Origin of the sequence: Jeotgalibacillus campisalis (genome assembly GCF_000829515.1) — a bacterium.
GTDB lineage: Bacteria > Bacillota > Bacilli > Bacillales > Jeotgalibacillaceae > Jeotgalibacillus > Jeotgalibacillus campisalis.
Genome location: NZ_JXRR01000013.1, coordinates 1 through 115,343, shown reverse-complemented (window position 1 = coordinate 115,343; position 115,343 = coordinate 1). Strand labels below are relative to the sequence as shown.

Below are 115,343 nucleotides of genomic sequence, written 5' to 3'. Positions count from 1 at the left end.
TGCTTAAACGTTTAATTCCTTTCTCTATTCCTAAATAGGCACTTAGGGAAAACAAAGCGACCCAAATAAGCGTTACCGTAATCGTCAGTCCAAACGTTACTTCTATACCAAATAGTGCAGAAAGATTGTAAGTTATAATCGGCGCACCGAGGCCTAGCGTCACCGCTGCACCCATTAATATGCTGACAAGAAATAGAACATCGAGTGCTTTTCCTGCCCATCCATCCGTAAGTTTGTCACCTAAAAGAACACGGCACGCTTCTGAAATACGCATTAATGGCCGTTTTTTCACATGAAGAATATAACCCATGGCTGGCGCGATCATAACAAATATCGCAAAAACCTGGAATCCCCATAAAAACATGCTGTAGGCATTTCCCCATAAAATGGCTTCGGCTGATCCTGGATCAACACCTGCCGGCGGATCATTGGCGACGGATGTCCACTGGAGCATACCCGTTCGCATAATGGTCGAACCTACTCCCATTGCGATTAAAATTGACGCATATTCAAACAAAGTAAAACGCGGCTTTTCTGCCGGATCTCCGAGTACCACCTGTCCATATTTTGAAAAAGATAAATACAAACCTGCTCCAACTAAAATCACACCATACCAGAGGTAACCCCAGCTGAAAACGTCAACAATGTAATTAAAAATTACATTCAGAACTTCCAAAGATGCTGATTCATAAAGAGCAAATGGAATACTGATCGCAACAATAATTAGTAATGAGGGCACAAAAATTTTATAATCAATCCATCTTCTCTTACTCATCTTATCCTCCCTTTCGTTTTTATAGGTGCTTTTTCCTATACCCTGTGAGAAGAGGGAAAAACGAAAAATCGTTTTGTTTTTTAAGCAGCAAATAGAAAAGATGTACCGCTCTATACTATCTGGAAATTTATTCTATTGCTATCCACTGCTGTACATGAAGTAATTTAGTTCAAGCTAAGCCTTCAAGATACATGTAAAAAAGAGACCTGTGCACTTGCAAGGTCTCTTCTCTGTATGATGTATTGTTGACTTCACTTATTCACTGTTTTGTGCAGATGTTTTATCCAATTGCTCAATTGCTTTTATTATGTGCTCTTCTAGGGCAGGAGTTAAAGTCTCAGCATAAGTGGCTGTGAGATGGTGATAATCCCGATACACTAAAACATTTCCTATAACTGGGGAGCAGACTTCCTCATCACAAAAATAATCCGATAGATCGGCAAATATTGCGTTATCCGGGATATTCTCTGTATTGTCCCATGGAGGGGTAGCTGATAGTGCTTCCGCTCTTTTTACTGAACAATCTTCCGGTGTTTCTTCCACACACGAAGGAGGGTCCTCAGTCATTCTTGGGTTGTCACGAATCGCAAAGACCTTTGACACACCTTCAAATTTCTTCCACTTATCTATATACCCCTGTGGAACCGTGGATTGCTTATTAACGTTTGCAGTTGTAATGAGCATATCCGGGGGATCTTCAAGTAGCGGTTCCATTACTTTGTCATTCCACTCCATACAGGATTCAGATAAAAACCCTCCAAAATCATCCTGAGAAAACCGGCATGCATCTTTATTGTATACATCCAATTGAAGATTAAGGTTCTCAGCAATTTCTTCTAAAGGAGGAAACCAGTGGCCAGAATGAGAGCCGCCAACAAGAGCAAGAACATATTCAGGGTCTTCTGTTTCACCATATGAACATTTTGACACTGCGTTATCTTTTCGAGTGGTATAACACCCTTCGTCATCATAGAAAGTTGGAAGATCTCCTTTTGCGTTCACTGCTGCCGGGAGAGGCTCCAGATCAGGGGCAGCTGGAACATTATTTGAAATCATTCTTGCCCCGGGATAATCTTCTGCCGGAAGTTCTTCTTCAGCTTGAAAATAATTAACATACATCGACCATGAGATGCCTGTTATAATAACCGGCAGCATAAAAGCAGCCAAAATCGCTGATAATTTACCTTTTGATTCTTTAATATTAATTTTTCTAACAGGCGACTCTAAAAGTCTTATGGATAGTATGGACAGCAAAAATGTGCTTAGTATAATTAAAACACCGGCTAAATTCGTTACCGTTTCTCTTCCAAAATAAGCATAATAGAAAACCAGCATCGGCCAGTGCCATAAGTAAAAACCATATGAAATACTACCGAAATACAAAAACGGCTTTGAACCGAGCAGTTTTTCTACACCAAATCTACTCCCAGTCTCTGCAGCAATAATGACGAGAATGACTCCACCAGTAGGTAATAGAGCAGCATACCCTGGAAAGACCGTAGATACAGGTAAAAGAATTCCTGTTAAGGCGATGATCGCAAGACCAAGCCACCCAAGAAAAAAGCTAATCGAAGGCTTAAATTTTAAATATGGAATCAACAGGGCCAGCATTCCGCCTAAGCTAAATTCCCACGCTCTTGCAAAAGTATCAAAGTAAGCCCAGGGCTGATTTTCCGCGGTAATATAAATCGAATAGGAGATAGAAGCTGTAAAAAGAATAGCAAGAACCGCTAACAGCGTTTTTCTCACCGGGGTTTTTAATACCTTTCTGGCAATAAAATAAACCGCTATAATGACCAGCGGCCAAGTAATATAAAATTGTCCCTGGATAGATAGAGCCCAAAAATGCTGAAATGGACTCGCTGCGTTATTTTGTGCTAGATAATCAACTGCACTAGTAGCTAGCTGCCAGTTCTGATAATAAAAAGCAGATGAAAAAATTTCAGGAATCGTTTGAATCCACCGAGCCTGCGGTAAAATGACTATAGAAACAACAGTCGTTACTAAAAGAACAGTGAAAGCGATCGGAAACAATCTCCGGCCAAGACCCAGCAGGTATTCACCTATATTAATTTTCCCTTCTCTCATCATTCTAGAAAGAAGAGACGTAGTAATTAAATAACCTGAAACAATAAAAAATACATCTACTCCACCTGAAACAGAGCCTAACCAAATATGATAAACTGCAACAAGTAATGCCGCAACTGCTCTAACCCCTTCCAATTCAGGCCGAAACTTTTTTTCGGGAGATCGTAAATCAGTCAACGTTGACAACTCCATTTCAAAAATACTCTTATTATAATTCCATTTCCTAGTTTAACGCAGCTGTCTAAAAGAATACAATAGAAAGAACGCAGTTGAGTCCATAGCCTTACCCCGTTCATTTTATACTAACTGATCCTACGATACACCTTACATGCTGCTTGTTCATCAGAATAAAGAAATTTGTATTTAATTACCACAAAAAGACAAAAACCCTTCGTAATGTTTCCACACACGAAGGGTTTCTAATTTTTTGCTTAAAGCTTTATTGAGCTGTCTTTTTCCAATACCTCGATATTCACCTCAACCGTCCCCGGATACTTGATTCCTGGTCCTGTATTAAGAGCTGCTACCGTTTCCTGAGATCCACCCCAACTTTTTTTTCTTTTAATAGTTGAAAATCGAACACTCCCTTCAGGAATCAGCTGTGAAAATTCAGACCTGAAGTGACCGCCTCAACATAGCCAGTTCGAATAACAAAATCTCCAAAATGCTCTTTTTCCAGTCGATCTTTTGCGTAATGAGAGAAAATGGGCTTTAGGGTAGCCAAAATTTCTTCTTCACCAATATTTTCTTTATACATTTTATTAAGTCTGTCACCTGCAAAACCCGCACCTAAATACATATTGTACTTGCCTGGTGCTTTTCCAATAAATGCAATCTCTCCAAGAGCAGGACGTGAACAGCTATTGGGACAGCCGGACATGCGTATCACGATTTCTTCTTCACGCAGCCCGTTCTCATCAAGAATATCTTCAATTTTATTGATCAGGACTGGCAGATAACGCTCCGCCTCAGCCATAGCCAATGCGCAAGTTGGCAGGGCGACACAGGCCATGGAATTTCTGCGCAGTGCAGAATTCTCTCTTCCATCTGTCAGCCCATATTGCTTCACTAGCTCATCAATCTTCTTTTTATCTCGATTGGAAACATTTGAGATAATTAGATTCTGACTTGGTGTTAATCGAAAGTCTCCTTTATGGATACGAGCGATTTCACGCAGACCCGTCATTAAAGGATAGTCTTCTGTATCTTTTACTCGTCCGTTCTCTATAAATAAAGTAAGGTGCCATTTCCCGTCATTTTCAAGCCAGCCATACCGGTCGCCATTATGATCAAAGTGAAATGGTCTTGCTTCTTCAAGATTCCATCCTAAGCGATCGTTTAATTCCTGCTTTAGCCAGGGAACGCCATGTCGATCAATGGTGTATTTAAAACGCGCATTCTTCCGCTCGGAACGATTCCCGTAATCACGCTGAATGGTAATGATTTTCTCCGCCACTTCCGCCACTTTTTCAGTCGGACAAAAACCGATTACGCGGGCAAGTTGGGGGTACGTCGCTGTATCGCCATGCGTCATTCCCATGCCGCCGCCTGCTGTGACGTTAAACCCTTGAAGCTTACCATCTTCTAATATTGCAATAAAGCCCAAGTCCTGTGAATAAATATCAACATCATTTGACGGCGGAATCGCAACACCAATTTTAAATTTACGCGGCAGATACAATGGCCCGTACATAGGCTCTATTTCATCCGTTTTACTGCTCTCAATTACTTTTTCTTCATCAAGCCAAATTTCATGATACGCTCTCGTTTTCGGCAGAAGATGTTCACTAATATGTTTTGAAACTTCATACACCTCTGCATGCACATCTGACTGATACGGATTAGCCGTACTCATTACGTTACGGTTAACATCACCGCACGCTGCGATGGTGTCCATGAGTGCCTTATCCATCTCCTGAATCGTCTTTTTCATATTCCATTTTAAAATCCCGTGTAATTGAAAGGTCTGTCTTGTCGTTAATTTCAGCGTGCCATTGCCATGGGTATTAGCCAAATGATCCATCGTCAGCCATTGATCAGGGGTGGCCACTCCTCCTGGTAAACGCACACGAATCATAAACTGATACGCCGGCTCTAATTTCTGCTTTTTCCGTTCATTGCGAATATCCCGATCATCCTGCATGTAACTGCCATGAAATTTTAACAGTTTGCCGTCATCATCCGGAATGGAGGCTGTCAGTCTTTCTTCAAAGCTTTCAGCAATGGTGCCTCTCAGGAACCGGCTTTTCTCTTTAATTACTTCCATTTCACTTGGCGGTCCGCTTTGATTCGATAATTCTTTTTTCGTCATCTTAAATCTCCCCTCGCCTGTTGACGTTATCCGGCCGTTTAATATACATCGCGTAAATACCGCTTCTGGCTTCGCAAATCGGCGATATACTCTGCTGCCTGTTCTTCATTCAGACCGCCTTCTTTTTGTATAATCGTTAAGATGGCTTCATGAACATCCTTGGCCATATATTTTTCATCTCCACACACATACACACGAGCCCCTGCTTCAAGCCATTCGTAAAACTCCCTGCTTTGCTCAAGAATACGGTCCTGAACATATATCTTTTCTGACGTGTCTCTTGAAAAGGCTACATCCATTCGAGTCAACAGCCCTTCTTTCAGCCACTTTTGCCACTCGATCTGATATAAAAAGTCGGTGACGAAATGCTGCTCCCCAAAAAATAGCCACGCATCCCCCTTAGCTTCTATTTCCTCTCTTTCTTCAAGAAAAGCACGGTATGGTGCAATTCCAGTCCCTGCCCCAATCATAATAATCGGTGACTCTGTGTTTTGCGGTAATCGGAAGTTTGTATTGCTCTGTACAAACACAGGCAGCGTATCGCCTGGAACTGAACGCTCCGCACACTGCACTGAGCAAACTCCTGTACGGCTTCTGCCAAAAGAATCATAGCGAAGTGCCCCGATCGTCAGATGCACTTCATCCGGATTGGCCTTTAAGCTGCTCGCAATTGAATACAGACGGGGCGGTATTTTCCGAAGAATTGCAGTAAACTCAGCTCCGGAAATCTCCCACGGACCGTAATCTTGTGTTAAATCAATTAAATCCCGACCATATACATATGTTTGCAGCGCCTCTTTCTCATTAGGCTCTAACAGTTTTTTCAACCCTTCATTTTCAGTTAGCGCTGCCGCTTTTTCAATTAAGTTTTTGGAAAGACTCGTAATCTCATAAGTATTGATAAGAGAGTCTCGCAGCGAGCTGGTTTCGCCCTGCTTATTAATCGTTACGGTTTCATTGGGGTTCCACTTTGCCGCTTCAATTAATTGATCAGCCAGTACAGCATCATTTTGAGGCACAATCCCTAAGCTGTCTCCGGGCTCATAAGTTAAATTTGACCCTTCAAGATTTAACTCAAGATGACGCGTTTCTTTATTTGAGCCGCGTCCATTCAGGTTAATGTTTTCAATGATTTCAGCCTCGAACGGATTTGAACGTGAATAGACTTCTGTGGTTTGTGGCGATCCTGCCGTCTGCTGCTTTCCTGAGGTCTCTGATGAAGATAATGCTTTTTCTTCATTAAGTTTATTTAGCACACCTTCAAACCATTCGGATGACGGTTCTTCAAAATCTAAATCGCAATCCACTCGTGGGAACAGTCTTTCTCCGCCAAGCTCCTCGAGCCGTTTATCAAAATCTTTTCCTGTCTGACAATAAAACTCATAGGAGCTGTCCCCTAATGCCAGTACAGAAAAACGGATACCTTCGAGCTTCGGCGCCCTCTTGCTATGTAAATAATCATAAAATTCTATCGCGTTATCTGGCGGGTCTCCGTCGCCATGCGTACTCGTAATAAGAAGCAGGTCTTCAATCTTCGTAAGATTCTTCGGTTTAAATTCATCCAAAGAAAAACGTGAAACCGTATAGTCCTCCTGCTTTAACTTTGCTTCTGCCTTATTCGCTACTGTCACACCATTCCCTGTGTGTGAACCGACCAAAATGGTTATTTCACGAGTTTTAATCGGGGCCGTGCTGAGTGTCGCCTCGTCACCACTTTGCAAAACGGCTTCTGTTGTGCCGCCCGCAGTTAATGCTGTTAAATATCCGCTCAGCCAAACTTTCTGTTCACTAGTAAGCGACGGAACTAATCGATTTAATAGTTCTACTTGTTCCTCGTCAAAAGGACTTGTCTTTACCTGCAGCTGCACATTATCCACCTCTTAACCTGTATTTTCATTTCTATGATCATACATCCTTCAGAAGATGTATGAAATGATAATGAAGTTTAGTACCTATTTTAAAAAACACAAAACATCTTAAACCAATAAAAATAGTCGGAAATAAGAAAAAAACAAAAAAGACCTCATCCGCAAGAAGAAGGTCTAAAAGTACGAACATTCTTCTTATCTGTCAGGCAGCATCCGCCTAAAGGAATTAGCACCATGTCTCACTTAGACTGGTTGCTGAGACATCTAAGGGCCTCTCCCTCCGTCTCTCTTGATAAGAACCTATGAAAATCATAAATAATTCGAAAATTTCAATTTCATACAGTATATTTTATTATCAGGGTGAATGTCAAATGATCATTTACAGGATACAACAACAGTTGACTATATGGAATCCCCTCTTTTCTCACTACGCATTTCTTCCTTATTCCTATAAAAATCGCATCACTCCGCCTGCTGGTATTGTATAAACATTCTAATTGATCAAGGCGGTTTTATTATAAATCGATCGGTTATTATGAGTGGCAAACCTTAACGTTAACACCTTAAAAATTTTAGTAAACAATACTTACCATAAGTACGTGAAAATTTTAAAGTTTGAGGTGTAAATTTGTGGTTGCTGAATACATTTCAGTAACAAAGTGTTCAAAGGATCGTGAACTCTTTATTACAAACTAATGATAAAATTTAATTAGAAGAAGGGGAGGGATGAAGCATGTCCTGCTTTGGTGAGAATTTAAAAAGAGTACGTACAGAACAAAACTTGTCCATCGAAGAATTAGCCCTGAAAGCCAGACTTGGCATCAAGACCCTTGAAAGCTATGAGGCCGATGAAGCAATGCCGACTACACAAACCATTTTGAAGCTTTCAACCGTACTAGATGTTCCAGCATCTGTGCTTGTTGAAAAAAGAGACCGTCCTTTATCCATGTAGTGCAGAAGAGAAGAGCAGATAGTTCTGCTCTTTTTTTTGCATAAAAAAAGCCGCTTTTCAGCAGCTTTTTCACCTCATTATAATCGCTTAGCCCCAATATATCTTTGTTTCCAATAAGAGTTATTGATGCTTGCGATGGATACACCTTTATTTGAAGCAGAGTGAATCATTTCACCGTTGCCTATATAGATGGAAACGTGTGTAACTTTACTTCCCCCGCCTGTAGCGTAAAACATTAAGTCTCCAGGTTTTAGTGAAGAAACTTTTGTTCCCTTTTTGTACATTTCAGCAGAAGTACGCGGAAGAGATTTCCCTGCTTTTGCAAATGCATAGTTTACGAGACCCGAGCAGTCAAATCCTTTTGAGCTCATTCCTCCCCATAAATACTTCACACCTAATTGACTCTTTGCAGCAGAGATGGCTTTTGTTTTATAGTTTAAGCTTGTTGAAGTCTTTTTAATCGATATGTATTGTGAACTTACATAACCTGTTTTGCCTTTAGCTGTGATTTTTGACCAGCCCTTAGATTGTGAATGAACTGAAACAGTATCACCTTTTACAAACTTACCGATGATGGCAGAAGAAGTAGAAGCGGCTTTTCTAAAGTTTAAACTTCCAGAATCTATGTTAACGTAGTAGGTCTTACTAGAAGCAGATGCTTGATCAAATGACGGTGCGACAGCGGCTACCAAAGCAAAAATTAATAAACATGCCATTATTCTTTTTAACAAGATAGTATACCCCCGATTGCTAGATTGTAAACCTAGTATAAACTTATTACGTTACAACCGAATATCAGGTGTATTTCACTTATATTACAAATTACTACAATTATCACCCATTTTTATTACAGGCTCTATCAAATACTCTTTTTCTTTCATGAAATTCTTCAAATTTCTTTACTAAACAAAGAAATAACTCGATTATAGAGCTATTTTGCCCCCTATTCTTTAAGAAAAGCACGATTACGCCTAAAAATGACAATATGTTAATAGGTTGAATCACTTCACTCTAGTAAATAAAACGACTTATCTTGACTCGTTTAAGCCATGCAGCTGATAACGCACTATGATTTAACTCAAATGAAACACTTTAACTTATTTAGAGCACCCGCTGCTAATCTTTCAGAGAACCTGTTCAACCAATGAGGCAAACAGAGAGGAAAGAAAGATCGCTTAGGCAGCCCAGGTGAGATTATGGCTGTATAAGAACGATCTTTTTATCCTCTACACTCTTTCATCCTCAAATATAGTAGTAAATCTTGAAGTGAACGAAACTCACTATCCTTTTTTACTAGACACTGCTCTACTCTCTATTTACTGCATTGCGTGGAAATTGAAAAATAATAGCCAACATTCCGCTGACAGTCAGTAAGATAGGATAAATGCAAAAAGGCACGATCGCAACGGGAGAAATGCCTGCTACCCCCGCTACAGCAAGAAGCTGGGCTCCGTATGGGATGATTCCCTGAACAGAGCTTGAAAAAATATCAAGAAGACTTGCTGACCGGCGATTATCGATCGCGTAAGTTTCAGAAATCTGCTTGGCTAAAGGACCGGCTGTGATAATTGAAATTGTATTATTTGCAGTAGCAAAATTTACAGCACCTACAAGACCGGCGATGCCTGCTTCTCCTCCCTTTTTCGTCTTAATCCGTTTTGTCACTGCTTGCAGCAAGGATTCAATTCCGCCATTTTGTTTAATTAATTCAACAAGCCCGCCTAATAAAATCGCAATCATGGCAAGTTCCTGCATGTTGGTGAATCCTGTCCCAATGAGAGTGATGTACTCAGCGAATCCGAAGTTGCCAAGGAAAAGTCCTACCATCCCGGCAAAAACGGTCCCGCCCATCAATACCAGCAGTACATTTGCTCCTGCAAGAGCAAAGATCAGCACACCTAAATAAGGTAAAACCTGAATGATTGTATAAGGTGCAGACGCATTTACGTTTGCACTTGCCCCAGAAGTCATAAATGCGAAAATGACTGCAGTGATGACCGCCGCTGGCAAGACAATGAAAAAGTTCGCTTTGAACTTGTCTTTCATTTCAGTTCCTTGCGTCCTGACCGCTGCAATGGTTGTGTCGGAAATAAACGACAGATTGTCTCCGAACATCGCTCCGCTAACTATTGCTCCCATTGCCAACGCGACGCCAATATCGGTCTGTTGAGCAATACCAAGACCGATTGGAGCAAGCGCGACAATCGTTCCAGTCGATGTTCCCATTGAAATTGATATAAAACATCCAATGACAAACAGCCCTACAATCAGTAAATTGGGCGGAAGAAAGGAAAGACCAAGGTTAACGGTAGACTCGACCGATCCTGCCCCATCTGCTACGGAAGCAAACGCCCCGGCAAGCAGAAATATAACTACCATGAGGATAATATTCGGATGACCGCCCCCTGCAGCCAGCTGCATAACTTTGGTTTGAAATTTTGTTTTTCGATTCATTCCTAATGCCACTAATATCGCTGCAAACAAAGCAACGAGAACTGGCATTTGGTAAAAATCACCTGTGAGTATTCCTGAGCCTAAAAAAAGAATGATAAAAATACCAAATGGAATAAGAGCGTATGGATTACTCTGTTTTTCTTCATTTTTCATAAACTGCCTCCTGCAAATAATTAGTTAACGGTAACTATAAGCTATGCCCCCTTCTTAGCGAAAGAGAAAAGATTTGCCAGTATGCAGAAGCATGATCAACTTTGTTTAAATCAATTTAGATTAATTGCGTTAGACAGTCCAAAAAAAGGGAAGAAGATAAGTGTATGTCAATTTCACACTAACTAAAGGAGTGGAAAACATGAACAGCAGTCAATTTGAAAAGATCAAAAACGGTAAAGGATTTATCGCAGCATTAGATCAAAGCGGAGGAAGCACACCAAAAGCACTTGCAGCTTATGGTGTACTAGAAGATGCTTACACAAATGATGATGAAATGTTTGATCAGGTGCACGAGATGCGCACCCGTATCATCACCTCTCCAGGATTTGATTCCAGCCACATTCTCGGAACTATTTTATTCGAGCAAACAATGGACAGAGAAATTGAAGGAAAATACACCGCAGATTATCTTGCAGATAAAGGAATCGTTCCTTTCTTAAAAGTAGATAAAGGACTCGCTGATCAAAAAGACGGCGTTCAATTAATGAAGCCGATCAACGATTTGGATGAAACGCTGCGCCGGGCCAATGAACGGAATATTTTTGGAACGAAAATGCGCTCTGTTATTCATGAAGCCAATCCGAGCGGCATTAAAGCAGTCGTAGAGCAGCAGTTCGAAGTGGCCAAACAGATAATGGCAGCTGACCTTGTTCCAATTATTGAACCTGAAGTGGATATTCACAGTGGGGAAAAAGAAAAGTGCGAGGATATTTTGCATGATGAATTGATTCAGCAGTTAAATGCTTTAAGCGAAAATGAATACGTCATGCTTAAACTAACAATTCCTACAAAAAACAATGCATATAAAGAGCTTATTGAGCATCCCCGTGTCCTTCGTGTCGTAGCGCTTTCCGGCGGATATTCACGTGATGAAGCCAATGAGAAGCTGAAACAAAATGACGGCCTGATCGGCAGCTTTTCACGAGCTCTAGCCGCTGATTTACGTGCCAATCATTCCGGAGAAGAATTTGATGAAGCATTGAAAAGTGCGGTTGAATCGATTTATGATGCTTCAGTTAATAAACACTAATAACTAATCTAATCATGAAGAGAAGAGCAGGTGCAAAGATGCACCTGCTCTCTTTTTATTTCGAATCTGCAAGATTGCAGACATCATTGGTACCCGTATGTATCTCCTTCACTAACATTTAGAATATGATGATTAACGGAAACTTCACTGTCACTTATCCAGTCTATTTCCACGTTGTCTGTTCTTCTTTCATAATAGATTCTTTTCTTAAACCAAAGGGGTCCATCAAGTTCCCCTCTTACCCCAAATGTCCCGGCTGCTCCGGCATCCCACCGATAAAAATCAATGGTATAACCGTTATCAGGAGAACGTACTGTTCTAATGTGATCATTTGCACTATGAAAAAACACGTATGTAAAAACGACCACAACGAATAAACCTGCAGCTGTTAGTAACGACAAAACCACTGTCAGCCAGCTTCTTGTTTTCGTTCGCCAGTTTCTTTTATCTTTAAAACCGTAAATACCCAAAATAAAGGCTGCCATACTCATTAAAAGTAATATATAGCTCGGCGGTGCTAGTAACCAAGTGTTGTTAATATGAGAATAAAGCGAGTAAGCTGCCAAACCAATGCAAATTAGAATTAAAACAAACGACCATACGTTAGATCTCTTCCTCAAAGAACTCCCCCCTATCAATCTCATCTTCTACCATCTTGCCCAGTATGTTAAAGAATAATGGATAGAAAAGTAACTATCTTTAGTTTATCATATATTCCCACATATGGAATTTAACTTCCTTAGCTACCTTAATATTAACAAGAACTGCATGAAATCAGAAGAAATAGCCATCTAACCATTCTGAATAGTTAAAAATCTTTGACTAAAAAAGAGTGACGTGCGATAAAAGAAAGAGTACGATTTTCATGTCAATTTGAAACGAGGGATCTTTAGTGACCACAAACCAGCCAAAAGAAATCAGTTCCGACGGATCATTTAAACGTCAAACAAACCGCTTCACAAACCCATTTGGAACAAATGATGGCGAGTTGCCCGTTGAAAGCGGTCGCTACCGCCTTCTTTGGTCACCAGCCTGTCCATGGGCGCACCGTGCTGTTATTGTACGGAAAGTCCTTGGATTAGATGGTGCGATCAGCTTAGGAACAGCAAGTCCTATGCGCCCGGCAATCGGCCGTGTGGACTGGGCATTTTCTTTAGATGAAAATAATCAAGATCCCGCACTGGAGATTCAATATGTCAGCGATGTTTACTTTAACGCGGATCCTGACTATGATGGGCGACCAACCGTTCCAGTTATGGTTGATACCAGGGATAAAAAAGCCGTCAACAATGATTATTTCCACTTAACAACGTATTTTGAAGTGGAATGGAAAGAATTTCACAAAGAGAATGCCCCAGATCTGTATCCAGAAGAGCTTCGCCAGGATATTGACGAGGTTAATGAGCACATTTTCCATACAATCAATAACGGGGTGTATAAATGTGGATTTGCCCATTCTCAGGAGTCTTATGAAAAAGCATATGATGAGCTTTTCGATGCCTTGGATCAAATGGAAGACCGGCTTTCTTCCCGCCGTTTTCTTCATGGCGATTTTATCACCGATTCGGATGTGAGATTTTTCACTACCCTCGTCCGCTTTGATGCTGCTTACTATAATGGGTTCAATACAAACCGAAATCTGATTCGGGAAATGACAAACCTATGGGGCTACGCACGCGATCTTTATCAGACTCCAGGATTTGGCGATACAACAGATTTTGATTCCATCAAGCGGCACTATCATTTATCTATAACCATCAATCCGGACAAAACCGAAACACCTATTTTACCAAAGGGACCGGACTTGTCAGTTTGGGAAGTGCCTCATAACCGTGCTCAATTAAGCAAACAGCAGGACAAGTTTCGCAGCTAAGGGGGGATTTGGCATGACCATTCACATACGAAAAGCGAGAAAAGAAGAAGTGCCGCTGATTAGAAAGCAGCGTGTAGATGCCTATCGTGAGCATACAATATCAATTTCAGCAGAACACTGGCAGGCACTAAAAAAAGCCATCACCTCTGAAGCAGACCAGCAGCCTGGAGTTGATCTGCTTGTAGCTGAATCAGAAGGAAAAATCGTTGGAAGCGTAGCTCTCTTCCCTGCCAAAACCGATGCTTATGAAGGCTTTACAGATGCGCTCGATTATCCAGAGCTGCGTGTGCTTGCCGTCTCCTCTGAGGCCAGAGGAAAAGGCGTCGGCTCAGCTCTCATTCAAGCATGCATCGATTTGGCAAAAGAAAGAGGAAGCAATGCCATCGGTCTTCACACAGGCTCATTTATGGGCAGTGCCATTGCTCTATATGAAAAGCATGGCTTTGAACGTCTGCCTGAACACGATTTTGAACCAGCAAATGATGGTGTCATTGTGAAAGCCTTCAAACGCAGTATTTAAGAACTGACAGAATCTATTTTTCCTGCTTAGAAAATATTCCGGGGGAAAAATCAAAACTAAAGACTGTGATCACGAACAAGAAAAGAATTCGTGGTCACAGTCTTATTTCTGATGTTTCATTTTACTTTTTTAAAGCTTAGGTTCATTGAAGCGCAAGGCGGGGACTCCAACGTGATGAAGCGGTCTTTTTTTCGGAAAAATAAAGTAGCTTCATATAAAATAACGCTTCAATTTCCCCATTACCTGCTGCAAGTCAGCAGACCCGTCATGAAACCCAACATGTCCATCTGGGCGAATAAATAATGTGCTTCCTTTTTTCATCCCGAGATTTTTATCCAGGTGCCGGTAGGAATCGTAAATAATCGGCAGTTCATCGCGATCAGTCAAAACCGTTCCGCCTCTGGCAACAAGGAATACCTTCATCATATTAGGAAAAACTTCATTCGCTTTTTCAGAAAATTCATATGCATAATCAACCAGTTCCTGTTGATAGGAGTCAATGTATATTAAACATACATAACCCACCCTCTGAATTAGCGGAAACAGTCGTTCATCCGTTGTACCGTTCATAAATAAAAGCTGATCAGGTACCCGTTCTCCTGCCTGGATGGCTCTTCTTGGCAAGGAAGTGTCTTTAAACGACCGATTAATCGGCGTTTTATCATAATCACTGTGAACATGTGACAAGGCTTTTGCAAAGATGGCCTGGACCCAATTTTGTGTTAAAGCCGCCTTGCCTGCCCAGTTGCGAAGCTTCCCTGGGATTCCTTGCAAACGAATGAGCTTCAGCTCCATCGTTGTATTTCTAATGACCTCTCTTGCTACAGGCGCTCTTTCTTCATGATATGTATCGAGGAAAGGGTTGCCTGCGTATCCCTTCAATACCGTATCGATTTTCCAACAAAGATTAGCAACATCTTCAAGACCGATGTTCATCCCCTGTCCACCGAGAGGATTGTTGATATGAGCAGCATCTCCTACAAAAAAGACACGCCCTTTTCGGTAATTAGGCACCTGTCTGTGTGCTGTACCGAAATAAGCCAGCCATTTAGGGTTTTCAACCTGATAGGATGTATCCAAAATGGTATCTAAAGTACTTTGCATCTCATGAAGTTCCATTTCTCTTTTTCTGGGACCATCCTGTCTTGTTCGGTCAAATCCGACTACCCGGTACGTTCCATCCTTGTAAGGGAAAAAAGCAGCGGCTCCGCGATCATTCAGGTGAAGATTTATATGAATTTCTTTCATCTCAGGGATTTCCACATCTCCAGTGAAAAAGGTAATTCCCTCATCTTCTCCCACAAACTCAACATCTAGGAGCTCTCGGACTTTACTATGGGCTCCGTCACATGCAAGGACGTATTGGGCCAAATACGTTTTCTTTACGCCATGATGTTGAGCGGTAACATACACTCCTTCAGCTTGTTCATCCACCTCAAGGACTTCATGTTCACGGGAGATCTCTCCTCCCCTATCATTCAAATGTTCCTCAAGAATTTCTTCAATTTCATGCTGAGGAATAATTAATAGATAAGGATACCTGCTTTCAATATGATACATCTCCACATAAGATGGGGCTTTCCCTGCTAAATGAAGCTTTGCGCCAGGACCCGGATAGCCCCTTTTCACAAAGGGCTTGTTTACACCCAGAAATTCAAACAATTCAAGCGATCTGGCCTGAATGCCGAGTGCTTTTGAAAGCACCGACCGCTCCGCTTTCTTTTCAAGGCAGACAAAGTCGACCCCTCTTTTCTGCATGACATTCGCAGCCATCAGCCCGGCCGGCCCTGCTCCGATAATTAAGACATCTGTTTTAATTACTGCCATATGACGAGCTCCTTTCGTTCATCATTGGTTTTTTTGATTTGCCAGCCTTTTATGGATCATTGTGAAGTTTCTTTTTATGTGACCCAACCATTAAAACCGTTCTGATTTATAAACCAATCTACCATACGATACCCTTAATCAGATACGACATGCGTCATTTGATGGATAAAAAAGAAGAAGCATCCATTCATTACGAATAGACGCTTCTGCTTTATATTTATTGAATTATTTTTTTACAGGAATCCAAATTTCTGAATAGTAATCTTCTGACATGGGATCGCCATTAGAATAAACTTCTAAATCCGGTGTACCGGCATGTTTATACTTACTGACTGGAAACCATTCTGTGTAGATGCGATTCCACATGTGTTGAATCGCATGCGGCATCGCTCCTTTTACTTCAAACACCGCCCAATTAGAAGCAGGCAGCTCCATTGTTTCAAAACGCCCATCATGGTTCCCTTCATATGTGGCTGCAACCCAATAATCCATCGTATCAGGCTTCACTTTGCTTTTATCCACACAAATACCTAAAACCCCTTCGATTGATCCATTATTCATAGCAGCGAGTTCCTCTGTCGTACCATCCTCATTGAGTCTGTCCCATATTTTTGGGATCTCTGCTAGGTTATTACCATCCACACAACTTACTTCCTGTTTTAACCCAACAATTTGAACAGGGCCTTTTTCTCTAATCTCAACATTCATTGGCGTTTCTCCTCTCACGATCACCTGGATCACCAGATGATTATAATATTTAAGCTTTCCTTTCCCGCTCTTTGCTTCTCTTGGTGAAAGTCCATGCTGCTTTCGAAAGGCTTTTGAAAACGATTCAGGAGTGTGGTAGCCAAATTTTAAAGCGGCATCAATAATCTTAACATCGTCCCTTACTAACTCATGCGCTGCGAGTGTAAGTCTTCTTTTACGTATATATTCTCCAACTGACATGTCTGTCAGCATTAAAAACATACGCTGAAAATGGAACGGTGAAACTGAAGCCTGGTTTGCCACTTCTTCCACTTGAATTTCTTCTAAGAGATGAGTTTCAATGTAATCAATTGATGCCTGTAATGACTGGATCCAGTTCATGTGCTTCACTCCTTATCATCATCATAAAAGATCATGGAAGTGAAAACATGTCTATTTTTGCTATTGGGAAACAGGTTTTGACCATTTTCTTTGCTATACATAAAGTGAGTTACTCTGCCTTAATTATCATGTATAAATAGACGATAAAAAAGAGAGTGGAGTTTACCTTAAAAAGTATATATATCTTATTCTTATGAGGTAAGATTATAGTGACTCTCCAGCCGGTGATTCTTTAAGGCTGTTTTCATGTTTCTTTTTATTTTCTTCTATTAATAATCTTGCCACTTGGTATACAGATTGACTGACCAGCAGAAGACCCGGCATAAAAAACAGCAGGAAAATTCCGTTTTTCGACTGAGAAAACTCAATCATATAGCCCACATAAGGGATGGTAAATCCTTCGTATTCAGCGACTATATTTTGGGGCAGCAGAAGAGCAGTATCCGGTCCGTCATTAGCATCTCCTTTTGTTCTGTACATGACCTGATCGTTTTGAGAAATCACCTCTATTATTCTATGAGTGACTAGCTGATGGCGATTGGCTTTATAGGTAACGATGTCATCTACATTGAATTTCTCCTGCTCTCCGTAAGCTTTAACCGCAATGATCGATCCCGTTTGAATGCCGGGCTCCATCGAACCAGATAACACAGTCTTAAGCTGATACCCCATTACTTGCGGCGGTTCACCGGTAATTTTAGATGAGGCGACGAAAAAAACCATGATTACCAATAACAAATAAAATAATCCTGTTACGCCGTTCGTCAAAAATAATACGATTTTCCCCTTCACTTTCATCACCTCTGCCTTTTAGATTCATCTTCTTTTTTTACTTTAGTACTATTTTCTTCATTTTCATCTTCATTATCTTTAGCTTCAAGCTCTTTATCTTCTTCAATTTCCTCATTTTCCAGTTCAGTTATTTCTATAGTAACGTTGTCCTCTTTGCCATTTGCTTCTATTAATTCTTCGTCTTCTATTATTTTTTCTTCAATTTCATTTCCTTCTTCTTCAACTTCATTCAACTCATCTTCCATATTCGCATCATCTGCATTTTGCTCTTCGTTTGATTCTTCATTTGACTGAGTTGTTTCTTCTTCCATTGTACGTTCCTCTTCATTTAAAACTTCGTCCTCATCTGTTGTTTCTTCCTCCATATCACTTTCTTCATCGTTTAAGTCTTCTACTGAATCTATGTCCTGTGTTTCTTCTGTTTCTTCTGATTCATCCGTTTCTTCCTCCACTATGTATTCCTCTTCCTCTGACTCTTCCACCCACTGTCCTGCCTGGAACGTCCCTGAAAAAGTATAGGAGGCAGTATAATAAGCCGTCGTCGTGGAAGTTATGTAAGTGACGATTAAAAACATCGTATAAAAAACGCCTATAGAGTAAACCGCTAATGTAAAGCGGTTTTGTTTTTTGAACTGCTTAAATCGTTTTATTGTAATCCCCCATTTCATCTGAATGTAGAATTGACTTTTCAGCGTACTTCAATAGCAGGCTATTACGGTCCGCTCAAAATTCAATAACATTCTGTTTAGGATAGAAAGGTGAGTTTCCCCACCCTCCCGGTCATTATAAAAGTTTATTCGATATGCTCTCCTTCACCTTGATTCGCAATAAATTCCCATGTTATCGCTAAAGAGTCGCCCTGGAATTGATTTTGATCTGAGCCGTTATCGATAAATTCAAACTGAACAAACATTGTGTCACTTGTTCCGGCGTCTAAACCACTCTCTTCTCCAAAGGCTTCATCTATAATCTTTTCCACAGCGTCCGGTGTTAAAGATTGCAGATCATAAAGCGTTGTTTGATAGATGATATCGTTATATTCAGCACGACCTGTTTTATCTGCATTTTCAAGAAAATTAACTTGAATATATTTTCCGAAGTCTTCTGTATTGTCGTTATTTGCATCCATTACTTCGTAAGAAGAATTTAACATTACTTGCGGGATATCGAGAGACCCATTATTTTCAAGATGAAATACGCGGTTCATCCAGTCGCCAGGTTTCATGCCATCTACATCGATAATGGTTTCCGGATTTACTGCAATGTCTAAAGTGCCGGCTGCAAACGTACCATTTGCTTCGGCTGCATCAGTGAAGTATGCGTATGTACCTCCAGCCATTAATGTTAATCCCAGTGCCGCCGGAGCCAGTCCCATTGCAATTTTCTTCTTCATTCCCATTTAAATTCCTCCTCTAATTTGTAGACTTTTTTGATCTTCAGAAAGAATGATGTTCTTAATAAAGAACTTAAAGTCAGTATAGAATACTTTTAAAAGAAATAATATACATATTTTATATATTTTGGTATTAAACCAATTTCGAGCTCTTTTCTTCCAGCATTATAAAAGATAATTTTAGGAAAAGAGTAAAGATGTATTCGCTACATCTTCACTCTTTCTTAGGTTATCTTCCAGGAATATCAGGTCTTCCCGGTAAAGGTCGTACAGGGCGATCCTTGTCTCCAGGAGACCAGCTATTAATAAACAGCTTACCTTCTGCGAGTTGACGAGCTTCATTTCCAAATTCATCGTTTACCATTACTTCTACTCCTACGCCATCGGCAATAACAGATGATGTTGCTGTCCAATACGCCTCATATTGACCTGGAGCTACTTCATTCACAGGAAGCTCAGTTACATTACTTGTGCCTGAAATATTCGTTAAAGGCATACGTAAGATAAAGCTGGCATCCAAGTCTTCTTCACTTTCAAACGAGATCTTAACAGATTCTCCAGCTTTAAGATAAACATCTTCTGCCGGCTGAAGATTTTGGATGTCAATTTCACCAAACTTCGCTTCAACTGTTAAATTCTCTGTTGTAACGTTGCCAGCTAAGTCCGTTGCTGTCAGTTCAAAGTGATTTTCACCGTTTTCCAACAGTAACCGCTTGGAGAATGCACCGTCAGTGACGGACACGTTCTGCCCGTTAATGGTGAATGTGTCAAGATGCTCCTCGTTAACCGTTCCTGCGATGGTGATCGTCTCTTTATTTGTTTTCATGCCGTCTTCAGGACTTGTCACTTCTATGACAGGGGCTGTCAGATCCACTGTAATCGTTACAGGTGCGGACTCGTCTGTCATTCCGGCTTCTGTCGAAACTCTTGCAGTTAGAACGTTTTCCCCTTCTGATAAGTCGACAGATACCTCATATTGTCCATCCTCAGAAGCCGTTGTTGTTGCAGCTTCTTCGCCATGATTGTAGACAATTACATCCGTATTCGGTGCTGCATTACCTGCTACATTGACGGTGGTTTCATTGGTGAATGAACCATTAGCAGGAGAAGTAATAGACGGGGCTGTTACTTCATAATCCACGAGTGCGCGAATCATGTAGTTTCCTTCCTCTTCTAGAACTTGTGACCATGCGCCATCAACATACTGCCAGCTTCGGCCAGCGTTCGGTCCATCTTCATCCGTACCAAGTCCTGGAGTGTCAGGATTTGCCTTGGATTGAATGTAAACCATATAGAAGTCTCCTTCTACTACAACACCCTCGCTGCTTAGATCTACCTGTGTCCAGGTACCATCGCGCTTTGCTTGGGCATCAATTGGACCTGCCAGTTTTTGTCCAGGTGCACCATCTGCTCCGGATGCATCATAGATCTCTACTTGAAATTCAGTGCCGCCCGGAACCGGCCACTCTGTATCCCAGAATCGGAACAAACCGCCAGTGACGAGTGCCGCGTCAGAACCTTCTTCCAGTGACATTTTTACAGCCCAGCCATTTCCTGCATCATAGAATGCTCTGGCATTTTCAGCTGTGCCATCGTCATAGCCAATTTCACCTGCATAGCCGATGAATGGACGCAGTTCAATATCTTGTTCTACATCCCCTTCTACTGTAACCTCGACTTCTTCCCCATAGAAGTTAGGAGCTACAACTTTTAATGTGTACGTTCCTTCGTAGCCTGTAATGGAATAGACTCCGTTCTCATCCGTTACCACAGGTGTAACAGCTGCATCTTCCATAAGGTATACGGTTGCTCCGCTAATTGGTGCACCCGTTGCCTGATTTACAACTGTCCCCGTTACCGTGCCTGTTGGAAGCTCTTCTAGTGAAAAGTAAACGTCTGTATTCTCATCTTCTAAAACAGCAACCTCTTGAGTTTGAGGCGCAAATCCATATGCTTCAGCGAGCAGTGTGTAGTCACCAACCGCATGGGTCATGCTGAACTCGCCCGTTGCAGGGTCTGTATTTACAGAACGATTTGTTTCTTCTACTGTCACTCTTGCACCGACAGGCAATCCGGATAGAACAGATTCTTCTGCTGCTGCATTTTTCTCTACAGCTGCTTGTGCATTTTTCCGTTCAGTAACTTTTTGTGCATCAAATTTCGGTGCACGTTCTTTTTTAACAGGTCCACTGTCTTTCACCGTTTTTGCTTTCGTCAGTGAAGAAAGGGCTTCATCCGTAATTTTAACGTCATCGATATACCAGCCTGGTCTGACAATTGTGAAGTCCGACTCCAGCTCAAATGCTACAACAATGGTTTTGCCGGCATAAGCAGATAAGTCGTATTGACCATCAACCCAATCACCGCTTAATCCGGTAAATGTTTCAAGTAGATCCCATGAAGTTCCGCCGTCATCTGAGATAAATACGTGACCGAAATCCCAGTTCGTTTCAATGTTGTACCAGTGTTTAAACTGAAGATACGCAGCCCCTTCCTCAGGTATAGCAAATGGCGGAGATTCAATTGCTTCAAATAGATCATTCGTGTAATCTCCTGCCAAGTTTGTTGCAATTACTTTTTCACCCGAGAAGGCTGCTTCAGGTCCGGATGCAGGAACACCCCATTGCCATGTTTGCATCGGGCCGGAAATCGTCCAGCCATCCAGATTATCTTCAAAATCCTGCTCGTATCCGACTGTCGGAGGAGCATTAACGGTTATTTCAGCTTCTTCGCTGACCGTTTCATTTGCCCCAAAGTCTACCGCTTTCCAGCGATACACAATGGTGCCTTCTGTCACATGACCGCCATCGATCGTTGCACGGTACGTTCCGTTAAGATAATCCCCGCCAACACGTGATGCAGATGCCGTTTCCCAAGTTCCATCTTCCACTTGGTGCTCGAGCATTACGTTTGTAACACTTATATCATCTGTTACAGTCGCTTCTAACGTGATTGGTAAACCTGCAAATACTTCCTCAGGGCCCGTGTAGTCAATGACAGGAGCAGTTGTATCTTCTCCATCTTTTGTTACCTGACCACTGATCGTTCCCAATCCGGAAATAACAGCCGATACTGCGTCAAATACATTAATAATCCCGTCTCCAAACCCGTTATTTGGTGCAGTCGGGTATTGTGCATTTGTTCTTGGCGTTGCTGTGTCCATAAGCAGATCTTCTACTTCATCAATGCTTAAGTTAGCATTAGCTTGCAGAACCAGTGCAGCTGCACCCGCAACATGAGGTGCTGCCATGGACGTTCCATTGTAACTTCCATAAGTTCCTCCCGGAAGTGACGAGCGAATCGCAACGCCCGGTGCTGAAACATCCGGTTTCTGCGTATCGTATGGAGAAGGTCCCTGTAAAGAAAAATCAGCTAAGTTTTGATTAATATCCGTTGCTCCAACTGCAAAGGATTCAGGATAATTCCCTGGTGCTGAAACCGATCCTGGTCCCCCGGGGTTGCCCACCCGCGTATTTCCGGCTGCAAAAACCGGAACAATCTCAGCGGCTCTCCAGGCTTGAACCATTGGACGATACCATTCATCAAGTCCAGGACCGCCGCCCCATGAATTATTTACGATATCCGGAGCCATGGCAGGATTCGGATTTCCATCTGCGTCAGTAGGAGCTAAAATCCATTCTCCCGCTGCCAATAAATGAACATCCTGACCGCCTGATGGACCAAAAGCATTGGCTGAGATCCATTTCGCTCCTGGTGCAACACCAACCTGGTTAACATCATTTGGTTCTGTACCCGTCATTGTTCCTGTGACATGAGTTCCGTGTCCATCAGGATCCACTGGTGTGTCGGACCCATTTACAGGATCAAACCAGTTGTATTCATGACTGATTTCTCCGTTATTGAATCCCCGGTATTGCTCTTTAAGAGCAGGGTGATCCCACTGAGCACCTGTATCGATTGATGCAACGACGATCCCCGCACCATCAACTCCCTGTTCCCATGCTGCAGGTGCGCCAATTTGATCGACACCCCATTCGATCGCTTCTGTTTGATTTTCAGGTGCTGCCGTTTCTGTATCAATCACTGCTCTTATTTCATTCGGATCGATACTTGCTACCTCAGGAAGCAACGCGATTTTTTCCATTACATCCTTTGTCGCTGTTACGGCAAGTCCATTCACAATGTAAAAAGACTTAATATCTTTTGCATATCCTTTGCTTTCCTGCTTTTGCAGAAGATCCATCACTCTTTCTTGTGATACTTTAGCGGTGGATCTTAATTCGTTGACGATTTTTGACCTCTTAGTTATTTGTGCTTTAGAAGAAGTCAAGTTTGATTGCACGGCCTTTTCATCAGCTTCTTTTGCAACACTGGCCGTATCCACTTGTTCGTTCATTCGCACCAGAAACGTCACCATTTCATCCTCTTTATACAGTTGATTTATCTTTTTATCCACTTTACTTTCTAGTATTTCCTTACTACTGCCTAAATAAGAGGTTGTTGTTCCATTCGACTGTGCCGATGCCTGTCCGTAAGCGAAAGACGGTGCAAGTAAAAGCATGCACATAATCATAGACGCCACTCTGGTAAACTTTCTTTTCATGTTCTTATTCATTCTCATCCTCCCAGAATTTTTAGTGTTTGAATGATAAGATCGTTCCCCCTCTCCTCAGAATCCCCATGATCCGTGTCAGGCGTTGGATGCAGGTAACATGCTGTCTGCATCCTTATTTACTCAGTTGTTATGTGATTAGTTCATACCAATCACTTATGTAGGAAATGGGTATATCTATACTCTACTAATGACAGAGAAAGGAAGTTGTCGAAAATGGAAAGAATTTTCAAACTATTAAAAAACAGGTCATACGGTTTACTATCAAACTAGATTCTGTAGTTTTTTGTAACCATATTTTACTTTATTTGTAACTAAATTTGTCTTTTCAAGTCGTTTTGAACAGGAAAACACTTTTTCCAAATCTTTAACTCGTTAAACTACTAGAGAATTTTAAACAAATTTTTTAAATAACCTGTCGATTTACAAAGTAATATAACGATTTACTTATAAATTAAAGTCGATAAAAGTCATAAAGCATGTCGCCCTTTCTACCTATGGAAGTAAATTGTTTAGATTTCCTAAGGTTTTTTGAGTAAATTAGCGAATTTAAATTGGCATCCCCCTTTTTTTGCGTCTGCAAAGTGGTAATCACTGCACCGCTAGATTCTTGTCGAATAGCGAAGTAGATTAAAACATCTCAAGCAGTATTCCCTCATAAAAACGCCCCTCTGCCAAAAAGCAGAAGGGCTTTCATACATTATTAATTAAGAACGTTGTTACTTTACCAGCTAGGCTCTTAAATTAACTCCAGATTCCAAATAGTCTTTTAAGTACGTTAACATATAAACCCAGCCTTCTTTATTGTCCAGCAATTGCGCCACAACGTTTTCTTCATTGTCGTCAAAACCCATTTTCCTTAATTTCTACAACCGTACTTCAGCTGGGTTGTTGCAGAAAATTAATTGTAACGATGTGACTGCCAGCCCACTAGAACACAATTTTTTTATTTTTTTTGTTAGATTATTCATTCGTTACCCCATTCTAATAAAGGCTTTTATTTAATATATCGATACTCCATTAATTGGTTTAAAAGAGTGACTTTTTGGAATAATTGTTCTCCCACATTAGTTTCCATAACTTTTTTTCTTTTTAATTCTTTATCCACCAGCCTTTTTACCGACAATACATCTGTGCCATTGATCAAGATGTCCTCTTTTGAATTAAAATGCTGGTGGGCAACAAGCTGCATGCCATAAGAATTGTACAATAATGTATAGCCTGCGATGCCGGTTTTTGATTGGTACGCCTTTGAAAAGCCTCCGTCGATCACGACCATCTTGCCATTTGCTTTGATAGGATTTTCCCCGTCAATTTCCTTTACAGGAGTATGGCCGTTAATGATATGCCCTTGATCTGGATTAAGGCCGAAATCCTCAAGAATCCTGCGGCAGGTTTCTTCCTGCTCACGTAAATGGTAATAGGGATTTTTTCTTTCTTTATGAGTCTCTTTATCTTGAATAAAATACCGTTCAAAGGTTGTCATTTCACGCTTGCCAAAAAGAGAGGAGTACTCTCCGGTCCACAAATACCAGACCATGTCCGTTTCAAGATCATCCGTTTCCTCAGGATGAGCAAACGATCGGCGCAGACATTGCTCAAAAAGATCAAGAAGCTCCCGGCCTGCATAGGTTTTATCCTCAATGATCATTTTTTCCATATTTCCTTTTTCATCTAAAGGAATACAGCCGTGAATCAATAAGTTGCCATTATAATTTAAATAAAGACTTCCTTTTTTCATGAGAAAATTCATATGTCTGGCGAGTTTCTCAGAATGCTGGACGGAAAATAATAGCTTGTCCATCACTTGCTTTTCTTCCTCCAAAAGCTCATCCGGCTGCTCTGGATTGATGGTTTTAAAACAGGTATTTTCAAGCGGATACGTTTTTCCACTAATCGAAATTTCGTTTTTCTCGTAATCGATCTTTTCAAGCAGGAGTCTGCCTGACATATTAAAATTCGGACGTCTTTTGATGATTGGGCTTTCAAGCTTAAACTGAATCATCGCAATTGCCTGGTGAATTTTTGTGATTTGCAATCGTTCGTGGTCAGATGTTTTTTTATCTGAGTGAGTCTTTGGCCTGAAGACCAAATTATCACCATAATATTTTTCTGCCAGATTCAGAAGCGGCCGGAGATTGATGCCGTATACATCCTCAATAATATCCAGGTTGTCATAACGGGCGCAAATCCTAATAATGTTCGCAAGACAAACCTTAGACCCTGAAAAAGCACCAAGCCAGAGCACATCATGGTTGCCCCATTGGATATCAACAGAATGATAGTTTATAAGTGCCTCCATAATCTTGTCCGGTTCAGGTCCCCGGTCATAGATATCCCCCACTACATGAAGATGGTCAACAACAAGCCGCTGTGTGCTGTAGGCTAGCCCGATAATTAATTTATCCGCTTGTCCAAGTGAAATAATCTGCTGTACAATTTTATTATAATACTGCTCTTTATTTGCGAATTCATCCGTTTTATACAGCAGTTCTTCTATAATATACGCAAACTGATCCGGAAGCGCCTTGCGCAGCTTCGACCGTGTATATTTAGAGGAAGCGTATGAAATAAGCTTGATCATCCGTTCAATCATTTCTTTATACCAACGATTCAGCTCTTGTTCATTATCAAAACTATTTTTAATAATCTGTAATTTCTCTTCAGGATAATACACAAGCGCCGCCATATCATTAATTTCATTTTCATAGATGACCCCGCTGAAAATATCCCTTATTTTTTCTTTCACTCTTCCAGAGCCATTCCGGAGCACATGCTGAAACGCCTGATACTCCCCATGTAAGTCGCTGACAAAATGCTCTGTACCCTTCGGCAGATTCAGAATCGCTTCAAAGTTAATGATTTCCGTCACGACTTTTTCTTCACTATCATATTTTTGCGCCAGTAAATCTAAGTACTTTTTGTCCACAGATATGATCCCCCTTTAGCTTCATCATGCAATATCAGGTTTCTTATGTAATTTTGTTTAATAATAAAAACTTTCCATCCCATCCTCTTCCATCTTACCACTCCCGTCACATTTCCTCATGAAAATTTTGAGTGGAATAATAGAAAGCGAGATAAGGTTCAGGTAGAAATAAGTGATTCTATTTTTTTGCTCTCTTGCTTCTCGAAGCAAAAAACACAAGAATGATGGGTAGAACAAGTGGAACAACGGTGTACATGACCAGCGTCCAAACGGTGCTTAAAACAAATACTAAATCGCTGAAGCCATCCGTACCGCAGACGGTTGTTCTCAGTCCCCTCGAATCGATATTGTACACGCACTCAACTAATCTAAAGCCGATCAGAACAAACCGCTATTGTTAGTAACATACTAGCACGAAATATCACATATAGATTTCAATAGTCATTATTAATTAACTATCTTTCCTTTGTAAAGCATAATTAAAAGCTGCTATTAATCTTAAAATATATTTTTTTAAATTAAGCTAAAAAGCGCCTAGGAAGGAATTACTAAAGAAGAATAAATTCAAAGAATTGGAAACTGTGCTATAATAAAGAATACAAAGACAATACCTTTCCCTTTTAGATCACTGACCTCTGTTCAATTCGTCTAAATGGGTAAGGTGTTTTTTTATGTACAATTAATTATAGGAGGAACACTAATTGAAGAATACAGCATTAATATATTGTGAAAACAATTTTGGTAAAATGGATGGAAAAACCGCTAATGGATTAATTCGTCAGTCAGGAAAATATGATATTACTGGCGTAATTGACAGCACGAAAGCAGGTTTGGACGCAGGCGAGGTACTTGACGAAGGCAAAAACGGGATTCCGGTATTCAACAGTCTAGAGCAAGCGATTGAACGTCTGGAGAAAATGCCAACAGATTTTATCTACGGGATTGCGCCTGCTGAAGCATTTCTTAAATCAGAAGAACGCGAGCTATTATTTCAAGCGATGAAGCTGGGCATGAATATTATTAATCCGCTGCATGAATTCTTAGCAGAAGATAAGGAATTTATGCAATACGCTGATCAGTACAGCGTGACAATTGTTGATGTGCGAAAACCACCTTTAAAAAAGGATCTTCATTTATTTTCCGGACAAATTTTATCAATTGAGACACCAGTCGTAGCTGTACTTGGAACGGATAGTGCAGTAGGCAAAAGAACAACTGCCGTTTTACTTCAGGCAGCTCTTGAAAAAGCCGGTTTCTCTGCAGCCTTTATCGCAACAGGCCAAACAGGACTACTCCAGGGTGCTGCCTATGGAGCTGCTGTTGATGCGCTGCCCTCTCAATATATAACGGGTGAAATTGAAAACCAAATAATGAAAGCGTATAACACAGAGCATCCTGACATCATTATTGTCGAAGGGCAAGGCGCTCTTAGTCATCCTGCTTATATCAGCTCATCTGGTATTTTAAAAGGGGCAAGACCAGGCGCTGTCATCGTTCAGCACCCGCCAATGCGCGTAAACCTAGGAGACTTTCCTTTTATGAAAATGCCAACAGTAAAAAGTGAAATTGAATTAATCGAAAATTTCTCCCATTCAAAAGTTGTTGCCATTACCATTAACCATGAAAATATGACGGACCCTCAAATAGATCAAACGGTTGATAGATATGAAAAGGAACTTGGGCTTCCGACAACGGACGTTCTTAAGCATGGCTGCGATAAGCTTGTTCAAAGCATCTTAACCGCCTTTCCGTCATTGTCACACAAGAAAACGCTCGTTAGGTGAATGCAGCCAATCAGCCATTTGTTGAGACACACTTCAATCATTCATTGCCGAAAATGGAAATTAACCTTTCAAAAATCTCTCATAACGCCAGGAAAATAAATGCGATGTATGGAGTAAAAGGCATTAATGTAATGGCTGTTACAAAAGGCGTCTGCGGCAGCTTAGAAATTGCCAATATGCTGACTGACAATGGGATTGGGCAATTAGGGGATTCAAAGATCGAAAATATAAAACAAATGAAAGACGCAGGTGTACAAGCTGAGTTTGTTTTATTGAGAACGCCCGCCCTAAGTCAAATTGAGGCAGTTGCAGAGTATGCAGATATCAGTATGCAGACTGAGCTCACAGTGATTGAGCGACTCTCTCAGTGTGCTATTGTAAGAAATACTGTAAAGAAAATCATTCTCATGATTGAACTTGGGGATTTGCGTGAAGGGGTTATGCCAGACCAGCTAGATCACTATATTCCTCAGATTACTCAGATGTCCGGGATCGAGTTAGTTGGAATTGGAGCTAATTTCGCCTGTTTCGGAGGAGTGAAGCCGGATACTGAAAAAATGAAAACACTCTCTACCCTGGCAATTGCAATCAGAAAGCAATATGCGCTGCCATTGCCGATTGTTTCAGGAGGCAATTCTGCCAATTACAATTGGTTTTCATCTAGTGAAGAAATGGGTGAAATTAATCATTTACGTATTGGAGAATCGATCCTTCTTGGACGTGAAACCCTTTCCCGTGAACCTATTCCTGGTTTGTACACAGATGCTTTTACATTTTACTCAGAAGTCATTGAATCAAAAATAAAACCTTCTGTCCCCTATGGACAAATCGCACAAAACGTATTGGGATTATACCCTTCCTTTGACGAAATGGGTGATATCCGGCGTTGTATTCTTGGCGTTGGATTCCAGGATGTCTTAGTTTCCGGACTGACTCCTTTATTGGATCTGAACATTATTGGATCCAGCAGCGACCACACTGTTCTCAATGCGAAAAATGTTGAGTTGCAGGTTGGAGATGCGGTAGCTTTTTCCGTGAACTACGGGGCGCTGCTGTCAATCATGACGTCTGCTGCTGTAGCTAAAGAATATATCTAAAAAAATACACTACTTACGGCCGTCTAAGTTGAGACCTGTTCAACAGACTGGCCATTTTTTTTGTTGTGCAGGGTTGAAAAAAGTCTCTATGGAATGGTGAAAGCTTTATTTTGCCAAATGAATTCAATATTTTCTTATTAAGTTTTAGTAAAGCGCTGGCAGGACCTCTGACAGTCTTTTAGTCCAGGTAAAATTTCACATTGAAAAACCAAATAAATCTTTAAAGAGTCTGCCTTTCTATCTAATGAAGTTTCTTTAAAAGAGAATTCCCTATCTTTTTGACCTTTTCATTCATCAAAGAGACCTCTCTATGATTTGGTCATTTACAAATTATTAACTTGTTATATGTTTTCATTATCCCCTATCATAGCAACTAGCAGCCCCGCCATTATTCAGCTGTCTGCATTACAGAAATGCCTCCGCTAACCGGAATTTTAAAGATGAACAAATTGCTTTACGCCCTCACCTAATTATTAATATTTCGTTTATCAACATGAACGAAATGTCAATATAAAAAATTACATATAGGAGGCATTTCTTTGTTTAAAAAACCACTATTATTTGTTTTTGCCTTACTTTTATCCCTTGCTGCTTTTCAATTTGATGCGCAGCCCGCTTCGGCCTTTCTGCCTGACACGCCATCCAAATCGGCCGCTCAATCACAACTAAATTCCTTAACGGTAAAATCGGAAAGCTCGATGGCCGGCTACTCACGGGATGAATTTCCACATTGGATCGGTCAGGGCAGCGGCTGTGACACCCGCCAAATCGTTCTTCAGCGTGATGCTGATTATTTCAGTGGAAACTGTCCTGTCACATCTGGCAAATGGTACAGCTATTTTGACGGTGTAGTCGTTTACTCGCCATCTGAACTTGATGTGGATCATGTCGTTCCCTTAGCCGAAGCGTGGCGTTCAGGCGCAAGCAGCTGGACAGAATCACAGCGCAGAGCATTTGCAAATGATTTAAGCGGCCCACATCTGATTGCCGTAACTGCCAGTGTTAACCGTTCTAAAGGTGACCAGGACCCTTCAACATGGCAGCCGCCGCGCTATAGTGCACATTGCGGATATGCTAAATGGTGGATTAATACAAAACATACGTGGAACCTGAGCCTGCAGGCTTCTGAGAAAACTTCTCTGCAAACGATGCTTAACACCTGCTCATACTAATCTTTAAGTCATTTTAAACAAGGAGGAGACTCACAAATGGAAAAAAAGTCTACCACTTTCACTGCAACACACGGAGTCATGACGACTGAAGTCGGCGTTATCAGCGGAGAGCTTGAGCTTCTTACTACCTGTGATGACAGCGGTATGCTCTCACTCAAAATTACATATGCAGGTGCCAAGGAATGGTACACTTTACCCGGCAAAGATTACCTTCTTAACGATCAGAGAGACCATGAAGTTGTCCACCGTATGCTCGCTTCTGTTCTTGAGCGGCCGTAATAACTGAGTGACGCAATTCTAACTTGATTATAGTTTAACGAGCCCTGCACAACGGAGATTTTATAAATAATGTGTTTTTCAATGAGTTATGGAACGATTTTTCCTTTTAATAGAGACATAAAAAGACATTGGAAGAATTGACTTCCAATGTCTTTTTTCACTTAATATCTCTGTTACTCCCAAAGCTCCAGTCGATCCTTAATCATTTCTGTGTAATCTGCCTCTGCCTGTTCAACGCCTGCACTTTCCAGGTCAGCCATGAAACTGTCCCATACATCGTCAAACTCAGACGGATCTGCCAGAATGGCTTCAGGTATACGTTTTTTCACAACATCCAGAGATTTTTGCATGATCAGTTCAAGATCGGTACCTGCCTCAACCTGCATGTTGTAGGCTGCTCCCCATGGTTTTACCGGGAATTCTTCTTTTTGAGGATATAGGTCTTTCCACATTTCTACATTGTAGTTGGATAGTACTTCTTTTTCTGTATCGGTATACGCGTTAATGATTTGATCCGGACTGGCAATCGAATAGGTCTGCCCTGTTGAATCCGTTACACCATCTCCATATAAGGGAGCAAAACCGCTTAATACCCCAATGCCGGTATTTTTCACATAGTTGGCATTGTTATTGCGCTCGTTCATCTCTTCATCAGAAATGACACGTTTTCCGTCTTCAATTGTATAATGTTCACCTTCGATTCCCCAGTTTTGAAGAATTTGACCTTCCTCAGATGCCAGGTAATCCAAAAATTTAATTGCTCTCACCGGGTCTTCACACTCTGTCGTGATTCCGATTCCCCAGCCTCCAAGATAACCGGTATCCTGGAAATTCGGATGTTTATATTCTTCTGTTAATGTGACCGGATACATGCCATGCATTCTCTCTGTTTTACCTGCTTCACGGAGTGCACGCTGTGCGTCTCCTACTTCCCAGTCTGTATCGATTAAGCCCAATACACGGCCAGAGGATATTTTCGCCAAATATTGATCATACTTCTGAACAAAGCTCTCCTGATCCAGCAGACCTTCAGCGTTCATATGGTTCAGCCATTTAAAGTATGCTTTTTCTTCAGGACGGCGGTAATGCATGGTCGCTTCATATGTCTCGGGATCAATATAAAATTCGCCGTCATCCGGAGCACCTGTCGCGTAAAAAGCCGGATTCGTGGTTGAAATCATAATTCTCCAGTCGTCGGCCAGCAACGACAACCCGATGGTCGGCTGTCCGTCAATGGTTGGGTTCTTTTCCTTGTACTCCCTGATTGCATTCTCAAAATCATCTACTGTTCGAATTTCCGGATAACCCAGCTGTTTTACTACATCATGCTGCAGCATAAAGCCATTGCCCGGGGCCCAGTAGGTATGATCCACTCGTGAAGTAGGCAAAATATAAATAGATTCGTCTTCTCCGCTCCATTTTAAGCGGTTGAAATAATCACCATATACTTTTTTCAGATTCGGAGCATGCTCTTCAATCAGATCTGTTAAATCAATGAGCGCACCCGCGTCTACTAGTTTGCCTGCATTCCCTTTTGGCAGAATCAAATCCGGATATTCACCGCTTGCGATCATGAGAGGAATCTTCTGTTCTCCGCCTCCAACGTCAAATTCCGGCTCTATCGTGACTTCTGTTGTCTCTTTTACCTTCTGACTGACCGGGCTTTCCATGTTGTCCCACTGGGAATGAGGATCCGCACTAAAGAGTGAAAACGTGACTGGGCCGGTTGTTTCTTCTTTTGTCGCTGCATTGTCACTTTGACAGCCCGCCACTGTAAGCATCGTTCCCATCATGATCACAGCACTTGCTTTTCTCCATTTTGTTTTCATCGATTTCTCCCCTTTATCTATTTAGCTTTTTACTGCTCCAAGCGTCATACCTTGCACAAAAAACCGCTGCAAAAATGGATAAACCAGCAAAATCGGTATAATAGTAACCATAGAGATTGCCATTTTAATCGATTCCGGTGACACAGAAGAGGCTGCCTCCTGCCCCTGAGCATCGCGAAATGCATTGGCATCTGTAGAACCCATTGTGGTATTTTGCAGTATTTTCATTAATTCAAACTGCAGGGTAGTTAAACTCGGATTGGAACTATTGTATAAGTAAGTGTCAAACCATGAATTCCACTGGCCTACTGCGATAAAAAGTGCGATTGTTGCGAGTACCGGTGTACATAACGGCAGGATGATCCGCCAGAAAATAGCAAAATCATTGGCGCCATCCATCTTGGCTGATTCCTGTAAAGCAAACGGCAGTCCATCCATAAACGAACGGACGATAATGATGTTGAAAGCATTTACCATTCCCGGAAGGACGTACACCCAGAATGTATCAATGAGCTGCAAATCACGCATTAGCATATAGCCGGGAATCAGACCGCCGGAAAAATAAAGTGTAAGAACAAGAACGGTTGAGAAAGCTTTTCTTCCCTGAAAATCTGCTCTGCTTAATGTAAACGCTACCATAGCAGAAGACACAACACCGAGCACCGTACCGATTACCGTCCGTAACGTAGAATTTATAAATCCGGTGATCAGGTTATCGTACTCAAAGATAGTTTGGTAGTTGGCAAGTGTAAACTCCCGCGGAAAAATGGTGATGCCGCCTCTGACCGTATCGGTGGATTCATTTAGTGAAATTGCCAGCACATTTAAAAATGGATAAAGCGTAACAAGTAAAACTACGGTTAAAAATGAATAGTTAATAAGATCAAACAGCCGATCATCCCATCCTTTTCGGCTTCCTTTCATCATACCATCCCTCCTTTACATGACACTTTGATTCGTGTAGCGCTTAAAAATGCCATTTGCTAGAAACAGCAGAACGATACTTACCAGTGAGTTGAAAATTCCGATCGCTGTTCCGTAAGAGAAACGGCCAAGACCGATTCCATAATTCAGCGCATACAGGTCGAGGACTTCAGCGTAATCGACGACAATCGGGTTGCCGAGTAAAAATTGCTTTTCAAATCCGATGGTGATTAAATGACCGATGGATAAAATTAACACAACGAGAATGGTTGGCCGGATTCCCGGCAGCGTTATATGCCAGATTTGACGCAGCCTGCTCGCACCGTCTACTTTCGCTGCCTCGTATTGCTGCGGATCAACCCCTGCCATTGCGGCCAAAAAGATAATCGAATTCCAGCCCATTTCCTTCCACAAATCAGACAGTGTCACAATCATCCAGAACCATTCACCTTTTGTCATAAACTGAACTGGTTCATTTACAAAGCCTGCCGCCATCAGCATTTCATTGACGATTCCGCCGTCAGTAGACAGCACCTTGGTAACAATGCCCGCCACAACGACCCATGAGACAAAATGGGGCAAATAGGAGACCGTCTGAACCGTCCGCTTAAACGTCTGAACCCGCACTTCATTTAGAAAAACCGCAAAGATAATGGGAACAACAAATCCAATAGCGAGTCCCATAATGCTCATCGCCAGCGTGTTGAGGAGAACTAAATAGAACCGTTCATCCTGAAAAAGGGCAGTGAAGTTAGCAAGACCCACCCACTCCTGCTCCATGAATGACCTTGCTGGTTTAAAATCCTGAAAGGCCATGGTCCAGCCCCAAAGCGGTACATAATTAAATACAAGCACCCACAGAACAAATGGAACAGACATCGCATATAAATACTTTTGCTGCTTCATCGTTTTAAAAAATCTGTGCTGTGTTTTGGCAGAACGGTTTATTTTTGTATGCGCTTTCTTTTCAACCGATTCCACTTTATCTCCCCCTGTTCTATACCTCCATCTTACAAGGAAAGATTCGGGTTCAATACCTGCTGATTTGCGTTAAAAATCATGTCAAAATTAAAGGATGTCCGTCCTCATTGTTTTAAAGCAATGGAGAACGGACATCTTTATTGGTTGAGCTTGTTTTTAAACGTCGTCGGAGAGACTCCTGCGTGTTTTTTGAACTTCCGGTGAAAGTAATCCACATTTGCATATCCGACTTTTTCTGCCACTTCATATACTTTAAAGCCTTTATTCAGCATTTCTTTCGCTTTTTCGGTGCGGACTTTATCTACATACGTGTTAAAGTATTCACCAGTATGGCTCTTAAACAGCTTTCCCAGATAGGCACTGTTATAGTTGAAGATCCCGGCTAGCGTTTCGAGTCTCAGATTTTCGTTATAGCGTGTGCGGATCAAGTCAACCATTTTATTCATGACGCTGTCTGGTGTACCGTCATCCATTATGTCAAGTACCGCTGTGAGAAAAGAGTTGCATGATTCCCCCATGGCTTCCATTGATGAAGCCTCATATAACTCGGTTGTTTTTAATCCCGTTTTGAGAAGCAATGATTGTTTTTTGGGATGGACGGCAGCGAGTTTATTCATCACCTGATTGCATAGAGAAGCTGCTTCCTTTTTTACTTCCTGCTCCGGCCATTTTCTTGCTGTCCATTCTTTAATTACCTCATCTAATATGGCGTACGCTGCTTCACTGCTTGAAGCTTCCAGGGCAAAGAAAAGACGATCGCGGTACACATCCGGATGCCATTCTTTTATTAACACATCTTCACGATCAAATGGCTGCTGAAGTACTGTTTTTTCAGGTATGTAAAAGGATGTACTCAACACCTGTTGAATATCCTTCCATTGCAGCAGACTATCTTGTATTTTATGAAGAACCGCAGAGGCTGCCACATGATAAGGCAATGATTCATCAAGCTGCTTCAGGAATGTAGCTGCATGAGAAGAAACGGGCAAAATAAAAATAAAGAGGTCTTTAATAGGAAAAAAAATGACTGATTCTGTCCTGTGAATCAGCTCATCTATTCTCTGCTGCCAATGCTGCAAATGGCGGCCGGGCTTTACAACTAAAAGACGCGACGGACCCTGCCAAATTCCTTTTTGTTCAAAAATAGACATAGCTTCAGTTCCATTTTCATCAAGAATATGTTGAAAAAGTTCTTTCCAGGAGCTAGACCGTCTTGGTTGATGGACAGAGGTGTTATAAGATGACTGAATGGCGATTAGCTTTTCAATCAGTTCATCTTCATCAATAGGCTTAAGCAAGTAGGCTTCAGCACCGCAGCTGATTGCACGCCTTGCGTAGTTGAAATCTGCATAACCGCTGAGAAGAATAAAGCGGGTATTCCGTGCTTCATCGCGAAGTGTTTCGAGCAGAGTAATTCCATCCATTTCCGGCATTTTAATATCGGCTATAATTAAATCCGGCTTCAGCTGCTGAAATTTTTCATAACCGTCTCTTCCATTTCGGGCCAGCCCAACTACACGATAGCCGTACGCCTCCCAGTCAATCAGCGTCTTTAATCCTTCTCGAATCATCGGTTCATCATCTACAATCAAAACGTCGCGCATCCTGTCACTCTCCTTGTATAGGAATCACAAAATGAATCAATGTACCTTCTCCTTCATCACTTTTAATCTGCAGACCGGATGAGTCGCCATATGTCAGCAAAAGCCGCTGATGCACGTTTCTCAATCCGATTCGATTTTCCTCTTCTGTCTCATTAATAAAATAGAGCACTTCTGATAAACGTTTTTCTGTAAATCCTTTACCATCATCTTTTACAGTCACTTTCATCCCACCGGGTACCATTTGAACTTGAACTGAGACCTTTCCTCCGTCGTCTTTATCTTCAAGTCCGTGAATAACTGAGTTTTCCACCAGCGGCTGAATGATAAGAGGTTCAATATGGACACCTTTAACTGACGGATCTACATAGAGATCATAGGAGAGACGTTTCTCATAGCGGAATGATTGAATCTCCAAATAACAGCGGACCATTTCAATTTCCATTTCCACGGGAACCGGGCGCCCGCCAGTTTCAATGCTTTTCCTCATCAGCTTCCCTAACAGCTTAACAATGCCTGCCGCTTCCTTTGCCCCTTCCATATGGGCTTTCATCCGGATCGATTCAAGCGTATTAAATAAAAAATGCGGATTAATTTGACTTGCCATCATCTTCAATTTTATATCTGCCTGGTTACGCTGCAGCTGTGCTTTTTGGCTGTTTGATTCCTTGAGCGTTTCAATCGATGCATCAAGCTCTTCTACCATGTGCTGAAACTGACGGGACAGTTCCCCAATTTCATCATTCCCTGACATTTCAACACTTGTCGATAAATCTCCTGTGGCAACTCTCCTGATCCTGGCGCTGAGCTCATCAAGCCTTTTTGAAAATAAACGGGACATAATGGCAATAAATAAAATCGCTCCAAGTGCTGCTAAAACCGTCATGAGTGCTCCTTTTGCGGCCAAAGCATTTGCGTTGCCAACGATATGATTATGCTGAACAGCAGATACTACACGAAGTCGGTTTTGACTTAGTTCATCGATTAAAATATCACTTGTTATAATTTGAGAAGCACTGCCATCTACTACCGCCTCATATAGCGCCTCCTCTCCATCTTCTGTACTATCGTCCAAAACCGTGCCGAGCTTCTGCCCTTTATTTGAAGGGTCGTTTGAGGCAACAATATGATCATGTTCATCTACAATCATCGTTAAAAACATTTCCTGATTTAAAATTACATCCAAAACAGCAGGATTGATTGTAATAATTAAAATAGCGAAGCTTTTTTCCTCTAAAAAATTGATGCGGCGAATCAGGCTTAGATACGGCTTGCCTCCATTTGTTTCATCCTCTATGTACTGCCACTTCATAAACCCGGCATCGACGGCTGCTTCCTGGTACCAGGCTTTATCCATAATCGTTTCATTTAGTGGGATCAGCTCCCAATTATTGATCATTGTTTGATTTTGTGTATACAATCTGATGGACTGTATATCAGGGTAGTATTGTTTATAGTAAGAAAATGTATTGAATGAACGATAGGCTTCCACCACCTCATTTGTCCTCGTAAACTGTGTATTTACAAGCATTCTAAGACGGTCATCAAACATAAGATTATTAGAGACAAAAACGGGAACACGAAGAACTTCCGATGTCCGCTGACGAACCCGCTCATTATTTAAAGCAGATTGGCTAATTGCATCATCAAGGGCATCCTGACGCATTTCATTCGTTAAATAGATACCTGCAGACAGGATCGGAAATACAACGATAATGAGAAAAAACCAAATAAATTTTTCAGGCAATTTCATATTGTTAAACCGCAAAAGCAGCCATTTTTTCACTTAAACACCTTCCCACTCATCTGTAAGCGCTTCCATTTTGTGTTACTTTATTTTACCATGATCTGTTTTGTTTTCTGAAAGTGTATACTGTATCTATTTTCATGTCAAAATTAGTGATATTCATCTTCAGATACCTGTTGGAACTTGCTTTCTTATAGATAAACTGCAAAAATCCGGATCCATTATCGAAACTAAAAAAATTCGATAATGAATTCGGATTTTGCGTATGGTCAATGTTCCGATGGATTCTTCGCTTGGAAACTATTTACCTGCTTTTGAAACAGCCGTATCGAGTCTTAATAAAGATTGGATATGCCGGGCGCCTTCCGTATTCTCTACCTTTATAAATTCCCTCTTCTGAGTGAGTCTCATCTGATAAAAGGTGTTAAAGAAACTAAATGCAATATAGGCAAGGACAACTGCTGAACAAAACGGCAGTAAAAAGGTATAAATAGAAGAAATATAAAAGAGTGTCCCGGCCATTGCAGCAATCATCACGACAAAGAGCGGTCTCATCGCAGTCATAATTAGCGCATTTTTAATTGTGTGCAGGACATTTACGTAAAAATGTACTTGAAACGCAAAGAAAAATAACATCCATGCCAGCAGCCAGATGCTGATGATTATCATAGCAACTTGTGGAAATGATCCAGCCTGTGCAAGCCATCCGGTCCAAACAATCGTAAAAAACACTCCCCCGATCAGGCTTTGAACGAAGTTGTCTTTAAAGTATCGAAAAAAGGACAACACCGCCTCTTCTTCCTTCAACACCCACTTTCGGATAACGGCAAATAAGGCAGCTGTGGAAGGGAAAAATAGCAGCGGTACGAGCGCAATAGGTACACCCAGCCCTAAAGCAAGCTCTCCGTTGTTTGCCCAATAATCAGCCAGTATAAAAAAAAGCGGAGCGTTGCATAAAAACCACAGAAAGTTAAGACTTGCTCCCTTTGTGATCCAGCTCGCACTCCGGTGCACACTTCCAAGCATTCCGCTCATTTGCATACGATCTCCTCCATTCAAGTTGAATCGGTTCTTCGGCCGGCAAGGTTTGTATCCACTCCATTCCTTCCTCTTCGTTTAATGACCATCCAGGCTGCCGGGTATAGAAGACAACGTCCTGCTCCGTTGATGATTTGATGATCAGCTGCATAATGCCGGCTGATACATTCCAGTTAAACCGGATCACTGTCAGCCCGCCGCGGCACAGCATCCCTTTTAGCATGCCTTCGCTCATTTCAGCCGGCAGTGCCGGAAGCAATTCAATTCTGCCTGGTAATGAAAAGAGTGCCGCATTTTGAATCAACTCCGGAAAAGCCCCATTTGCATCAACATTAAATACATGATGATTTTCAAAATGTGCGGTCATAAAGCTTGGATACACTGCACCTCCTGAAAGCATCATTTTCATGATCTTTGCAATGGTTTTGCCGTCACCAAGCCTCGCTGCACAAAGAGCTGCATGCATACGGCCATGTGACGATGTATCTGTATCCGGATTGAAGACCCAATGCTTTAGCTTATTTTGATAGGCTTTCTCTGCTGCTTTCCATAAAACCGGCGTTTTTTCTGGGGAAAATTCATAGCTTTGAAACAATGGATACAAGTGTGAAAAGTGGCGGTGATCATCATTTTCTTCATGATCGTCTACAGCCCACTCCTTCAAAGCACCCTCCTCAGTCAATTCATAAAGCGGCAGCTTGCCGAGCATCTCCTGCCAGCGTGGAATGTCTTCTTCTCCCATCTCAAGAAGGATGCTTGCGTTAATCATATTGGTCAGAAGCTCCCTAACCACCGCAATGTCCATCGTACTATTGGCAGCAATGCCATTTTCCGCTGAATAGGACGGCAAAAAAAGCAGTTTGCCGTTTACTTCTATTAAAAAATCTTCGTAAAACAGTGCTGCTTCCTTCATAAAAGGAAGGGCATGGTCATGTAAATACGTAAGATCTCCTGTGTACTGATAGTAATCAAAAAGCCAATGAGCCAGCCACCCAGCACCGCACGTCCAAAATGCACCAAAAAATGTATCACACTCCCGGTCACCCCAGCTTGAGTCACCCCAATGAGTATGAAGTCCGCTCGAAGAAGCACAAACGCCGGCTAAAATTCCGCGGCAGCCAAACATCCTTCTGGCATTATAACGGAAATCTTCCATATACGATTCCAGCAGACGCGTATAAGGTTCCATTCCATGCAGCATGTTGGCGCTGAAAACCGATGCCATCCCCAGTTGTAAATTCGTGTCCATGGTGTAATCCGAGGACCACGGCGGATCAAAGGTACCCGTCCAGATCCCTTGCAGATTAGGGGGGCGGCTGCCTGCACTGCACAAAAACATATAGCGTCCTGCGTCGTAGCATTTTTCAATCAGTGCAGGGTGCAAGATACCGGTTTCTTTACTTTCATTTAGCAGTGCTTCACCACTCCAGCTTCGTCTTTCTCCTCCGTTTAAATCCAGTGAGGCCTTGTAAAATAGCTCTTCATGTTTTTTCTTGTGACGTTCAAAGCATTCTGCATAACTGCCACTTGAGAATAAGAAGTCACTCCCGATCTCAGGAGCCACTTTCATTTTCAATTCGATCCATGTAGCCCCGTTAATAATGAGACACCCACCTGCAAATCTCGCTTCACCATTATGAGTTGCTTCAATTTTACTCCGGTAGCCGCCACCGTGTTCATAAGAATGAATTCCGTTCCAGGTTTCCCCCTTGAATTGGACATCTGCTTTTACCCCAGGATGACCTGCTTCTTCAATTGACAGACGTACATTTTGAAGTGGGACGCTTGATGAAATTCGCAGCATGACGCAGCCGTCTGGACGGGAGGCAAACAATTGGTGAGTAAATCGATCACAGCTGGAGGTGATTTCGCCTGTTGCATAGTTAACAGAGCGGCTATAGCCTCCTGCTCCATTTGCTTCCTCCTGTTCAATCACAAACGTTAATGCCGGATGAAAAGGGTCCGTTAAAACAATCGTATGACCCAGTTCCTCACCCTTTTGGATAAAGTAATCATGACCAGCCCTGTAACCTTCTGTTCGGCTGATTCTCCGTACTTCATCCAAATACGGTGCCATATCCGGGATGAAATCTGGAGAGCCAAGCGGCATAAACAGCTCTGCTTGACTTAAGACGATCCTCTCTTTTTCGGGCGGCCCATACTGAATCACACCCATTTCCCCGTTGCCTGTCATGTGACCGAATTGCCAGGTTAAGGCAGGAGTCAGACTGAGCGTACCATGTCCCGGCACTTGCAGAGATCTGCCGCTCATTGTCCGCTCACCTTCAGTACTGCCACCCCAAATGGAGAAAGATCGATGGCCCCTTCATATTCCTCTCCATCCAGTATATTTGTGTAGATTTTATCTAATGAAACTGTCCCAGTCTCCTGTGAATGATTCAATAGGAATATATACGTGACGCCGTCTTTTTCACGCGCCGTCACTTCAACGTCGGCAGGAGCCTTTGTTCCAAGCAAGGGCTTAAGACCATGAGAGGTGCAAAGCGATGAAATCAGCCGCTCCATAAATTCATGATCCATACTCGCCGCCGCATACCAGGCGTGTCCTTGGCCAAAGTGGTTTTTAGTCAGTGCGGGCATTCCCTCATAAAAATCACTGGCGAATGACGCAACCGCTTCAGCCCCTTCTAAATGAAGCAAATCGCATAAGATGGAGGCATGATAGTCACTCCCGTCTTCCTTCATCACCACTTTATTGGTTTTACCAGGAGGCAGGGAATCAATTTCTTCTACCCAAATGCCAAGCAAGGGGCGAAGTTCACCAGGATATCCACCTGTTACGACTAAGTCGTGTTCATCGACGATCCCGCTGAAAAAAGTGGTAATAAACGTCCCGCCGCTTTGGGTAAAGTCTTCTAGTTTCTTTGCCATCCCAGCCTTTACCATATACAGCACCGGCGCTGCGACGATTTGGTAGCTGCTTAAATCATCCTTTACACTAATCACGTCAACCGGAACATTGCACCGCTGAAATGCCTCGTAATACTTGAATACTTCCTCCACGTATTTTAAATCCCGGCTCGGGCCGCTCGACAGCTCCATTGCCCACCAATTATCCCAGTCAAACAGGATGGCGGCTTTGGCAGGAGTTGTGGCGTGAAGAAGCGTATCTCCAAGTACAGCTAGTTCATTCCCAAGCGCTGCGCACTCCCGAAAAACGCGGGTATGTTCATGTCCTGCATGATCAATAACAGCTCCGTGAAATTTCTCACACGCCCCGATCGACCGCCGAATCTGGAAAAACATCACGGTATCTGCCCCATGCGCAATCGCCTGCCAGCTGTGAAGCCTCATTTCCCCCGGCCGCTTCAGCTCATTGTACGGATGCCAGTTCGTTACGCTTGGTGTCTGCTCCATCAGCATGAAGGACTGACCATGTTTTAGTCCGCGCATGATATCATGACTCATCGAATTTAAAAGCGGCGAAGATCCTGCCTGCGGATAGCTGTCCCATGATACAATGTCCATTTCTTTCGCCCATTTATGATAATCAATCGGTTTATAGGTCCCCATAAGATTAGTCGTTACATTAATCCCAGGCGTCCATTTTTTTAAAATGTCCTGCTCAAGCTTGAAGCAATCAAGCATGCTGTCTGAGTTAAAACGGCGGTAATCGAGTGAAATCCCTTGAAACGCTGTGTAATCATATTGACCCAAATGTTCACTGAGATTATTTGGTGCAACGATTTCCTCCCAAGCGTAAAACGTGTGGCCCCAAAATGAGGTATTCCACACCCTGTTCACTTCATCCAGCGAACCGTATTTGTTTTTGAGCCAAATTCGAAAGCCTTCTTCGCACTGACTGCAGTAGCAATCTCCCCCAAACTCGTTGGATACATGCCAAAGCAGAAGCGCCGGATGATCGTGATACCTCTTTGCAATCTCTTCAACAAGCCTCCCAGCAAATCTTCGGTAGGAGGGACTGTTTGGACAGGAATTGTGCCGCAGACCAAATTTCCGCCTGCGACCGTCAAAATCTGTCCGCAAAACATCCGGATAACGATGTGCCATCCAGGCCGGATGCACTGCAGTAGAGGTGGCAAGACAGGCATAGCGATTTTCTTCCGCCAGCAGATCCATGACTTGATCAAGTGTGGAAAAATCGTAGATGTCTTCATCCGGCTGAAGCTTTGCCCAGCTAAACACATTGACCGTCATGATATCCATTTCTGCAAGCTTTGTGATTCTCATATCTTCCTTCCAAATCTCTTTTGGCCATTGTTCCGGATTGTAGTCGCCTCCGTAGAGCACTTTCTTCACTTTTTCATGGATCATAAATGTGATTCTCTGCTTTCATTTAGTGAAAGAACTGCTTTATCTCCTGTCATGACGAGCGTTTTACCTTTACCAGCAGCTTCAAGCTTTCCGCCGTCAGCACGGTCAATATCTTCACGATGGAGGTGGAGAGTACAGCCTGTCAAGCCCTCTGTTTCTACAGTGATGGTGCTTCCACTGCGGGAGGCTTTTGCCCACCCTGCTTTTTCTCCCTCTTTTGTCCAGACATCCGCAGCAGCCGTTTCCCCTTCCTGAAGGTCAAATACATGTACGGTCACATCCTGCAAATAATCATATTCAGCTGTTTGTTCCTGAGCTCCTGTAATCAAAAGGGACGATCCTTTTACTAGAAGCGGCAATGACATATAGTTGTGTTCTTCTGTATACCAGCGTCCGCCTGCTATTTTTTCTTCCGTTAAAAAATTGGTCCAGCTTCCTTTTGGAACATAATACCGCACCGTTCCTTTAGCATTGAAAATCGGCGCAACCAGAAGTGAATCCCCAAGCATATACTGACGGTCAAGATACTGACATGTATCATCCTCAGGAAATTCCAGCACCATCGGACGCATCATGGCTACACCACTTTCTGTCGCTTCGCATGCCTGAGAAAATAAATACGGCATCAATCGGTTTTTCAGCTTGGTAAACTGCCTGGTCACGTCTACTGCCTCATCCCCATAATTCCATGGCACCTTGTACTCCGAATTCCCGTGATAGCGGCTGTGTGAGGATAGCAATCCAAACTGTGTCCAGCGTTTATAAAGATCAGGCGTTGCTCCATGTTCAAAGCCTGAAATATCATGACTCCAGAAGCTGAATCCGGATAAACTGAAAGAAAGACCCCCGCGCAGCGTTTCCGCCATCGAACGGTAATTGGACCAGCAGTCTCCTCCCCAGTGGACAGGGAATTTCTGGCTTCCTGCAGTCGCAGAACGGGCAAACAGAGCCGCCTCCCCCTTTCCTCTTTTACGTTCCAGAAGATTAAACACGGTTTCATTATATAAATAGGTGTAATAATTGTGCATTTTCTCCGGATCTTCGCCGTTATGATACACGACATCAGTCGGAATCCGCTCTCCAAAATCGGTTTTAAATGAATCCACTCCCATGTCCATCAGCATTTCCAGCTTTTCTTCAAACCACTTGCATGCATCTGGATTGGTAAAGTCCACAATCGCCTGCCCTGCCTGCCATTTATCCCATTGCCAAACAGAGCCGTCCGCTCTTTTTAGTAAATAGCCATTTTGCTGACCTTCGTCAAACAGCTGTGATTTCTGCCCTATGTAAGGGTTAATCCAAACGCAGATTTTTAACCCCTTCTCCTTTAATCGCTTCAGCATAGCGGCGGGTTCCGGGAATACACGGTCGTCCCATTTGAAGTTGCACCATTCAAACTCTTTCATCCAGAAGCAGTCAAAATGAAACACATCAAGTGGAATATCCCGTTCAATCATTCCGTCTACGAATTGGTTTACGGTTTCTTCATCATAATCTGTTGTAAAGGACGTGCTCAGCCATAATCCGAACGACCATGCAGGCGGCAAAGAAGGCTTTCCCGTTAAATCGGTGTATTTTTTCAGCACTTCTTTCATGGTCGGACCATAAATCACATAGTACTCCAGCGACTCCCCTTTAACAGAAAACTGTACATTGGACACTTTTTCAGACCCAACTTCAAACGAGACGTTCTCCGGCTGATTGACAAAAATTCCGTATCCTTTACTGCTTATGTAAAATGGAATGCTTTTATAGGCCTGCTCACTTCCAGTACCACCGTCCTCGTTCCAGATGTCAATACTCTGACCATTTTTCACAAATGGACCGAATCTCTCTCCAAGACCGTAAATAAGTTCCCCCACATCCAGTGACAGCTGTTCACGCATAAACGACTGCTTCTCATCGCTCATAATATAGCTCATATTTCTTGAACCTGTCTCTGTTAAAAGCTCATCGTCTCCTTTAAATTGAACAGACCAGCTCCCTGCCTTATTCACTTCCGTTTTTAGACGGCCGCTTTGAAAAGTGAACGTACGATCAGTGTCTTCTGTAAGAAAAGCCGGTTCTTGGGATTTTACTTCAAATGAAGGGAACTCCTTCATTTTCCCTTTATGGTGAATCATTTTTACACCAATTACATCTGCTGCTGGCGCTGACAGCTCAATCGTCATCATTCCACCGTCGAGTGTATTTCCTCTATGTACGATAGGGACAAACGGGGCATACAAAACCGCTTTGTCATCGTGAACGGCTGTATCATGCAGCTGTGAGGGATACTGCAGAGTAAAGCCATCCCGATCCATCCAATTTCCATTGCTGAATTTCATATAAAACTCCTCTTTTCCATGATGTTTTTGCCAGTATACCATCACAAAAAAGCGCTTACATCCCATCGACTTTCATACATAATCATGTCATTTTTAGGGATTGAACCAACTTTATAGAATAACTAACAGAATGATTGCATGTATTCAGCCTATAAAAAAATCTGCGACAAAAGTGTCACAGATTTTTCTAGCGGTTCCTGCATTACAGCGGACGGTTTAAGAGACATCGTCATGTTTTATATGGTCAGGATGATTGCTTCACACTAAGCAGCGTAATAGTTGATAGGATTACCACCATTCCAAGTACTTGAATGATGCCCAGATGATCACCAAGCAGTAAAACGCCCAGCAAAGAGGCTGTAACCGGCTCAACCATGGCCACCATTGAAGCAGTGGAGGCAGCCGTTAGCCGGATACCAATGACATACAAGATGAATGATAGTCCAGCCCCTACCAGCCCTAATAATAGAAACCAGCCGATGTCGCTTGAAGTCAGCACGGCTGCTGCCTGATTATTGTCTGTAAATATGAAAAGTACTAAACAAAATGATAAAAAGGCAATGGTTAGGATAATGGGAGGCTTGCCGTATAAAGAAGCTTTTTTAAACCCGAATATAAATAAAGCATAGGATAGCCCTGCTGCAAGCCCGGTTAAAACTCCTTCATAACTTACTGAAATAGAATCAGGATTGTAGGCGCCGGTAAGAAGAATGATGCCCAGGAGCACTCCGCCAATACTTCCCCATTTAAACCATGTAGATCTCTCCATTCTTAATAAAAAGGACGCAATCAGAACAAAGACAGGTGCGGTGTACATTAAAGTAGCGGCGACGGGTACACTGGAGGCCTGGATGCTGAGAAAATAAAAAGTGAAATTCCCTGCAACTCCCACCCCAGCAAGCAGAGACCAAATATACAAAGGTTTAGATACAATCCAATTGTTCTTAAATCGCAGCAAAAACCATGCAAGAAAGAATAATAAACCAATTGCGCCGCGATAAAAGGATATGATAAACGGACTCCATTCCTTATCTATAAGGATGTCCCCAATTACTCCGCTAACGCCCCAGAATATGGCAGCCAGCATAACTAAAAACACACCTTTATTCTTCATGAGATCCCTCCAAACGATTAGTAGGTGGATTGTATAAAAACTTACACTTACCTACCATTTGAATCTTTTTTCTGACAATGTAAAGCGGAAGCTTAGAGCTTCTCTCTGATATGTAACTGAGCCCAATCCATTGAAAGAAGCCAGCATTGCATTTAACGAAAAGAATTTTACGGATGATTTAAAAAATAAGAGCACTCAGCTGAATGCTCTTATTCATGACTTTTTAAATTGGATCTACTGTCACCATTACCACGTGTTTCAAGTTAAATTTATGGAGTTTTCCATCCGTGCTTTCCACAAATTTATTTTCATCATGGCCGAACATCAGGATTGCACTTCTTTTCTCTTCGGCCTCCACATGGTCCACTACTTCTGCTCCAGTGGTAAGATGATACGTTACTTTAAATTTTTTCATGACATTTACCTCCCAAATTTAACTACATATAAACTCATACATCCCGTTAATTACCCTGTGGTGAATACGGTTAAACGAACTTTATAAGATGTACTTTTGTCATGCAGAACATTTTCCTTTATATGTAATCTCTCCATTTCTTCAGCTCCACGTATGAGAAGATTTAAACCCTCCTGCTCAAAATAGCAGCAAACACGATCGTATATACCTTTTAAATAGTTGGGGAAAAATTGCGTATTGAAGATTAAATAAAGGATATTCAAACTCTTTTATGGAATAAAAATGTAAATCAACAATGAGACGGGGTGAACAAATGAAGCAGCGATCTTTTAATAAAATCCACATTATCGGCTCTGTAGGCAGCGGTAAAACAACGTTAGCTAAAGAACTTTCCGAACAATTAGCGATTCCTTATTTTGAATTGGACAACATAGTCTGGATCCGAAATAAAAATGGAGATATCAGAAGAACAGAACAAGAAAGAGAAGAATATCTCAACGGCATCCTGCAAACGGATCAATGGATTGTAGAAGGAATACATAATGAAGATTGGGTGCGAAGCTGTTTTAATGAGGCAGATATCATTATCTATTTACATACTGCATACTCAACAAGAACCTATCGCATCATTAAAAGATATCTTAAACAAAAGCTTCGGGTAGAAAAATCACATTACAAACCTACATTCACGATTTTTATGAAAATGTTTAAATGGAACCGGTCATTTGAAGACGTGGGAAAAGTGAACTTTTTCAGCTGCTATGCCGTTCATAGTGACAAAATATTGGTGATTAGGTCTACAAAATGGCTAAAGGAATGGATCAACAATACGTGATCTTTGTGATGTTTCTAATTTAAACAAATTGCATCAATCTAATGAATAGCAGGCCCAGACCCATCTAGTAAATCGTTCACGAACTTTTTTTATTGCTTCATTACTAAGATGTAGTTCGAGGATCAATTCATCAACTCAACTGGCCTTTTCTATAGAGATTAACAAAGATTATGCATTTGAAAATGAATAACCCTCAGGATTAAGTTCAATCCTAAAGGGTAGTGCATGAGTAGAAGCAACTTTTTATAGGAGGGGTAAAATGAAAATTCAAGCCGCTGTTACACATGGCTTAGAGGAAGACTTTACCGTTGAAGAGGTCGAGCTTAGCGAACCGAAACCGAATGAAGTACTGGTCAAAATTGTGGCAACCGGAATCTGTCATACTGATGCTGTTGCCAGGGATATGGGTTTGTGCCCTTTTCCAGCCGTTCTTGGACATGAAGGTTCCGGTATAGTTGAAAAAGTAGGATCTGCTGTCACGAAGATCCAGACCGGTGACCATGTAGTACTATCATTTACCTATTGCGGCCATTGCGAGAACTGCCTGAGTGGACATCCAACCGTTTGCATGAAGTTCAACGATTTAAACTTTGGAGGGAAAATGCAGGACGGTACCAACAGGCTTCATCAGAACGATCAGGACGTATCGACATTTTTCGGCCAATCTTCTTTTGGCACATTCGCCGTTGCTAATGAGCAAAACGTCGTTAAAGTAGACCCTGAAGTAGATATCGCGCTGCTGGGCCCTCTTGGTTGCGGGATTCAAACTGGCGCAGGTACTGTATTAAATCGGATTAAGCCTGAGTTTGGCACCTCTATCGCAATTTATGGCAGTGGAGCAGTCGGATTGAGCGCTGTCATGGCCGCTAAAATCGCAGGCTGCTTGAATATCATTGCGGTTGATCTTCATGAAAGCCGCCTGGAGCTGGCCAAGGAATTAGGTGCCACGCATACATTGAATGGCAATGATGTCGATGTTGTTCAAGAAGTGAAAAAAATTACGAACGGCGGGGCACATTACGCTGTTGAGACAACCGGAGTTCCGCCTGTTGTAAAACAATCCATTCATGGACTTCGTCCGCTTGGATCATGCGCGATTGTCGGTGTCACACCTGAAATGACGTTTGATGTTCACAACGACATCATGGCAGAAGGAAAAACCGTAATGGGCGTTATTGAGGGCGACTCGATTCCTCAACTATTCATTCCACAGCTTGTGGACTATTACAAGCGCGGTCTGTTCCCGTTCGATAAACTTGTCAAACTATATGAATTTGATCAGATTAACGAAGCATTTGAAGATTCTAAAAAAGGAACGGCTATAAAGCCAATCGTAAAAATCGGTTAAAACAGCACGATTGTTTTAAAAAATAGAGGTTGGAACGTATCTGAAAACTAAAGCGCAAGCAACCGTAAAATAGCCTGAGACACTTTTGTCTCAGGCTTACCTTTATGTTAAATATTTTCCTGCTTCAAACCATCTATGATGTTTTGTTTCTTTATCTTGGAAATAGAGTAGAGCATGGCTGAGCTGACAATGATGAAAATGGCGGCGACCACAAAAAGAATATCGAGCCACGGTAGTTCAAATCCGTATTCAAATGTTTCTCTTACTGATAGATGGATGAGATACATCAGAATGAAACTAATTGGCAGACCAATCAATAGTGAATTCAATCCGTAAAAGATGCTTTCATAATGAATCATTTTATTAAAGCCTTTTGGTGTCATGCCGACTGACTTCAGCATGGCAAATTCTTTCTTTCTAAGTGAGATGCTGGTGGAAATCGTATTAAAAATATTCGCAATGGAAATTAACGAAATCAGTGAAATAAATCCATACGTAAAAACGGATAAAAACATGATCATTTGCTCATCGCGTTCTCTGCTTTGAACAACATTATAGATATAGGTTGAAGAAGGGACGATTTCTTCAAGTGCCTCCTGTGTTAGCACCGGATCACTGCTGTTAAGGTAAAGGCTTGAATTTATTTCACTTTCTTCCTGCCCGGTAAGGAGATGATCTAATGTTTCCATTGTGACAATTACATCAAGTCCACCAAGATGTGCCGTATCACTAATCCCCATCGGAATCTCATCAGTTAATGCACCGATTTCCACATTCCCTAAAGAAGAGATTTCTTCCGTTTCATAATTCGTAAACAGCAGTTCAATGGTATCTTCAGGATTTGCGTTAATAGACTTTGTTTCAATAAATTTGGAGCTTTGAAAATCCTGAAAGGCGATGTCTTCAATCAAAATGGCTCTTGGCTGTTCGACATTCTGATACCCATCCGAATCGGTTCTCACTTTATCAGCATATTTTTTAAAACTGCTTTCACTTAAACCATAAAAATTAACGTAGTAGGGATACCTCCCATCTTGAAGTTCCACCTGCTGCTGATTGATAAATGCAGGCAACCCTTCAGGAAATTTTTCTTCCTCGATCAGAGAAGTAAGGCTTATGTTTTTTTGAATACTATACTCAGTGACCCCTTCTAGCTGGACCCATGGCTCAAATTCAGAAATATCTCCATTGCTGCCCTCAACTAAAATATCAAAATTAATGCTCTCTTGTGACATTTCGACCGACCTGCTTAAGTTATTCGTGAAAAACGAGACAGATAAGAAAAGGATGATGCTAATGACGAGTGAAAAAACCGTCGCGTAATACCTCTTTTTATTTCTCTTCATGTTTTTCATGCCGATCTCAGCTTCCAGGCCAAACGTTTTTCTAACAATACTGGAGGTTTTAACCCCTTTAGCGGTTAGTTTTATGTCCTGTGTCTGGCGGATGGCATCCATGGCTGAAATTTTTGATGCCTTTCGAGCCGGAATATAAGTAGAGATAAAAATTGTACCGGAAGAGATTAGACAAGCGACAATGATCGAAGCGGGTGTCACCACAATAGCAAGTTTTTCTGTCGTTCCTAATGCCTGTTCCATAAATGAGTTAATAAACAGGAAAGTTACCGCAATACCGCCAATCCCTGCTAGAATACCAACTGGGATACTAATCAAGCCGATGACTGCTCCTTCAAAAAAGACCGAATTACGCTTTTGTTTTTTTGTTGCGCCCACACTTGAAAGCATTCCCAAATGCCTTGCCCTTTCAGAAACACTGATGGCAAATGCATTATAAATGAGTGAGACCGAACCGATTATAATAACAGCAATAATAATGCCTGCTAATGAAAACAGGGTCGTCTGCAGATTATCATTATCTGTTACACCGTAATATCTTAAGAGCTCATCATTGTACCCGAAACGTTTAATCCCATTTTGCTCTGCCAGATTTTGTGATTCTTTATATAATGATTTGCTTACTTTTTCTAAAGTAACAAGTGCACTTACAGAGTCCGTTGCTGCGATTTCTTCCTGATCAATATAGCTGACCATTGTATAACCCGGTGACCATGAAGGCTCCCACTCCGGTCTTTTTATCATCCCGACTACTTTAAAAGTTTTGGTTGTTTTTATCTGGAGACGTTCGTCTTGAAAAGTATCATTTTGGTCAAGTAACATACTCCCTTCCTCTAAAACCCTTTCCCCGATTTCAACAGTCAGTTCATCGCCAATGCCATAATCTACTGAAGTATCTTTCAAAAGATGTTCAGGAACAACGATCTCGTCTGCTGCCTCCGGAAGACGTCCATCCTTTACCTCAACGGGAAATACCTCAACACCTGCTGGATTATATCCCTTGAAGAATAGATAAGGCTTATTTTCATTTTCTGCTTCCTCAAATTCCGCATAGCCAAGATCATTGGATAGAATGACGTTTTTGTTATTTTCCTCTTCTTCTATTGCCTCTAGTTGCTCGGCCGTGACATTTTTGTATTGAACATGCCACTCGCCATTGTCAGCAATGGACTGTCTTTTCATCAGGTCAAGAAATGAGACCCCAAGTGTAGCAACAGCTGCAATCATCGCCACTGAGATAATGACACCAACAATCGTCACAAGTGTTCTTCTCTTATTTTCTTTCAGGTGCCTCAGCGTCAGCTTATTGATGATGTTCATGGACGGATCACCTCATCCCGGGCGACTTTTCCGTCGTTAATTTCTATTACACGGTCCGCCTGCAGAGCAATCCTTTCATCATGAGTGATCACAATCAGCGTCTGATTGTAGGTTTTATTGAACATTTTCAACAGTTCCATGATCTCTCCGCTGTTTTTACTATCCAGGTTCCCAGTCGGTTCATCGGCAAGAATGATCGCTGGATTGCTGATCAGCGCTCTGCCGATTGATACACGCTGCTGCTGCCCCCCGGAAAGCTGATTGGGCAAGTGATTTAAACGATCTGTTAATCCGAGTGTCGATGAGATTTCGTTGAATTGCTTCTTATCCACTTTGTGTTCATCGAGAAGCAGCGGAAGGGTCATGTTTTCTTCTACCGTCAAAATAGGAATGAGATTATAAAATTGATAGATTAGACCGATTTGTCTGCGTCTGAATATCGCCAACTGGGTTTCGTTCAGCTGATAAATATCCGTATTGTCGACCAGCACCTTGCCATTTGACGGTCTGTCCACCCCGCCGAGTAAGTGCAGCAGTGTTGATTTGCCTGAGCCGGACGGACCAATAATCGCCACAAATTCCCCTTTTTCAACCGTAAATGAAACATCATCCAATGCCTTTACTGCTGTGTCGCCCTTGCCATACCTCTTAGACAGATGTTCGATTCGTAATATACTCACTTGCATTCCCTCCATCTCTTAAATCCTGACTCCAGTGTATCTGCCTAAGATGACTTTAAAGTGACTTTTATCGTGACAGTTTAGTCACTTAAGAGGAGAGGCTCCATATCCTAATCGGACGAACCTCTCCCCTTATGATGGTAAAACTTTATATGAAATTCGGTTCCGCTGCCTTGTTTGCTCCTTACCTCGATGTCCCCCTGCTGACTCGTAATGATGCTGTAAGCCATCGCAAGCCCGATGCCAACACTGTCTTCTCCTGCATTTTTCCCTTTGTAAAAGCGTCTAAAAATATATGGCAGGTCTTCTTTAGGAATTCCGCTTCCATTATCTTTAATTTTGATTTCTGTAAAAAGAGGGTTCTCTGAAAATGTAATGGAGATATGCCCCTTGACCGGAGTGTGCTCCACACAGTTTTTCAAAATATTAATCAGTGCCTCAGCTGTCCACTGGAAATCGCCGGAAAAAGAAACAGTTCTGTCCCCTTCTACCGATAACGTCTGTTCCTTAATATCCATTGGAATCATCACCGGCTGCACGGCCCGATCAATCAATTTGTGGAGGGGAACGTCTTCCTTTTTAAAAAGAACGGTTCCTGCATCAATCTTTGATAACTTTAACAATGAGGACACAAGCCACTCAATTCTCTCTAATTGATTAAGTATATTTTTTGTGAATTCAGCCCGTTTTGATTCACTCAGCTGACTGTCACTTAGCAAATCAGCCATCATAGTCATGGATGTAAGCGGTGTCTTCAGCTGATGCGAGATATCTGAAATCGCATTGGTCAGCATACTCTTGTCCTGTTTGAGCGAAGAGCTTTGTTGTGACAGCATCAGTGTAACTTTATAAATATCGCTTTTTAAAATACTTAATTCTCCCTCATAGTTATCACGTACATCCAGTGTATAGTCCCCATTGCTGATGCGGCGCAAATAATCAGAGAGCTGTCCGATCTCACGGTATCTCCAGCTTGTGAAAACGAAACTGCTGGTAATCAGCAGCACAGAGGTAAAAAAAACAAGCGCAGCAGCCGACGTGGAAAGGAAGATGAATGCCACTCCACACCCCGCTGCAACAATCAGAATCAAGATGATAAGGTAGGCTTGAATTTCTTTATTTCTCCACATCTCATTGCCCTGCCTTGTAGCCCATGCCGCGAACAGTTCGAATAATCACAGGGTTTTGCGGATCAGCCTCCAGCTTTTCCCGCAATCGCTTAATATACACAGTGAGCGTGTTGTCGTTGACAAAATCACCTGCAACATCCCAAATTCGATCAAGAAGCTGAGCGCGCGTTAGGACCTGGCCGATATGATTGGCAAAAACCATCAGCAAGCGGTATTCCAATGCCGTCAGCAGGACCTCTTCCCCATTTTGCAATACCTTGCCTTCGAGCGTATTAATTCGGATATTCTCAATATCTATGTAGGTTTTTATTTGTTCAGGCTGCTTATGGTAACGCCGTAAAACTGATTTTATTCGGGACATCAGCTCCCGAACCCTGAACGGCTTTGTAATATAATCGTCCGCTCCCATATCAAGGCCCATCACCACATTGACCTCATCGTCAAGCGCCGTAAGAAAAATAACAGGCTTATCCTCCCGCTTCTTCACCCGTTCGCAAAGATCATAGCCGCTGCCATCAGGCAAAGACAAATCAAATAAGCACAAATCAATCTCATCCAGTTTTTCATCAATCACTTGTCCCGCCGACTCAACATCATGACAAAGCACTGTGTCATATCCATCCTGCCGGAGAGAATAGTCCAAACCTGCAGCAATCGTCCGATCGTCCTCTACCAGCAATACTTTCATCGTTTCAACACCCTAACCATTTTCCTCTATCATATTTTATCTTATACTTTCCGTCAAAAGGCACAGCAGAAAAAAATTCCTAAGATGAGAACATTTTAGCAGCGGGGATTAGATTCTTTAATTTGCAGTATGTTTTAAGTTCCCATAATTTTGTATATCGACATGAATGATTGGATTAAACTCAAGGTTGGGGTAATAGTCAGAACGCCAATTTTTAAGGTCTTTTCTGGGTATTTCTTTTCTAAAATGCTGTCCGATTCCTAAGATATCGGCTTCACTTGTTTTCAATTTCACGACCAGCGCTTTATATCGATCTAATAGCAATTCTTCTAAGTTCTTTTTAATTTCCTGAGCGCTTGGATTCCCATTCGTTTCAAGAATCATGACGCTAAAGTTGAAAGTGGTTTGTAAGGAAGGTGTCTGATCAGTAAATTCAGTTTTATAATCCGTGTCGTTACTTATGACCATCACACTGGCTTGATCTAAGACTTCAATTTTCCCCCGGGTGCTCTTGTTTTTAAAAGCATTATAAAGAAGGGTTTCGTCCGACGATATCACTTCTACCAGCTTTCCGTTTTTAATCACAGCAGAGCCAACAATTTCAAGAAAGGTGGTTTGACCGCGCTTTAACATAGGTATTGCTACATCTCTGGTATAAGAATGGCTGCTGCGATAAACTTCCCATACTCTTGAAAGCGCTATATGAGGATCCCAGCCGGAATACTTTTCAAAATAATCAAGGAGAATGGTTCCTTCTTGTCCTTCCGAGTTTTCCATGCTTTGAAAAAATTGATCAATATCATCATCACAAATCGCGATGACTGCTTTAGCAGAAACATCTCTTGATCGTATAAATCCAGAGATCAAATCGTTCAATCCTTCTTCAGCCAGCCGTTTGTCTACAACAATCACTTTAACATGCAGCAGATCCACGGCACTTTCCATATTTACGCTAATGTTATCGATGATTTGGTTAATGGTTTCCCCCTCGCCTGTCACAATTCTTGTCCCGAGACGATCTGGAGCAGGCTCGGGAATTTGGAGAAATACTTTGTATCCTTCATCCATTTTTGATACCCCTATGGAAATAGGCATCACTCGATGATTAATGTCTCTATTATCCCAGCACCCGCTTAATGGAAAGATTAAAAAAGGAAGTACACTGAATAGAATTATTTTCTTTAACATATTAATACACCTTCTTTTTAGACAAATGCCCTAGAAAGCAGATAGACAGCGGGACGGTAAAGAGGACATAAAATCGCAGAACTGAATTCCACTTAAATAGCATCTGTACTTGCTGCCAATTGGGAATTAACAAACATGCGATATAAATCACAATCGTCAGTGCTGCTACTATATAACCTGTCTTAATTGATGGAAAGGAATGATGAATGATAATCGAAGCTTTCCATAATACAAGTGTGATAAACAGCATGATAAACGTAATCAAACTGAGAAGAAAAAATACGGTGGCCCGATCAAACATGATCCAGGATAAAGCGATCGTATCCAGCGCTAATACAAACGGAAATACGAATGTTTCAGCGGTTGCTTTTCCGAAAGTAAGAAGAGGGATATATACGGAAAGAATAAAAGCAGGAATAACGGCCGCAAACGCAATTACAATTTTCTTCCTTTGAAAAGAGATTTCAGGTTGTACAAATCCAAGAAATAAAAACCCCCCACTGATGGCAAAAAAGCTATTTATATAAGATTGTTTCGTAATAAAAGAAAAATCATTATTCCATATAGGATATAGATAACTAACATCTACATTTTGAAAAGAAACGATCAATACAAATAGTAGAAAGGGCAGGAAGAGAAATGAAACTAAAATGCCTGTTCGAAAGATCGCCTGAACACCTTGAATAGATAAGAAAAGGGGTATAAAAAGTAATAACGCCATGAGTGCCCATAGAGGAGTATTCGCAAGAAAAATGATGGTAAGGATCTCAGAATAAGCCCGAACAATTATTATTGCAGCAGAAATAAAATATAAGAATACCGGCAATAAAAATAGAATTAAATACACTTTCCCAAATGAGGAGTAAATCGTGATGATATTTCTTCCCGGAAAGAAGCTTAGTCCTTTTAGATAAAGAAGGACAAAAGCGATGTGAATAATAATTCCTAAAGAAATAGGAATCCAATGCCCCTGATCTGTGCTTTCTATTATATTTGCAGGATAAAGAAAAAAAATAAGTCCTAGATGAGTGAGGATATACATCATCACAACCTGTAAACTTCTATCCATGACTACCATCACCCTTTGATTGTTTAAAATTTAAATAAGGTACCCCCAAAGAAGAAACCCCTGCAAGATAGGCACAAATAAAAAAAACGCCTGCCAAGATTCCAAGAACGCCAAAAACCGAAGAAAATATCAACACAATGTATTTAAGCAAACGAATCGATAGTAGATTTTGAACCCCTACTACTGTGGAATTTGCGATCGTGGTGGCAGCTAAAACAATGACGAGCAAGTTACTCACAAGCTGTGCTTCTACAGCAGCCTGACCGAGAATGATGCCCCCGACCATTGTGATAGTAGGCCCTATGCTTTTGGGAAGCCTGACACTTGCCTCCATGATTAGTTCGAGAACAACAAGCATGATGATAATTTCAATAAATGCCGGGTAAGGCACTCCTTCGCGACTTTGCGCAATAGATAAGGCAAGCTCCAGCCTTAAAACTTCGGGATTTACGGCAACAAGCGCTACATAAAGACCAGGAAAAATTAAAGCAATTAACGTTCCCGCTATTCGGAGCGAACGAAGAGAGACCATAAGAGGATAAGTCAAGTTTTTATCGCTCTCAAGAAAAAACATATCAGCAAAAACACTTGGAAGAATTAAAGCGAATGGGAGACCATCTAAAAACAAAATGACTTTGCCATTAAGCAATGATTGAGCCGCTTCAGACGGCATCTCGGTTGTTTTTACTCTCGGTACAATGCTATACGGTGTTATACCAAGCATTTTAGTAACATCCTGTATGCTATGAAGATCATTTATGCTGTTGCGTTTAATATCTTTTAATACAGTTTGTAAGAGATTCTCCTCTACTATGCCTTCGTAATAAATAAGTGAAAGTTCTTTTTTATTGTGGGTTCCCGTAAGAAAATGTTTAACCCGAATTTTTTCAGATACTACATGTTTCCTCATAACGCCGATATTTGTAAGCGAATCTTCATTAAAAGAAACGAATGGTCCTAACATAGTGTTTTCATTCGTAATCTGATCGATGGCACGATTAAGCTTTACAGGGACTGGATCTACACTCACGACAAAATCAGCGTTGGGAGAGGGGGCAATCATTAATTTGCCATCCAAAAGTAATGAAGTGATCTCACCGGCATTTCTTTTTATTTCCCCTAACTGACTAATTTGCTTTTGTTTTTCCTTGTTAGAATAATTTTTTTGCCCCAACTGTTCCAATTGTTTTATAGTAGGCCCCAAATCAATAAGGCTATTAAGACCAAAAAGTACGACAGAAAGATCCTTTAATTGCTGTTCAGTGAAAAGCAGATCATCATTTTCGCCTATTGAATCTTTAATTTCTTTTATTAAAGAATTCATGTTGAAAATCCTTTCTTGAACCCATTTCGAATGAGTTCTAGTATCTCCAATCGGGATCTTGGGTATTCAAGTTTGCGGTGCAGAGAAGAATGGACGGAGATTTTTCACCAAGTAAACTATTTTTGTTAGTAAATAAAGAACTTTTTGTTTACTCAAACGTAGTACCTACTAGGTAAATGAAAGGAGAATTTTTATGTCTAAGTACTCCATTAAACAATTTGTTCAGAAAACAAAGCAGGAAGAAAGCGCACGTGACTTTTTCGAGCTTGAAACGGACCGTCTGTTAGAAGTGAATTTAAACGGGCAGGTTTGGGCAAAAGCAGGATCGATGATTTCCTATGAGGGAGCCATCAAGTTTGAACGTGAAGGAATGTTAGAGCACGGAATTGGACGCTTTGTAAAAAAAGCTTTCAGTGGTGAGGGCGCTCAGCTAATGAAAGCAAACGGGCGGGGGAAACTGTATGTAGCGGATATGGGGAAGAAAATTACTGTTTTAGATCTTGAGGGAGAAAGCATCTTTATAAATGGGAACGACCTTCTTGCTTTTCAGGACGGACTTGATTGGGACATCAAGCTCATGCGCCGTGTGGCGGGAATGATGGCTGGCGGACTTTTTAATGTACGTCTGGAAGGACAGGGACTTGTCGCTTTTACTTCTCACTACGAGCCGCTTACTTTACTCGTAACACCCGACAGACCTGTATTTACCGATCCTAACGCAACGGTTGCCTGGTCCGGAAACCTTGAGCCGGAGTTCGTAACAGACATTCAGCTGAAAAGCTTATTTGGCAGAGGCAGCGGAGAATCTGTACAAATGAAATTCTCCGGCAATGGATTTGTGGTCGTGCAGCCATATGAAGAAGTGTACCAGACGCAGCAAAGCTGATAAGGAAAAAGGCCAGTACCCCGTTGTCACAGGAGTGCTGGCTTTCGTATTTTTTCAGCGGATCCAATTATTTAATTGAGTCGTTCAGCTTCTGCCGTTCTTTATCTCTCCAGGATTTTGTATCCATAACCAGTTCATCACAGAAGGCAGCTGTGTCATTGCCGGTCACTTCTTTCACGCGTTTGCCATTGGCAGCTGCTTCTTCAAGCAGATCAATGATGTGAGTAAAGACAAGTTTCGTTTCTTGCCAATCAACCATTCCACCAGTGTTCCATAAATATTTTTGCATTGCTTTGTAAGCGTTGTGGTAGTCACTTGGAAGTGTTTCTGCCCGCGCCTCCATCGCCTTCCATTCCCGCTTGTCGTTCAGACTGCCGATGATCTTTTCGAATAGACTCATATTACACATCCTTTTGTATTTTTTTTGCTTTGACTTCGTTGATTTTGCTCGAGACGAATTCCCATTTTCTCCAAAACGTTTCAAGATGCTCCTGTCCTGCTGCATTGAGTGTGTAAAATTTTCTTGGGGGACCCATAGTGGATGGCTTTTTCTCAATGTCCACCAGATTGTTTTTTTCAAGCCTCATAGTGATGGTGTAAACTGTTCCTTCCACTACATCAGTGAAGCCAAGTTCTCGCAGCTGCTGTGTAATTTCATAGCCATAGGTTTCGCCGCGGCTGATGATCTCAAGGACACACCCCTCAAGCACCCCTTTCAGCATTTCTCTGAAATTATCCATTTCACCCTCCTTTTTTCTATGTGCTTTTAATTCTGTTTAGAAAATATTTTTTTGGTATTTAGTATAACTTACTACTAGTATATAGTATAACGAGGTAGTGGTGCTGTCAAGAATCAAAAAACTGCATAACTAAAAAATCAACGCAATTCTCAAGTGAAGAATTGCGCTGATCTAGATGTATTTTACTGTTGTGTGAGTCGGATATATAAATAATCAATCTCCTCCTCTTGAAAACTCAGCTCTGTTTTTCTGCACTGTATTTCCGAATCCCATAGCCTATTCCGATCCCCGTAATTAAACAGGTTAATCCCCACATGTCCCAGTCGCCTGTGAAGTAGCTAATGGCTCCCCATGCTATACAAACCCCTAAGATTGCCCAAAGTATATGTTTCATTCAGCGTCCCCTATTCAAATTCTTTTACCATCTTTCATAAATAAAAGGCAGCCTGAGAAATCCCGTGCAGTAAGTACACGAAAGAATATTTTCCCGGCTGCCCCGCAAGCTTCTATTCAGCTAAGTAGTTATTTAGTTTCGTCATCTGCGAATTATATCCTTCGACCATGCCCATCTCACTCATTTTTTCCAATGTCTCAGCTGAATCAAATGTTGTAGTCGTCACAACCATCGTCCCGCCATCAGTGGGTTTGAACTCAACTTCAATATGCATTGAAGGCATTTCCGCGTTTACGTTGCCTTGCTGATCCGAAAACATGTCCTCATAGGTAAATCTTTCAGGTGACTGGATTTCTTTAAATTTTCCAATCCCCCATGATTCCATGCCATAGAAATCGCCCTGGCTTTCATCCTCACATTTCATGCAGTAATGCCAGATTCCGCCTGGCTCAAACTCAAATCGCTTGTTTTCTGTCTGCCAGCCTTCAGGACCCCACCAGGCTTCCAGCTCAGCTGAATTTGTAAATGCCTGAAACAGTCTGTCCTGTGAAACAGCAAACGTGCGTTCAGTGATTAACTTATTACCATCTGTCATCGTTTTCATGCAACAGCCTCCTATTTTGTAATCCAAGCACAAATGAATGAATGATAACATCCCGATTCAAAAGCCTTAAATTAAAACAGTAAACCTCTAGGTGACTGCGTCTTCATCAAAATTGAACCAATCAGTCAGATCTTGCAGAAAGCGTAACTAGACTTAGCGGGCAATACAGCAATGAGCCTCATCTCAAAAAAGAATCAGGACACTACAACTTAAAATATATCAAAATATTCAGATAGTTGGTAGTATAATATTTTGTTTATTTTGATTCCACAGTAAAAAAAGTTTGCGCTTGAGACAATTTAAATTTACTATGCTGGGCTCAGTTCATAGTAGTTTAGATACTGCATTCCATCATTGGATGATAGCTCCTTTTTAAAATTAGTTGAAAATGAGCACCACTATTCCTTACGCTTAAATTTGACCTCTACCATCTTTCATACCCTTTTCCATTTACACAAATTACATCGGCTACAGGTTCCCCCTCAATCGAAAATACTTTACTCCCTATAGGAGCATAGGTAGCTTCTCCTTCTTTTACTCTATACTCAGGATTCGTTTCCTCTTCACTGCCTTCCACTGTAAACCGTATCTCCCCCAATTCTTGATCCAGCGAGCTTTTATAACACTTTTTTGACAGTTCTTCATCGTAAGCATATTCTGTTCCTTCCCAATTGACCAAATCCACCCAATCAATAGAGACATGAGTGGGTGACGGTTGATAAAGATCCGCACACCCGGCCAGACAAAGAGAGATAACAGAAAAAACGGCTGCCATCTTCACCGGTTTCTTTACCATTCAAATCCTCCTTTTGAGCTCACAGCTATATAAAGTCAACACGGTCAGCTATAATTCACTCTCTATATACCTGCAATACTATCAATCGGGACAGACTCTCCATTCACTTGAATATCTATTATCTCGTTTTCAGGATCTACTGTTAATCTGTAGACGTTGGCTTTCAATAGCTTTCCTTGCGAATTCTCCTCATCTAATTTTATGATGAGCGTATCGTCTTGCGTTTCAACATTGGCTGTTACGTCTTTTACTGATCTAAAAACAAGATAATACGTATACTCCTCTTGTGTAATGAGCTGAACCGTCTCTTCACCATTCATGGCCTCTTGAACTTCTTCAGGTACCACCTCAATTTCACTGAAACTCAAGCTCGACGTTTCAGAAGTCTCTTGACACGCAGTTAAAACAATACTGCCAGTATCATCACAAATCACATTCTTTTCAATACTTTGCCCCCTGCCCATTTTCTTCTTATTTATTATTCTATAAATGTCTCAATTCTCCTTTTGAAATACGTGTTGAGAAAAGAAAATCTTTGACTCATTGATAGTGTTTTTCCTAAATCAAAGGTACCAGAAAATGATTAGAAATAAAAGGAAATTAAATTAAAATAAGGTAAAACTAAGTTGAAAAAGCTGTTCTAAATAATAATGCCTCTTTAATTCAGATTAGAAGCATGAGATAAGTATCCCTCTCCCTCCTGTGATACCATGATTTAAGAATTATATTTTACAGACGGGAGTATCCAGAATGAAACCATTCGCAAAACGGGGATATACCCTATTAATCAGTTTGTACGTTGTCATGCATTTTATCGTTTCTTTTATACAAGGTGAAGCACTAGTGACTTCGCTGTCTTTTTTTGGTCTGGCCGCTTTTATCGCCGGGTATTTTTTTCTGCCGATTAAGCAGGCTTCCATCTCCATTTTACTCCTTGCGATTGCCCTGCTCATCCATCTTTCGGCTGGTACTTCGGTCTTTGAATCGTGGGAATCCGGATTTACAGTGATGAGCGGACTGATAGCTCTGCTGTTGATCGTTCCGGTTATCAGCTGGGTGCTGGAAGAAAAACCTTATATTGAATCTGTCATTCATTTCGCACAAAGACTTTTGAACACAAGCCGCAAATTTTATTTTGGCATGTTAATAATTACGCAAATCATCTCTTACTTTTTATTATTTGGAGCCATTCCAATGGTTTACGGGATGGTGAACGGGTTTTTAAGCAACCAAAAGGGAGAAGCGTGGGAAAACTATAAAGGAACGGCTTTACTTCGCGCCTTTGCCTTAACCACCATGTGGGTCGTGAGTATTCCAAGCTTTATTTTTGCTGTTGATGCACTTGGGGCTTCATTAGGATTATCGATTCTGCAAGGGTTTTTCCTCTCCTTTGCAGGGGTGCTGCTTGCTGTACTTTTTTCCTACTTCCAGGAACGGCATTATGGAGTCGATTTGACAGAAGGCATTCAGGAACAGCTGGCGAAAATTACACAAGATCAGAAGCAGGAGACGCAGGGAAATCGAAATGTGACCGAATTTGTCTTACTTTTTGTTACACTCTTTGGGTCCATCTTTCTTTTAAACGCTGTCTGGGATGTTAGTCTGCTGCTTATCATTCCAATCGTAATCGTTGCCTGGGTCAATCTCTACTTTTTTATTAATAGAAAAAGCAGCCGGATACTAGCAAATGGAAAGCATTATATGAAAACGGGGATTCCAAATAAAGCACAGCAATTTTCCATTTTATTAGCGGCTGGATTTTTAATTGATGCGGTGAATCAATCTGGCTATGGAGACTATATCGTGGATGGGCTGTTTTATGTCACCGAGGCAATTCCCTTCGTAAACTTCCTGTGGATATTGCCTTTTGTTGTAATCATCTTAGGGTTTATCGGGCTCGGTCCTCTAACGGTGATCGTTTTGGTATCAGGGATTTTACAGGGTGTTGAAGTACCTTACCCACCTGAACTTATAGTTCTTGGCATCACCTCAGGAAGCGTGATTTCCATTATGCTCTCCCCGCTTATTTTGCCGACGATCGTGTTGAGCGCAGTAAATCGTCTGAGCATTGTAAAGAACAGTCTGATGTTTAACTACAAGTACGCGATTGCGTTTTATGTGATGACACAGATTTATATGCAGGGGTTTGTGCTGCTGTTTTTATAGAAGAAAGAGCTTGCGGCATAATGGGTCGCAGGCTCTTATTTGCATTTCTGCATTTACTATTTCCACCTGAATTATGTTCTGCTTTTAAAATGATCCTTTCTATAAAATACGTAAAAAGGAATGATTACTATTTACAAATAAGAATGATTACGATATAGTTTGTAAAGTAAATTAAGAGGAGGAGATACATATGAGTAAAAAATGGATGACATCATTTATTTTTATGACTGCCTTAACGCTGGCAGCTTGTGGAGAAGAGAATACGGCTACGAATGAAGAGGAAAACGGCTCTGCTTCAGAAGAGGTCGAGGAACAGGAACACAACCACGAGGAAGAGCACGATCATGACCATGATGAGGAACACGACCATGATCATGACCACGACCATGACGAGGAGCATAATCACGGCCACGATCATGATCATGAAGTAGACGAAGAGGCCCAAAAAATCTATGACGGCTATTTCGAAGATGACCAAATTCAAGACCGTGAGCTATCTGACTGGGAAGGCGACTGGCAATCTGTTTATCCATATTTAGAAGATGGAACGTTAGATGAAGTGTTTGCTCATAAAGCAGAAGAGGGTGACATGACGGCTGAAGAATACAAGGAATACTATACTGTAGGATATGAAACGGACGTGAATCGCATTGTGATCGAAGAAGATACGTTTACCTTCTTTGAAAACGGCGAGGAATCTTCTGGAAGCTATACGTATGACGGGTATGAGGTACTTGAGTACGAAAAAGGCAACCGCGGTGTACGATACATTTTCAAACTGGATGAAGAACAGAAAGGAACCATGCCTGCTTATATTCAGTTCAGCGACCACGGCATCGCTCCAAACGATGCTGACCACTATCACCTATATTGGGGAGATGACCGCGAATCGCTGCTTGATGAAGTTACCAACTGGCCGACCTATTACAACTCAGATCTAAGCGGTGAGGAAATTGCTGAAGAAATGATGATGCATTAATCAAACCTCTGACCAAATGGATGCTATGAATGAGCCTGAGACAAAAAAGTGTCTCAGGCTTTTTGACCGGCTCACTGCGCTTCAGACGGACGCTTTCCGCAGGGACGGCGCTGAGCCTTTCAGGGCAAGGCCCTGTTAAAGTCTCAGCTTGCCGTCATCTCCTGCTGGAGTCGCCGCCTTCCGCTCCGTTCACCTCATACTATTAATAGATACTGCAACATTTTTATTCTACTAGTATACTGCCTGTGGTAAAATTCAAATATAATAATTTACCATATTAGTGAATTGATGTTAAGTTAATGATGTATGGGGGTTACGAAAATAAAACTTACACTATTTATTTATATAGGGCTGCTTATAACTACAGGTTATCTTATTAACAGCTTATTTCAATTTAGTCCAAATTTTAATGAGTATAGAGGTGCGATATGGTTACTTGCATTTATATGTTTAACACTCGGCTTTAGAGATGTAAGAGAAATCATAAATCCCTTGCTGAACGTGAAATTCATCTACAAACCGTCAGCCTATCTATATATAATCATTTCATTAGTAATACCTTATTTACTTCTACTTATATGTGTCCATTATGAAATTTTATTAGACGAAACATTTATTTTAAATTATAAATATAGACAATGGCCGACAGCAGGGTGGAGCGACTACTTAAGATCAGGCATTCTTACTCCTATATGGGAAGAACTCTTCTTTCGAGGTGTTTTATTGTTCTTTCTGATAAAATACACTAAGCCATTTCTGGCAATTTGCATAACTTCCATTTTGTTTGCGTTGTTTCACCCACAGTTCTTGATCATCACACTTGTTGCAGGTGTACTGTTCTCTATAACAGCGTACAAGACAAACTCATTAATCCCCTCATTGCTTTCACATTCCCTTTGGAATTTATTTATGATGAGTTTATTTGCTTAACATTACTACTTCCTGGACACTGCCTTATCTATTAGTGCAGTTTTTATTCATAACGGAAAAGGATAATGAAAAACAGATAGAATCCTTTTTCTCGAGGTAGCTTAGCGCCATATTCAGGTCAACATCCGTTTTTAAATGTTCAGGTGTCCATGCAATATACTCATGAGGCTCTACCCCTATTCCCGTCATCCCTTTATTCTCATCAATCCTGGAGAGACGAGATGTTGGGTACATCAATACAAACCCTTCATCCCAGCTCTTACTGGCCAGGTTCGCATAATCGTTTAACCCCATCGTAGCTCTTCCCATCACCTTTACCTTAGTTGATTTCTTACAGGTTTCCACGAAAGATTCACCTGAACTGCCACAGCTATTATCTGTCAGAACAACAATGGACTTGGGCAGTAATGTTCCTTTAATAAAGGTTTCCTGAAGGAGTTCCTGAAAATTAAATTCTACGAAAAAACCGGCAGTCATATGTTGACTGCCGATTCTCAGTTTAATTAGCTGATAATTCTTTTTCAATCAGCCACTTATAGTTAAGAGCCGTATCTTCGCTTTCGGTCAGGGAAAAGTCCACCATATAAACAGTGGCATCCTCTTCTACCGCTTCGATTACAGCAGTTGCCTCATACATGCCCTCTATACGCTCGGTGCTGATTTCCACTTCTTCTCCTTCAGCATAAGGATCTTCTTGTGATCCGCCGCGAATTTCTTCGTCGATCACCCATTGATAATTCTCTACTCTTTCACTGCTGTCAGAACGGTCATACGACACACTGTACGCATTTGTATCAAACGCACTCACAATCGTTCCTTCCGCACCTTCCATCCCTGCAATATGAGAAGCATTGATTGTTACAGTATCTCCTTCTTCAAATGCAGGGTCCTCAGCGGTCTCAAGTCCTTCCGGAATTTCTCCGTCTCCAGAGAGTTCAATGCCGCCAAAACTATCGTTCGGCTGCGGATTGGCTGTACCATCCTCACCCGTTTCAACAATTTCATCTCCGCCTTCTGATGCCTCATCTCCTGAATTCTCTTCAGGATCACTGCAGCCGCCTGCAACCAGGACTGTGCTAAGTGCAACAGAAGCCGTTAAAAATTTATAATTCCGTTTCATTTGATCACCTTCCATAAATCTGGTTACTTTTAGTTTACCCTAAATGAGTGAAAATAAATCTGATTTTTACACATTGGAAGGCTTCTCTCAAACTAGGTCGTCGCACAGCACTATTTCCTAGGTAATAATCTTAACGTAGAACCAAGATCTCCTTTTCTTTTAGGTTTATTAAAACCATAATATATATGATGATCACACCTACTTAATAATAAGACTGCCCCAGCCTATTAGAATCGTTTTCAATTAGATGGAGAGAGAGGAATTTTATAAAGCTTGTCATCCTGATCTTGGGGATTCCCTCTGCCATCAGTGTTATTACTGATAAAATAAAGGAATTCCCCTTCAATGAACACATCCCGAATTCTTCCCAGACCCGATATGAACTCCCTTTGTTCATTTGTTTCAAGGTCAAATTCAAGCACAGCAGTTCCTCTTAAAGCGGAAACGTATAGTTTCCCTTCGTAATAAGCGACTCCAGATGGCGCCCAGGTGGATTCATCTCCGGAAGTAAAAAGCGGAAACACCATTTCATCCTGCTCTTCCTCCCCTTCGATCACAGGCCAGCCATAATTCTGACCAGGTTCGATTTGGTTGATTTCATCATTTGCATTATTTCCATGCTCACTTGCATACATCGTTCCATCTTCTGACCAGGCAATACCCTGAGGATTTCGGTGACCATAGCTGAAAACAAAGGAATCAGAGATTGGATTGTCCTCGGGAATCGATCCGTCAAGGTTTAATCTTAAAATTTTTCCGCCAAGTGAATCGACATCCTGTGCGATCTCACTAACAGAAGCATCTCCTGTTGTTGCGTACAGCTTGTCATCTTCTCCGATTTTAAGTCTCCCTCCGTGATGGTATGTGCCGCTCGGAATCTCATCCAAAAGAACATCTTCTTCCTTCCATTCATTCCCGTTTAACTGCAGCAGTACAATTCGGTTAAACTGCTCAGCTCCATTTTCATACGTATAATAGGCATATGCGAGATTCGATTCAGCAAAATCAGGCGATAGAACAAACCCCAGTAGCCCTGCTTCCGAGGCGGTTGATACCTCTTCTTCCAGCTCTACACGCTGCCGTTCTGTCTGCCCTTCTTCTATTTTCACGATGCTTCCTTCTCTTTCCGTTACGTAAAAGACATCATCCAGCTTATCAATGGACCATGGAGTCTCCAAGTTTTCAGCGACCACTTCCAAATCGGCCGATGCTTCATTCGATTGTGAATCGTCCATTCCGTTCGAAGAATCCTGTGGTTCAGTGTCAGAACATCCTGCTATGAAAACCATAGAGACAAGTGAGGCGAATAGTATCTTTTTCAATTCAATCTCCCCTCTCTTCGTTTTTAATAATAGAACCGTTTACCTCCATATCGGATTCTTTCGGCACTTCCTGCACCTATTCGGAAACGACAATCCTTTCTGCTTAAAGAACTGCTGCTCTCCCACTGAAAAAGTAAACCGCTTCAGGCATCCCCTGCACTTAATCATAAGATCAACTGGTTCTTCCACCTCGAGCGCTTCATTAATAGCTTCCTCTCTTGCCTTAACAGCTAAGTGATCGATCGGTTCGTTTCGATTTATAGCTTCAATCGCTATGCGAATTTCCTGCTTTATTTTGTTATAGTCAATTTTTCCCCATACTTCTAAATAAGGAATGAAGGCTTTCTCTCGAGACTCTTTTATCTTTTCAATTAGCAGTAAAATCATTTCCCTGTTTCGGTCTTTTAAATAACTCATATCGGGATTTTGATGCCCGACCCTGACCCATTTCCGCCATTCATCCAGCAGCTCGTCTGTGTATTGATCCATCTGAATCTGCCATCCTTTACGCGAAAAAACAATTAAGGGAAGCTTTCTATCGTACCTGATTTCAAGAAACTCATGATCAATCATCCAATCGATTTTAAGCAAAATATCGTCGAGTTTCCAAGTCTTATAGAATCCGTACACAGGACACTGATCGAGCTTCAGTTCCATCACTTTTTTCTCTTTTGAACCCTTTAAAATTTTTGCAAGAAGAGTTCTTCCCCCGTGATAAATGATCGCATCCGCCGCTCTCAATATGGCTTTAATCTCTTCAGCAGTTAATTGATTTGCTGCAGTATTCAATGGTTGTCCCTCCTCTGAATCCGTATCATTTATTGCAATGTTACTTAAAAGATAACATCAATAGGTGCACGAGAAAATATATTCTTTCCTTTCTGATGCTTGACCAGTGCAGTTAAGTTCCATCCGCCATTGTATTAAAATCGAAAAAGTAGGGACTTATATAAAGGACGAATTGCAGTATAACAGTTTTGTTAGGATTATATAAAATCATTTGTTATTATTTCTTCACTAGTTTGCTACTTATTTAAAAGACTACTCCAGTAACAAATAATTAAGAAAGAAACTGACAAATCTAACTTTAGTTGAAGAAGAAATGCTACAAGTATCTTAAATAATATGTTATCTAAACCAATCGCTAAACGTTAATCTGCTGTAAAAAAATCGACTACCTTAACTCTATTTTTAAAAAAGAGATAAGGTAGCCAATTTTTTTATCAGTATTAATCCAAAAACTTCTTTTTGCTTTTGTGTACTAAGAATCGATTATTTCTTGTAGATCGAACTTTTACAACCTGTAAAAAAAAGCAGATACTGTTTTTTAAAATTTACTTAAATCAATAATTCGAGAAAAATACGAAAGAATATCTCGATTGTGTGTTACGACAACAATTGTTTTGCCTTGTTCATTCAATTGTTTTAGATATTTCATGATAATCCCTTCGTTTTCAGCATCTAAACTGGCTGTCGGTTCGTCTGCAAGAATTAAGCTGCTTCCTTGTAAAATCAACCTAATAATGGCAATACGCTGCTGTTCGCCGCCACTCAACTGATAGATCTTTTTATTTGCTAAATGAGGGAGATTAAATTCTTCTAGAAGTAGACTAATTTTTTCGGCTTTACTTTTTTTATTTAACTTTTTATATTCTAGAGCTAAATTTAAGTTCCATTCCACAGTTTCATCTTCTACAAGTCCAAAATTTTGAAACAAATACCCAATTTTTTCTCTTCTCAACATCATTGTTGTTTTCGAATTAAGTGAAGGGTTTTTTTGACCCCACACAGATAGCTCGCCTTTATTTTGTGGAGTGATTAAGCCCATTATATTTAATAAGGTTGTTTTGCCCTTACCACTTTTACCAATAATGGCAACCATTTCACCGCGTTCAATAGATAAATTTATATCTGAAAGAACTTCTTCTTTCCCATAAGATTTAGTAATATTAGTAAGTTCTATCACTGCCATAATTATGCCCCCTTAATAACTTCATGAATGTTTGTTTTGACCACTTTTTTATACAAGTACAATAAAATAAGCAAATCAAGAACGAGCATGGACAGATAAACTAGCACATTAAATTCTATAAATAGCTTTAAGAAAATAGCAGTCAACAGGATCAGCCAAACAATAAGTTGAGATTTAAACATTTTATAAGTGTTAAATCCATGCATGTACTGAATCGCATATCTTTTACTGTTGGAAACAACGTCTACATAATTTGATATATACATAACAAATAATAGAGTAAAGAGAAATAATACAGTAAAAACTAGCAGATTATTTAATATGAATTCTGTGAAGTGTAATCTATCCATGTAAGGTGTTAATAGCGTACCAGCATTCACAAGACTACTTAACTCATATTGGACAAGTGCTTGATTAAATTCGCTACGTTCTTTTAATTTGAAATAAATATCCCCGCGATTCAACAAATCATAGTAATAAAGATTATCGAAATTTCCTCCATCAACCAATATAATAGAATTTTTTAAAGTAGTAATACCAGATTTTCCGGGTACTGTTTGGCCCAAAAGCTCATATTCCTGGTCATCCTCTATATAAACAACCTCTATATTTGAAATTTCCTCTTTTTCGGTTTCCTGTAATCCGAAAAATCCATTGTAGCCCAATAGATTATTATACTGTTCAATGTAGAATTCTTTCACAGTTGGTTCTTGATCTTTATATTTTATTGGAACTAAAATAGTGGGCTCTTCCGATTGAAGATTTTTCAGTTCCTCCCCCGTTGCATTTTTCATGTTCATGAATTCTTGAATATATCGCTCATTAGCAACGATATAATTCTCTTGAAGAGAATTATATATATCCTCTTCTGTTAACCCATTTATTTCTAAATAGGTAGGTGATAAAAGTTCTAGAACGTAAGCGTCATTAACGTAAAGTTGCTCTTTTTTATCAAAGAAATTATACATTTCTTCAATGGATTCCCCGTAAGTGGTAAGTAGGTCTGGGTTTCCGCGAGCCATTGAATCCTCATCGTAATTATAGCCATTGGAAGTAAAATAACCTTCTAATTGTGAGTACTGTTCCAAATCACTAGATATCTCTTGATACTCTCGATAAGTTTTGATAAAAGAGGAAACAGATAGCGTAATTGCCAAAATTAACAGTATTTTAACAACGTATAAAGCCATGTTTGATCGATTTGAATAGACTTTGTTTTTAACCATTAGATTGATATCTATGAATCGTAGGCTAAATTGAGTGACAAGTAACAAAATCGTATTTAGTAAAACGACTGAAATTAAAAATACAATCAACAACAAAAAGTAACGAGAGATAAAATTTCCTAAAGTCAAATAATAAGCAAGGTGAAGAACTACCGTAACTGAAATTACAAATACTTCCATTTTAAAGAAATCTTTTAAAGAAGCTTTTATCATGTCGAGGTTCGAATAACCAAGCATTTTTTTGATTGCATTTACTTTAATTCGTGTGAAAGTATAAATGAATAGCACCAGCTGTGTAAGGACTAACAGAACCACAAAATTTAAAGTATTGTTTTTAATAATTTGATCATAAGCAATATTATTGCTATAACGCTCTATTGAATTTTCCATTGCTACCGCAAAACCATTTAAGGTTTCAAAAGGTAAATCAGTGTAGAATACACCGTTACTGTCTACAAACTCTTCTTTTGTCAATTGATGATAAGAAAAGGACGTATCAGCAGAAATGGACTCTGGCTTACTTAATTTCTCAATTTGACTGTGATAAATCTCATAAATAAAATTATTATTTTCGGAAACAGGTGTCTTAATTAGCTGCAACCGACATGCTTCGTTTGAAAGACATTGAGCATTGAATTTATTGTATAATTCGTTCATTTCGTTTCCTGAAAAGCCTTCTACTATGTAACCATCCAAGGAGGTATCTCCTAAATTGTTCAATTCATAAATATCGTAAACAGATTTACTAAAAATATATGACAACAGGATTAATTGTCCTATTAAAAATATAAACAACAGTTTTTTCATAGTTCCTCCTAAAAATCGATAACCTAAAAATAAAGGAAAAGGGCGATAGTTTTTAAAGATTATCTTTTGTAGTAATCATAGTATTCATCTTTTTCATTTTATCCACCCTACTTTGTCCTTTTCCTATTTTTACTATATCAATTATAAAATGGAATTAAAGGATATTTTTTAAATTAATTGTAAAAGTTGAAATATTTCTGTAATTTGAAACATGTATCTCTTCTATTACAATTTTATATTTCAATAACGATTAGTAAGAATATAACTTCTTTCACGGAATTGTTAGCCTTTATTCATACATAGATTAATATACAGGCGGACAGTCATAATATGTAAAAAAGTAAAAGCTGGGACAGACAATTGTCGAAACGCAAAAAAAAAAAAGCTCTGCTCATCAAAAAGGATGGTCAGAGCTTTTTATTATGCTTTTTCAGCATGACTTAAGTAATGCTGACACCTGAGCAGTCAATCTTCTTAGGTTGATTTTTACAAACCAAAACGAGTCAATCCTCCTTAAAGAGGCAATCCCTTATTAGATGCTAGATTAAGGAATGATCAGTTAGCTTTCCCCATCATCAGCTGTATACCGATCGCCGACATCCAGTTCCTTCAATTCCTCCATCGTATATTCGCTGACTTCGCCTTTTCCATTTGTGCGATACGCTAAATCGAAATCATGAAAAACAGCTAATTGTCGATCCTTTGTTAGCTTAATATCCACTTCTACACTATCCGCTCCATGTTCAAACGCAGCTTTAATGGAAGGAAGGGTATTCTCCAGGTAAGAGTGCTCAGGCGGATAAGTGACTTCAGCTGTATTCGTATCATACTCCACCTTTGATACATCGAAGGTTTGAGCCAGCCCTCTATGAGCAAGAATCTTAAAATCTGTATCTTTTGAATAAAAGAGGCTGGTATTATTCAACCACACGGCCACTGTAAATAAGAGGAATGCCCCTAAAAGGATAAGCCTTTTTTTCGGATTTCTCTTTTTCATTTATGACTCCTTTCATTTAATAGTCATAGAGAGTATTAGTTGACCTCGAATTTTACGATCTCTGCTCATGTACCTATAATCGCACTACCTGGTATACGTCTCGGAAGATGCCTCAATCATGGTGATCATTTCTGCAGCAGGCATTGGTTTACTCAAGAAGTACCCCTGAATTTGGTCGCATCCTTTTTCGTTTAATATCTCATACTGTTTTTCATTCTCCACGCCTTCAGCAATTACGGTCAGTGAAAGATTGCGGGCTAAATTTAAAATGGTGGAGACAATGGCCGCATTGCTCTTATTATTCTCAATCTCATCAATGAATGTCTTATCAATTTTCAGTATATCGATCGGCAGATTTTTAAGATGGCTCAAAGAAGAATAACCTGACCCGAAGTCATCAACTGAAATTTTGATTCCCAGTTTCCTTAATTTCTCCAGCTTCGCCACCACTAATTTAATATCCATCATGGTGCTCTCTGTTATTTCCAGCTCTAAATAGTTTGGTTCGAGGTCAGCTTGTATGAGTAAATTCTCCACTTTTCCCACAAAATCCTTCTGCAAGAACTGAATGGTCGAGACATTAACGGAAACTGAAAAGTCATCCATGCCTTCAAGATGCCACTTCTTTAGCTGTAAACAGGCTTCGTTTAAAACCCAGTCTCCAAGCTTTACAATCAGTCCCGTTTCTTCAGCCAGTGGAATAAACGTAGAAGGAGAAATAGAACCATATTTTTTATGCTTCCACCTTAAAAGGGCCTCTGCTCCTATGATTCTTTTTGAGTTGAGTTCCATTTTCGGCTGGTAAACCACACTTAATTCATCAAGTTCGATCGCCCGTCTCAGGCCATTTTCCAAATTTGTTTTCAGCATGATTTGTTCATCCATACTGGCGTTGAAAAATTGATAGCGATTTTTCCCCTGGTCCTTAGCGCTGTACATCGAGGTGTCCGCTCTTTTTATTAACGTATCTGCATTGCTGCCATGCTGAGGGTAGAGTGTAATCCCGATACTCGATGTAATAAACAGTTCGTTACCATTGATCGAGATAGGGTTTTCCAACTCTTTTACGATCTTTTCTGCTGTCTTTCCTGCTTCTTCCTTGGATGTGCTGTGTAAGAGAATCATAAATTCGTCCCCGCCCTGACGAGAAACGATATGCTGGTCTCCAACGATTTCTTTTAATGATCTGGCAACATGTTTTAATAATAGATCTCCTATGTGATGCCCCAATGTGTCATTAATAAATTTAAATCGATCCAAATCAATAAATAAAATCGCCAGTCCATTTTCAGTAGACTGTGACTCTCTCATCGCATTCTCCACTGCTTCCTCAAAATACCGTCTGTTAGGCAGTGAAGTCAGGCTGTCATGATACGCTATATATTCCACTTTTCTCATAGATTCTTCTAATTCCTGATTTTTAACATGCAGCTCTTTTGTTCGATCTGCTACTATGATTTCAAGCTTCTTATTCAGCTTTTGAGATTGAATGAGGAAGTCGCGATTTTGAATTAACGTGAAAATTTGCCGGATAATAATTAATAATGTTGAGATTATGGAGCCTATCACAATACTGTTAAACTCCAGTACTCCTTGAAAAATCATGAATACGAAGATGATCACTACACTTAAATAGGGCAGAATTAATTTGATCGTCAACGAATTTCCGCCTGATCTCCCCATGCTTTTTTCATCAGCTTCTGCAACTTTTCGATCAGATTTCTGATTGTACAGACTTCCCAGCCCAAAAAGCAGCATAGACAAAGGCCAAAGCGGATCACTAAAATTATCGGCTGCATATCCATAGTTGATCATGATATAAAGAAAAGAGATATTCGCTAGTAATAACACCGTGAATCCCAGTATGTTAATGGCAAAAACTTTTTTTGGAAAAACCGTATCCGGAGAATAATAGATGCTTAATATCGCAAATAACATGAGGAGGATCCCGACCAGATAACTGATAAAGGTGAAGACCTCCGCCCCTCCAGTGCTGAGGCTGAATAAAGGGTCGATTAAAAAATGCCAGCTGATGGAAGTTGCCACCACCATGACAATAAAGATATCGAATGCGTACTGAATGGTTCTTGCCGTGTTTTTGGTTAAGGACATGATAAAGACGAGTGCCGAAATAAAAGAAAGGATGCTTAAATACCAGAGTATGTCGTAATAAATCGTACTGGTGGTAAGACCATATACAACTAAATTATATCTGAAAATGAACGTTCCAAAACCGTAACTGAATGCAGCAATAGAAGCCAGCAGCCAATAGAACCTTATTCGATCACCCTTTAACAAGAGAAACTGCTTAAAGATCATAGCTCCTGCAACTAAAGGCGCGATCACTTGAAGAATACTCCCAAAGAACGTCAAAACCTCACGATTACTTTGAAAAAAGGCAATAAGTGTATAGTAAAAAAGGATATATAGGGCGATAAAATATATAAAATATTTCGGTTTTAGATTCATTTCCATTTCCACCTTATGTAACTATTTTATAAAATAGTCTTATTTACCTATATAAATAAACATATTTTACTATACAGGTGATTATATACTACTATATAGTATCGGGTTTATATGTCAATTATTTAGTAGGTACTCCAGGATGATGACAGAAAATTTCAAAATCATCAGCATGCGTTTCATGTAGTCTGATCAATGTATTCATAATCTTCATTTCAATTAATATCTTCAATGGAGAGGCATCCAATAGATACACACCTTTATAACACAAAAAACGGAGGTGCTTATGGAAAATCTGACTCGAAAATTGCTAGGACTGCTGAAAATAGACCATGTTAATAAGATAAACGAAAATATAATTGAACTGGATCAGAATGGAAATGCAGTAACGGAAAAATATTTACTTCATGCCCTTCGCTCTTCTGTTAAAGGGAACATAGATCAGTCGTGGCTTTGGATTTGGAGAGGGGCTGTGGAATCCCCTTCCAATCCCGTCTATGAATCATTGCTGGCAGAATTTTTCAAGGATGTGAAAACCGATAAAAGTAAATTAAATGTGCTTCATGGCTCCATTGAAATAGCGAACCAAATGCATGCCATTTCAAGGGGATTGTCCCTTCACAATGTGAATGCCAAATCCATCAATTATTATCCCTACTATCTTGGCTACACCTCTGACTACACGATCAATCTACTTAAAAAAAGAAGCACACCTGCGCTAAATTCAGTTCTGCGAAAGCTCGCTGTAGAATTTATCAACCGATATGATCAATTTCACTTTCACTTCGGTACGACCCTTACATTTGATTATTCAGATCTCGCTATTTTAACGGCTGCTAAAAAACCGATGATCATGCACCACTGGGGGAGTGATGTCAGAATGCATTCAGCCGCTCTCCGTACGAATCCATACGCACTGGTAAAAGACAAGAATGAAGATAGGATCAGTAAAAAGCTTACAACATTATCAAAATCCATCAAGCATTGCATGATTCCGGATTATGAATTATACCCTTATGTAAAAGACTATTATGAACACGTTCATATCGTGCCCTCGATGATTGATTTAACGGCTTACCCATCTGACACATGCCTGCCAAAGAATCCACTTCCCTTAGTTGTTCACGCACCAACCTCTCCCTCTATTAAAGGAACCAGCTATATACTCCAGGCAATCGAAAAACTGAAAGCAGACTATTCATTTACTTTTAAGCTTGTAAAGGGCCTGTCTCACAAGGAGGCAAAAGAGATCTATAAAAAAGCAGATGTCATTATTGATCAGCTTCATGTGGGGAGCTACGGTTTATTCAGTGTAGAGGCGATGGCTCTTGGAAAGCCGGTGGTCTGCTGGATCACGGATGAAATGAAAAGTCACTACCCCAAAGAGCTGCCCATTCTGTCAGCCAATCCGGATACCATAAAAGACGTGCTTGAAACCATTTTAAAAAACCAGGATATGCTCAAGGATATCGGACAGAAAAGCAGAAAATATGCTGAAACCTATCATGATGCAGCCTTAAACAGCAAACTAATTAAGGATATTTACACACAACAAAAATAAAAGAGAGCCGGGGACAATGCCTCACGCTCTCCTACCGGTTCACTTCGCTTCAAAAGAACGTTTTCTGCATGGACCACGATGAACCTGCCGTCATCTTCTGCTGGAGCATTTGCTTTTTTCACGTTCCCTCCAGCCATCTTTTCGTTTTCTCAAGCCCCTCAAAAAGCGTGTGTTTGTTTTTCCAGTGCAGTTCCTGTTCAATTTTACCTGTGTGCATGCATCTTCTTTGCACAACATCCACCTCACGTTTTGGGCAATACTCGTCAGCGAGTGCTTGTGTGCCGGTTACTTGTTTGAGGACCTGGGCCAGTTCGACGATGCTTGTTTCCTCCCCGGTTCCCACATTGTATTTCTCCCCAATGGCCGCATCTGTTCTAGCCGCAAGCAATGTCGCTTCAATCGCATCCTCTATATAAGTAAAGTCCCTTGTTTGTTTTCCATCTCCGTAAATTTGAAGCGGCTGCCCGTTTTGAACTGAATCAAAAAATTTAGCAATGACCCCGCAGTAAGGATTGGAAACAAGCTGGCCTGGACCATAGACATTTGAAAATCTCAACGTCGTCACAGGCATTTGATACAGAGTGTAATACACATCACAATAGTGTTCGGTTGTAAATTTGCTCGCTGAATACGGCAGTCCAATATTATAGTAGGACTCAGGCGTAGGAAGAATATTGGCATTTCCGTAGATAGACGCAGTTGAGGCGTAGATAAACCGCTTCAGGTTCGGGCATAGCTCTTTTGCTTTGCGCAAAAGCGTGAATCCGCCGAGCACGTTTGTATGAAAATCAGCATCTACATTAATGACAGACAGGAGAAGATTTTTGCACGCAAAATGAAAAATATACTCCACCTTTGGAAGAATCTCATCTAAGACCTTCTCGTCTGTGATGCAGCTTTGATAAAAAGTGACTTTGTTAGATGCCGGGACCGCTTCTATAGAAGCCGTTGATAAATTATCGATAATATAAATATGATCTGATAAGGGCAATAAAGCCTGAACGAGCTGTGACCCCAAAAAACCAGCTCCTCCTGTAACCAACACGTTTCCAAACACTTTCATCCCTCCTTTACTTTTTTGTACTAAGGAACATTCTTTTCCTCACGTCTCAACTAATATATGCGAGAAAATTGTTTAGTTGAGACGGCACTCAGTATTTTTGGGTTCTAGCCTTTTCGGGGGAAGGGGTATTTTTAAAAACCAGACAAACATGGAGATGAAAGATGATTTTAGTCTTTTATTAATGCAAAAAAAGTCCAGAGGGTATCCTCCAGACCAAGCATATTCTCGTTTGTATAATAATTTGATGATGAATATTACTCCTACAGAATTGAATAAATTGAACTCGTCTCGTCAAAGAGAGCCTTAACAGCTTTATTTGCAATTATTAGTATGGATTTTAATAAGCTTAAAACAGTTTTACATAAGATAAGTGATAAAATAGGTTTGGTTTCAAAATCAAGAAATTTATTCGACATTTATTATACTTAGAGATTAATATGCTACAGGTGTTCTTTTATTCAATTCCACCTATCCATTTATTAATTTCAATCAAAACTTCATGTTCACCTTTTATCTCAATTTCATTGTTATCTAACAATTTTGGAAAAAGATTAATATAAGTAAGAGGGAATACTTCTTTTTTAATGGGGCCTTTGCTTTCACTACCATACAGGCAAATCACTTTGTCCACTACAGGTCTCGTTGATCGATCTTCACCTAGATAAAAGAATAAACTATAATTCGTCAACTGTTGATAAGTGGAGGTAGCATAGTCATTGTTATGCATGTTAGAAAACTTGCGAAACTTAGCGTCAAAAATTAAACAACCTTGGAACTTTAATGAACCATCTAACTGCTTTTTGTATAAATCTAATTTTATATCTGGCCTCTTTTTTTCTTGAGCTGTAAAAAATAAATCGCCATTTAGTTCAGCTGTGAATTTATCACCATGATATTTGTCATACCAACAATGGATTACTAAATCAGATTTCTCTAATAAAAAATGAGATCCAGAAGGTATCTCGTTATAGTAAAAAGACTTTAGTAAATCAAACTCTTTATCTTTTTTAAGAATAAAACCACACTTATTTAAACAATCTATTATGGTGAACAAACAGTAGTATTCATAAATTTGCCAAAAGGGCTTATATAGCTTAACAAATTGTTCTTTATCTCCAGCATTCTTTTGTATGAGTTTAGATTTTTCAAAAATTTCATTTATTAAATAGTAATTGCTAGAAGTTAACAAGGGCTTTATTTTCCCGCGTTCAACTTCGGACAAAAAAGATTTATACAATAAATGAACAATTCTACTGTGAATAGAACGTAAATTATCTAACCATTTATGCTGTTGATCATAAATATTCCTATACTTATCTAAATCTTTTTTAAGTGTAGTTGTTTGAACATAAAGGTCAACTTTTTCTGTTCTTGCTACTTCTCTTTGCAATTTAATAAAGTCTTTACGGAGCTCTAATTTTTCAAGTTTTCTATTAATTGAACTTAGCTTTATTTTAATTGAATCTTGGGCCTTAGTTATAAAATCAGTTACATTATGAATATCTCCACTCCAATTAAATAAAATAGTTTTCATCCATTGGTTTACAGTATTATTGTACTCTTCTTTTTTTATACGATTAAAAAAGTAATTGGGATATGAATTACTAGAATTTTTTGAGACTCCATGACTGGATGTTTCCCACCGTATAGATTTTTTATCAATTATACCTATATTACGTTTTACTTGGTATGCACTTATAAGTTTTGTTTTTGGTTCGTTTTCCAATTTCAATAGATTAAAGTTCACAATGGTTTTATGTCTCATCATATATTTTGCATAATCAAAATACCAGTTAGTTTGAACCTCATCTTGTGTTTTTACATTTTTGCTACTGTAAACTAAGTCGTAAATTAGACCCTCAACTTTTTTTTCTAAGTAATTATGAATAATAGACACTTGTTGGTCAGTCAAATATAGAGGAGTCACATAAATACTTGTAGTGTATGACACTCCTTTATAAATAATATTCAGCATATAAGTTCCCATTCTCCAAGGAAATGTTTCATTACTTTTATTTTGGTAAACCCAATTAATTAGTGGTTCTTTATTCAAAGGATATTGAATATGTTCTTGCGTATCCTCGTTGTTATACAAAGAGGTTTGAATTTCAATTTTAGCATCTTCATCCCAATCTTCTTCAGTATCTATGAAGAATTGAAAACCTGTTTTCAATTCTTCTTTAAAATTTATGGGATTTTGTGATTTAGTATAGGTATTCTTAAGATATACTTCATTAACCTGGGTTCTATAATTACCATGAAATACGAATAATGAAACAGGTAAACTAATATCGTTACAAAGTATAGCCATTTCTGATCAACTCTCTTGACTTTTGCTGAAGATATTTTAATGATTTTTCAAAATTTCTGTGCTCATACTTTGTCAGTATCATACTTATTTCGCCCTCTATTACCTTACCTTCACCATCTATTTTAAAAACAAGATTTTCAATTTGATCACGATACCCTCTTATCTTAGGTAGTATACGCTGCTTAATTTGATAGTCAAAGGCTACGTCCCTGGATAATAGCTCGTTACCATCCTCATCTTGAGGTATATTTTCAAGGTATTGAGCCATTGATTTTGCTATTCTAAAAGATACTCCAGTTTGAGAGTCATAACTACTAATCTGATCATGAATTTCGTCTAATATTTTTAATTCATCATCTTCTAAAGTTGATAAGCTTTTGGAATCTTTAATCCATAAATTAAAGGTAGAAGCACTTATTTCATTTATATCGTCATTAGATATTAACTCTGTATCACTTGGATTTAATTGTTCTTCTTCATATATTTTAGCCTCTAAAAAACCTTTCTTTTCCAAGATCAGAAAGTTTGACCGGTCCAAAATTCGGTTAGTCGGCATTTTGACAGACTCATCTATATTCATAGTACCTATAAAAATAATGTTATTACCAAAATCAATAATACCATTACGGTAATCTTCCTGATGACATATACTCCTTTCACTAAATAGTCTCAACCTCCTATCACCTTTTGGAGCTTCTAGAATAGAAATAAAGTCACTAAAATAGTATTCAATTTGTGCCAAATTCATTTCATCAAAAATAACCATGAACATTTTATCTGTTTCTTTACTTGCTTTAATCAAAAAGTTTGTCAATCCTGTATCGCTTTCCATAAAGATACCAGTTTGTTGATTTAGAAATCCAAGTATATCGGAAGGTTCCGTATAAGATGGGCTAACAGGTAAAAATAATAAGTTATCATTTTCTTTTAAACCCAAAGCTTCTGCATATAAGCGTGCTAATTGTGACTTACCCGTCCCACTCATACCCCCTAAAATAGTCAAAGTTCCAGTTTTTATCGAAATGTGGAAATTTTTCAAATCATTTTGATCATATATTAGCTCCTTCTTTTCTGCTAATGTGGTTAGTCTTTCTAAAAATTCGGTTTCAGCAGCTTCTTTTAGGCTATGATACACCCCACTATGTTGCGAATTATCTTTCGGGGAACCATTTTCAAATTTTTCTTCTTCTAATGGTTTGTTTTGTTCAGCATCTGATTGGCTGTAAGAATCGTTAATGGATTCACCTTTTTCTTCAAAGGAATCTATTAAAGTACCTCTAGCATTTGTAGATATAAAACATAGATCTTTATAAGGAATTTTAGCCATTGAATAATTCCAATCCTCAGGAATAGGAACTCTTTTAATTTCTTCTGGTCTTCGACAAATATAAGTCGTTGTTCTTGCTTTATACTTTTCAAAACTTTCTGAATCCGGAATTTGATATATGTAACTGTCACACACAATAAATTCAGGGGTATCAAAGCTATGATTATGTTGTTCTAACTCTATTGGCTTTTGATCTAATAATAGTTTTTCAAATCTTTTATGAGATATTCCTTTCTTAATATGGGGTACTGGAACATAGTGTGCAGAAAAGTTTCCTTCTTCTTCTACTAATTTAATATCGAAATTGTAATGGTACCTCTTCTTTATTTGATCGTAGTTCAATTTAGGTTTGAATAATATTAATTTATCCTTAAAATGTTCTTTTATAAAGGTTACTTTGTCATCAGCATTTTGATAATTTTCTTTATTTAAATATAACTTATTACGGTTATCGAAAGTGATATATACATCATCTGGAGATTTATTTAAAAGATTTTTTAGTAAGACTGGTTCATCGGAACATGCTTTAATAAAAAAGACTACATTATCCGAATCACCAACATGCGTGTAACTAACAGCTTTTCCAGATTCTTTTCCTAATCCAGGTAAGTCATATGAATCTTCTGCCAGTTTTCCTAGTATAAAACATTCCTCAATATATCTTTTGTCACTATCTTTTATTTCTTGCTGTTCAAATCTCGTCAGCATAAACTAAAATCTCCTTTCGATTTAAATATCCTACAATTTCTATGAGATTATCAGAGAGCTCGTAATGTCCTAATTCCTCATATGTCAATTTATATTCTTCAAGTATTCGTTTAAATTTAAACCAATCTTTACCAGTTTGGAAAGAAACTCGTGTTACAAAAATTATATGATCATTAAATGAATTACTATTATTTCTGAGGTTTTTCTTAAGTTCGGAAGGAGATAGTGTAATATCTTCAAAAATAGTATTAGTAATTTGTCCTCTTTCATTAGTTATAATAATGAATTTGTTTTCACTAATTAATCTTAAAAAGAAAAATATCAGAGGTTCATGTTTTTTTGCTATTTTTTCTAATGTAATATTTTTAACTTTAGTATCATTTAGCATTTGCAGAGCTTTTTTAAGATCTTCATCAAGCTTTATAAAATTTCTTTTATATTCATTGTGAGCAATCTTTAGGTTTTCTACTTGATCGTTTAATTCTCTATTTTCTTTTTTGTATATTATATTATCTTCTAATTCTTTCTCTAGTATTTTTGAAGTTGTGATCAACTTAAACTCTTGAATTTCCGTAATTGAAAACTCTAAGAGGGAACTGTATTTATTTAGTTTATAATTATCTTCATATAGCAAAAAACTAACTATAACAAGGAGTTTATTATTAGGCTGCGTTCTCATTAATCTTTTAAAGAGATCATCCTCTGTTCTAATCTCTCCGATAATGCTCTCATAATACTCTAACTTATTTCCTTTAATATTCTTTACATATTGATGTAGTGTTTCCGATCTAGATTCTTTGAAAGTATCTGTAAAAATAAAATTGTTAATTTTTTTAATTAATGGTCGGGAAAGCTCTTTAGATAATCCACTAAACAAGTACTCTCCTTTTTGATAATTTTCTATCATTATAAGTTTGTGTTTTTTATAATCTCCTATAAATGCTTCTATTGAAATGATAATCATTTCTGAGATTGATAAACTTGTGTCTATCTCTGCTCTAATTATGAATTCTTCAAATGTAATCTCTCTTAAATAAGGATGATTTTCTAATAATTTCATATATATTTTTTTAGTAATATCATCTACAGAAATCGCATTTTGTTTTTTTCTTTTTGTCCCAACATTCAATGCATCATTTAATGACTTCGTCAATAAAACTTCTGGTGCTTTAAAAAGATTTCTTTGAAACCCATGAACATTTACTTTAAGCTCTTTACAAACAAGCACAAGTTCTGCTTTAGTAAAAGAATCTATTAGCCAGTCTTGATCCAACACACACTGTTCACCTCTTTAATAACTCATAGTTTTGTACATTTTTATCTTAATTATAACAAATTTTAACTTTTATGCATTTTATTTTTATTATTTTCATAAATTTTCTTATAAGAAGCAAGCACCTAATACATACCCCCTTTTTTAAGCTGGGCTTGAACTCGGAGAAGAATCAATTTTTCTAGTATCTGACAAAGCAATTAGACAACTAGCGGATTACATTGCTAAAGGGGAAGTTTTTGGTTCCAGAAAAGCAGTTGAAGTTACTTAAGGACACAATAATGTATTACAGAAAGGAGATATATTTTGTAGTAGACCAGGATTTAGTCCAAAACAACAAGTATGTTGGAGCAGATTTCTATCTTAAACTTCTTATGGAGAAGACTCCATACTAATCTAGACTCCAGGTGTTAATGAAGATGAATTTAGATTTACAAGTTTTTCTTAGCCTTTTGTCATTTAACTATACATAAGTACCAGTTCTAATTTAATTCAACCTACTCATTCAAAATACTTATTATTTTAAGCAGTGACTTTCCAGATTGTTGAAAGAAATTCATATGTACTTTATCAAACCATTTGTTATGGCTTACTTCATTTTCAATAACGATTGAGTAATAGCAGGCAGCATGATTTCAATCGTTGTTCCCTCATTGACTTCACTTTGAATGTTCAGCTTGCCGTGATGGCCTTCAATAATTTTATAGCAGGTCATCAGTCCAAGACCCGTACCCTTTTCCTTTGTGGTGTAAAAGGGTTCTCCAAGAGTGGAAAGCCTCTCCTTTGGAATTCCGACACCTTGATCCACAATGATGATTGAAATCTGATCATCTTCTTTTTCCCTTACCTTCACATCGATGATCCCGCCTTTTGGCATGGCTTCAATTGAATTCTTAAGGAGGTTTAGAAAAACCTGCTTGATTTGATTTTTTTCGCAGCTGACCATTGGCAAATCACTTTCAAACTCAACGAAAATCTGGACATTGTTCAAAATGGACTGAGTATTAATTAAGGTGACAACGTCTTTAATTAATACCTTCACATCTTGTTCGACAAATGTTGCTGCGCTTGGTTTGGCAAGAACCAGGAATTCGCCTACGATTTCATTGATCCTATCAAGCTCTGAAAAGACAATATCAAAGTATTCTTCTTTTCGATTATTGGCCTGAAGCAGGTGGATAAACCCTTTAATAGAAGTAAGAGGATTACGGATTTCATGGGCGATACCTGCTGCGAGCTGACCGAGCATTGCCAGTTTCTCAGACTTTTGAATGAGCTGCTCAGATTGCAGTTTTCTGCTCGTAATATCTTTTCCGATGGAAAGGACAGCCCGTTTTTTACCATATAAAATGGACAAGGAAGAAACCTCAAAGAAAAACTTCGATCCGTCCAGACGTTTTAATCTGTGCTCGATACTGTTTAACGGCCGTTTCTCTTTTTTTGCCTGTTTTACTCGTTCCTTTATACGTTCTTCATATTCAGCATCAATAAAATCCAGAATTGACTTACCGATTATCTCTTTTTCACTGCCAGCACCCATCATCCACACAGCAGCTTGATTGACGTAAACAATTACGCAATCCCGGTGGATCAGAATGGATTCGGGCAATGAATCCAGCAATTGTTTATAGCTCTCTTCACTCGAACGTGCCTGTTTTTCATAGTAACGAGCTTTATCATATTGCCAGCCGACAAGCCAGGCGATAAGGGTAAAGATAAAGAAGTCCATCGTGAAAAAGTCATCACCATTGAACACACTTTGATAACTGGTGAATAGAAGCGAAATCAACACTAAAACAATTTGACCCGATTTATTCATTTCATCCCTCTTAAATTATATTTTTGCTAATATCATAGCATATTGCGAAGAGCTTTTAATTACGTGGAAAATAAAAATTTGAGCTTGAGTTCGTGGGATCCGTCCTTCACTTTTCACTCAATGACTTAAATCATCAATTTAAAAATGATCCGGAAGGCATTATCCTCCGGACCAAGCAAATTCTCTTTAATTTCAACACTCTTCATTCACACTTTTGGCTCCTTGATTTATCAGCCACTCGATCAGTGCAGGGTTCGCGTGATTTCGTTGGGCTGCCTCCAGCGGGGTGAGGTTGTCGTAGCCAATCCAGTTAAAATCAGCTCCTTGAGCAAGAAGATACTCTGCTGCACTTTGCTGCCCACCATGACACGCTAACCAGAATGCCTCAGTAATTTGGTCAAAAGTTGGAGAATTACTGCCTTGAAATCGCTGCTGAATACGATTCATAAGCCCAAGTGCAGCTTCATTCCATAGCTTCGTTTGTGCTCCGCGTTCAACTAAACCGTGTGCTGCATCCCACTGTGCGAAAGCAACCGCATCGTCCAGCGGAGTCCCGCCTCCAATCACAGCTCCATCCGCGTCGATCTCAGCACCGCCATCAAGAAGAACATCCATTACTTCAACATCATTACTGCTCGCAGCCCAATGAAGTGGCGTTTCGTTATGCGGACCTGTGAATCTGGCATTCACGTCAGCACCTGCCTCGATCAGGACTTTCACCATCTTCGCACCATTTGGAAAGTGGCCCGGCCAGTCGGTCACAATATGAAGCAGCGTACGCGACATGCCTAACGCTTTGCTATGCTCAACATAATCTCTACTAACGATTCTTGCTGTTACTAGAAAAGGATTTTCAGAAATCAGCCTTTCAACCTTACCCACTTCGCCAGTTTGAATTGCCTTGACAACTTCTGCTGCCAGGTCTTCATCTTCATATATAATGGTCATGTTTACTCCCTTTCTAAACCGTTTTCTACTTAAATCAAAAACTAGTTTTGAAACCAAGAGATGTATTACTCATGGATTTATCGTCCCTGACCCCGTACTAACTGACAAAAAATACCTTCTTTTGGTTAAAGATTAGGATAAAACTATTTATCCCGTCATCACTTCCTGCACCGCTACATCCAACCCAAGAAACCCAATTCTAACTGGCTTCATTTTTAATAAACTATTTAAACCAATAGTCTTTTGATTTCTTTTTTCTCTATTCATCTGTTCAGTTGAAAGCACTAGAAATTCCCACTGATCCAAATTCAGAGGATTTACAACGCTGCGATCCTGTTCATGAAGTAAACAGAACACATACACATCTGCGCTTCTCATTGTTTCTGCAGCATATGTATTTGTGCTCGCTTCCCAGCCTTTTGCAGGCGCAATGCCAAACGAAATAATGGAATTTTTAGTTTGTGCCCATGACTGAACATAAGCGGCTGATTTCACTTCAATTTTTATACCTGAAGGCGTTACTAAATCATAAGCGTCCCATTCTATCCTCACTCTGTTAATCGCATTTACAGCTTTCGCTACGATAAACTCTGCAAGTGTTCCGCGAAGCGCATTACTTAATAGATCTGATTGATTCCACTGCCAAAATTCTAATAGATTCAAATCTGTCTCGGCACCCTTAACAAGAAATCGTTCCATTCCACTTTTTCTCATTCAACACTACTCCTTTCATAAAGGCTAATACTTTGAAGGGAAATCGTTATTAAACTGGAGCTTATCCCTCTAAATCTCTATCAAGTTAAACCTCTCAATTTCTTTTTATAGTTCAAATACTACCTATAGGCTATCCTTTAAGAGTTAAGAAGTCACGGTTAACGATAGTAAAAGTAAAGAGAATGAAACTCCAATTTTTGAAACGTCCACTAAACTTAGTTGTCTAAGCTTTTATTTTGCTTAGTAAGCAGTAAAATTGAATAAGGCAGGTAGGTATTTAGGCTTGTGCTGTTTTTTCAGAAAGCGAAGGTGTAAAAATGAATATTGCAGAAGAAATAATCATTTATCCATTAAAAGATGAATTAACTAAGGACATCAATAAAACAAATGATTCTTTTAAAGTGTTTGGTAAGATTGAACCCAGTTTTCAATCAGGAAAATGGTCTTTTGAAGAGAAACTATATAATGAAGCTCAAGAGATTCGTTTCCCGGATGATAAACTTGATTGGAGCCAATATATAAACAATGAAGACAAAGCTCTATTTTTGGCTTATAAGAATACTAAGTGCATTGGGCAAATTAGAATAACGAAGGATTGGAATCGCTTCTGTTACATTGAAAATATTGCTACAAAAAAAGAATTTAGAGAATATGGAGTCGGGAAGCTGCTCTTAACGAAAGCCGAAGAGTGGGCTAAACAAGGAGAACTTATCGGAATGTCTTTAGAAACGCAAGATGATAATCTTGGAGCGTGCAGGTTTTATGTGAAACAAGGATTTTTACTAGGTGGAGTTGACACATTGAAACAGTCGTATAATCCAAATATTGAAACCACTTTGTATTGGTATAAGTTATTCAAATAACAGGTACGTTGCCTAATGAAGCCCCTAAAGCCAAATGGTCTTAAGGGGCGGAACAGTCCGGCAGGCACCCTCCGGACCAAGCATTTCTTTTAAATTTTATTAACCTTCACTCTCACTTCTAGCTCCTTAATTTATCAGCCGCTCAATCCGTGAATGTTTGCGGCATAGAGCGGGGTCTGGTTGTCGCAGCCAGGTCTGTATCTTCATACATAATGGTCAAGTTTAGATCCTTTCTCTGTTGAAAGGACTAGAAATTAATGATCTGCTTTTAAGCCCAATTTTTCATCCAGATCTTTCTTCTGGCGCAGATGGTGACGAAAATGCATTTCGACAAGCGCCAGCCATTCCTTTGCATTCAGCCATCCAAAGCCCCCATGCTCAGTTTTGTAAACAGGATTTATTTCATCTGCTTTCCTTTCCCATTTATCCAGCCTATTTATTAATTGATCGAGTTCAAGCATCAAGTGCTCTTTACTTTTTGTATTAGCAGGCGGAGGACTCAGCTCTTCTGGTATTGTAATTTTAATTGGAGGAAATCCGCCAGTAGAAAATATTTGCTCTCCAAACTCCGTCTTTGTCCCCTCTTGTTCTTTACCGGCGGATGCACATTCCTCCACACTGTCAAGGTACTCTTGAGCAGTAACAATTAAATGGTCATACATTTGACCAATGGACCAAACTCTTTGCTCAGGTTTATGCATTAGCTGTTCCATTGAATAGTTTCGTAAAAAATCTTTATATGTTTCAATCAATTTCAGATTCTCCATCTATACATCCTCCTCTCTAAACCATCATTTATAATTGTATTAAATAAATGAGGCAGTATTCTTCTTCTCTTTAAAAATAGTTTAATTTCCAGATATCACCTCACTGCCAACACCCCCATGAAAATTAGTTATTCAAGTGGTTTATAGCAAAAACCCTACGCAACTTTCTCAAGTCACATCTTTCACACTAGCATTCATTCATTGGGTCATTTAGAACACTTACTATAAATTGAGGCTCACCAGTTAGATATTCATAGATAAGATTGGACAAATTAATTTAATTGAATAATCACACTATTATTCAGGAAAATACCAGGTTATACTTATCATAAAAAATCCAGTGGGATCGCCGGAAAATGAATGCCTTGAAAAATTGCTTACGGTTTACCAAATGAAGACGTAATGGAGGAAAACACATGCCGAATCAGGATGTTAAAAATTTCAGTTCTCAGGAAACGTCAGGAATGAAACTGCTTCTAACTTCCGCGGGTGTCAATAACTCTTCAATCCACAAGGCGCTAGTGGACATGCTGGATAAGCCAATTGCCGAATGCAGCGCTTTGTGCATTCCTACTGCCATGTACGGTCATCCCTGGGTCGGTCCGGGCGTCAAAGCCTGGGAGTTTATCACCGGAAATTCTGAGAATCCCATGGTCGACCTCGGCTGGAAGTCTGTTGGCATTCTCGAGCTCACCGCGCTGCCAAGCATCGGAAAAGACCGGTGGGTTCCGCTTGTAAAAGAAACGGATGTCCTGCTGGTATCAGGAGGCGACGCACTTTTTCTGAATCACTGGATGATGGAATCCGGTCTGGCAGATCTCTTGCCGTCACTGAATGCCGTTTATGTGGGGATGAGCGCAGGGAGCATGGTGATGGCTCCGAAAATTGGTGAAGAATTCGTAGGCTGGCGTCCCCCTGCAGGAGGAGATGCAGCACTCGGTTTCGTAGATTTTGCGTTGTTTCCTCATCTTGGTCATGAACTGCTGCCGGATAATACATTGGAAAATGCAGAAAAATGGGCTGAGGGTGTTTCAATACCTGGCTACGCAATTGATGATCAGACGGCAATAAAAGTTAATGAGGGGACCGTTGAAATGGTTTCAGAGGGGAAATGGAAACGATTTATTCCTTAACAACCAGATCGTCAGCCCGTCGCCTAGCAATGATTTCCCTGATTTGTTCAACTAGTGATGTGATTTTTTTCTCGGGGGCTTTACCTTATTATGTTCTGGAAAATATTCCATCTAATATATAGGTGGCTGACGAAGAAAATGACCTACCAAAAAGGCAGGTCAATGGGGATTTAGCAGCTTAACATGTCAGTCTATTTTTCAATGTGACCCTTTACCAACTTTTTCTTTTCTGTGAGTAATGCTTTTATCCAGGGGATAGACGGGTCTGTTCACTCTTTTGTAATCCAAATTCTGTAAATTGTAGCAACTCAACCCAGGTGAGTCTACTGTAATGATTTTCTTCGCCAGAGGCGTAAAAGAGGAACGAAAATGATTTTCAGATTTTAACGCAACGATTTTATAGGTTGTCACATCAATCCCGTGCAGAATAAACATTTGTTCATCAAATGTCTGTGCCCTTATTGAGCAGACAATGACATCTACATGACCTATTTGAAGTCTTGCTGATTTACCTAGGTCCATTTTTTTGTCTTTATACATTTCGGTGCTGTGAACAAACTTTCCATCCGATAGTGCTTTCACATAAGCATGAACGGCTAAAGGGCTTCCGTGCAGGGAATCTGTCTTCCCTCCAAGCAAAATGGAAATCTTGCTATCTATTCCCTCTTCATGAGCAGCTTCTGCTGTTTCAGGATCATAAATAAAGCCAAAACAAGCATTTTCAATATTCATATCAATCATTTCTTTCAATAAATGAGTGCCATCCCCAGGTGCTCCCGCTCCGGGATTATCTGATGTTTCATTAATGACTATAGGACCGCCCTGCTCTGAAAGGGCTTGCTCTAATCCTTCTCTTGGACCAGGGAAAGGAAGATAAAAATCCTCGCGCAGATTCCATATTTGATCGGTTACATCTCGAGAAATTTTTACAGCTAATTCCTTATCCTGATCCGTAGTCGTAAGAACAGAAAGTCTCATGTCAGGGATATCGGTGTGGGAAAAACCGTGAAAGAACGTGCAATCAATTACAGCTTGCTGTTCTTCCCACATCCAGCACCGCTCATTTATATCTTTTACCGGGGAATGATCCGATGTGCTCGAAGGAATCATCATCGGAAGCTTTTCAAAATGCATCACAGGTTTAATTTTCCCCTCAATGATGTCGATTAATTTTTCAACCGCTTCTTGTCCTCTTTCAAAACAGTCGGTATGAGGATAAAAATTCACCCCAAGCAAAGCATCCGCTTCTTTGATCATCGTTTCTGTCAAATTCGCGTGCAGATCGAGCGTAGCTACAATTGGAATCTTTTTGCCGACGACTTCTCTTACTGCAGATAGGATGCTTCCTTCAAGATCATCAACCCCCTCTGCGATCCCTCCTCCATGAAGGACAAGACAGATGCCATCGGGATCACTCACCTGTTTTATGCTTGATAGAAGGTGAGTAAGTAATTCCTGGTAGGTTTCACTAGTAATCAACCCCATGGGATTTGCGCTCGCCCAAAAAGTGGGAATCAGCTCTACGTCCATTTCTTCCCCTTTTGAAATGATTCCGCCTAAGTAATCTCCTACACCTTTGTGATTGTCGATGATCTCTTGACCGCTTTCCCATTCACTCTGCTTGAACATATCCACCGTTGTGTTCACATTAGAAAAAGTATTCGTTTCATGTTTAATTCCGCCGATCGCAATCTTATGTCTTGTCATTTTTTCCTTTTCCTCCTGCTATTCACAACATTATGTTACCAATCTCATGAACGATTAATGATGTAAATGACATGAAAAATGAACTGATGATTTGGTCTAATAATGTATGCAAATCAATAGAGGATGGTTCTAAAAGAGGTAATTCAATCCCCCGATCCTGATTTTAAACCAACTGGTCTTATTGACTTACCGCTGCACCATAGAATCACAACAGCCGAACATGATGCCCATGACCATGACAAAAATACTATTATAAAAATGAATCCTTTTCCAAACGCTGCTGTATATGCTAAAACGATAAATCAAAAAATCGCGTTCTTCTAGATCGTAAAAGAGAGTCTAAAAATAAATAAGATCTGTCACGATCGTAACTTTCAAGAGATTTCACTGTCCGCCCTTGCTCTAAAACAGTCATATCCTTAATTATACAATAATTCTGTAAAATATAGCAATTAATGCTTTGCTACCCTTTCTAATTGGTCTGAATTTAGAAAGAAGAAATCAAAAATACGTGGAAGATCTGGTGGAAGGATGGATCTTTGAACGATAGAGTAGAATGACTGATTAAAAAAGCGGAAAATTGTTATTTGACAAATGCTCACATGACTATAAATAAATCCTGAATTTCCCTCCCCGCTCCCCTTTTTGCTATACTTTACCTGAAAGCGCAGGTGATTCAGTTGTTTAAAATCCTATTAATTGAAGACGACGAAACGCTATTTAAAGAGATCAAAGACCGGTTGACCGACTGGCAATATGAGGTGCACGGCGTAAATGACTTTCAAAAGGTAATGGAAAGCTTTGCCCAGACCCAGCCGGATTTAGTGATTATTGATATTCAGCTGCCCAAATTTGATGGCTTCCACTGGTGCCGCATGATTCGTGAGCATTCGAATGTTCCGATTATCTTTTTATCCTCACGCGACCACCCCACTGATATGGTAATGTCGATGAATTTGGGGGCGGATGATTTTATCCAAAAACCGTTTCACTTTGAAGTGCTGATCGCAAAGGTTCAGGCGATTTTGCGCCGGGTGCATAACTACAGTTCAACCACATCAGATTTGAGAATGTGGATGGGGGCTGCGATCGACATGGAAAGCAACCGTGTGAAAAATGATCAGGGCATGATTGAGCTGACGAAAAATGAAATCTTCATCCTCAAGCTTTTAGTTGAACGAAAAAATAAGGTCGTGACCCGTGAGTATTTGATGGATCTGCTTTGGGATGATCAGCGCTTTATCAGCGATAATACGTTAACCGTCAATGTGAATAGACTGCGAAAAAAACTGGCGGAGATTGGACTTGGAAATGCCATTGAAACGAAGGTCGGTCAAGGATACACAGCCATTGAGAAGGTGGAAAAATGATCAGGAGGTTTATGATGGAGAGAATGAGCTGGATTGGGCTTATTGTTCTCCTGCAGCTTGTAGGGCTGACCATTGCCTACCTCGACCCTTCCCTTTCTTTTGACTCGATGATGTACTACGTCTTTTTGTCACTCGTCATTTCTTCCGTATTTATCATCATCCGTTATGTTAAAGAAACCACCTTTTATAAAGAACTCGAACTGCGGGAGGCGACAACGGATCTATCAAGCTTCCCTGAACCAAACAGCCCATTTGAAGCATCCGTTTATGAGCAGGTAACCTCTGCCATTGAAAAGCTGGAACAGGATGCTTCCCATAATCAGCTGCTTCTTGAAGAGGAAAAAGACGAGCTGCTTTCCTGGATCCATGAAGTAAAAACGCCTTTAACTGCGATGAAGTTGATCATTGACCGGACAGAAAATCACCAGTTAAAATCTGAGCTTATGTATGAATGGCTGCGAATTTATTATTTGCTTGATCAGCAGCTGCATCAAAAGCGCATCCCTTTCATTGAAAATGATTTGTTCATTGAAAAAGTCGAACTTGAGTCACTGATTTATAGTGAAATTCATACGCTGCGCTCCTGGTGCTTAAAAAAGAAAATCGGCTTTGAAGTGGTATTGGACTCTCCTCATGTGCTTACAGATGCGAAGTGGCTCTCTTTTATTCTCCGGCAGCTTCTAACCAATGCTGTAAAGTACAGCCATGAAGGTTCTGATATTACCATTCATTCCTCACAGGATATGGGTCAGACCGTCCTGACGCTGTCTGATCAAGGCCGCGGCATTGCAACCCGTGATCTGCCGAGAATTTTTGATAAAGGTTTTACGTCTACCGGCAATCCCGATCAGCATGCGACCGGCATGGGGCTGTATTTGGCACAAAAGGCTTCCATCCCCCTTCAGCTTCACCTCTCAGTTCAGTCAACCGTAGGCACGGGAACCACTGTGACGCTAACCTTCCCAAAAGAAAATGAATTTCTTGAAATACAGGGCGTGTGACAATAATGTCACACGCTTTGCTTTATTGTTAGGACAATCAAAGGACTTCAGAATGAGGAATCGATACAATGAATGTATCTTAATCACTTGGAGGAAATCGCAATGACGATATTAGAAGCGAAGAAAATTTATAAGAGTTATGGAAATAAATTCACGAAGCAGGAAGTGTTAAAAGGAATTGATATCCGCATTCAAAAAGGGGAATTTGTGACGATCATGGGCGCATCCGGCTCTGGAAAGACCACCCTTTTGAATGTGCTGTCCACGATTGACCGCTTAAGCCACGGCTCCTTGATCATTGAACAGGAGGACCTGACAAAAAGCAGGGAAAAGAAGCTTGCGGAGTTCAGAAAGCATCATTTGGGCTTTATTTTTCAGGATTATAATCTGCTCGATACGCTGACTGTAAAAGAAAACATCCTGCTGCCACTCTCGATTACCAGTACGTCTAAAAAAGAAGCACAGAAGAAATTTCAAACAGTCGCACAGGATCTTGGCATTGAAGACATCGCGGATAAATATCCAAACGAAATATCAGGCGGCCAAAAGCAGCGGACCTCAGCCGCGAGAGCCTTCATCCATGAACCAAGCATCATTTTTGCAGATGAGCCGACCGGGGCGCTTGATTCAAAAGCAGCATCTGACCTGCTTGCCAAGCTGACGCATTTAAATCAAAAACGCCTGGCCACGATTGTAATGGTCAGCCACGATCCCGTTGCCGCAAGCTACAGCAGCCGGGTGATTTTCATTAAAGACGGACAGATTTATACACAGCTGAACAAAGGCGAAGAAAGCCGCAATACCTTCTTAAAAGACATTATGAAAACGCAGGGCGTACTGGGTGGTGTGCACGATGAGCATTAATCAGCTGATTTTCCGCAGCTTTCAAAAGAACCTAAAAAGCTATTCCTTATATGTATTTGCGCTGATGTTCAGTGCTGCTCTTTATTTTGCCTTTGTCACGCTGCAATATGATCCATCCATGGATGAAGCGTCCGGTTCCGTAAAGGGCGCAGCAGGCATCAGAACTGCATCCGTTCTTCTGATTGCGATTGTTACCGTATTTTTACTGTATGCGAATAATTTATTTATCAAACGCAGAAGCAAAGAAATTGGATTGTTTCAGCTGATCGGCATGACAAAGAATCGGATTTTTGCTATTTTGAGCGCTGAAAACCTGCTGCTTTACTACAGTTCACTGATCGTTGGAATTTTTATCGGCTTTGTTATATCAAAAGTAGTGGCCATGTCCCTGTTTAAATTAACCGGCGTGGAGGATACAGCAGACCTCTATTTCTCAAGTCAGGCTTTTATCCAGACGCTGCTCGTCTTTAGTGCCGTCTATCTTTTGATCATGGCCATGAACTATTTATTTATCAAACGCCAAAGCATCCTGTCCCTCTTTCATGTGAAAAGTAAAACGGAAAGCCGGGTCAAGAAAATCTCAATCCTTGAAATTTTGATTGGACTGCTTGGGATCCTTCTAATTGCGGCCGGTTACTATGTATCTTCCCGGCTTTTTGATGGGGAATTTGTATCGATGACTCAATTGTTTGCTGTCATGGTCTTTATCCTGGGAAGCGTAATTCTTGGAACGTATTTCTTCTATAAAGGGTCTGTCAGCTTTATGGCCAACCTGATTCGGAAAAAGAAAGGCGGCTACTTAAACATTAACCAGGTCATGTCGCTTTCCTCGATCATGTTCCGGATGAAATCAAATGCCATGCTCCTGACCATTATTACCACGGTGTCCGCACTTGCGATCGGCCTGCTGTCGTTAAGCTATATTTCCTACTACTCTGCTGGAAAAACAGCTCAAAGCGCTGCACCTGATGATTTCACCTTTGTCTCAGAAGAAGATGCAGCAGTGTTTGGTGAGATATTAGATGAAAACGGCATTGCCTACAGTGAAAAACAAATCGACGTCATTCAGGCAGAAGTCGGGATTGAAGGAATTCTTGGTACAGATCTAGATAATTTTAACTTTGAAGATGGCAAAATGATCATGGCTGTCATGAGTGAGAGTCAAGTGGAGGATATGGAAGTAAACGAGGATGAAATCTTATTTTCCGGCTCAAACGACGCCCTGCAAGCTCTTTTAAATTTGCAGGATGAAGGAACACTTACTTTACATGGAACCACAACTGAAGTGAGCAAAGAGTATGCCGGACTAATTGATGAAAGTGTGCTGCCATTTTATTTCGCTGGCGGAGTGCCTGCAGCCATTGTGGACGAAGCTGTTTTTGCCGCGCTTTCTGAAGATAGTAACGAAGAAATCCAGGAAGAGTCCTCTCTCTATATTGGCTTTACGCTGGAGGACAGTGACACTGTAGAAACCGCGAATGAATTGTTTACCGGCATGCCATTCAGCGATGAACCTGGCAGCAACTCTCAATACGCAGCAGAGCTCCAGCAAAAAATGAATATGGGCTTCATCATGTTCGTTGTCGGCTTCCTCGGTCTCACCTTCCTGATCACATCTGGCTGCATCCTCTACTTTAAACAGGTAGAAGAAGGAGACGAAGAACAGCCAAGCTACAAGATCCTGCGAAAACTTGGCTTCACCCAAAAGGATCTTCTGCAGGGAATCCTCCAAAAGCAGCTGTTCAACTTTGGAATTCCCCTGGTCATCGGCCTCCTGCACAGCTACTTCGCCGTTCAATCCGGCTGGTTCTTTTTCGGAACCGAGCTGTGGACACCGATGATCATTGTTATGGTGTTGTATGCTGCACTGTACTCGATCTTTGGGATTTTGTCGGTGCTGCATTATAAGAAAGTGATTCGGATGTCGCTGCAGTAAATATAATTGAATAGGAAAATCCCCTGTCCTGGATGCTAAATTTCTTTCTCTGTTTAACAGAGATAGTTCTGCATTGTTAGGACAGGGGATTTTTTATAACTGCAAAATTCCATCTGACAAACTTGTATATCATTTAATGTAATTTAACTACTTCACAAATTCTTCAACGCTTCCCGTCTGCTTAGCGTCTTTAACTCATGTAAGGAAACAAACTCTCTTACAGCTAAAGGGTTGGTTTTCGCATATTCCCTCAATACCCACCCTATAGCTTTCTGAACAAAAAACTCTTCGCTGTCAGCCCTCTTCACAATATAGTGAAATAAACGCTCTTCATCCGTTTTGTTCTTATAGTAAAGCTGATATAGCAGCGCTGACCTTTGCAGCCAAATATTATCATCTGAAATCCATTGATCAGCATATTGTGAGATTAGTTCGGGATAGGCAGTAAACAGATGCCCCATTATATGTGGCGAAAGCACATCCACGGTATCCCACCATGACTTTTTAACGATTAAAGAACTCAACCAGGGCATATCTTCAGGGGTAAGGTCTTCTTTTACCTTTACCAGCAGATCGAGCGCTGCTTTTTGATACTCTCTTTCTGACCGTTCCCATAAAGCAAGGACGATAGATTCCAGATTTTCTTTTGCCGGCACTCCAAATTCATTGAAAAACTGCTTCGTACGTTTTCGCCGTAAAGGTGTTCGAATCCCTAAAAATTCAAATTGGTTCCTCATATAGTTTTTAGACCAGTCAGCATACGCCAATTCAATAGGCTGGGTATATACTTTTACAAGCTCATCAACATACTTTTCATTTGATAGCATTACGCTCACCTAAATTTTTATTTTTACAGCTGTTCTTCTTTTCTTCCCCTTGATTAGACGAGCCCATCTTTAAAACCTTTTTACAATCTTATAACATTATGTATGGAACGCCCCGGTTTCGCATATTTCAATTCATTGATAACCGCCAATTGTCTGATATACTTAGATCTATCTAGCTTGTGCTGTCATTTTATTGCATAAGTACTTACAATGAAGCAAGTGACCTATTTTGAAAGGAAGTTATAGATGAATTCACCATCTGATTATAACCGCCCCACCCTCCACAGGTTTAAAAACTTCGATGAAGCTGCTGAAAGTATCCTGCATACAATCAGTGAACTATTGGACATTAATACGTTATTCATTGCTAAAAATGATAGCAGTACCAATGAAATCATTAAAGTCGTAAATAAAAACGAAACATTGTTAAACGAAGGTGACAGCTCCCCTTTTAAAGATACCTTTTGTAAGCTGAGTGTGGATCATGGAAAAGAGGTGCTCCTTATTCCTGATATTACTCAAAACGAGCAATCCAAAGAACTGAACGTTACGGAGACATTTGGAAGAGGAAGCTTTGTAGGCGTACCCATCTATTATGAAGATGGCAGAAATTACGGTACCATTTGCGGTCTGGATACCAATTATTTTGATTTATCCGAACGTGATAAAAAATTGTTCCGAACCATGAGCTCATTGCTCTCCTATGTTTTGGAATTGGACGAGGCTACTAAGCAGATAGAAGACTTGTCTGCACCACTCGTTCCAATCACAAAGGGAGTAGCCATTTTACCTATCATCGGAAATATAGATTTAAACAGAGTAGAAAGGATTACAGAGCTGACCTTACTCAAGAGTCAACAGTTGTCCCTGGATACGATCCTCATTGATTTATCCGGCATAACCAGAATGAATGATGAAGTCGTAACCTATCTCATGCGAATCGTAAATTTATTGGATTTGGTAGGAATTATTCCAATCCTGACTGGCCTTCGCCCGGAAACGGCTATGCAAGCCATTCGCTCACATGTGGATGTAAATCAATTTCAGATTGAATCCACTGTTGAAAGTGCGCTTAATAAAATCGGGTTCGAACTTCATAGAAAGTAGAGGCTAAATTAATTTGAATGAGCCTGGGACAAATGTGTCTCAGGCTTTTTGACTGATTATTTTTCATATTACCAGAGGATGCAATCTAAAATGTTCTCTCTTACTTCTGCTTTGATGCTTTTATAATTATTTTCCTCAACTGTTACAACCATCACTAGCTTGTCCTATGACTAGTATGAAAAGGACAGGTTAAAATATGGTCATCAACCATTCCAATAGCTTGCATAAAAGAATAGATCGTGACAGGACCAACAAATTTGAACCCGCGTTTTTTAAGGTCTTTACTTAATTGAATGGATAAGTCAGTTTGAGACGGAATATCCTCATCGGTGCTTCTGTTATGGATGATGGGGGTGAATTGCACATATTCCCAAAGAAAAGCAGATAGACTTCCAAATTCCTTTTGTATTTTTAACGTTTGGATGGCATTATTTTTAACGGATCGGATTTTAGCCATATGTTTTATCACTTGATGCTCTTCTTTTATTCCTTCCAGTTCATGTTCGGTCAATTCCGCACAGCAGCTGATATCAAAGTTATGAAATGCTTTTTTATAACTATCTCGTTTGGATAGTACAATATTCCAGGATAATCCTGACTGAGCCCCTTCAAGGGTGAGCATTTCAAAAATATATCGATCATCATCGGTTGGGATGCACCATTCCGTATCGTGGTACTCTTTCATACGCTGGTTATCCCCTGGCCATAAACATGCAGTCATCTCGCCCACTCCTTCCTATTAACCAGAAAAATTTCTAGAAGCCTCATAACAAAAAGATGCCGGCGTATCCAATACACTGGAAAAAACTCGGCAGCTTCTACATGCTTTGGGTGGGAAAGGTATTTTTCCATATCTTCCTGCGTTTTAAAAGTAGTGATAAAAAGCAGGTCATAATCATCTTCGCGGAACGAGTATTTAGCTCTACCTGTATGGTAAGCAGGTACTCTATCTTGTTTTTCATACTTAGAAGATCGTTTTGTGTTAGGATGATTTTATCTCGGTCATTTAACTTCAGTAGTATATTGTTTACAATCATACTTTTCCTCCTTGCCTTTTAATTGATCAAGAGCTGGCTCGATTATTGAGGGGTTAGCCTGGCATATCGATTCACTTGCTACCATAAAAGACTCTATTCTTGGCTTAAAACTCTTTTTCTAAGATTCCGAGATCACTAACTTAGTTGAATTTCTGCCCACTACCAGTTATTCTAATGGCATTTAGTTTTGGCTTACACGGTTTATATGTTAGTGTTACAGAAATTTGCGCTGAATGAACAGCAGATGTAGGACCACTCATTTTCCTGAATCTTAATATATAACACTAACTACTCCTCCAAAATCCTAACCTCCAGTAAAATAACGTCGCGATCTATTTTACTAAAGTAATAATTTGATTGAGCAAAAGTGTAAAATCCTATCGAGCAAAAAGTGTCAATTTTATTCTAGCGTTTACATTAGAAAGGAAGAGTTAATATGAACCAAAAAATATTTGATAAAAAATTCCTTTCAGTATTGGTATTGAGCGTAATTATAGTATTTATAATAATTCCTATTATTTTTAATTTTATTTTTTTATTTCCTACCCCTTGGACTAAAGGGACTACCAGTGATTGGTTTACTTTCTTTAGTGGGTTAGGAGGTGGATTGATAGGTGGCATCTTCACTTATATAGCAATTATTTACAGTTTAAACTCCAATAAAAATGAGAGGGTTGCCATAAAAAATAAACTTTCAATAAAAATAATAATGGACTCCCTAAATTATCTAGAAAAAATTCATACGGAAGTATCAAATGTGCAACTTTTATTTGAAGAAGAGACTGTTAAGGAGATGGATAATCAATTTGAAAGACAACTGGAAGTTCAACAAGGAATACAAATCTTTGAAGGAAAAATTGAAGTTTTAGAAATAGACGATTTAAAAGAAAGAATTGAATTGATTGTTAAATACTCTGATTTATTGAAGGAAAGGCTTTTAGATACATATCTAGAACTAAATTATCTAGAGCAGGATATTAATAAGTACTGTTTCGATGGGTATCATTTGCTAGATATGTATATAACTTACTTTGAAGGCATTACAGATAATAACGATTTCACCAAAAAAGAGTTTCTATATACCTTTATCAGCAGTTACGATAATGTAGGATTTAAAGGTGCTATAGAAGAAATGAATAAATTAGCTTTTGATGTATTATACCCTAAATATATTAAGAACGATGATTACATAGGTGATTTTATAAGAGAAAACATCCAGCCACATATTAGAGGGTAGAAAACATATGGGCTGGATATAGCCTATCTACCTGTTGACAAGATACCGGTAAAAAATAGCTCTTCCATCCTTGTAGCGTCCAGGATTTCTTGGATGCTATATTCTTTGCAGTCATAGATGCTAAAGTCCATTTCAACTTTAGCTAAACCTTTCCTTGGGCGGCCGCATTTCTTCCTCTTGTCCTTTAACAATTTCTTTTAATTCCCGTATTTCAATCTCCTATATTCTTTGATAATAGAAGTTCAAACTCTTCATCTCTACAACTCAATTTCAATATCAACTTTTGAACCTTCTTATTTCTTCTTTCCTTTACTTTTTGACGGTTACACAATGTTGGTGGGCTCAGCATAATGGCCAAAACTCCACTTTCTTACTTTAACGTTTACACTTTAGCTGAGTGGTGGTTAGGAACCGGAATTAAAAGCTAAAATATTAATTCGAAACCTTATTTAAAGACTTAACTTTGCCATCTACCAATTCAATAATCATTGTTCTTGGAGGGATGTGGATCGTATTCTTTATTTCTTCTTTCGGTGTAATTTCTTCTAAAAAATTTAACATCTCTTCCATTTTACTTTTTTGTCCAGAAATGTGTCCTAGGGTCCTAAGCTTCGCCTCGAAAAATCTAGAATAGGCTCTTCCCTCATTAATAACCTTATTTGCTACACTTACATTTTCTTGGATGAGCTCATTAATTTTAGTGAGGTTTGAAGCCACTACATTGTCAGGTTCTCCACTTAATTCGCAGAACTTAATAAAAACCATCAAATTTCTAAAATGTTGTGTTTGATATTTTTGTATCTTTTCAAACTCTTTTGCAATACTTATTAGAGCATTGACCTGTTTTTCAGTTTTCCAAAAGACAGAACCTTTAAGCTTTTCTATATCATTTGAAAAGGTGTTTGTCATTTTAATTAAGGCTCGAACTGACTGCAATGACTGTACATAGACCTGTTCTAACTCAGTTTGAATTTTTTCTGGTATAGTATTGGTCTCCTGATAAAATGAACTAACACGTTGATAATAATCTAAAACCCCTTCTGCTAAAGCATAATGTTTATCCAACTCAATCGCTTTTAAAGATTCTAACCCATTTTTAATTGTAGTTAATTCTTCCCGAATTTCTTGAAGGTGTTCTTGTGAAACAGCAACTGTTAGAGCATTTGTTGCTATACCCTTTAAGTTTTTGTACTTACTTAAATTACCATGACCCACTAATTTTCCTTTATGATCTCTAGCAATTGCCCTTTTGCCCCCTTGCACTTGGTTTGAATCCATTAAATTGTATTTTCCGTTTTTTAACCCTTCAAGAATCTCGGGAGCAAATGTTATTTCAAACAGTTGTTTTCCAGTAGCTTTTTTGAGTATGTTTGGTTTTGATTCTCTTACAATATCTTGTACTGTTTTTTTTAATTTTGAGTTTAATAAAATTTCATTACTAGTTGCAGCTGGCATTGATTTAATTTCTTTTAATTCCCAGGGTGTTATCTGTTCAATTAATTGATGATCTTCATATGTTTCTTCTATGGAAGGATCTAATTCCCTTTTTTGCATCTCTTTTTTACTAGTTTTCGAATGGGCTATCCAAATGATAACTGTGGATACAAATAGAAACAGTATAACCAATAGTAATATATTCAACAAATACACCTCTCTAAAATTAGAATTAAAATAACATTTTTTAAAAACTATCCCATCTTCTTCTAGTCTAATATAATTTTCAGATATTTAGTAGTTAGATTCAACATATTCTTTATTTTTAAAATTAACTTGAAAGTATTTAATAGTAATAAGGTTTTGGATTTAATTATAATAGGCAACATTGGCAGGAGATGAATTCCTATACTTTAGTTTTTTGAGAATAAGAAATTTATGTTTTATTCCCCCTCCACTTTTTAAACGATTTTTTGTAATTTTTCCGATTAACAGAACGAACATTCGTATAATACTTGTAAGGATGGTGATTAGTTTGAGGTTTCCTTACTACACAACCACAATTCTAAAAGATCTAATAACTCAGAGGTACAAAAAACACAAATTTACAGCGTCAAATGATTACAGCATTGGATCAGAGTCACAAATCTTTGCGACTTGTAGACCTACATAAGCTAGTTACATGAAAGTAGGGAAGTTTCTAGTCGCCTCCCTTATATACACCAACGAGAGCAATTTTTCCAAGAGCTTTGCCACGCTGGAAGGCATGCAGGTCGCCAGTCTTTAATGCCTTATTCTTTTACGAACTTCAGTAAAGAAATGCAAGGCACTTTACTCTCTATGCCTCACTTCCCACAGATCTCAATTCTTTAATTAAAAAAAGGAAGGATAAATGTTGCTAATTTACTAAAAAGAGGTAACAAATGACACTTCCAAATATATACGGGATTAGATCCGTCTACTGAGAAAAAGAAATTCTCATCTAAAGGAGGATTCAAGACAAAAAAATAAGCTCAGATGGCCGCAGTTGAAGTAGAAAAGGAAGTATATGAAAGCACATATGTTCAGGAACAAAATATTACCTTTCAAGAGTTTACTTTAAAGTGAATTAAGACTTATCGTGACACAGCTAAAATTAGTTCTGTGAGAAATCGAAAGCATAACTTGGATCACTTAAATAGGTTCTTCGGAAATAAAAAAATAAAAGGTATCACGCGTAAACAGTATCAAACCATGCTTGCATCGCTGCATATTGCAGGCTATGCGTTTAATACTCTAGATGGTATTCATGCAACAGGTAGAATTATTTTTAGGAAAGCTGTAGGTTTAAAAATAATTATGGGCAGTCCTTGCGACTTTGCGAAAATCACACGTAAAGTGGAAACCGTTGAGGAGGTAGAGAGCAGTAAAGGTGAAATTAGGTTTATGGAAAAAGAAGAACTTATTCATTTTCTATAAGTTGCCAAGGAAAGTGGCATAGATAAAGACTACCCCATGTTTTTGACACTTGCTTATAGTGGGTGACGAGTAGGTGAGCTGATCGCCTTAAAATGGTCGGGGTCGGATATAGATATGGAACTAGAGGTTTATTAAAAATTAGTGGGATAAATAAAACTTACTCCCCACTCTTTACGACACACCCAAACCTCACTGTTAATTGAAGCTGGTGTAGAGGTTAAAGAATTTCAGCAGCGATTAGGTCATGGAGACATAAACACAACCATGAATATTTACGCACACATTACTAAAGACATCGAAGAAAAAGCCTCTCATAAGTTCAGTGAACTTATGAGAGGCTCATTAGATTTATAGTGTTTTCTCCGCTAGGTATGTCAAAAGTATGTCATTTTGTCTTTCAGGGTGAAGCTAAACCCTTGACATCAAGGGCCATGGGACAGATTACATCATGCCGCCCATTCCACCCATGCCGCCCATGTCAGGCATTCCGCCTCCGCCCTCTTCAGGGATGTCGGCTACGACTGCTTCTGTTGTAAGGAACATAGCTGCTACGGATGCTGCATTTTGAAGTGCAGAACGTGTAACTTTTGTTGGGTCTACGATGCCTGTTTCGATCATGTTTACCCACTCGCCATTGGCTGCGTTGAAGCCGATGCCGATTTCTTCTTTTTTCAGGCGCTCAACGATGATTGATCCTTCAAGGCCTGCATTGTGTGCGATTTGACGAATTGGCTCTTCTAGTGCACGAAGAACGATTTTGATGCCTGTTGCAACGTCGCCTTGTGCTTCGATTGCCGCAACTTTCGAGTAAACGTTCACAAGTGCTGTACCACCACCGGAAACGATTCCTTCTTCAACTGCTGCACGTGTTGAGTTAAGAGCGTCTTCGATGCGTAGTTTACGTTCTTTAAGTTCTGTTTCTGTTGCTGCTCCGACTTTGATGACTGCAACGCCGCCAGCTAGTTTCGCAAGGCGCTCCTGCAGTTTTTCTTTGTCGAATTCAGAAGTTGTTTCTTCTAATTGAGCACGGATTTGGCCTACACGAGAACCGATCTTGTCTGCTTCGCCAGCGCCTTCAACAACCGTTGTGTTTTCTTTAGAAACGACTACTTTCGCAGCGCGTCCAAGCTGAGATACGTTTGCTGATTTAAGATCAAGACCAAGGTCTTCTGTGATCACTTCAGCGCCTGTAAGAACAGCTAAGTCTTCTAGCATTGCTTTACGGCGGTCACCGAATCCAGGCGCTTTAACCGCTACTGCATTGAATGTTCCGCGAAGCTTATTCACAACAAGTGTAGCCAGTGCTTCGCCTTCTACGTCTTCTGCTACGATTAGAAGTGGCTTGCCTTGCTGAACAACCTGCTCAAGAACAGGAAGGACTTCCTGGATGTTGCCGATTTTCTTGTCAGTGATTAAGATATATGGATTTTCAAGTACCGCTTCCATTTTATCTGAATCTGTCACCATGTATGGAGAGGCATATCCACGGTCGAATTGCATACCTTCTACTACATCAAGCTCTGTTGTGAAGCCTTTTGATTCTTCGATCGTGATCACGCCATCGTTTCCAACGCGCTCCATTGCTTCAGCGATCAATTGACCTACTTCTTCGTCTGATGCTGAGATGGATGCAACCTGTGCAATTGATTCTTTGTTCTCGATTGGTTTTGAAATCACTCTAAGTTCTTCTAGAGCCACAGCTACTGCTTTTTCGATTCCTTTACGAACGCCTACTGGGTTAGCACCAGCTGTTACGTTTTTAAGGCCTTCAACGATCATCGCTTGCGCAAGAACCGTTGCAGTTGTTGTACCGTCACCGGCAATTTCATTTGTTTTGCTTGCTACTTCAGCAACAAGCTTTGCACCCATGTTTTCAAATGCGTCTTCAAGCTCGATTTCTTTTGCGATAGTTACGCCATCATTTGTAATAAGTGGTGAACCAAATTTTTTCTCAAGAACCACGTTCCGTCCTTTTGGTCCAAGTGTTACTTTAACTGCGTTTGCAAGTTGATCGACACCGCGAAGCATCGAACGGCGAGCTTCTTCACTAAATTTAATATCTTTAGCCATGTTAAGGTTCCTCCTGTTTTTGCAGGCGCCGGTTTAAAATCCCAGACTGCCTGATGTATTTTGTCATGCTCTTTATCTAGTAAGTAAGTGGTTCGTTTAATTATCCAACGATTGCCAGAATGTCGCTCTCACGAAGGATTAAGTATTCATTGCCTTGGTATTTCACTTCTGTTCCAGCGTATTTCGAGAAGATAATGCGGTCTTCAACAGATACTTCAAGCGCTACAGTTTCTCCGTTTTCAAGAACGCGACCTGTACCGACTGCGACAATTCTGCCTTCCTGCGGCTTTTCTTTTGCGCTGTCTGGAAGTACAATCCCGCTTGATGTTTTTTCTTCTGATTCTACCAACTCAATAATTACGCGATCACCTAATGGTTTTAACAAGTGAAACAACCTCCTTAAGATATGTGTTCTCGTTATTAGCACTCTAACTACGAGAGTGCTAACCCAGTTATTATGATAAAGAATTCTGACCTTTTATGCAAGTAAAAACGATTACTTTTTTCCGACATATTCTGCCCTTTTTTTAAGAGGTTACATTTGATGGGGAGCTGCTTTATTAGTAGAATGTAGTTTATCGGCAATTCTTTCTTGTGCGTCGAGAAATTTTTATTAAAGGAGTAACCATGTGAATCGAACCTTTTTAATTATTATCATTGCATACATCGTCATGCAGCTTTCCGGTATTGTCGGCATCCCGCTTCTCTATTTTGCAGGACTGCGATGGACCGATACCGATCCCGCGGCACTGCAGAGTTATGCGGCAGGCTATTGGGTATTCTTTAGTTTCCTTCTTACGCTGGTTATCACGCTCATTCTTTTAAACAAGCGAAAAGGCGTGCTTGATCTTCCGGGAGAGCGCTCAAATGCAGGCATGGCTGTCGTGTGGTCGATTGCCGGGATCTTCCTTGCTTTCTTCAGCCAGATGATTGCAGCCATGATTGAGATGCTAATTGGCATTGAGCCTGGCTCGGAAAATACTGCAGACATCATTTCCTTGCTGGAATACGTCCCTGTTGCTGCTTTAGCTGTCGCTGTTTTTGGACCGATCTTGGAAGAAATAGTGTTCCGTGGTGTCATATTCGGCTGGCTGTACCGAAGATATAATTTCTTTATTTCCGGTATGCTGAGTGCCTTGATTTTTGCCGCTATTCACTTGGATTTCACGCATATACTGATTTACACAGCGATGGGCTTTGCATTCGCGTTCCTCTATGCGATGACCAAACGCATCATTGTCCCGATTATTGCGCATATTGCTATTAACTCCTTTGTTGTGCTTGTTCAGTTTGTTTTTGCAGATCAGCTGGAGGAATTAATGGAAATGAATGAAGCGATGTTTATTCTGATTCGGGGGATTATTGGAGTGATTGTATGAGAAAGCCGTTAACTTACGGCATTATTTACATTCTGCTTGGAGCCATGTTTACGTATTTTGCAATAAACACGGTTAATACGGACGGCTGGGGATTTTTCGCGTACCTGTTCATTTTAATGGCGACCTATGATGTTGGGTCCGGCATCCGGTTAATCGGGCTTCATTTTAGAATTAAAAAGCATTTAAACAAAAAAAAGTAGCGGCGAAATTATTCGCCGCTGCTTTTTTGATTGGCCAATTCCCGGTCAATCCGTTCTCTTCTTTCTTTTTCATCGATCTCCCGCTGCTTCGCTTCTGCTTTCAGCGCTTTGCGGTAGCCAATTTTCGCTATCCACAAGCTGATCTCATAAAGAACAAGCAGTGGAACGGTCACGAGCAGATGAGAAAAAATATCCGGCGGTGTGACAAATGCCGCTACCACAATCAGCACAAAGTATGCATACTTTCTGATTTTGGATAAAACCATCGGCGTCACAATGCCAAGGCGCGTCACAAACAGCATGATCACCGGCAGCTGAAACAAAAAACCGAACGGAATCGTCATTTGAAATAGAAATTGAAAGTATTCATTGATTCCAATGACCTGTTCAATGCCCAGGTTATCGGATAAATTCATCATAAACTGAACGACAAACGGAAACAGAATAAAATAAGCAAAAGCAAGACCGCCTAAAAACAACAGGGCGGATGCTGGAATATAGCTTAACGTTACGCGCCGTTCTCGTTCATGAAGCCCTGGACTCACAAAGGACCAGAGTTGAAATAAGATTAAGGGAGCCGTCATGATAAACGCAATGAATAGGATGATTTGAAAGTAGATCTTTACGGGATCTGTCACCCTGAATGCGTTGAGTGTCATTTGCTGTGCTTCATCAGACGATTGCAGAAACTTCATGAGAGGCTCTGCGAGAAAAAAACCGACAGCAATTGCAAAGACAAAGAAAACGACTACAAGGATGAGTCGTTTTCTTATTTCATTTATATGATCATGGACGGACATATCTTTCTCGTTCATATGGCCACCATCCCGTTTTTAGTGCTTGTCTTCTTTCTTCTTGTCATCGTCGTCATCTGCTAATCCTTTTGTAGCATCCTTGAATTCACGGAGCGTGTTCCCCGCAGCTTTTCCCAGTTCAGGAAGCTTTTTCGGACCAAAAATCAATAGGGCGACAACGGCGATAATGACGAGGCTCATTGGACCTGGCATACTCATATACCTCCTTTTAATTGCTTATGCCGTATAGACGGCAACAGTCTGTAAAATGGTGAAGGCTGTAGCTTTATCATAAATCATTCAGCCTTGTTTGGCTATTCTATTCCTTCACCTAATTGTGACGGTTCTACGTCTTCTGTGCCGTAGTGCCGCAAAAAATAAATCAGCGATTGAAGCTCTACTGCCAGATCAATATGGTGAATTCGGATTTGATCAGGCACATTCAGCCGGGCAGGCGTAAAATTCAAAATACCCTTAATTTTCATCGGCACCAGCCGGTCGGTAATCGTCTGTGCAGGTCCTGCCGGTACAGTCAGAATGGCGACTTCAATGTCACTCGCTGCCACCCGATCTTCCAGCTCATCCATTGAAAAAATCGGAACATCACCAATGGTTGTCCCTGCTTTTTTCGGGTCGGCATCAAACGCCATCTCAATTTTCGTATTGTTGTTTTTTAAAAAGTTATAATGAAGGAATGCGGTGCCAAGGTTCCCCACACCAATTAAAATCACTTTGGTGACTTCATCCTGATCTAGCGTTTTTCTGAAAAAGGTAAGCAGATAATCAACATTATAGCCATATCCCTTTTTTCCTAACGCGCCAAAATAAGAAAAATCACGGCGGATGGTTGCTGAATCCACTTTTACTGCTTCACTCAGTTCCTTCGATGACACCCGCTGCTTCCCAGAAGAATGAAGGTTCTTCAAAAAGCGGTAATAAAGAGGAAGCCTTTTTGCCGTCGCTTGCGGTATTTTCATTTCCTGATTCATTCTTTCACTCCCTTTAGACTCCATTCATCGGATGATCTAAACGGCAGCCCCGTAAAATCATGTGAAGTAGTCAAAAAATCTGTTAACGCTTCCATCAGTTCAGATTCGTGACGAATCCGTCTTCTCTCTCATGTGCGTTTTTCTATAAGAAAATAGCTTCATATCGTCTTATTGTTCAAATTATACAAATCGTTCAATTGTATCATACACCATTCGACTCGATGTGTGCAAAGTTTGTACACTCATTCACAGATTCGTTAGATTGCACAACGGTTCTGTCATGCGATACACTTAAAGGAAGAAAATGAGGTGACCCTTACATGATTTTACTACAAGTAAACGGACTCTCTAAAGCCTTTGGCGCTGAAGAGATTCTTTCGAATATAAAACTCGAGGTTCAAACTAAAGACCGCATCGCACTCGTTGGACGAAACGGTGCAGGGAAATCAACGCTGCTGAAAATGATTGCCGGCAGCATGTCCTATGATGAAGGAGAAATCATCAAGCCAAAAGATGTCTCTCTTGGCTATCTTGAACAGCACAGCGGTTTGGAATCCCAGCTTTCGATTTGGGAAGAAATGCTGTCTGTATTTGATCACCTGAAAAAAATGGAGATCAAGCTGCGGAAAACCGAACGTCAAATGGCGGACCCGGCTGTCTATGAAAACAGTGAAAGCTATGAACGCGTGATGAAAGACTATGATGCGCTCCAGGTTGCTTTTAAAGATCAGGGAGGCTATCAGTATGAAGCGGATATTCGCTCGGTTCTTCACGGCCTGCGCTTTGGGCAGATGGATCATGACACTGCCATTTCGACTTTAAGCGGAGGGCAAAAAACGAGACTGGCACTCGGAAAAATGCTGCTATCAAAGCCTGATATCATGATTCTCGATGAGCCTACCAACCATTTGGACATCGAAACACTGTCCTGGCTTGAACAGTATTTGCAGGGCTATCCCGGCGCCATCCTGATCGTATCCCATGACCGCTATTTTCTCGATAAAGTCGTCAATCAGGTTGTGGAGCTGTCAAGGCACCGCTCACGCAAGTATCACGGAAACTACAGCTATTATCTGGACCAGAAGGCTTTAAGCTATGAGCGTGAACTGAAAGAATTCGATAAGCAGCAGGGAGAAATCGCAAAACTGGAGGATTTCATAGCACGCAATCTAGTCCGTGCCTCCACTACGAAGCAGGCGCAAAGCCGGCGAAAAAAGCTTGAAAAAATGGACAAAATGGACCGCCCGCAAGGCGATGAAAAGTCAGCAAACTTTGCTTTTTCGATCGATCGTCAAAGCGGAAATGATGTACTAAAGCTGAATGATCTTGCAATCGGCTACGACCGTCCACTGTCAAGCCACATCTCAACCTCTCTAGCCCGTCAGGACAGCCTGGCGCTTATCGGGCCAAATGGTGTGGGAAAGTCGACACTGCTTAAAACAATCGTAAAAAAACTCGATCCGCAGGCAGGCTCCATTCAATACGGCTCCAATGTCAGCATCGGCTACTACGATCAGGAACAGGCAGAGCTGAATTCGAGGAAAACCGTTTTAAATGAGCTCTGGGATGAGTATCCAATGAAAAACGAAAAAGATATACGCACCGTCCTTGGCAACTTTCTGTTTTCCGGGGAAGATGTGTTAAAACCGGTCCATGCCTTAAGCGGCGGCGAAAAAGCTAGACTCGCACTGGCGAAGCTGATGATGCAGCAATCCAATCTGCTGATTTTAGATGAGCCGACTAACCACCTGGATCTCGACAGCAAGGAAATTCTCGAAAATGCTCTGATGGATTTTCCGGGGACCATTCTTTTTGTATCCCATGACCGGTACTTTATCAACCGCATCGCCACAAAGGTACTGGAGCTTTCTCCTGAAGGAGCCACAGAGTTTCTTGGGGATTATGACTACTACCTGGAGAAAACGCTAGAAAAAGAAGAGCATGAAGCGTATGAACGTGAACAATCGGAAGCAGCGAACCCTTCCCTTTCTCCACAGAAAGATAAAAACAGCTTTCAATTGGATAAGGAGCAAAAAAAGAAAGAACGTCAAAAACGGCGCCGGCTCGATGAAATTGAAATTCAAATCACTGAACTGGAATCTCAAATCGAAGACAACGAAAACATTTTATGTGATCCAGACATTTTTCAGGATCACGAAAAAGTGATGGAGTGCAATGAAGCCATCGAACGGGCGAAAGCCGTTATGGATGGCTTGATGGAAGAATGGGCTTCTCTTGAAGAAGAGCTTGAAGAGTAGAACGTACAATTTAACCAACGATCTTATGAATGTCTTTATGAACTATTTCATAAAGGCATTCTTTATTTTTTCGAGCATTTATTAGCTTCTTCTATCGAAATGCAGCACAATAAATCGGTCCATTTTAAAGACTTATTAACCGTTTCTCAGATCCTTTATTATTTTGTATGTAAATATAAATGAGTCGAAATATGTAGAAACCATGACATCTGTGTAACTGTCCACAGAGTTATGCACAAATCGCACAGCTTTTTATTAGTTATCAAGAGAGTTTTCCACATTATCCACAATACTAATGATATTTATCCACATTATCCACAGTTAACGACACACTGAAATATTTACAACTTTTACACAGGCCTTTTCCACTTATCAACAGGTTATCAACAGACTGTGAACAAGTACAAATGTTCTTACAATTTAAAAAATCATCAGGACTTTTACCTGATGATTTTCATGCCTAGCGAAGCTCTAGTCCGGGATTTGCATTTAGGGCATAATCCGAACGTTTTCCCTGCTCAAATGAGATCGTTCCGGCCGCTGCAATCATCGCGGCATTGTCTGTACATAAAGATAGAGGCGGAATTACGAGTTCTACATCTTCTCGATCATCAAAGGTTTCATGCAGTCGTTCACGCAGCCCTTTATTCGCCGCTACTCCGCCCGCAACCAATAGCTGTTTGGCTCCAAACTGACTTACTGCCCGCTCTGTTTTTGTGACGAGTACATCAATGACACTTTCCTGAAAGCTCGCAGCCAGATCCTTTGTATCCAACTGTTCCCCGCGCTGTTCTGCATTATGAAGCGTGTTAATAACAGAGGATTTCAATCCGCTGAAACTGAAATCAAAGGATCCTTCTTCAAGCCAGGCTCTCGGCAGTTTAATAACCGGTTTGCCTTCCTGAGCGAGGCGGTCTATGTGCGGTCCACCAGGATAAGGCAGACCGAGGGTGCGGGCTACTTTGTCATAAGCCTCCCCTGCTGCATCATCTCTCGTTTCTCCAACCACTTCATAGGAGCCGTGGTCTTTCATCAGCACAAGCTCTGTATGGCCGCCTGAAACAACAAGCGACATCAGAGGAAACTTCATTTCTTTCATTAAACGGTTGGCGTAAATATGACCTGCGATATGGTGAACGCCTATCAGCGGCTTCTCGTGAGCAAAGGCAATGGCTTTTGCTGCATTGACCCCAATTAATAGCGCTCCCACAAGTCCCGGCCCTTCCGTAACGGCAATCGCATCAATCTCTTCAATCGTCCGTTCCGCTTGATTCAGTGCTTCTTCCACCACATAGGTCACCTGTTCAACATGATGTCTTGAAGCAATTTCAGGCACCACGCCTCCAAAGCGCTTATGGCTTTCGATTTGCGAAGCAACGACATTTGAAAGAATCTCCGTTCCTCCCCTGACTACTGAGGCTGCTGTTTCATCACAGCTTGTTTCAATTCCCAATATCAATGTTTGCTTTGTCATCTTAATTCCACCCACATGACTAACGCATCCTCCTGATTATCTGAATAATAATTTTTTCTGATGCCGCCTTCTAAAAATCCAAGGTTTTGATAGAGAGAACGGGCGATATCATTACTGACACGCACTTCAAGTGTCACCGTCCTTGCCCCTGCATCCTTTGCAAACTCAAGTACCTTTTTCATTAATTTTTTGCCCAGCTTCTGACCACGCAGCCTCGGCAGCACTGCAATATTGGTAATATGTGCTTCATCCATGATCAGCCACAGCCCGCAATACCCGATCACTTCTCCCTCATTCAATAAGAGAAGGTATTTAGCAAACTGGTTAACGGTCAGCTCATTTTCAAATGCTACCCGCTTCCATGGCACGGAAAAACACTCTTCCTCCACAGCAACCACAGCATCAATGTCCGCCATCGTCATCCAGCGGAATTCTACTTCATCGATCATTCGCATCGACCTTCTTTTGCTGCTGGAGCCATTTTGTTTCTGCTTCAGCCATTCTTATATAATTCGGCACCACATCATGAACATTTCCAGGCTCCATATTCATTCCAATTAACCCAAGTTCAGCAGCACGCGGCATATTCTCTGTTATCGTGGCAAAAACAGCCCGATCGCCTAACTTTTCAATGATCAACTCACGAAAGACTGCTGCATCCTGTCCTGTAAATAGAATTTTTCGATCCATCAAACTCAGTTCATTCAACCAGTCTTCCATCAGTCCATTTAAATCTTCTTTTACTTGAACAAGCTCTTGATCTTTGTAGGCATACAATCCGGTATAAGCCTGCCCGCGCCTGGCATTGAACACAGGACAAATATAGCCGTCAAAATAGCGCCCCGCCCCTGTTAAAGCAGCCAGGCTTGAAACGGCAACAAGTGGAATGGAAAGCGTCCAGGCTAAGGTTTTAGCGAGTGTAACGCCAATTCTCACACCGGTATAGGAGCCAGGACCTTTTGCCACAACAATACGCGTTAAATCCTTCGGCGACAGATCCACTGAGCGAAGCATGGATTCAATGGCTGGCATCGCCTGAAGCGAGTGGTTTTTCTTGCTGTTGATGATCGTTTCAGCAATCACCGTTTGTTCAGTTAAAACAGCAATGGACAAAGGAATATTCGAGGTATCAATTACTAGTACATTCATCGCAAAATCTCCTTACAAAGCTCTTCATATCGTTTACCTGCAGGACGCAGTTCGAATCGTCTTTTTAGATCACCTTCGTACATAATAGAGATTTCAAGACGCTTTGAAGGAAGCTGTTCTTCTATTAAGTGTGCCCATTCCACTAAGCAGACCCCTTCTCCTTCAAAATATTCACTAAATCCCAGATCCTCACCATCTTCTCCAAGTCGGTAAACATCCATATGATAAAGAGGAAGCCTGCCCATATATTCTTTCATAATGGTAAACGTAGGGCTGCTCACCGTTCGTTCAACACCTAAGCCCTTGGCAACCCCTTTTGAAAAAGCGGTCTTTCCTGCACCAAGATCGCCCTCTAGTGTCAAAACGTCTCCGGCTTTCAGCAATTCTCCTATTTTAAATGCAAATGCGGCTGTTTCATCGGGATGGTTTGAATTCCAGTTATAAATCACTGCACGTTCCTCCACTTTTTAACTCTATAAATAATTCACTCATCATTTTAACTATTTCAATAAAAAAGACTCACCCTTTTGGAGTCAGTCCTGTTTTTTAAAGCTTCTATTAAGTGTACATGATTTTAAGTGAAACGCAAAGTCTTCAAACCCTGCACTTTCTGGTTTTAAGACAAAAAAAATAACCATGAATGAATTCATGGAAAATGGCGGTCCCGACCGGGATCGAACCGGCGATCTCCTGCGTGACAGGCAGGCATGTTAACCGCTACACCACGGGACCTTGGTAATTGCGGGGGCAGGATTTGAACCTGCGACCTTCGGGTTATGAGCCCGACGAGCTACCGAACTGCTCCACCCCGCGTCAATATCGGCTTAGAAAGCCACAGTATAAAAAATGAATACCGCCTAGCGACGTCCTACTCTCACAGGGGGAGACCCCCAACTACCATCGGCGCTGAAGAGCTTAACTGCCGTGTTCGG

94 protein-coding genes, 2 tRNA genes, 1 rRNA gene, 2 pseudogenes and 1 riboswitch (1 of these 100 running past the window's edge) are annotated in these 115,343 nt (G+C 40.3%); of the genes and pseudogenes, 28 read left to right on the top strand and 71 right to left on the bottom strand.

Going from position 1 to position 115,343, the window contains the following annotated elements; all coding sequences use genetic code 11:
- From KR50_RS07010 to KR50_RS06995, 4 genes are all read right to left on the bottom strand, one after another.
- Nucleotides 1–775: the 5' portion of a BCCT family transporter gene (locus KR50_RS07010; protein WP_041056626.1), read on the bottom strand. The gene continues 767 nt to the left of window position 1, outside the view; 775 of the gene's 1,542 nt are visible here — the first part of the coding sequence; the start codon lies at nucleotides 773–775; the stop codon falls past the left edge of the window.
- Between the two features lie 255 nt (nucleotides 776–1,030).
- Nucleotides 1,031–3,040, bottom strand: coding sequence for an acyltransferase family protein (locus KR50_RS07005; RefSeq protein ID WP_041056623.1), 2,010 nt, complete (start codon nucleotides 3,038–3,040; stop codon nucleotides 1,031–1,033).
- Nucleotides 3,041–3,458: 418 nt separating this feature from the next.
- On the bottom strand, nucleotides 3,459–5,174 hold the full coding sequence (gene cysI, locus KR50_RS07000) for an assimilatory sulfite reductase (NADPH) hemoprotein subunit (RefSeq protein ID WP_052476855.1): 1,716 nt from the start codon (nucleotides 5,172–5,174) through the stop codon (nucleotides 3,459–3,461).
- 38 nt (nucleotides 5,175–5,212) lie between these two features.
- Nucleotides 5,213–7,042, bottom strand: coding sequence for an assimilatory sulfite reductase (NADPH) flavoprotein subunit (locus KR50_RS06995; RefSeq protein WP_041056621.1), 1,830 nt, complete (start codon nucleotides 7,040–7,042; stop codon nucleotides 5,213–5,215).
- Between the two features lie 192 nt (nucleotides 7,043–7,234).
- Nucleotides 7,235–7,341: riboswitch (SAM riboswitch) on the bottom strand.
- 434 nt (nucleotides 7,342–7,775) lie between these two features.
- On the opposite strand from KR50_RS06995, the gene KR50_RS06990 reads away from it, so the two are divergent.
- Entirely contained in the window at nucleotides 7,776–7,994 is a 219-nt protein-coding gene (locus tag KR50_RS06990; protein WP_041056618.1) for a helix-turn-helix domain-containing protein, read from the top strand.
- Nucleotides 7,995–8,071: 77 nt separating this feature from the next.
- Here KR50_RS06990 and KR50_RS06985 read toward each other — a convergent pair whose 3' ends face one another.
- Together KR50_RS06985 and KR50_RS06980 are read right to left on the bottom strand one after the other, a co-directional pair.
- Nucleotides 8,072–8,725, bottom strand: a complete 654-nt coding sequence (locus KR50_RS06985) for a C40 family peptidase (RefSeq protein WP_084215514.1) — start codon at nucleotides 8,723–8,725, stop codon at nucleotides 8,072–8,074.
- Nucleotides 8,726–9,299: 574 nt separating this feature from the next.
- Nucleotides 9,300–10,601 (bottom strand): Na+/H+ antiporter NhaC family protein, encoded by a 1,302-nt coding sequence (locus KR50_RS06980; protein ID WP_041056615.1) that lies wholly within the window; start codon nucleotides 10,599–10,601, stop codon nucleotides 9,300–9,302.
- Nucleotides 10,602–10,800: 199 nt separating this feature from the next.
- Between KR50_RS06980 and KR50_RS06975 the strand changes: the two genes are divergently transcribed.
- On the top strand, nucleotides 10,801–11,691 hold the full coding sequence (locus KR50_RS06975) for a fructose bisphosphate aldolase (protein WP_041056612.1): 891 nt from the start codon (nucleotides 10,801–10,803) through the stop codon (nucleotides 11,689–11,691).
- 83 nt (nucleotides 11,692–11,774) lie between these two features.
- On the opposite strand, the gene KR50_RS06970 is transcribed toward KR50_RS06975, so the two are convergent.
- On the bottom strand, nucleotides 11,775–12,311 hold the full coding sequence (locus KR50_RS06970) for a DUF5412 family protein (protein WP_041056609.1): 537 nt from the start codon (nucleotides 12,309–12,311) through the stop codon (nucleotides 11,775–11,777).
- Between the two features lie 272 nt (nucleotides 12,312–12,583).
- Here KR50_RS06970 and KR50_RS06965 point away from each other — a divergent pair, with 272 nt between their 5' ends.
- Nucleotides 12,584–13,564, top strand: coding sequence for a glutathione S-transferase family protein (locus KR50_RS06965; protein ID WP_041056606.1), 981 nt, complete (start codon nucleotides 12,584–12,586; stop codon nucleotides 13,562–13,564).
- Between the two features lie 13 nt (nucleotides 13,565–13,577).
- The gene (locus KR50_RS06960; RefSeq protein ID WP_041056603.1) at nucleotides 13,578–14,084 is read left to right on the top strand and encodes a GNAT family N-acetyltransferase; all 507 of its coding nucleotides are present in this window, start codon (nucleotides 13,578–13,580) and stop codon (nucleotides 14,082–14,084) included.
- 210 nt (nucleotides 14,085–14,294) lie between these two features.
- Here the strand turns inward: KR50_RS06960 and KR50_RS06955 are convergent, their stop codons facing one another.
- The 7 genes from KR50_RS06955 to fbp form a co-directional block, all read right to left on the bottom strand.
- Complete coding sequence (locus KR50_RS06955) at nucleotides 14,295–15,911, bottom strand: FAD-dependent monooxygenase (protein ID WP_041056600.1); 1,617 nt, start codon at nucleotides 15,909–15,911, stop codon at nucleotides 14,295–14,297.
- A 225-nt stretch (nucleotides 15,912–16,136) separates the two neighbouring features.
- Nucleotides 16,137–17,000, bottom strand: coding sequence for an AraC family transcriptional regulator (locus KR50_RS06950; RefSeq protein WP_041056597.1), 864 nt, complete (start codon nucleotides 16,998–17,000; stop codon nucleotides 16,137–16,139).
- Nucleotides 17,001–17,204: 204 nt separating this feature from the next.
- A complete protein-coding gene (gene sipW, locus KR50_RS06945; RefSeq protein WP_232304254.1) occupies nucleotides 17,205–17,792 on the bottom strand; it encodes a signal peptidase I SipW in 588 nt (195 codons plus the stop codon).
- A gap of 5 nt (nucleotides 17,793–17,797) precedes the next feature.
- Nucleotides 17,798–18,367: a hypothetical protein gene (locus KR50_RS06940; RefSeq protein ID WP_041056590.1), complete on the bottom strand. Its 570-nt coding sequence runs from the start codon at nucleotides 18,365–18,367 to the stop codon at nucleotides 17,798–17,800.
- A gap of 218 nt (nucleotides 18,368–18,585) precedes the next feature.
- Nucleotides 18,586–19,191 carry a TasA family protein gene (locus KR50_RS06935; RefSeq protein ID WP_041056587.1) on the bottom strand — a complete coding sequence of 202 codons (606 nt, stop codon included), beginning with the start codon at nucleotides 19,189–19,191 and terminating at the stop codon, nucleotides 18,586–18,588.
- 223 nt (nucleotides 19,192–19,414) lie between these two features.
- A complete protein-coding gene (locus KR50_RS06930) occupies nucleotides 19,415–23,749 on the bottom strand; it encodes a S8 family serine peptidase (protein ID WP_084215521.1) in 4,335 nt (1,444 codons plus the stop codon).
- A 1,006-nt stretch (nucleotides 23,750–24,755) separates the two neighbouring features.
- Nucleotides 24,756–26,687, bottom strand: a complete 1,932-nt coding sequence (fbp, locus tag KR50_RS06920; RefSeq protein WP_041056585.1) for a fructose-1,6-bisphosphatase — start codon at nucleotides 26,685–26,687, stop codon at nucleotides 24,756–24,758.
- 701 nt (nucleotides 26,688–27,388) lie between these two features.
- Here fbp and KR50_RS06915 point away from each other — a divergent pair.
- The 4 genes from KR50_RS06915 to KR50_RS06900 all read left to right on the top strand — a co-directional run bounded on the left by KR50_RS06915 (nucleotide 27,389) and on the right by KR50_RS06900 (nucleotide 31,019).
- Entirely contained in the window at nucleotides 27,389–28,471 is a 1,083-nt protein-coding gene (locus tag KR50_RS06915) for a DUF1611 domain-containing protein (protein WP_041056582.1), read from the top strand.
- Nucleotides 28,468–29,568 carry an alanine/ornithine racemase family PLP-dependent enzyme gene (locus tag KR50_RS06910; protein WP_232304253.1) on the top strand — a complete coding sequence of 367 codons (1,101 nt, stop codon included), beginning with the start codon at nucleotides 28,468–28,470 and terminating at the stop codon, nucleotides 29,566–29,568. Before KR50_RS06915 ends, KR50_RS06910 begins: the two co-directional genes overlap by 4 nt.
- Before the next feature lie 539 nt (nucleotides 29,569–30,107).
- Nucleotides 30,108–30,740: an HNH endonuclease family protein gene (locus KR50_RS06905; RefSeq protein ID WP_041056579.1), complete on the top strand. Its 633-nt coding sequence runs from the start codon at nucleotides 30,108–30,110 to the stop codon at nucleotides 30,738–30,740.
- A 36-nt stretch (nucleotides 30,741–30,776) separates the two neighbouring features.
- Nucleotides 30,777–31,019 carry a hypothetical protein gene (locus KR50_RS06900; protein ID WP_041056576.1) on the top strand — a complete coding sequence of 81 codons (243 nt, stop codon included), beginning with the start codon at nucleotides 30,777–30,779 and terminating at the stop codon, nucleotides 31,017–31,019.
- Between the two features lie 173 nt (nucleotides 31,020–31,192).
- On the opposite strand, the gene KR50_RS06895 is transcribed toward KR50_RS06900, so the two are convergent.
- The 11 genes from KR50_RS06895 to KR50_RS06845 form a co-directional block, all read right to left on the bottom strand.
- On the bottom strand, nucleotides 31,193–32,848 hold the full coding sequence (locus tag KR50_RS06895) for an ABC transporter substrate-binding protein (protein ID WP_041056573.1): 1,656 nt from the start codon (nucleotides 32,846–32,848) through the stop codon (nucleotides 31,193–31,195).
- Between the two features lie 21 nt (nucleotides 32,849–32,869).
- The gene (locus tag KR50_RS06890) at nucleotides 32,870–33,772 is read right to left on the bottom strand and encodes a carbohydrate ABC transporter permease (protein WP_041056710.1); all 903 of its coding nucleotides are present in this window, start codon (nucleotides 33,770–33,772) and stop codon (nucleotides 32,870–32,872) included.
- Between the two features lie 15 nt (nucleotides 33,773–33,787).
- Nucleotides 33,788–34,678 (bottom strand): ABC transporter permease, encoded by an 891-nt coding sequence (locus KR50_RS06885; RefSeq protein ID WP_084215519.1) that lies wholly within the window; start codon nucleotides 34,676–34,678, stop codon nucleotides 33,788–33,790.
- A 212-nt stretch (nucleotides 34,679–34,890) separates the two neighbouring features.
- Nucleotides 34,891–36,357 (bottom strand): response regulator transcription factor, encoded by a 1,467-nt coding sequence (locus KR50_RS06880; protein ID WP_041056567.1) that lies wholly within the window; start codon nucleotides 36,355–36,357, stop codon nucleotides 34,891–34,893.
- Between the two features lie 4 nt (nucleotides 36,358–36,361).
- Nucleotides 36,362–38,140: a sensor histidine kinase gene (locus KR50_RS06875; protein ID WP_041056564.1), complete on the bottom strand. Its 1,779-nt coding sequence runs from the start codon at nucleotides 38,138–38,140 to the stop codon at nucleotides 36,362–36,364.
- 261 nt (nucleotides 38,141–38,401) lie between these two features.
- Nucleotides 38,402–39,142, bottom strand: a complete 741-nt coding sequence (locus tag KR50_RS06870; RefSeq protein WP_041056561.1) for a YesL family protein — start codon at nucleotides 39,140–39,142, stop codon at nucleotides 38,402–38,404.
- Nucleotides 39,072–41,411 carry a glycosyl hydrolase family 95 catalytic domain-containing protein gene (locus KR50_RS06865; protein WP_041056558.1) on the bottom strand — a complete coding sequence of 780 codons (2,340 nt, stop codon included), beginning with the start codon at nucleotides 41,409–41,411 and terminating at the stop codon, nucleotides 39,072–39,074. The genes KR50_RS06870 and KR50_RS06865 overlap by 71 nt, the downstream gene beginning before the upstream one ends.
- The gene (locus tag KR50_RS06860; RefSeq protein WP_041056555.1) at nucleotides 41,408–43,435 is read right to left on the bottom strand and encodes a beta-galactosidase; all 2,028 of its coding nucleotides are present in this window, start codon (nucleotides 43,433–43,435) and stop codon (nucleotides 41,408–41,410) included. Before KR50_RS06860 ends, KR50_RS06865 begins: the two co-directional genes overlap by 4 nt.
- Nucleotides 43,432–45,762: an alpha-xylosidase gene (gene yicI, locus KR50_RS06855; RefSeq protein WP_041056553.1), complete on the bottom strand. Its 2,331-nt coding sequence runs from the start codon at nucleotides 45,760–45,762 to the stop codon at nucleotides 43,432–43,434. Before yicI ends, KR50_RS06860 begins: the two co-directional genes overlap by 4 nt.
- A gap of 244 nt (nucleotides 45,763–46,006) precedes the next feature.
- Nucleotides 46,007–46,876, bottom strand: a complete 870-nt coding sequence (locus KR50_RS06850; protein WP_041056550.1) for a DMT family transporter — start codon at nucleotides 46,874–46,876, stop codon at nucleotides 46,007–46,009.
- Between the two features lie 223 nt (nucleotides 46,877–47,099).
- Nucleotides 47,100–47,291: a hypothetical protein gene (locus KR50_RS06845; RefSeq protein WP_041056548.1), complete on the bottom strand. Its 192-nt coding sequence runs from the start codon at nucleotides 47,289–47,291 to the stop codon at nucleotides 47,100–47,102.
- A gap of 313 nt (nucleotides 47,292–47,604) precedes the next feature.
- On the opposite strand from KR50_RS06845, the gene KR50_RS06840 reads away from it, so the two are divergent.
- Nucleotides 47,605–48,126: an AAA family ATPase gene (locus KR50_RS06840; protein ID WP_041056545.1), complete on the top strand. Its 522-nt coding sequence runs from the start codon at nucleotides 47,605–47,607 to the stop codon at nucleotides 48,124–48,126.
- A 259-nt stretch (nucleotides 48,127–48,385) separates the two neighbouring features.
- Complete coding sequence (locus tag KR50_RS06835; RefSeq protein ID WP_041056542.1) at nucleotides 48,386–49,474, top strand: NAD(P)-dependent alcohol dehydrogenase; 1,089 nt, start codon at nucleotides 48,386–48,388, stop codon at nucleotides 49,472–49,474.
- A gap of 107 nt (nucleotides 49,475–49,581) precedes the next feature.
- Here the strand turns inward: KR50_RS06835 and KR50_RS06830 are convergent, their stop codons facing one another.
- The 7 genes from KR50_RS06830 to KR50_RS06800 form a co-directional block, all read right to left on the bottom strand.
- Complete coding sequence (locus tag KR50_RS06830; RefSeq protein ID WP_041056540.1) at nucleotides 49,582–52,149, bottom strand: FtsX-like permease family protein; 2,568 nt, start codon at nucleotides 52,147–52,149, stop codon at nucleotides 49,582–49,584.
- Nucleotides 52,146–52,829, bottom strand: a complete 684-nt coding sequence (locus KR50_RS06825) for an ABC transporter ATP-binding protein (RefSeq protein WP_041056538.1) — start codon at nucleotides 52,827–52,829, stop codon at nucleotides 52,146–52,148. The genes KR50_RS06830 and KR50_RS06825 overlap by 4 nt, the downstream gene beginning before the upstream one ends.
- 110 nt (nucleotides 52,830–52,939) lie before the next feature.
- Nucleotides 52,940–53,959: a sensor histidine kinase gene (locus KR50_RS06820; RefSeq protein WP_041056535.1), complete on the bottom strand. Its 1,020-nt coding sequence runs from the start codon at nucleotides 53,957–53,959 to the stop codon at nucleotides 52,940–52,942.
- Between the two features lies 1 nt (nucleotide 53,960).
- Entirely contained in the window at nucleotides 53,961–54,647 is a 687-nt protein-coding gene (locus tag KR50_RS06815) for a response regulator transcription factor (RefSeq protein ID WP_041056533.1), read from the bottom strand.
- Between the two features lie 117 nt (nucleotides 54,648–54,764).
- Nucleotides 54,765–55,835, bottom strand: coding sequence for a Ger(x)C family spore germination protein (locus KR50_RS06810; RefSeq protein ID WP_041056530.1), 1,071 nt, complete (start codon nucleotides 55,833–55,835; stop codon nucleotides 54,765–54,767).
- Between the two features lies 1 nt (nucleotide 55,836).
- The gene (locus KR50_RS06805) at nucleotides 55,837–56,904 is read right to left on the bottom strand and encodes a GerAB/ArcD/ProY family transporter (RefSeq protein WP_041056527.1); all 1,068 of its coding nucleotides are present in this window, start codon (nucleotides 56,902–56,904) and stop codon (nucleotides 55,837–55,839) included.
- Entirely contained in the window at nucleotides 56,897–58,228 is a 1,332-nt protein-coding gene (locus KR50_RS06800; RefSeq protein ID WP_041056525.1) for a spore germination protein, read from the bottom strand. Before KR50_RS06800 ends, KR50_RS06805 begins: the two co-directional genes overlap by 8 nt.
- Nucleotides 58,229–58,421: 193 nt before the next feature.
- On the opposite strand from KR50_RS06800, the gene KR50_RS06795 reads away from it, so the two are divergent.
- Complete coding sequence (locus KR50_RS06795; protein ID WP_041056523.1) at nucleotides 58,422–59,114, top strand: AIM24 family protein; 693 nt, start codon at nucleotides 58,422–58,424, stop codon at nucleotides 59,112–59,114.
- A gap of 67 nt (nucleotides 59,115–59,181) precedes the next feature.
- On the opposite strand, the gene KR50_RS06790 is transcribed toward KR50_RS06795, so the two are convergent.
- The 6 genes from KR50_RS06790 to KR50_RS06770 all read right to left on the bottom strand — a co-directional run bounded on the left by KR50_RS06790 (nucleotide 59,182) and on the right by KR50_RS06770 (nucleotide 62,112).
- The gene (locus KR50_RS06790; RefSeq protein WP_041056520.1) at nucleotides 59,182–59,514 is read right to left on the bottom strand and encodes a DUF1048 domain-containing protein; all 333 of its coding nucleotides are present in this window, start codon (nucleotides 59,512–59,514) and stop codon (nucleotides 59,182–59,184) included.
- Between the two features lies 1 nt (nucleotide 59,515).
- Nucleotides 59,516–59,854: a PadR family transcriptional regulator gene (locus KR50_RS06785; protein ID WP_041056517.1), complete on the bottom strand. Its 339-nt coding sequence runs from the start codon at nucleotides 59,852–59,854 to the stop codon at nucleotides 59,516–59,518.
- A gap of 235 nt (nucleotides 59,855–60,089) precedes the next feature.
- Entirely contained in the window at nucleotides 60,090–60,248 is a 159-nt protein-coding gene (locus KR50_RS18460; protein WP_156969483.1) for a hypothetical protein, read from the bottom strand.
- Between the two features lie 112 nt (nucleotides 60,249–60,360).
- Nucleotides 60,361–60,852 carry an SRPBCC family protein gene (locus KR50_RS06780; protein ID WP_041056515.1) on the bottom strand — a complete coding sequence of 164 codons (492 nt, stop codon included), beginning with the start codon at nucleotides 60,850–60,852 and terminating at the stop codon, nucleotides 60,361–60,363.
- A gap of 424 nt (nucleotides 60,853–61,276) precedes the next feature.
- Nucleotides 61,277–61,648, bottom strand: coding sequence for a hypothetical protein (locus KR50_RS06775; RefSeq protein ID WP_041056513.1), 372 nt, complete (start codon nucleotides 61,646–61,648; stop codon nucleotides 61,277–61,279).
- A 62-nt stretch (nucleotides 61,649–61,710) separates the two neighbouring features.
- On the bottom strand, nucleotides 61,711–62,112 hold the full coding sequence (locus tag KR50_RS06770; RefSeq protein WP_156969482.1) for a hypothetical protein: 402 nt from the start codon (nucleotides 62,110–62,112) through the stop codon (nucleotides 61,711–61,713).
- Nucleotides 62,113–62,398: 286 nt separating this feature from the next.
- On the opposite strand from KR50_RS06770, the gene KR50_RS06765 reads away from it, so the two are divergent.
- The 3 genes from KR50_RS06765 (at nucleotide 62,399) to KR50_RS18900 (ending at nucleotide 65,723) form a co-directional block, all read left to right on the top strand.
- Entirely contained in the window at nucleotides 62,399–63,814 is a 1,416-nt protein-coding gene (locus KR50_RS06765) for a hypothetical protein (RefSeq protein ID WP_041056507.1), read from the top strand.
- A 190-nt stretch (nucleotides 63,815–64,004) separates the two neighbouring features.
- Nucleotides 64,005–64,793, top strand: coding sequence for a ZinT family metal-binding protein (locus KR50_RS06760; protein ID WP_052476852.1), 789 nt, complete (start codon nucleotides 64,005–64,007; stop codon nucleotides 64,791–64,793).
- 306 nt (nucleotides 64,794–65,099) lie between these two features.
- Nucleotides 65,100–65,723, top strand: a complete 624-nt coding sequence (locus tag KR50_RS18900) for a CPBP family intramembrane glutamic endopeptidase (RefSeq protein WP_052476850.1) — start codon at nucleotides 65,100–65,102, stop codon at nucleotides 65,721–65,723.
- Nucleotides 65,724–65,747: 24 nt separating this feature from the next.
- Here KR50_RS18900 and KR50_RS17940 read toward each other — a convergent pair whose 3' ends face one another.
- The 8 genes from KR50_RS17940 to KR50_RS06715 all read right to left on the bottom strand — a co-directional run bounded on the left by KR50_RS17940 (nucleotide 65,748) and on the right by KR50_RS06715 (nucleotide 75,636).
- The gene (locus KR50_RS17940; RefSeq protein ID WP_052476848.1) at nucleotides 65,748–66,248 is read right to left on the bottom strand and encodes a S41 family peptidase; all 501 of its coding nucleotides are present in this window, start codon (nucleotides 66,246–66,248) and stop codon (nucleotides 65,748–65,750) included.
- Nucleotides 66,223–66,843 (bottom strand): YdhK family protein, encoded by a 621-nt coding sequence (locus KR50_RS06745; RefSeq protein WP_041056504.1) that lies wholly within the window; start codon nucleotides 66,841–66,843, stop codon nucleotides 66,223–66,225. The genes KR50_RS17940 and KR50_RS06745 overlap by 26 nt, the downstream gene beginning before the upstream one ends.
- Nucleotides 66,844–67,082: 239 nt before the next feature.
- A complete protein-coding gene (locus KR50_RS06740) occupies nucleotides 67,083–68,165 on the bottom strand; it encodes a PQQ-dependent sugar dehydrogenase (protein WP_041056501.1) in 1,083 nt (360 codons plus the stop codon).
- 39 nt (nucleotides 68,166–68,204) lie between these two features.
- Nucleotides 68,205–68,954 carry an RQC-minor-1 family DNA-binding protein gene (locus tag KR50_RS06735; RefSeq protein ID WP_052476847.1) on the bottom strand — a complete coding sequence of 250 codons (750 nt, stop codon included), beginning with the start codon at nucleotides 68,952–68,954 and terminating at the stop codon, nucleotides 68,205–68,207.
- A 538-nt stretch (nucleotides 68,955–69,492) separates the two neighbouring features.
- Nucleotides 69,493–70,137 carry a putative bacteriocin export ABC transporter gene (locus tag KR50_RS06730; protein ID WP_041056496.1) on the bottom strand — a complete coding sequence of 215 codons (645 nt, stop codon included), beginning with the start codon at nucleotides 70,135–70,137 and terminating at the stop codon, nucleotides 69,493–69,495.
- Between the two features lie 2 nt (nucleotides 70,138–70,139).
- Entirely contained in the window at nucleotides 70,140–72,170 is a 2,031-nt protein-coding gene (locus KR50_RS06725; RefSeq protein WP_041056493.1) for a hypothetical protein, read from the bottom strand.
- Nucleotides 72,171–72,729: 559 nt separating this feature from the next.
- Nucleotides 72,730–73,167 carry a glycerophosphodiester phosphodiesterase family protein gene (locus KR50_RS06720; RefSeq protein WP_041056697.1) on the bottom strand — a complete coding sequence of 146 codons (438 nt, stop codon included), beginning with the start codon at nucleotides 73,165–73,167 and terminating at the stop codon, nucleotides 72,730–72,732.
- An 84-nt stretch (nucleotides 73,168–73,251) separates the two neighbouring features.
- Entirely contained in the window at nucleotides 73,252–75,636 is a 2,385-nt protein-coding gene (locus KR50_RS06715; RefSeq protein ID WP_041056491.1) for an EAL domain-containing protein, read from the bottom strand.
- A 283-nt stretch (nucleotides 75,637–75,919) separates the two neighbouring features.
- Here KR50_RS06715 and KR50_RS06710 point away from each other — a divergent pair, with 283 nt between their 5' ends.
- Complete coding sequence (locus KR50_RS06710; protein ID WP_232304252.1) at nucleotides 75,920–77,194, top strand: glycosyltransferase; 1,275 nt, start codon at nucleotides 75,920–75,922, stop codon at nucleotides 77,192–77,194.
- 118 nt (nucleotides 77,195–77,312) lie between these two features.
- Here KR50_RS06710 and KR50_RS06705 read toward each other — a convergent pair whose 3' ends face one another.
- From KR50_RS06705 to KR50_RS06675, 7 genes are all read right to left on the bottom strand, one after another.
- The gene (locus KR50_RS06705) at nucleotides 77,313–78,251 is read right to left on the bottom strand and encodes an NAD-dependent epimerase/dehydratase family protein (RefSeq protein ID WP_052476843.1); all 939 of its coding nucleotides are present in this window, start codon (nucleotides 78,249–78,251) and stop codon (nucleotides 77,313–77,315) included.
- A gap of 460 nt (nucleotides 78,252–78,711) precedes the next feature.
- On the bottom strand, nucleotides 78,712–80,568 hold the full coding sequence (locus KR50_RS06700) for a nuclease domain-containing protein (protein ID WP_041056488.1): 1,857 nt from the start codon (nucleotides 80,566–80,568) through the stop codon (nucleotides 78,712–78,714).
- Nucleotides 80,552–82,603 carry an McrB family protein gene (locus KR50_RS06695; RefSeq protein WP_041056485.1) on the bottom strand — a complete coding sequence of 684 codons (2,052 nt, stop codon included), beginning with the start codon at nucleotides 82,601–82,603 and terminating at the stop codon, nucleotides 80,552–80,554. The genes KR50_RS06700 and KR50_RS06695 overlap by 17 nt, the downstream gene beginning before the upstream one ends.
- Nucleotides 82,587–83,879: a hypothetical protein gene (locus KR50_RS06690; protein ID WP_041056482.1), complete on the bottom strand. Its 1,293-nt coding sequence runs from the start codon at nucleotides 83,877–83,879 to the stop codon at nucleotides 82,587–82,589. The genes KR50_RS06695 and KR50_RS06690 overlap by 17 nt, the downstream gene beginning before the upstream one ends.
- A 586-nt stretch (nucleotides 83,880–84,465) precedes the next feature.
- Nucleotides 84,466–85,695 (bottom strand): ATP-binding protein, encoded by a 1,230-nt coding sequence (locus KR50_RS06685; RefSeq protein WP_041056479.1) that lies wholly within the window; start codon nucleotides 85,693–85,695, stop codon nucleotides 84,466–84,468.
- 192 nt (nucleotides 85,696–85,887) lie between these two features.
- A complete protein-coding gene (locus tag KR50_RS06680) occupies nucleotides 85,888–86,643 on the bottom strand; it encodes an ankyrin repeat domain-containing protein (protein ID WP_041056478.1) in 756 nt (251 codons plus the stop codon).
- 147 nt (nucleotides 86,644–86,790) lie between these two features.
- Nucleotides 86,791–87,357: a hypothetical protein gene (locus KR50_RS06675; protein WP_041056477.1), complete on the bottom strand. Its 567-nt coding sequence runs from the start codon at nucleotides 87,355–87,357 to the stop codon at nucleotides 86,791–86,793.
- Nucleotides 87,358–87,674: 317 nt separating this feature from the next.
- Here KR50_RS06675 and KR50_RS06670 point away from each other — a divergent pair, with 317 nt between their 5' ends.
- Nucleotides 87,675–88,220: a GNAT family N-acetyltransferase gene (locus KR50_RS06670; RefSeq protein ID WP_041056476.1), complete on the top strand. Its 546-nt coding sequence runs from the start codon at nucleotides 87,675–87,677 to the stop codon at nucleotides 88,218–88,220.
- Nucleotides 88,221–88,474: 254 nt separating this feature from the next.
- On the opposite strand, the gene KR50_RS06665 is transcribed toward KR50_RS06670, so the two are convergent.
- Nucleotides 88,475–88,987, bottom strand: coding sequence for a DinB family protein (locus KR50_RS06665; protein WP_041056473.1), 513 nt, complete (start codon nucleotides 88,985–88,987; stop codon nucleotides 88,475–88,477).
- 464 nt (nucleotides 88,988–89,451) lie between these two features.
- Here KR50_RS06665 and KR50_RS06660 point away from each other — a divergent pair, with 464 nt between their 5' ends.
- Nucleotides 89,452–90,120 carry a Type 1 glutamine amidotransferase-like domain-containing protein gene (locus tag KR50_RS06660; protein ID WP_041056691.1) on the top strand — a complete coding sequence of 223 codons (669 nt, stop codon included), beginning with the start codon at nucleotides 89,452–89,454 and terminating at the stop codon, nucleotides 90,118–90,120.
- A 198-nt stretch (nucleotides 90,121–90,318) separates the two neighbouring features.
- Here KR50_RS06660 and KR50_RS06655 read toward each other — a convergent pair whose 3' ends face one another.
- Nucleotides 90,319–91,827 (bottom strand): M81 family metallopeptidase, encoded by a 1,509-nt coding sequence (locus KR50_RS06655; protein WP_041056471.1) that lies wholly within the window; start codon nucleotides 91,825–91,827, stop codon nucleotides 90,319–90,321.
- Nucleotides 91,828–91,950: 123 nt separating this feature from the next.
- Between KR50_RS06655 and KR50_RS06650 the strand changes: the two genes are divergently transcribed.
- The 5 genes from KR50_RS06650 to KR50_RS06630 all read left to right on the top strand — a co-directional run bounded on the left by KR50_RS06650 (nucleotide 91,951) and on the right by KR50_RS06630 (nucleotide 96,998).
- A complete protein-coding gene (locus KR50_RS06650) occupies nucleotides 91,951–92,151 on the top strand; it encodes a hypothetical protein (RefSeq protein WP_041056469.1) in 201 nt (66 codons plus the stop codon).
- A gap of 356 nt (nucleotides 92,152–92,507) precedes the next feature.
- Nucleotides 92,508–93,197: a response regulator transcription factor gene (locus tag KR50_RS06645; RefSeq protein WP_041056466.1), complete on the top strand. Its 690-nt coding sequence runs from the start codon at nucleotides 92,508–92,510 to the stop codon at nucleotides 93,195–93,197.
- The gene (locus tag KR50_RS06640; RefSeq protein WP_041056463.1) at nucleotides 93,194–94,198 is read left to right on the top strand and encodes a sensor histidine kinase; all 1,005 of its coding nucleotides are present in this window, start codon (nucleotides 93,194–93,196) and stop codon (nucleotides 94,196–94,198) included. Before KR50_RS06645 ends, KR50_RS06640 begins: the two co-directional genes overlap by 4 nt.
- 102 nt (nucleotides 94,199–94,300) lie before the next feature.
- Nucleotides 94,301–95,062: an ABC transporter ATP-binding protein gene (locus tag KR50_RS06635; RefSeq protein WP_041056460.1), complete on the top strand. Its 762-nt coding sequence runs from the start codon at nucleotides 94,301–94,303 to the stop codon at nucleotides 95,060–95,062.
- Entirely contained in the window at nucleotides 95,052–96,998 is a 1,947-nt protein-coding gene (locus KR50_RS06630) for an ABC transporter permease (protein WP_041056457.1), read from the top strand. Before KR50_RS06635 ends, KR50_RS06630 begins: the two co-directional genes overlap by 11 nt.
- A gap of 152 nt (nucleotides 96,999–97,150) precedes the next feature.
- On the opposite strand, the gene KR50_RS06625 is transcribed toward KR50_RS06630, so the two are convergent.
- Nucleotides 97,151–97,825, bottom strand: a complete 675-nt coding sequence (locus tag KR50_RS06625) for a DNA alkylation repair protein (protein ID WP_041056454.1) — start codon at nucleotides 97,823–97,825, stop codon at nucleotides 97,151–97,153.
- Between the two features lie 246 nt (nucleotides 97,826–98,071).
- Between KR50_RS06625 and KR50_RS06620 the strand changes: the two genes are divergently transcribed.
- Complete coding sequence (locus tag KR50_RS06620) at nucleotides 98,072–98,932, top strand: GAF domain-containing protein (RefSeq protein ID WP_041056451.1); 861 nt, start codon at nucleotides 98,072–98,074, stop codon at nucleotides 98,930–98,932.
- Nucleotides 98,933–99,086: 154 nt separating this feature from the next.
- On the opposite strand, the gene KR50_RS06615 is transcribed toward KR50_RS06620, so the two are convergent.
- Nucleotides 99,087–99,653 (bottom strand): DNA-3-methyladenine glycosylase I, encoded by a 567-nt coding sequence (locus KR50_RS06615; protein ID WP_041056448.1) that lies wholly within the window; start codon nucleotides 99,651–99,653, stop codon nucleotides 99,087–99,089.
- Nucleotides 99,650–99,826: pseudogene (locus tag KR50_RS18725) on the bottom strand (Dabb family protein); the annotation flags it as partial. The pseudogene KR50_RS18725 and the gene KR50_RS06615, both read right to left, overlap by 4 nt.
- Nucleotides 99,827–100,405: 579 nt before the next feature.
- Here KR50_RS18725 and KR50_RS06605 point away from each other — a divergent pair.
- Nucleotides 100,406–101,206, top strand: a complete 801-nt coding sequence (locus KR50_RS06605; RefSeq protein ID WP_041056441.1) for a hypothetical protein — start codon at nucleotides 100,406–100,408, stop codon at nucleotides 101,204–101,206.
- A 432-nt stretch (nucleotides 101,207–101,638) separates the two neighbouring features.
- On the opposite strand, the gene KR50_RS06600 is transcribed toward KR50_RS06605, so the two are convergent.
- On the bottom strand, nucleotides 101,639–102,847 hold the full coding sequence (locus tag KR50_RS06600) for a hypothetical protein (RefSeq protein ID WP_041056438.1): 1,209 nt from the start codon (nucleotides 102,845–102,847) through the stop codon (nucleotides 101,639–101,641).
- Nucleotides 102,848–103,576: 729 nt separating this feature from the next.
- Here KR50_RS06600 and KR50_RS18895 point away from each other — a divergent pair.
- Nucleotides 103,577–104,452, top strand: a pseudogene (locus tag KR50_RS18895) (tyrosine-type recombinase/integrase).
- Nucleotides 104,453–104,539: 87 nt separating this feature from the next.
- Here KR50_RS18895 and groL read toward each other — a convergent pair.
- A complete protein-coding gene (gene groL / locus KR50_RS06590; RefSeq protein ID WP_041056435.1) occupies nucleotides 104,540–106,168 on the bottom strand; it encodes a chaperonin GroEL in 1,629 nt (542 codons plus the stop codon).
- A 100-nt stretch (nucleotides 106,169–106,268) separates the two neighbouring features.
- Complete coding sequence (groES, locus tag KR50_RS06585) at nucleotides 106,269–106,553, bottom strand: co-chaperone GroES (RefSeq protein WP_041056432.1); 285 nt, start codon at nucleotides 106,551–106,553, stop codon at nucleotides 106,269–106,271.
- 244 nt (nucleotides 106,554–106,797) lie between these two features.
- Between groES and KR50_RS06580 the strand changes: the two genes are divergently transcribed.
- Nucleotides 106,798–107,547: a CPBP family intramembrane glutamic endopeptidase gene (locus KR50_RS06580; RefSeq protein WP_041056429.1), complete on the top strand. Its 750-nt coding sequence runs from the start codon at nucleotides 106,798–106,800 to the stop codon at nucleotides 107,545–107,547.
- Entirely contained in the window at nucleotides 107,544–107,747 is a 204-nt protein-coding gene (locus KR50_RS06575) for a YdiK family protein (RefSeq protein WP_041056427.1), read from the top strand. Before KR50_RS06580 ends, KR50_RS06575 begins: the two co-directional genes overlap by 4 nt.
- Before the next feature lie 8 nt (nucleotides 107,748–107,755).
- Here the strand turns inward: KR50_RS06575 and tatC are convergent, their stop codons facing one another.
- The 3 genes from tatC to KR50_RS06560 form a co-directional block, all read right to left on the bottom strand.
- Nucleotides 107,756–108,562 (bottom strand): twin-arginine translocase subunit TatC, encoded by an 807-nt coding sequence (tatC, locus tag KR50_RS06570; protein WP_041056424.1) that lies wholly within the window; start codon nucleotides 108,560–108,562, stop codon nucleotides 107,756–107,758.
- An 18-nt stretch (nucleotides 108,563–108,580) separates the two neighbouring features.
- Entirely contained in the window at nucleotides 108,581–108,760 is a 180-nt protein-coding gene (locus KR50_RS06565; RefSeq protein WP_269746065.1) for a twin-arginine translocase TatA/TatE family subunit, read from the bottom strand.
- Between the two features lie 95 nt (nucleotides 108,761–108,855).
- Entirely contained in the window at nucleotides 108,856–109,530 is a 675-nt protein-coding gene (locus KR50_RS06560; protein ID WP_041056418.1) for a redox-sensing transcriptional repressor Rex, read from the bottom strand.
- Between the two features lie 320 nt (nucleotides 109,531–109,850).
- Between KR50_RS06560 and KR50_RS06555 the strand changes: the two genes are divergently transcribed.
- Complete coding sequence (locus KR50_RS06555) at nucleotides 109,851–111,788, top strand: ABC-F family ATP-binding cassette domain-containing protein (RefSeq protein ID WP_041056415.1); 1,938 nt, start codon at nucleotides 109,851–109,853, stop codon at nucleotides 111,786–111,788.
- 460 nt (nucleotides 111,789–112,248) lie between these two features.
- Here KR50_RS06555 and tsaD read toward each other — a convergent pair whose 3' ends face one another.
- The 7 genes from tsaD to rrf all read right to left on the bottom strand — a co-directional run.
- The gene (gene tsaD, locus KR50_RS06550) at nucleotides 112,249–113,262 is read right to left on the bottom strand and encodes a tRNA (adenosine(37)-N6)-threonylcarbamoyltransferase complex transferase subunit TsaD (protein ID WP_041056412.1); all 1,014 of its coding nucleotides are present in this window, start codon (nucleotides 113,260–113,262) and stop codon (nucleotides 112,249–112,251) included.
- Nucleotides 113,259–113,711 carry a ribosomal protein S18-alanine N-acetyltransferase gene (gene rimI, locus KR50_RS06545; RefSeq protein ID WP_041056409.1) on the bottom strand — a complete coding sequence of 151 codons (453 nt, stop codon included), beginning with the start codon at nucleotides 113,709–113,711 and terminating at the stop codon, nucleotides 113,259–113,261. The genes tsaD and rimI overlap by 4 nt, the downstream gene beginning before the upstream one ends.
- A complete protein-coding gene (gene tsaB / locus KR50_RS06540; RefSeq protein ID WP_041056406.1) occupies nucleotides 113,701–114,411 on the bottom strand; it encodes a tRNA (adenosine(37)-N6)-threonylcarbamoyltransferase complex dimerization subunit type 1 TsaB in 711 nt (236 codons plus the stop codon). The genes rimI and tsaB overlap by 11 nt, the downstream gene beginning before the upstream one ends.
- Nucleotides 114,408–114,860 carry a tRNA (adenosine(37)-N6)-threonylcarbamoyltransferase complex ATPase subunit type 1 TsaE gene (tsaE, locus tag KR50_RS06535; protein ID WP_041056403.1) on the bottom strand — a complete coding sequence of 151 codons (453 nt, stop codon included), beginning with the start codon at nucleotides 114,858–114,860 and terminating at the stop codon, nucleotides 114,408–114,410. Before tsaE ends, tsaB begins: the two co-directional genes overlap by 4 nt.
- Nucleotides 114,861–115,067: 207 nt before the next feature.
- A tRNA-Asp gene (locus KR50_RS06530) sits at nucleotides 115,068–115,143 on the bottom strand.
- 7 nt (nucleotides 115,144–115,150) lie between these two features.
- Nucleotides 115,151–115,224, bottom strand: a tRNA-Met gene (locus KR50_RS06525).
- Between the two features lie 42 nt (nucleotides 115,225–115,266).
- Nucleotides 115,267–115,343 (bottom strand): 5S ribosomal RNA (rrf, locus tag KR50_RS18920); the annotation flags it as partial.

What these genes read in the sequence shown, in the direction of transcription:
- KR50_RS06710 (WP_232304252.1), top strand. Translation starts at nt 75,920, where the DNA reads ATGGAAAATCTGACTCGAAAATTGCTAGGACTGCTGAAAATAGACCAT.
- cysI (WP_052476855.1), bottom strand. Translation starts at nt 5,174, where the DNA reads ATGACGAAAAAAGAATTATCGAATCAAAGCGGACCGCCAAGTGAAATG.
- KR50_RS06805 (WP_041056527.1), bottom strand. Translation starts at nt 56,904, where the DNA reads ATGGATAGAAGTTTACAGGTTGTGATGATGTATATCCTCACTCATCTA.
- KR50_RS06625 (WP_041056454.1), bottom strand. Translation starts at nt 97,825, where the DNA reads ATGCTATCAAATGAAAAGTATGTTGATGAGCTTGTAAAAGTATATACC.
- KR50_RS06680 (WP_041056478.1), bottom strand. Translation starts at nt 86,643, where the DNA reads ATGACCATTATATATGAAGATGAAGACCTGGCAGCAGAAGTTGTCAAG.
- KR50_RS06730 (WP_041056496.1), bottom strand. Translation starts at nt 70,137, where the DNA reads ATGGCAGTGATAGAACTTACTAATATTACTAAATCTTATGGGAAAGAA.
- KR50_RS06955 (WP_041056600.1), bottom strand. Translation starts at nt 15,911, where the DNA reads ATGGCAGTAATTAAAACAGATGTCTTAATTATCGGAGCAGGGCCGGCC.
- KR50_RS06845 (WP_041056548.1), bottom strand. Translation starts at nt 47,291, where the DNA reads ATGAAAAAATTTAAAGTAACGTATCATCTTACCACTGGAGCAGAAGTA.
- KR50_RS06810 (WP_041056530.1), bottom strand. Translation starts at nt 55,835, where the DNA reads ATGTTAAAGAAAATAATTCTATTCAGTGTACTTCCTTTTTTAATCTTT.
- KR50_RS18900 (WP_052476850.1), top strand. Translation starts at nt 65,100, where the DNA reads ATGGGGGTTACGAAAATAAAACTTACACTATTTATTTATATAGGGCTG.
- tatC (WP_041056424.1), bottom strand. Translation starts at nt 108,562, where the DNA reads ATGAACGAGAAAGATATGTCCGTCCATGATCATATAAATGAAATAAGA.
- KR50_RS06935 (WP_041056587.1), bottom strand. Translation starts at nt 19,191, where the DNA reads ATGGGAATGAAGAAGAAAATTGCAATGGGACTGGCTCCGGCGGCACTG.
- KR50_RS06940 (WP_041056590.1), bottom strand. Translation starts at nt 18,367, where the DNA reads ATGTTTTTAATCGTCACTTACATAACTTCCACGACGACGGCTTATTAT.
- KR50_RS06880 (WP_041056567.1), bottom strand. Translation starts at nt 36,357, where the DNA reads ATGCGCGACGTTTTGATTGTAGATGATGAACCGATGATTCGAGAAGGA.
- KR50_RS06800 (WP_041056525.1), bottom strand. Translation starts at nt 58,228, where the DNA reads ATGAATTCTTTAATAAAAGAAATTAAAGATTCAATAGGCGAAAATGAT.
- KR50_RS06780 (WP_041056515.1), bottom strand. Translation starts at nt 60,852, where the DNA reads ATGAAAACGATGACAGATGGTAATAAGTTAATCACTGAACGCACGTTT.
- KR50_RS06665 (WP_041056473.1), bottom strand. Translation starts at nt 88,987, where the DNA reads ATGGAGAATCTGAAATTGATTGAAACATATAAAGATTTTTTACGAAAC.
- KR50_RS06975 (WP_041056612.1), top strand. Translation starts at nt 10,801, where the DNA reads ATGAACAGCAGTCAATTTGAAAAGATCAAAAACGGTAAAGGATTTATC.
- KR50_RS06565 (WP_269746065.1), bottom strand. Translation starts at nt 108,760, where the DNA reads ATGAGTATGCCAGGTCCAATGAGCCTCGTCATTATCGCCGTTGTCGCC.
- KR50_RS06900 (WP_041056576.1), top strand. Translation starts at nt 30,777, where the DNA reads ATGGAAAAAAAGTCTACCACTTTCACTGCAACACACGGAGTCATGACG.
- KR50_RS06930 (WP_084215521.1), bottom strand. Translation starts at nt 23,749, where the DNA reads ATGAAAAGAAAGTTTACCAGAGTGGCGTCTATGATTATGTGCATGCTT.
- KR50_RS06700 (WP_041056488.1), bottom strand. Translation starts at nt 80,568, where the DNA reads ATGGCTATACTTTGTAACGATATTAGTTTACCTGTTTCATTATTCGTA.
- KR50_RS06960 (WP_041056603.1), top strand. Translation starts at nt 13,578, where the DNA reads ATGACCATTCACATACGAAAAGCGAGAAAAGAAGAAGTGCCGCTGATT.
- KR50_RS06635 (WP_041056460.1), top strand. Translation starts at nt 94,301, where the DNA reads ATGACGATATTAGAAGCGAAGAAAATTTATAAGAGTTATGGAAATAAA.
- KR50_RS06775 (WP_041056513.1), bottom strand. Translation starts at nt 61,648, where the DNA reads ATGGTAAAGAAACCGGTGAAGATGGCAGCCGTTTTTTCTGTTATCTCT.
- KR50_RS06555 (WP_041056415.1), top strand. Translation starts at nt 109,851, where the DNA reads ATGATTTTACTACAAGTAAACGGACTCTCTAAAGCCTTTGGCGCTGAA.
- KR50_RS06840 (WP_041056545.1), top strand. Translation starts at nt 47,605, where the DNA reads ATGAAGCAGCGATCTTTTAATAAAATCCACATTATCGGCTCTGTAGGC.
- KR50_RS06790 (WP_041056520.1), bottom strand. Translation starts at nt 59,514, where the DNA reads ATGAGTCTATTCGAAAAGATCATCGGCAGTCTGAACGACAAGCGGGAA.
- KR50_RS06815 (WP_041056533.1), bottom strand. Translation starts at nt 54,647, where the DNA reads ATGAAAGTATTGCTGGTAGAGGACGATCGGACGATTGCTGCAGGTTTG.
- KR50_RS06605 (WP_041056441.1), top strand. Translation starts at nt 100,406, where the DNA reads ATGAACCAAAAAATATTTGATAAAAAATTCCTTTCAGTATTGGTATTG.
- KR50_RS18460 (WP_156969483.1), bottom strand. Translation starts at nt 60,248, where the DNA reads ATGAAACATATACTTTGGGCAATCTTAGGGGTTTGTATAGCATGGGGA.
- KR50_RS06575 (WP_041056427.1), top strand. Translation starts at nt 107,544, where the DNA reads ATGAGAAAGCCGTTAACTTACGGCATTATTTACATTCTGCTTGGAGCC.
- KR50_RS06895 (WP_041056573.1), bottom strand. Translation starts at nt 32,848, where the DNA reads ATGAAAACAAAATGGAGAAAAGCAAGTGCTGTGATCATGATGGGAACG.
- KR50_RS06670 (WP_041056476.1), top strand. Translation starts at nt 87,675, where the DNA reads ATGAATATTGCAGAAGAAATAATCATTTATCCATTAAAAGATGAATTA.
- KR50_RS06650 (WP_041056469.1), top strand. Translation starts at nt 91,951, where the DNA reads ATGGTTCTAAAAGAGGTAATTCAATCCCCCGATCCTGATTTTAAACCA.
- KR50_RS06795 (WP_041056523.1), top strand. Translation starts at nt 58,422, where the DNA reads ATGTCTAAGTACTCCATTAAACAATTTGTTCAGAAAACAAAGCAGGAA.
- yicI (WP_041056553.1), bottom strand. Translation starts at nt 45,762, where the DNA reads ATGAAATTCAGCAATGGAAATTGGATGGATCGGGATGGCTTTACTCTG.
- KR50_RS06820 (WP_041056535.1), bottom strand. Translation starts at nt 53,959, where the DNA reads ATGTGGAGAAATAAAGAAATTCAAGCCTACCTTATCATCTTGATTCTG.
- KR50_RS06890 (WP_041056710.1), bottom strand. Translation starts at nt 33,772, where the DNA reads ATGAAAGGAAGCCGAAAAGGATGGGATGATCGGCTGTTTGATCTTATT.
- KR50_RS06695 (WP_041056485.1), bottom strand. Translation starts at nt 82,603, where the DNA reads ATGCTGACGAGATTTGAACAGCAAGAAATAAAAGATAGTGACAAAAGA.
- tsaB (WP_041056406.1), bottom strand. Translation starts at nt 114,411, where the DNA reads ATGAATGTACTAGTAATTGATACCTCGAATATTCCTTTGTCCATTGCT.
- KR50_RS06660 (WP_041056691.1), top strand. Translation starts at nt 89,452, where the DNA reads ATGAAACTGCTTCTAACTTCCGCGGGTGTCAATAACTCTTCAATCCAC.
- KR50_RS06630 (WP_041056457.1), top strand. Translation starts at nt 95,052, where the DNA reads ATGAGCATTAATCAGCTGATTTTCCGCAGCTTTCAAAAGAACCTAAAA.
- KR50_RS06990 (WP_041056618.1), top strand. Translation starts at nt 7,776, where the DNA reads ATGTCCTGCTTTGGTGAGAATTTAAAAAGAGTACGTACAGAACAAAAC.
- KR50_RS06850 (WP_041056550.1), bottom strand. Translation starts at nt 46,876, where the DNA reads ATGAAGAATAAAGGTGTGTTTTTAGTTATGCTGGCTGCCATATTCTGG.
- KR50_RS06760 (WP_052476852.1), top strand. Translation starts at nt 64,005, where the DNA reads ATGAGTAAAAAATGGATGACATCATTTATTTTTATGACTGCCTTAACG.
- KR50_RS06765 (WP_041056507.1), top strand. Translation starts at nt 62,399, where the DNA reads ATGAAACCATTCGCAAAACGGGGATATACCCTATTAATCAGTTTGTAC.
- KR50_RS06770 (WP_156969482.1), bottom strand. Translation starts at nt 62,112, where the DNA reads ATGGGCAGGGGGCAAAGTATTGAAAAGAATGTGATTTGTGATGATACT.
- KR50_RS06830 (WP_041056540.1), bottom strand. Translation starts at nt 52,149, where the DNA reads ATGAACATCATCAATAAGCTGACGCTGAGGCACCTGAAAGAAAATAAG.
- KR50_RS06835 (WP_041056542.1), top strand. Translation starts at nt 48,386, where the DNA reads ATGAAAATTCAAGCCGCTGTTACACATGGCTTAGAGGAAGACTTTACC.
- tsaD (WP_041056412.1), bottom strand. Translation starts at nt 113,262, where the DNA reads ATGACAAAGCAAACATTGATATTGGGAATTGAAACAAGCTGTGATGAA.
- rimI (WP_041056409.1), bottom strand. Translation starts at nt 113,711, where the DNA reads ATGATCGATGAAGTAGAATTCCGCTGGATGACGATGGCGGACATTGAT.
- KR50_RS06885 (WP_084215519.1), bottom strand. Translation starts at nt 34,678, where the DNA reads ATGAAGCAGCAAAAGTATTTATATGCGATGTCTGTTCCATTTGTTCTG.
- KR50_RS06685 (WP_041056479.1), bottom strand. Translation starts at nt 85,695, where the DNA reads ATGAATAAATCGGGTCAAATTGTTTTAGTGTTGATTTCGCTTCTATTC.
- groL (WP_041056435.1), bottom strand. Translation starts at nt 106,168, where the DNA reads ATGGCTAAAGATATTAAATTTAGTGAAGAAGCTCGCCGTTCGATGCTT.
- KR50_RS06950 (WP_041056597.1), bottom strand. Translation starts at nt 17,000, where the DNA reads ATGAACTGGATCCAGTCATTACAGGCATCAATTGATTACATTGAAACT.
- KR50_RS06745 (WP_041056504.1), bottom strand. Translation starts at nt 66,843, where the DNA reads ATGAAACGGAATTATAAATTTTTAACGGCTTCTGTTGCACTTAGCACA.
- KR50_RS06980 (WP_041056615.1), bottom strand. Translation starts at nt 10,601, where the DNA reads ATGAAAAATGAAGAAAAACAGAGTAATCCATACGCTCTTATTCCATTT.
- KR50_RS06870 (WP_041056561.1), bottom strand. Translation starts at nt 39,142, where the DNA reads ATGCAAATGAGCGGAATGCTTGGAAGTGTGCACCGGAGTGCGAGCTGG.
- KR50_RS06615 (WP_041056448.1), bottom strand. Translation starts at nt 99,653, where the DNA reads ATGACTGCATGTTTATGGCCAGGGGATAACCAGCGTATGAAAGAGTAC.
- KR50_RS06865 (WP_041056558.1), bottom strand. Translation starts at nt 41,411, where the DNA reads ATGAGCGGCAGATCTCTGCAAGTGCCGGGACATGGTACGCTCAGTCTG.
- KR50_RS06675 (WP_041056477.1), bottom strand. Translation starts at nt 87,357, where the DNA reads ATGAGAAAAAGTGGAATGGAACGATTTCTTGTTAAGGGTGCCGAGACA.
- KR50_RS06725 (WP_041056493.1), bottom strand. Translation starts at nt 72,170, where the DNA reads ATGAAAAAACTGTTGTTTATATTTTTAATAGGACAATTAATCCTGTTG.
- KR50_RS06560 (WP_041056418.1), bottom strand. Translation starts at nt 109,530, where the DNA reads ATGAATCAGGAAATGAAAATACCGCAAGCGACGGCAAAAAGGCTTCCT.
- KR50_RS06640 (WP_041056463.1), top strand. Translation starts at nt 93,194, where the DNA reads ATGATCAGGAGGTTTATGATGGAGAGAATGAGCTGGATTGGGCTTATT.
- KR50_RS06720 (WP_041056697.1), bottom strand. Translation starts at nt 73,167, where the DNA reads ATGAAAAAGAGAAATCCGAAAAAAAGGCTTATCCTTTTAGGGGCATTC.
- KR50_RS06620 (WP_041056451.1), top strand. Translation starts at nt 98,072, where the DNA reads ATGAATTCACCATCTGATTATAACCGCCCCACCCTCCACAGGTTTAAA.
- KR50_RS06715 (WP_041056491.1), bottom strand. Translation starts at nt 75,636, where the DNA reads ATGAATCTAAAACCGAAATATTTTATATATTTTATCGCCCTATATATC.
- KR50_RS06860 (WP_041056555.1), bottom strand. Translation starts at nt 43,435, where the DNA reads ATGATCCATGAAAAAGTGAAGAAAGTGCTCTACGGAGGCGACTACAAT.
- KR50_RS06655 (WP_041056471.1), bottom strand. Translation starts at nt 91,827, where the DNA reads ATGACAAGACATAAGATTGCGATCGGCGGAATTAAACATGAAACGAAT.
- KR50_RS06785 (WP_041056517.1), bottom strand. Translation starts at nt 59,854, where the DNA reads ATGGATAATTTCAGAGAAATGCTGAAAGGGGTGCTTGAGGGGTGTGTC.